Origin of the sequence: Lysinibacillus antri (genome assembly GCF_003977595.1) — a bacterium.
Lineage (GTDB): Bacteria > Bacillota > Bacilli > Bacillales_A > Planococcaceae > Ureibacillus > Ureibacillus antri.
In genome coordinates, this window is sequence record NZ_RYYR01000006.1 from 1 (window position 1) to 115343 (window position 115343).

Annotated in this window: 105 protein-coding genes, 1 pseudogene, 1 riboswitch and 2 other annotated features (1 of these 109 running past the window's edge); of the genes and pseudogenes, 66 read left to right on the plus strand and 40 right to left on the minus strand. The window is 35.6% G+C overall.

What is annotated here, in order from left to right; genetic code table 11:
* Nucleotides 1-118: 118 nt before the first annotated feature.
* The 5 genes and pseudogenes from EK386_RS05600 to EK386_RS05620 form a co-directional block, all read right to left on the minus strand.
* Entirely contained in the window at nucleotides 119-1585 is a 1467-nt protein-coding gene (locus tag EK386_RS05600; protein WP_126658059.1) for a S8 family serine peptidase, read from the minus strand.
* A gap of 323 nt (nucleotides 1586-1908) precedes the next feature.
* Nucleotides 1909-3375 carry a serine hydrolase domain-containing protein gene (locus EK386_RS05605; protein ID WP_126658060.1) on the minus strand — a complete coding sequence of 489 codons (1467 nt, stop codon included), beginning with the start codon at nucleotides 3373-3375 and terminating at the stop codon, nucleotides 1909-1911.
* An 82-nt stretch (nucleotides 3376-3457) separates the two neighbouring features.
* On the minus strand, nucleotides 3458-4033 hold the full coding sequence (locus tag EK386_RS05610; protein ID WP_158674379.1) for a response regulator transcription factor: 576 nt from the start codon (nucleotides 4031-4033) through the stop codon (nucleotides 3458-3460).
* Nucleotides 4005-5402, minus strand: coding sequence for a sensor histidine kinase (locus EK386_RS05615; RefSeq protein WP_126658062.1), 1398 nt, complete (start codon nucleotides 5400-5402; stop codon nucleotides 4005-4007). Before EK386_RS05615 ends, EK386_RS05610 begins: the two co-directional genes overlap by 29 nt.
* A 194-nt stretch (nucleotides 5403-5596) precedes the next feature.
* A pseudogene (locus tag EK386_RS05620) lies at nucleotides 5597-5731 on the minus strand (NupC/NupG family nucleoside CNT transporter); the annotation flags it as partial.
* A 564-nt stretch (nucleotides 5732-6295) separates the two neighbouring features.
* Between EK386_RS05620 and EK386_RS05625 the strand changes: the two are divergent.
* The 3 genes from EK386_RS05625 to EK386_RS05635 all read left to right on the plus strand — a co-directional run bounded on the left by EK386_RS05625 (nucleotide 6296) and on the right by EK386_RS05635 (nucleotide 10676).
* The gene (locus tag EK386_RS05625) at nucleotides 6296-7846 is read left to right on the plus strand and encodes a DUF8451 domain-containing protein (RefSeq protein WP_126658063.1); all 1551 of its coding nucleotides are present in this window, start codon (nucleotides 6296-6298) and stop codon (nucleotides 7844-7846) included.
* Nucleotides 7847-8077: 231 nt separating this feature from the next.
* Nucleotides 8078-8959: a radical SAM/SPASM domain-containing protein gene (locus EK386_RS05630; protein WP_126658064.1), complete on the plus strand. Its 882-nt coding sequence runs from the start codon at nucleotides 8078-8080 to the stop codon at nucleotides 8957-8959.
* Between the two features lie 499 nt (nucleotides 8960-9458).
* Entirely contained in the window at nucleotides 9459-10676 is a 1218-nt protein-coding gene (locus EK386_RS05635; protein WP_126658065.1) for a DUF5068 domain-containing protein, read from the plus strand.
* A gap of 58 nt (nucleotides 10677-10734) precedes the next feature.
* On the opposite strand, the gene EK386_RS05640 is transcribed toward EK386_RS05635, so the two are convergent.
* Nucleotides 10735-11190, minus strand: coding sequence for a staygreen family protein (locus EK386_RS05640; RefSeq protein WP_126658066.1), 456 nt, complete (start codon nucleotides 11188-11190; stop codon nucleotides 10735-10737).
* Between the two features lie 487 nt (nucleotides 11191-11677).
* On the opposite strand from EK386_RS05640, the gene EK386_RS05645 reads away from it, so the two are divergent.
* Nucleotides 11678-12424, plus strand: coding sequence for a DUF4230 domain-containing protein (locus EK386_RS05645; RefSeq protein ID WP_126658067.1), 747 nt, complete (start codon nucleotides 11678-11680; stop codon nucleotides 12422-12424).
* 145 nt (nucleotides 12425-12569) lie between these two features.
* On the opposite strand, the gene EK386_RS05650 is transcribed toward EK386_RS05645, so the two are convergent.
* From EK386_RS05650 to EK386_RS05670, 5 genes are all read right to left on the minus strand, one after another.
* Nucleotides 12570-13001 (minus strand): Ohr family peroxiredoxin, encoded by a 432-nt coding sequence (locus EK386_RS05650; protein WP_126658068.1) that lies wholly within the window; start codon nucleotides 12999-13001, stop codon nucleotides 12570-12572.
* Nucleotides 13002-13188: 187 nt separating this feature from the next.
* Nucleotides 13189-15300 (minus strand): methyl-accepting chemotaxis protein, encoded by a 2112-nt coding sequence (locus EK386_RS05655; RefSeq protein WP_126658069.1) that lies wholly within the window; start codon nucleotides 15298-15300, stop codon nucleotides 13189-13191.
* A 309-nt stretch (nucleotides 15301-15609) separates the two neighbouring features.
* Nucleotides 15610-16071, minus strand: a complete 462-nt coding sequence (locus tag EK386_RS05660; RefSeq protein ID WP_126658070.1) for a hypothetical protein — start codon at nucleotides 16069-16071, stop codon at nucleotides 15610-15612.
* A gap of 82 nt (nucleotides 16072-16153) precedes the next feature.
* A complete protein-coding gene (locus EK386_RS05665) occupies nucleotides 16154-16852 on the minus strand; it encodes a hypothetical protein (RefSeq protein ID WP_126658071.1) in 699 nt (232 codons plus the stop codon).
* Nucleotides 16853-17122: 270 nt separating this feature from the next.
* Complete coding sequence (locus EK386_RS05670; protein ID WP_246027597.1) at nucleotides 17123-17887, minus strand: LuxR C-terminal-related transcriptional regulator; 765 nt, start codon at nucleotides 17885-17887, stop codon at nucleotides 17123-17125.
* Between the two features lie 156 nt (nucleotides 17888-18043).
* Between EK386_RS05670 and EK386_RS05675 the strand changes: the two genes are divergently transcribed.
* From EK386_RS05675 to EK386_RS05685, 3 genes are all read left to right on the plus strand, one after another.
* Nucleotides 18044-19003, plus strand: coding sequence for a carbon-nitrogen hydrolase family protein (locus EK386_RS05675; protein WP_126658073.1), 960 nt, complete (start codon nucleotides 18044-18046; stop codon nucleotides 19001-19003).
* 180 nt (nucleotides 19004-19183) lie between these two features.
* A complete protein-coding gene (locus tag EK386_RS05680) occupies nucleotides 19184-20380 on the plus strand; it encodes a class I SAM-dependent rRNA methyltransferase (RefSeq protein ID WP_126658074.1) in 1197 nt (398 codons plus the stop codon).
* A gap of 10 nt (nucleotides 20381-20390) precedes the next feature.
* Nucleotides 20391-20579, plus strand: a complete 189-nt coding sequence (locus EK386_RS05685) for a hypothetical protein (RefSeq protein WP_126658075.1) — start codon at nucleotides 20391-20393, stop codon at nucleotides 20577-20579.
* 89 nt (nucleotides 20580-20668) lie between these two features.
* On the opposite strand, the gene EK386_RS05690 is transcribed toward EK386_RS05685, so the two are convergent.
* Nucleotides 20669-21445 carry a CPBP family intramembrane glutamic endopeptidase gene (locus tag EK386_RS05690; protein WP_126658076.1) on the minus strand — a complete coding sequence of 259 codons (777 nt, stop codon included), beginning with the start codon at nucleotides 21443-21445 and terminating at the stop codon, nucleotides 20669-20671.
* Nucleotides 21446-21620: 175 nt separating this feature from the next.
* Here EK386_RS05690 and EK386_RS05695 point away from each other — a divergent pair, with 175 nt between their 5' ends.
* The gene (locus EK386_RS05695; protein WP_126658077.1) at nucleotides 21621-22787 is read left to right on the plus strand and encodes a sensor histidine kinase; all 1167 of its coding nucleotides are present in this window, start codon (nucleotides 21621-21623) and stop codon (nucleotides 22785-22787) included.
* 16 nt (nucleotides 22788-22803) lie between these two features.
* The gene (locus EK386_RS05700; RefSeq protein WP_126658078.1) at nucleotides 22804-23460 is read left to right on the plus strand and encodes a response regulator transcription factor; all 657 of its coding nucleotides are present in this window, start codon (nucleotides 22804-22806) and stop codon (nucleotides 23458-23460) included.
* A gap of 104 nt (nucleotides 23461-23564) precedes the next feature.
* Here the strand turns inward: EK386_RS05700 and EK386_RS05705 are convergent, their stop codons facing one another.
* A complete protein-coding gene (locus tag EK386_RS05705; protein WP_126658079.1) occupies nucleotides 23565-23993 on the minus strand; it encodes a MarR family winged helix-turn-helix transcriptional regulator in 429 nt (142 codons plus the stop codon).
* 116 nt (nucleotides 23994-24109) lie between these two features.
* Here EK386_RS05705 and EK386_RS05710 point away from each other — a divergent pair, with 116 nt between their 5' ends.
* Both EK386_RS05710 and EK386_RS05715 read left to right on the plus strand, forming a co-directional pair.
* Nucleotides 24110-24697 carry an NAD(P)H-dependent oxidoreductase gene (locus tag EK386_RS05710; protein WP_126658080.1) on the plus strand — a complete coding sequence of 196 codons (588 nt, stop codon included), beginning with the start codon at nucleotides 24110-24112 and terminating at the stop codon, nucleotides 24695-24697.
* Between the two features lie 58 nt (nucleotides 24698-24755).
* Entirely contained in the window at nucleotides 24756-25604 is an 849-nt protein-coding gene (locus tag EK386_RS05715) for an MBL fold metallo-hydrolase (protein WP_126658081.1), read from the plus strand.
* 49 nt (nucleotides 25605-25653) lie between these two features.
* Here EK386_RS05715 and EK386_RS05720 read toward each other — a convergent pair whose 3' ends face one another.
* Nucleotides 25654-26571 (minus strand): DHH family phosphoesterase, encoded by a 918-nt coding sequence (locus EK386_RS05720; protein WP_126658082.1) that lies wholly within the window; start codon nucleotides 26569-26571, stop codon nucleotides 25654-25656.
* 186 nt (nucleotides 26572-26757) lie between these two features.
* Between EK386_RS05720 and EK386_RS05725 the strand changes: the two genes are divergently transcribed.
* The 6 genes from EK386_RS05725 (at nucleotide 26758) to EK386_RS05750 (ending at nucleotide 33413) form a co-directional block, all read left to right on the plus strand.
* The gene (locus EK386_RS05725) at nucleotides 26758-27687 is read left to right on the plus strand and encodes a ketopantoate reductase family protein (protein WP_246027598.1); all 930 of its coding nucleotides are present in this window, start codon (nucleotides 26758-26760) and stop codon (nucleotides 27685-27687) included.
* 147 nt (nucleotides 27688-27834) lie between these two features.
* Entirely contained in the window at nucleotides 27835-29607 is a 1773-nt protein-coding gene (locus EK386_RS05730) for a protease complex subunit PrcB family protein (protein ID WP_126658084.1), read from the plus strand.
* A gap of 155 nt (nucleotides 29608-29762) precedes the next feature.
* Nucleotides 29763-30041: a hypothetical protein gene (locus tag EK386_RS05735; RefSeq protein WP_126658085.1), complete on the plus strand. Its 279-nt coding sequence runs from the start codon at nucleotides 29763-29765 to the stop codon at nucleotides 30039-30041.
* A 408-nt stretch (nucleotides 30042-30449) separates the two neighbouring features.
* Nucleotides 30450-31991 carry a malate:quinone oxidoreductase gene (locus tag EK386_RS05740; RefSeq protein WP_281274247.1) on the plus strand — a complete coding sequence of 514 codons (1542 nt, stop codon included), beginning with the start codon at nucleotides 30450-30452 and terminating at the stop codon, nucleotides 31989-31991.
* Nucleotides 31992-32153: 162 nt separating this feature from the next.
* Nucleotides 32154-32200: riboswitch (PreQ1 riboswitch) on the plus strand.
* Nucleotides 32201-32321: 121 nt separating this feature from the next.
* Nucleotides 32322-32822 carry a preQ(1) synthase gene (gene queF / locus EK386_RS05745; RefSeq protein WP_126658087.1) on the plus strand — a complete coding sequence of 167 codons (501 nt, stop codon included), beginning with the start codon at nucleotides 32322-32324 and terminating at the stop codon, nucleotides 32820-32822.
* 51 nt (nucleotides 32823-32873) lie between these two features.
* A complete protein-coding gene (locus EK386_RS05750) occupies nucleotides 32874-33413 on the plus strand; it encodes a VUT family protein (RefSeq protein WP_126658088.1) in 540 nt (179 codons plus the stop codon).
* A gap of 175 nt (nucleotides 33414-33588) precedes the next feature.
* Here EK386_RS05750 and EK386_RS05755 read toward each other — a convergent pair whose 3' ends face one another.
* From EK386_RS05755 to EK386_RS05765, 3 genes are all read right to left on the minus strand, one after another.
* Entirely contained in the window at nucleotides 33589-35412 is a 1824-nt protein-coding gene (locus tag EK386_RS05755) for a hypothetical protein (protein ID WP_126658089.1), read from the minus strand.
* 235 nt (nucleotides 35413-35647) lie between these two features.
* Nucleotides 35648-37669, minus strand: coding sequence for a hypothetical protein (locus tag EK386_RS05760; protein WP_179966003.1), 2022 nt, complete (start codon nucleotides 37667-37669; stop codon nucleotides 35648-35650).
* 15 nt (nucleotides 37670-37684) lie between these two features.
* Entirely contained in the window at nucleotides 37685-38911 is a 1227-nt protein-coding gene (locus EK386_RS05765) for an ATP-grasp domain-containing protein (RefSeq protein WP_246027590.1), read from the minus strand.
* Between the two features lie 266 nt (nucleotides 38912-39177).
* Between EK386_RS05765 and EK386_RS05770 the strand changes: the two genes are divergently transcribed.
* Nucleotides 39178-39798, plus strand: coding sequence for a GNAT family N-acetyltransferase (locus EK386_RS05770; RefSeq protein ID WP_126658090.1), 621 nt, complete (start codon nucleotides 39178-39180; stop codon nucleotides 39796-39798).
* A 39-nt stretch (nucleotides 39799-39837) separates the two neighbouring features.
* Here EK386_RS05770 and EK386_RS05775 read toward each other — a convergent pair whose 3' ends face one another.
* A complete protein-coding gene (locus tag EK386_RS05775) occupies nucleotides 39838-40380 on the minus strand; it encodes an ECF transporter S component (RefSeq protein WP_126658091.1) in 543 nt (180 codons plus the stop codon).
* 417 nt (nucleotides 40381-40797) lie between these two features.
* On the opposite strand from EK386_RS05775, the gene EK386_RS05780 reads away from it, so the two are divergent.
* Complete coding sequence (locus tag EK386_RS05780; RefSeq protein ID WP_126658092.1) at nucleotides 40798-42153, plus strand: HD-GYP domain-containing protein; 1356 nt, start codon at nucleotides 40798-40800, stop codon at nucleotides 42151-42153.
* A gap of 146 nt (nucleotides 42154-42299) precedes the next feature.
* A complete protein-coding gene (locus EK386_RS05785; protein WP_126658093.1) occupies nucleotides 42300-42524 on the plus strand; it encodes a DUF1540 domain-containing protein in 225 nt (74 codons plus the stop codon).
* A 132-nt stretch (nucleotides 42525-42656) separates the two neighbouring features.
* On the opposite strand, the gene EK386_RS05790 is transcribed toward EK386_RS05785, so the two are convergent.
* Entirely contained in the window at nucleotides 42657-43562 is a 906-nt protein-coding gene (locus EK386_RS05790) for a CPBP family intramembrane glutamic endopeptidase (RefSeq protein WP_158674380.1), read from the minus strand.
* A gap of 165 nt (nucleotides 43563-43727) precedes the next feature.
* Between EK386_RS05790 and EK386_RS05795 the strand changes: the two genes are divergently transcribed.
* Both EK386_RS05795 and EK386_RS05800 read left to right on the plus strand, forming a co-directional pair.
* Entirely contained in the window at nucleotides 43728-44945 is a 1218-nt protein-coding gene (locus EK386_RS05795) for a sensor histidine kinase (protein WP_126658095.1), read from the plus strand.
* On the plus strand, nucleotides 44917-45555 hold the full coding sequence (locus EK386_RS05800) for a response regulator transcription factor (protein WP_126658096.1): 639 nt from the start codon (nucleotides 44917-44919) through the stop codon (nucleotides 45553-45555). The genes EK386_RS05795 and EK386_RS05800 overlap by 29 nt, the downstream gene beginning before the upstream one ends.
* 71 nt (nucleotides 45556-45626) lie before the next feature.
* Here EK386_RS05800 and EK386_RS05805 read toward each other — a convergent pair whose 3' ends face one another.
* Together EK386_RS05805 and EK386_RS05810 are read right to left on the minus strand one after the other, a co-directional pair.
* A complete protein-coding gene (locus tag EK386_RS05805) occupies nucleotides 45627-45950 on the minus strand; it encodes a DUF5658 family protein (protein WP_126658097.1) in 324 nt (107 codons plus the stop codon).
* A gap of 268 nt (nucleotides 45951-46218) precedes the next feature.
* Nucleotides 46219-48195 (minus strand): methyl-accepting chemotaxis protein, encoded by a 1977-nt coding sequence (locus tag EK386_RS05810; RefSeq protein WP_126658098.1) that lies wholly within the window; start codon nucleotides 48193-48195, stop codon nucleotides 46219-46221.
* Between the two features lie 269 nt (nucleotides 48196-48464).
* Here EK386_RS05810 and EK386_RS05815 point away from each other — a divergent pair, with 269 nt between their 5' ends.
* Nucleotides 48465-49217, plus strand: a complete 753-nt coding sequence (locus EK386_RS05815) for a hypothetical protein (RefSeq protein WP_126658099.1) — start codon at nucleotides 48465-48467, stop codon at nucleotides 49215-49217.
* 76 nt (nucleotides 49218-49293) lie between these two features.
* Here the strand turns inward: EK386_RS05815 and EK386_RS05820 are convergent, their stop codons facing one another.
* Nucleotides 49294-50829: a sensor histidine kinase gene (locus EK386_RS05820; RefSeq protein ID WP_126658100.1), complete on the minus strand. Its 1536-nt coding sequence runs from the start codon at nucleotides 50827-50829 to the stop codon at nucleotides 49294-49296.
* A gap of 18 nt (nucleotides 50830-50847) precedes the next feature.
* Entirely contained in the window at nucleotides 50848-51492 is a 645-nt protein-coding gene (locus EK386_RS05825) for a response regulator transcription factor (RefSeq protein ID WP_126658101.1), read from the minus strand.
* Nucleotides 51493-51812: 320 nt separating this feature from the next.
* Here EK386_RS05825 and EK386_RS05830 point away from each other — a divergent pair, with 320 nt between their 5' ends.
* Nucleotides 51813-53132 (plus strand): sensor domain-containing phosphodiesterase, encoded by a 1320-nt coding sequence (locus EK386_RS05830; RefSeq protein ID WP_246027599.1) that lies wholly within the window; start codon nucleotides 51813-51815, stop codon nucleotides 53130-53132.
* Nucleotides 53113-54405, plus strand: a complete 1293-nt coding sequence (locus tag EK386_RS05835; protein ID WP_126658103.1) for a globin-coupled sensor protein — start codon at nucleotides 53113-53115, stop codon at nucleotides 54403-54405. Before EK386_RS05830 ends, EK386_RS05835 begins: the two co-directional genes overlap by 20 nt.
* 92 nt (nucleotides 54406-54497) lie before the next feature.
* Here EK386_RS05835 and EK386_RS05840 read toward each other — a convergent pair whose 3' ends face one another.
* The 3 genes from EK386_RS05840 to EK386_RS05845 all read right to left on the minus strand — a co-directional run bounded on the left by EK386_RS05840 (nucleotide 54498) and on the right by EK386_RS05845 (nucleotide 55625).
* The gene (locus EK386_RS05840; protein ID WP_126658104.1) at nucleotides 54498-54692 is read right to left on the minus strand and encodes an H-type small acid-soluble spore protein; all 195 of its coding nucleotides are present in this window, start codon (nucleotides 54690-54692) and stop codon (nucleotides 54498-54500) included.
* Nucleotides 54693-54704: 12 nt separating this feature from the next.
* The gene (locus EK386_RS20295) at nucleotides 54705-54872 is read right to left on the minus strand and encodes a hypothetical protein (protein WP_179966004.1); all 168 of its coding nucleotides are present in this window, start codon (nucleotides 54870-54872) and stop codon (nucleotides 54705-54707) included.
* A 111-nt stretch (nucleotides 54873-54983) separates the two neighbouring features.
* Nucleotides 54984-55625, minus strand: a complete 642-nt coding sequence (locus EK386_RS05845) for a hypothetical protein (protein WP_126658105.1) — start codon at nucleotides 55623-55625, stop codon at nucleotides 54984-54986.
* A 227-nt stretch (nucleotides 55626-55852) separates the two neighbouring features.
* On the opposite strand from EK386_RS05845, the gene EK386_RS05850 reads away from it, so the two are divergent.
* Both EK386_RS05850 and splB read left to right on the plus strand, forming a co-directional pair.
* A complete protein-coding gene (locus EK386_RS05850) occupies nucleotides 55853-56086 on the plus strand; it encodes a transcriptional regulator SplA domain-containing protein (protein ID WP_126658106.1) in 234 nt (77 codons plus the stop codon).
* Nucleotides 56083-57111, plus strand: coding sequence for a spore photoproduct lyase (gene splB, locus EK386_RS05855; RefSeq protein WP_126658107.1), 1029 nt, complete (start codon nucleotides 56083-56085; stop codon nucleotides 57109-57111). The genes EK386_RS05850 and splB overlap by 4 nt, the downstream gene beginning before the upstream one ends.
* 44 nt (nucleotides 57112-57155) lie before the next feature.
* Here splB and EK386_RS05860 read toward each other — a convergent pair whose 3' ends face one another.
* The 4 genes from EK386_RS05860 to EK386_RS05875 all read right to left on the minus strand — a co-directional run bounded on the left by EK386_RS05860 (nucleotide 57156) and on the right by EK386_RS05875 (nucleotide 62438).
* Nucleotides 57156-58340, minus strand: coding sequence for a M14 family metallopeptidase (locus EK386_RS05860; protein WP_126658108.1), 1185 nt, complete (start codon nucleotides 58338-58340; stop codon nucleotides 57156-57158).
* A 12-nt stretch (nucleotides 58341-58352) separates the two neighbouring features.
* On the minus strand, nucleotides 58353-59765 hold the full coding sequence (locus EK386_RS05865) for a LysM peptidoglycan-binding domain-containing protein (protein WP_126658109.1): 1413 nt from the start codon (nucleotides 59763-59765) through the stop codon (nucleotides 58353-58355).
* 118 nt (nucleotides 59766-59883) lie between these two features.
* Nucleotides 59884-60645: a peptidoglycan editing factor PgeF gene (gene pgeF / locus EK386_RS05870; RefSeq protein WP_126658110.1), complete on the minus strand. Its 762-nt coding sequence runs from the start codon at nucleotides 60643-60645 to the stop codon at nucleotides 59884-59886.
* A gap of 86 nt (nucleotides 60646-60731) precedes the next feature.
* Nucleotides 60732-62438, minus strand: coding sequence for an N-acetylglucosaminidase (locus tag EK386_RS05875; protein WP_126658111.1), 1707 nt, complete (start codon nucleotides 62436-62438; stop codon nucleotides 60732-60734).
* A gap of 424 nt (nucleotides 62439-62862) precedes the next feature.
* Between EK386_RS05875 and safA the strand changes: the two genes are divergently transcribed.
* Nucleotides 62863-63471: a SafA/ExsA family spore coat assembly protein gene (safA, locus tag EK386_RS05880; protein ID WP_126658112.1), complete on the plus strand. Its 609-nt coding sequence runs from the start codon at nucleotides 62863-62865 to the stop codon at nucleotides 63469-63471.
* 229 nt (nucleotides 63472-63700) lie between these two features.
* Here safA and EK386_RS05885 read toward each other — a convergent pair whose 3' ends face one another.
* On the minus strand, nucleotides 63701-66793 hold the full coding sequence (locus EK386_RS05885) for an efflux RND transporter permease subunit (protein WP_126658113.1): 3093 nt from the start codon (nucleotides 66791-66793) through the stop codon (nucleotides 63701-63703).
* A 94-nt stretch (nucleotides 66794-66887) separates the two neighbouring features.
* Between EK386_RS05885 and EK386_RS05890 the strand changes: the two genes are divergently transcribed.
* Complete coding sequence (locus tag EK386_RS05890) at nucleotides 66888-67724, plus strand: TetR/AcrR family transcriptional regulator (protein ID WP_126658114.1); 837 nt, start codon at nucleotides 66888-66890, stop codon at nucleotides 67722-67724.
* Nucleotides 67725-68140: 416 nt separating this feature from the next.
* Here EK386_RS05890 and bcaP read toward each other — a convergent pair whose 3' ends face one another.
* Entirely contained in the window at nucleotides 68141-69523 is a 1383-nt protein-coding gene (gene bcaP, locus EK386_RS05895; RefSeq protein WP_126658115.1) for a branched-chain amino acid transporter BcaP, read from the minus strand.
* 305 nt (nucleotides 69524-69828) lie between these two features.
* Here bcaP and chrA point away from each other — a divergent pair, with 305 nt between their 5' ends.
* Nucleotides 69829-71016: a chromate efflux transporter gene (gene chrA / locus EK386_RS05900; RefSeq protein ID WP_126658116.1), complete on the plus strand. Its 1188-nt coding sequence runs from the start codon at nucleotides 69829-69831 to the stop codon at nucleotides 71014-71016.
* 44 nt (nucleotides 71017-71060) lie between these two features.
* Here chrA and EK386_RS05905 read toward each other — a convergent pair whose 3' ends face one another.
* The 3 genes from EK386_RS05905 to psiE all read right to left on the minus strand — a co-directional run bounded on the left by EK386_RS05905 (nucleotide 71061) and on the right by psiE (nucleotide 74603).
* Complete coding sequence (locus tag EK386_RS05905; protein ID WP_126658117.1) at nucleotides 71061-72572, minus strand: HD domain-containing phosphohydrolase; 1512 nt, start codon at nucleotides 72570-72572, stop codon at nucleotides 71061-71063.
* Between the two features lie 252 nt (nucleotides 72573-72824).
* Nucleotides 72825-74084, minus strand: a complete 1260-nt coding sequence (locus tag EK386_RS05910) for a PLL family lectin (RefSeq protein ID WP_126658118.1) — start codon at nucleotides 74082-74084, stop codon at nucleotides 72825-72827.
* A gap of 66 nt (nucleotides 74085-74150) precedes the next feature.
* Nucleotides 74151-74603 (minus strand): phosphate-starvation-inducible protein PsiE, encoded by a 453-nt coding sequence (gene psiE / locus EK386_RS05915; RefSeq protein WP_126658119.1) that lies wholly within the window; start codon nucleotides 74601-74603, stop codon nucleotides 74151-74153.
* A 312-nt stretch (nucleotides 74604-74915) separates the two neighbouring features.
* Here psiE and EK386_RS05920 point away from each other — a divergent pair, with 312 nt between their 5' ends.
* From EK386_RS05920 to EK386_RS05950, 7 genes are all read left to right on the plus strand, one after another.
* Nucleotides 74916-76040: an ATP-binding protein gene (locus EK386_RS05920; RefSeq protein WP_246027591.1), complete on the plus strand. Its 1125-nt coding sequence runs from the start codon at nucleotides 74916-74918 to the stop codon at nucleotides 76038-76040.
* Between the two features lie 18 nt (nucleotides 76041-76058).
* The gene (locus EK386_RS05925; protein WP_126658121.1) at nucleotides 76059-76730 is read left to right on the plus strand and encodes a YdeI/OmpD-associated family protein; all 672 of its coding nucleotides are present in this window, start codon (nucleotides 76059-76061) and stop codon (nucleotides 76728-76730) included.
* Between the two features lie 417 nt (nucleotides 76731-77147).
* Complete coding sequence (locus tag EK386_RS05930; RefSeq protein WP_126658122.1) at nucleotides 77148-78362, plus strand: ABC transporter substrate-binding protein; 1215 nt, start codon at nucleotides 77148-77150, stop codon at nucleotides 78360-78362.
* A 171-nt stretch (nucleotides 78363-78533) separates the two neighbouring features.
* Nucleotides 78534-79409: a branched-chain amino acid ABC transporter permease gene (locus EK386_RS05935; RefSeq protein ID WP_126658123.1), complete on the plus strand. Its 876-nt coding sequence runs from the start codon at nucleotides 78534-78536 to the stop codon at nucleotides 79407-79409.
* A gap of 9 nt (nucleotides 79410-79418) precedes the next feature.
* A complete protein-coding gene (locus EK386_RS05940; RefSeq protein ID WP_126658124.1) occupies nucleotides 79419-80357 on the plus strand; it encodes a branched-chain amino acid ABC transporter permease in 939 nt (312 codons plus the stop codon).
* Nucleotides 80354-81133, plus strand: coding sequence for an ABC transporter ATP-binding protein (locus EK386_RS05945; protein ID WP_126658125.1), 780 nt, complete (start codon nucleotides 80354-80356; stop codon nucleotides 81131-81133). Before EK386_RS05940 ends, EK386_RS05945 begins: the two co-directional genes overlap by 4 nt.
* The gene (locus tag EK386_RS05950; protein ID WP_126658126.1) at nucleotides 81133-81840 is read left to right on the plus strand and encodes an ABC transporter ATP-binding protein; all 708 of its coding nucleotides are present in this window, start codon (nucleotides 81133-81135) and stop codon (nucleotides 81838-81840) included. Before EK386_RS05945 ends, EK386_RS05950 begins: the two co-directional genes overlap by 1 nt.
* A 98-nt stretch (nucleotides 81841-81938) precedes the next feature.
* Here EK386_RS05950 and EK386_RS05955 read toward each other — a convergent pair whose 3' ends face one another.
* Together EK386_RS05955 and rluF are read right to left on the minus strand one after the other, a co-directional pair.
* The gene (locus EK386_RS05955) at nucleotides 81939-82661 is read right to left on the minus strand and encodes a DUF6904 family protein (RefSeq protein WP_246027592.1); all 723 of its coding nucleotides are present in this window, start codon (nucleotides 82659-82661) and stop codon (nucleotides 81939-81941) included.
* Nucleotides 82662-82676: 15 nt separating this feature from the next.
* Nucleotides 82677-83381, minus strand: coding sequence for a 23S rRNA pseudouridine(2604) synthase RluF (rluF, locus tag EK386_RS05960; protein WP_126658127.1), 705 nt, complete (start codon nucleotides 83379-83381; stop codon nucleotides 82677-82679).
* 293 nt (nucleotides 83382-83674) lie between these two features.
* Between rluF and adh the strand changes: the two genes are divergently transcribed.
* From adh to EK386_RS05975, 3 genes are all read left to right on the plus strand, one after another.
* Nucleotides 83675-85195, plus strand: a complete 1521-nt coding sequence (adh, locus tag EK386_RS05965) for an aldehyde dehydrogenase (protein WP_126658215.1) — start codon at nucleotides 83675-83677, stop codon at nucleotides 85193-85195.
* Between the two features lie 22 nt (nucleotides 85196-85217).
* A complete protein-coding gene (locus EK386_RS05970) occupies nucleotides 85218-85571 on the plus strand; it encodes a DUF779 domain-containing protein (protein WP_126658128.1) in 354 nt (117 codons plus the stop codon).
* 201 nt (nucleotides 85572-85772) lie between these two features.
* On the plus strand, nucleotides 85773-86093 hold the full coding sequence (locus EK386_RS05975; protein ID WP_126658129.1) for a YybH family protein: 321 nt from the start codon (nucleotides 85773-85775) through the stop codon (nucleotides 86091-86093).
* 84 nt (nucleotides 86094-86177) lie between these two features.
* On the opposite strand, the gene EK386_RS05980 is transcribed toward EK386_RS05975, so the two are convergent.
* Nucleotides 86178-89165 (minus strand): EAL domain-containing protein, encoded by a 2988-nt coding sequence (locus tag EK386_RS05980; RefSeq protein WP_246027593.1) that lies wholly within the window; start codon nucleotides 89163-89165, stop codon nucleotides 86178-86180.
* A 314-nt stretch (nucleotides 89166-89479) separates the two neighbouring features.
* Here EK386_RS05980 and EK386_RS05985 point away from each other — a divergent pair, with 314 nt between their 5' ends.
* From EK386_RS05985 to EK386_RS06005, 5 genes are all read left to right on the plus strand, one after another.
* Nucleotides 89480-89863, plus strand: coding sequence for a MerR family transcriptional regulator (locus tag EK386_RS05985; RefSeq protein ID WP_281274248.1), 384 nt, complete (start codon nucleotides 89480-89482; stop codon nucleotides 89861-89863).
* A 36-nt stretch (nucleotides 89864-89899) separates the two neighbouring features.
* Nucleotides 89900-91210 (plus strand): hemolysin family protein, encoded by a 1311-nt coding sequence (locus EK386_RS05990; RefSeq protein WP_126658132.1) that lies wholly within the window; start codon nucleotides 89900-89902, stop codon nucleotides 91208-91210.
* A 112-nt stretch (nucleotides 91211-91322) separates the two neighbouring features.
* Nucleotides 91323-92309 carry a DUF4003 family protein gene (locus EK386_RS05995; RefSeq protein WP_126658133.1) on the plus strand — a complete coding sequence of 329 codons (987 nt, stop codon included), beginning with the start codon at nucleotides 91323-91325 and terminating at the stop codon, nucleotides 92307-92309.
* Nucleotides 92310-92375: 66 nt separating this feature from the next.
* Complete coding sequence (locus EK386_RS06000) at nucleotides 92376-93803, plus strand: aldehyde dehydrogenase family protein (RefSeq protein WP_126658134.1); 1428 nt, start codon at nucleotides 92376-92378, stop codon at nucleotides 93801-93803.
* A gap of 39 nt (nucleotides 93804-93842) precedes the next feature.
* Nucleotides 93843-94352, plus strand: a complete 510-nt coding sequence (locus EK386_RS06005) for an acyl-CoA thioesterase (RefSeq protein WP_126658135.1) — start codon at nucleotides 93843-93845, stop codon at nucleotides 94350-94352.
* A 171-nt stretch (nucleotides 94353-94523) separates the two neighbouring features.
* On the opposite strand, the gene EK386_RS06010 is transcribed toward EK386_RS06005, so the two are convergent.
* A complete protein-coding gene (locus tag EK386_RS06010; protein WP_126658136.1) occupies nucleotides 94524-95834 on the minus strand; it encodes a globin-coupled sensor protein in 1311 nt (436 codons plus the stop codon).
* A gap of 255 nt (nucleotides 95835-96089) precedes the next feature.
* On the opposite strand from EK386_RS06010, the gene EK386_RS06015 reads away from it, so the two are divergent.
* The 9 genes from EK386_RS06015 to ispD all read left to right on the plus strand — a co-directional run bounded on the left by EK386_RS06015 (nucleotide 96090) and on the right by ispD (nucleotide 105122).
* Nucleotides 96090-96311: a hypothetical protein gene (locus EK386_RS06015; RefSeq protein ID WP_126658137.1), complete on the plus strand. Its 222-nt coding sequence runs from the start codon at nucleotides 96090-96092 to the stop codon at nucleotides 96309-96311.
* A gap of 154 nt (nucleotides 96312-96465) precedes the next feature.
* The gene (locus EK386_RS06020) at nucleotides 96466-96771 is read left to right on the plus strand and encodes a DUF4870 domain-containing protein (RefSeq protein ID WP_126658138.1); all 306 of its coding nucleotides are present in this window, start codon (nucleotides 96466-96468) and stop codon (nucleotides 96769-96771) included.
* A 209-nt stretch (nucleotides 96772-96980) separates the two neighbouring features.
* Nucleotides 96981-97445, plus strand: a complete 465-nt coding sequence (locus EK386_RS06025) for a CtsR family transcriptional regulator (RefSeq protein WP_126658139.1) — start codon at nucleotides 96981-96983, stop codon at nucleotides 97443-97445.
* 56 nt (nucleotides 97446-97501) lie between these two features.
* The gene (locus tag EK386_RS06030; protein ID WP_126658140.1) at nucleotides 97502-98053 is read left to right on the plus strand and encodes a UvrB/UvrC motif-containing protein; all 552 of its coding nucleotides are present in this window, start codon (nucleotides 97502-97504) and stop codon (nucleotides 98051-98053) included.
* Nucleotides 98050-99150, plus strand: a complete 1101-nt coding sequence (gene mcsB / locus EK386_RS06035; RefSeq protein WP_126658141.1) for a protein-arginine kinase McsB — start codon at nucleotides 98050-98052, stop codon at nucleotides 99148-99150. The genes EK386_RS06030 and mcsB overlap by 4 nt, the downstream gene beginning before the upstream one ends.
* A complete protein-coding gene (locus EK386_RS06040; RefSeq protein WP_126658142.1) occupies nucleotides 99140-101581 on the plus strand; it encodes an ATP-dependent Clp protease ATP-binding subunit in 2442 nt (813 codons plus the stop codon). Before mcsB ends, EK386_RS06040 begins: the two co-directional genes overlap by 11 nt.
* A 159-nt stretch (nucleotides 101582-101740) precedes the next feature.
* The gene (gene radA, locus EK386_RS06045; RefSeq protein ID WP_126658143.1) at nucleotides 101741-103117 is read left to right on the plus strand and encodes a DNA repair protein RadA; all 1377 of its coding nucleotides are present in this window, start codon (nucleotides 101741-101743) and stop codon (nucleotides 103115-103117) included.
* Between the two features lie 202 nt (nucleotides 103118-103319).
* Nucleotides 103320-104414, plus strand: coding sequence for a PIN/TRAM domain-containing protein (locus EK386_RS06050; protein WP_126658144.1), 1095 nt, complete (start codon nucleotides 103320-103322; stop codon nucleotides 104412-104414).
* 18 nt (nucleotides 104415-104432) lie between these two features.
* On the plus strand, nucleotides 104433-105122 hold the full coding sequence (ispD, locus tag EK386_RS06055; protein ID WP_126658145.1) for a 2-C-methyl-D-erythritol 4-phosphate cytidylyltransferase: 690 nt from the start codon (nucleotides 104433-104435) through the stop codon (nucleotides 105120-105122).
* A 246-nt stretch (nucleotides 105123-105368) separates the two neighbouring features.
* Here ispD and EK386_RS06060 read toward each other — a convergent pair whose 3' ends face one another.
* The gene (locus tag EK386_RS06060) at nucleotides 105369-106115 is read right to left on the minus strand and encodes an SDR family NAD(P)-dependent oxidoreductase (RefSeq protein ID WP_126658146.1); all 747 of its coding nucleotides are present in this window, start codon (nucleotides 106113-106115) and stop codon (nucleotides 105369-105371) included.
* A 204-nt stretch (nucleotides 106116-106319) separates the two neighbouring features.
* Between EK386_RS06060 and ispF the strand changes: the two genes are divergently transcribed.
* From ispF to rplA, 12 genes are all read left to right on the plus strand, one after another.
* A complete protein-coding gene (ispF, locus tag EK386_RS06065; protein WP_126658147.1) occupies nucleotides 106320-106796 on the plus strand; it encodes a 2-C-methyl-D-erythritol 2,4-cyclodiphosphate synthase in 477 nt (158 codons plus the stop codon).
* 174 nt (nucleotides 106797-106970) lie between these two features.
* Nucleotides 106971-108431, plus strand: a complete 1461-nt coding sequence (gene gltX / locus EK386_RS06070; RefSeq protein WP_126658148.1) for a glutamate--tRNA ligase — start codon at nucleotides 106971-106973, stop codon at nucleotides 108429-108431.
* A gap of 81 nt (nucleotides 108432-108512) precedes the next feature.
* Nucleotides 108513-108737 (plus strand) — a binding site (T-box leader).
* 77 nt (nucleotides 108738-108814) lie between these two features.
* Nucleotides 108815-110218: a cysteine--tRNA ligase gene (gene cysS, locus EK386_RS06075; RefSeq protein ID WP_126658149.1), complete on the plus strand. Its 1404-nt coding sequence runs from the start codon at nucleotides 108815-108817 to the stop codon at nucleotides 110216-110218.
* A gap of 1 nt (nucleotide 110219) precedes the next feature.
* Entirely contained in the window at nucleotides 110220-110636 is a 417-nt protein-coding gene (locus tag EK386_RS06080) for a Mini-ribonuclease 3 (protein WP_126658150.1), read from the plus strand.
* Between the two features lies 1 nt (nucleotide 110637).
* A complete protein-coding gene (gene rlmB / locus EK386_RS06085; RefSeq protein WP_126658151.1) occupies nucleotides 110638-111390 on the plus strand; it encodes a 23S rRNA (guanosine(2251)-2'-O)-methyltransferase RlmB in 753 nt (250 codons plus the stop codon).
* Between the two features lie 2 nt (nucleotides 111391-111392).
* Nucleotides 111393-111905: an NYN domain-containing protein gene (locus tag EK386_RS06090; RefSeq protein WP_126658152.1), complete on the plus strand. Its 513-nt coding sequence runs from the start codon at nucleotides 111393-111395 to the stop codon at nucleotides 111903-111905.
* 77 nt (nucleotides 111906-111982) lie between these two features.
* Nucleotides 111983-112633, plus strand: a complete 651-nt coding sequence (gene sigH, locus EK386_RS06095) for an RNA polymerase sporulation sigma factor SigH (protein ID WP_126658153.1) — start codon at nucleotides 111983-111985, stop codon at nucleotides 112631-112633.
* 77 nt (nucleotides 112634-112710) lie between these two features.
* Nucleotides 112711-112857, plus strand: a complete 147-nt coding sequence (gene rpmG / locus EK386_RS06100; protein ID WP_126658154.1) for a 50S ribosomal protein L33 — start codon at nucleotides 112711-112713, stop codon at nucleotides 112855-112857.
* A gap of 60 nt (nucleotides 112858-112917) precedes the next feature.
* A complete protein-coding gene (gene secE / locus EK386_RS06105; protein WP_126658155.1) occupies nucleotides 112918-113103 on the plus strand; it encodes a preprotein translocase subunit SecE in 186 nt (61 codons plus the stop codon).
* 191 nt (nucleotides 113104-113294) lie between these two features.
* Nucleotides 113295-113831, plus strand: a complete 537-nt coding sequence (nusG, locus tag EK386_RS06110) for a transcription termination/antitermination protein NusG (protein WP_126658216.1) — start codon at nucleotides 113295-113297, stop codon at nucleotides 113829-113831.
* 180 nt (nucleotides 113832-114011) lie between these two features.
* Nucleotides 114012-114437: a 50S ribosomal protein L11 gene (gene rplK, locus EK386_RS06115; RefSeq protein WP_143963152.1), complete on the plus strand. Its 426-nt coding sequence runs from the start codon at nucleotides 114012-114014 to the stop codon at nucleotides 114435-114437.
* A gap of 124 nt (nucleotides 114438-114561) precedes the next feature.
* A complete protein-coding gene (gene rplA / locus EK386_RS06120) occupies nucleotides 114562-115257 on the plus strand; it encodes a 50S ribosomal protein L1 (protein WP_126658157.1) in 696 nt (231 codons plus the stop codon).
* A gap of 59 nt (nucleotides 115258-115316) precedes the next feature.
* Nucleotides 115317-115343 (plus strand) — a sequence feature (ribosomal protein L10 leader region) (it continues 118 nt past the right edge of the window).

The following is a 115343-nucleotide window of genomic DNA, read 5'->3' on the forward strand; positions in this document are numbered from 1 at the left end:
AGGCAAAATTAAAAATGAGTCCGGTACAATACCGAACCCATTTTGAGAAAGTTGCCTAATGAAATAACCGTGTCTAACTTTTAGGGGTCACTTCATTTTACACTTAGCGGTCCTATTATTATTTTATAGATCTATTCTTAGATAGGAAGTTATAAATGTTGGCTTCACCTGCCCCGTATAGTGGGTCATTCCCGACTTTGCCAAAATCAATGGAACTTTGTCTGATAGCCGCTGCCACTTGGGAAGGACTATACTCTGGGTGAGCAGCTTTAATGACTCCAGCTATCCCAGCGACTTTTGGTGCTGCCATGGATGTTCCATGTAAATAGGAATAGCCATGCCATTGTCCGTCACTGAACTGTGTAGTTGCATTGCCACCTGCGACTGGATAAGTAGGATAGGTAGATAATGTTCGATAAGTGAAATCTCGTTTATCTAAGTAGTTTCCGGTTGGGTTCTGACGATATAAACTATCATATAATGGACCATTATCCCCACCTGGAGCGGCTACGTCGATGCCATTTCCGTAATTTGAGTAGAAGGCAATGCTAGTATTGGACCATTCATTTGAGGAAGATACAGTAATTACCCCTGGAATTTGGGCTGGAACGACACGAGATGGACCTTTAATGTCTATACCGTACGTTTCCTTCCAATATGCCTGCATATCGTGTAAATCACCCATATTTTTTGAATCATTACCAGCAGATACCACAACAGTAACTCCTTTTTGGATTGCATATTGAATGGAACGTTGGTAGGCAACCATTGAAGCAGAATCACCTTTCTCATCTAAGTTTTGAGCCATCCAACGCCAACCCCCAATTGACATATTAATGACTTCAACTCCATCATTCGCTGCTGTTACAATCGCATCGGTAATCCATGATTGTTGTGCTCCGCCAGTTGCCCCAAAAACTCGGTAAGCTCTGACCGTTAAATCCGGACCTACACCTTTAACCTTTCCATTAGCAGCAATAGAACCAGCAACATGTGTACCGTGGCCATTTTGGTCCCAAGCATCGTTTGTGCCTGGTACGAAGGTTTTTGAACCCACGATATCGACATTATCCTTCAAATCTGGATGGCTAAAGTCAATTCCTGTATCGATAACGGCAACAACCGTATCATGATTACCTTTATTTAACTCATAAGAATCTCCTTCATGTGTTATACGCTGCATGTCCCATTGTTTATCCCAATAGCTTTCTGCGTCTGAATTTAAAGTAACTTTCTGCCCATTTGGAGTACCAGGAGTAAAATTCACGGCGTCATCAGGATCAGTTTCTAAGTATGCTTCAAGTTCTCTTCCCGCTGATTGAATGTTTGTATCTTCCTTCACTTTTGAAAGGAAGGCTGGATTTTCTGAAACTACCTCAATAACCCCAATTTCAGATATAACTCTTTCAACTGTCCCCCCTGCCTTAGAGATTGACTCTGAGTAATTATCAGGTAACTGCCCTTTATACGCTAATACATAGTGCTCCTTTTCAGGTGCAGCCTTCGTTATTTTTGTTGGGAAGCCAACGAGTAAAGAAAATGATAGAGCTGAACAGATAGATAGAATAGCTAGTTTTTTCTTCATTTAATCTCTCCTTTGATGAAATATAAAATAGAAACATTCTATTAGTATCTATTCATCTTTTTGAAGGTTTATATTAAAATTCTGAAAAACAAGATAAAATGCCTAACTATAGTTGTTCATCGTTTAATTTCATAGTTATTATGGAGGCTCCTAACTTACTGCTATAAGACTATGAATATATATAAAATTTCATTTATATTGTTTACGGAGAGCCGTATTATAAGTAAGTGAGTTATTCCTAGGTATTGAAATATCAAACCAACAAAGCAAAAATTCTATCAGCAGTATGGTACTGATAGAATTTTTACTTAGGAGAAACGGATTTAGGAGTTGTTGGATTGGGATAACCAATCCATTTTTCGCTTTTTCGTTAAGTAAGCTGCAATCATATAGAGTTTAAAACAGCCTACAAGTAGTAAGATTACTGAAACAGAAAATATAAAACTAGTTACATCTGGAACAAAGTCGAACAAGAAAGACCAAGTAAACCCTAATAGCTTCGGCAATTGAGTTAATATCGATAAAGGTAAAATGATATTAATCATTAGTGGGTTAATGAATGTTACAATTTTTCCGTTCGCTAATCGATTATTCCATTTTTTAATATTTTTTATATGGAAAAACAGTAGAACGATGATAATGAAAATAATGCCATTCATAATCATATACGTTTGATAATAGGTAGAACTAGAAATGGTCGCAGGTTGCTTTCCTGCTAATAAATCTACGACTCCCTCTCCAATCCTCTCAATTAATCCAGATATTAATATAGAGTTGTTAATATTTGCAAGTATGATAATCCCGTATTTTTCATTAGGCATCATAATCATTGTGGAATGATAATTAGGCACTTCACCTGAATGTCTGATAGTTGATATACCATTTATTGGCATGCTAAACCAACCCATTCCATAATAACTATCCTCACCCATAATAGGTGCCCTCACAATCGGTTGGTGCATTTCCTCTATACTGGAATTTGAAATTAATGTTTGATTATTGTATTGACCATGATTCATATGAGCAATTAAATAGTGTGCCATATCCTCAGCACTCGAAATAAGAAAACCCGCCGGAAGATCATCTTCGTTGTTATAAGGTAATTGGTTGGCGATATTAAATCCAAACCAGGTCCGATACCCTGATGCTAAGCCATTTTTTTTAGCAAGAGTTTGCGATGTATAGCTATGCTTCATTTCAAGTGGAGAAAAGATATTTGTTGTTATAAACTCTCCATAAGGTTTATTTGTCACGGATGTGATGATTTTTCCGAGTAGTTTATAATTTTCGTTTGAGTACTCAAATACACGTCCGATATTTTCGTTTTTTATTTTCCATGTGTCATCTTTGTGATTAGGGGCTATTGAAATACCACTCGTCTGGTTTAAGAGATTCCTTACAGTAATTTTTGTATTAGTTATTTTTATTGTTGGGAGATACGTTTGGATTGGTGCATCTAAATCGACCTTTCCTTCTTCTACTAGTTTCATGATTGCCATCGCTGTAAAGGATTTGGTTGTTGATCCTAAAATAAAAGGTGTTTGAGCAGTTACAGGCTTATCGCTATCATCAATATGTCCGTACCCTTTTAAATGAATAATTTGTTTATCTTTAACAATTCCGAGTGATATTCCTGGAATATGAGCTGCTTTCATCTCTGCTAAAATATAATTATCAATTTGCTTTAATTTCTCAGTTTCTCTATCTGTTTGTGCGTGCACTGTAAATGAGTGCAATGGTAATATGAAAAAATAAAAATAGATAACAAAAAGAACCACTAATTTTTTCACTATTTATTCTCCTTATAATAAATTCTCTCTTTAGTTTAGTAAGGAAAACAGAGAAAAAGGAGGGTGAAATTTTCTCCCCTCCCTAATGACGACGTTTTAGTTTTTTTGAAATATTTTTCATATGGGTTCCAATCGTATCTAATGTAGTATGAAAATACTCGGCTATTTGCGGACGTGTATATCCTTCTTCTTTTAAGTTATAGACGTTTTTTTCCATTGGAGTAAGTGATTTTAGGCGGATCTCTCTCAGAATGGCTCCCGTTGCATCAGGATGTAAGGAAACCTGATTATGGAAAGCATCACGAATACAACTAAGAATATCTTTTATACTCGATTTACTTACATAGTTAGCGGCTCCCCATTCAATCGCTTTAACAATTGTATCCCGATCGGTTATAGCAGTTAACATGATGATTTTACTACCATTCCCCAGTTTAGAGATTTCAAAAGTTGCTTCAATTCCATCTAAATTATTTTCTGTTAAGTTAATATCCATTAAAATCACGTCAAGAGGTAGTAGTTTAGATGCTTCTACTGCCTCTTCTTTTGTAGAGGCGATTTTAATTAATTCAATATCGGGCTCCATTTCAAGGTCATAGGCTAAGTCCTTTTGCCACCTTGGATCATCTTCAACGAGCATAATTTTTATTTTTTCCAAAAGCATTCACGCTCCAAAATCGTTTCTTATTTGTCCGAATCGGAAGCTGAATCCGAACCGTAGTCCCTTTTCCTATTTTAGAAAATGGAATAGATAGCGTTCCTCCATGTTTGTTAATGACAAAATAAACATAGTAAAGGCCGACACCATAATGGGAAACCGACTTTTTAGTAGTATATAAGGGTGTGATTACATCATTGATATGGTCTTGATGAATCCCTTTCCCGTTGTCTGTTACTTCGAGAATGGCTTCATTATGTCTTTGATATAGATGAATTTTTATTTCCCCATTTGGATGTTCAATGGCTTCCACACTATTAGATAATAAATTAGTAATACATTCCTTGATATGTACGGGGTCCATTTCTAAGTCAATTGGGACGGTTAAATCCAAGACAAACTTGATTGTCTGATTGGTCCGACCCTCTTGAAAGGATGTGAGTGCCTCAACAATAATGCTATTGAAGGAAAGCTTTCTGCGATTAAGTACAATATCATCCGTTTTTTTGACAGCTAGAATCATATTGTTCATATGTTGTAATGATACATCCATCTCTTCAAAATTTTTCTCGAGAGGGCTTTTTAATGTAATATCTGTAGCGGATAGTAGTCGTTTATTCCGTTCATTTAAATAAGCTAAGCGGTTAATTTCATTTTTAAGAGTGTGAAGGACCATAGAATCAGCTTTCATTTTTAAAGCAATGGGATCATCGTAAAAAATAAGAGGATCATAGATGAAATCAGTTCTTTTTGCTAGATACCGTTTCAACAAAATTGATGTTAAACAACCTATAAATATTAGTAATCCCCATGATGTAGTTTGAATTGGAGCATAATTGGCTATTTTAATGGCTGAGAAGATGTCAATCATAAGGGTAATGATTAAGCTTATTAGTCCAAATGTAAAAATAATCGCCTCTTTGTTCCCATAATTGGCTTTTGCAATGGTGATAATAGCAACATAAAGAATAGATATAATATTTAGCATACTATATGGTAGAAAAGTACCTTCAAGGGGAACAATTGAAAGCATTGATAATAAGGAAATCATGAACCAGCACAAAAGGTGAAATTGCCATAAACGCCGATTGATGTTTTTAAAACCTTGGCCAAAGATTTGTTCATAGAATAAAAAGAAAAAGGTACTAGAACCATATGACATATACTTAATTAAGGACGAATAGGTGATTGCAGCTGGCATTTGCCAAACGCCTAATAGATTGACTGATATTGATACCAGGAATAAGCTGAAGTAGATTAGATAAGGATGTTTTCTCTTTGGATAAGAATAAATAAATAAGCAAATGAACATAAAACTTAAAAAAAACAATACATATATATATAAATTTTGAAAATTATGAGTGACCATATTATTCTCCTATTTTACTCGCCTGGAAGATATTATATAAAAATTTTAATAGTAGGACAAATTACATTCCTAAATAGATGAAAGTTAAAACCCCATTTAGATACATCATGGTGAACCGTATCATAAGTAAATAAGGAGTAGGAAAAACCACTAAAAATATTGATCTATAACGTTTTTAGCGGCTACTCAACTTATTATAAAATTAAACTAACAATACTTGAAAGGATGCTTACGAGTGTGGCGCCATATAACAGTTTTAATCCAAAACGTGCAACAGCATTCCCCTTCTCTTCATTCAGACCTTTAACAGCCCCGACAATAATTGCTAATTTAAAACCATCAAGGATATATTCACCGAGCATTTCAAAAAGAATTACCATTTCTGCTCCTGTATTTCTAAAATCCCTACATGATAGTAACTTATCTTTATGGTAGATATAATGTGTATTTTATCCATGTTTTACAAAAAAGAACTGGACATAGTTTATTCAAGTAACAATATCTATGATGATGGCTATTTTTATGTCCTAGTGCATGGAAATTTACCAATTATATTGTACAAAAACTATTTAATAGAGGAGTAAATGCAGATAAATTTATACCATATATATAGAAGGTAAAACCGCAAAAAAGTATCATTTATTCTATTGGAGGAGAGATTATTTTAAGATAGCCTACTTGTTTTAATTTAAAAAATGTAAAAGTGGTTTCTAGTTTTGAAATTCTTTAATTTTGTATACCAATATAATTTATTTCCCAGCTTTCAGTATTTTTTCAGCAATTTGTTTAATGGGAAATTCTACATATGCCATTAATAGAAGAGAAGGATTAGATAAAAGATGATAAGATAAGAGTAGTAGAGAAACAAATTGAGTATAAAAGGGAGATTGAATGTGAATAAAAATGTACATCATCCACCTGATTATTCATCCGTTCCGCAAGACAATTTGATTTTAGAACATTATGGGATAAATGAACTAAATTTTGAATCGATTAAAAGGTATCGAGAGAAATTTTCCGCTAGTAAACCAGATCACCCTTGGAACGGATTGGAGATGAAGGATTTTCTATATAAAATTGGTGCTTGGGGAAAGGTTCGAAATACGAATAAAGAAGGTTTAACTCTTGCTGGCTTACTGATGTTTAGTGAAGAAAGAATCATTACAGAGGTATTACCACAGTATTTTATTGAATATCGAGAAAACTTAGGCGAAACAACAGATGAGGCTTGGTCTAAACGGTTTACTTCACAGGATGGGACTTGGTCAGGGAATGTATTTGATTTTTACTTTAAAACGAGCACAGATTTAGTCGGAAGTTTTGATAGTTTATATAAAAGATCTAATTCTACGCAATCTGATGAGACTGCTATTAAAGCTTGCTTACAGGAGTCACTAATCAATGCCTTAGTTCACTCGGATTATTATGGAGAAGGCGGTGTTGTAATCGAAAAAGAAAGCACTTTATTTCGATTTTCAAACCCTGGTCTTCTTCGTATATCCGTAGAACAGGCATTAGAGGGGAATATTAGTAACTTACGTAACCCTAACCTTTTTAAAATGTTTATTTTAATAGGGCTTTGTAAAAGAACTGGTTCTGGATTAAAGAGCATTGAAACAGCTTGGAAGTATTATGGAGATGATGCGTTTGATTTAACCCAAGATCCAGAGTCAGAGCGTACGATTCTCACGTTACATGTAAATTTAAACGTAACGGAAGAACAAGAACAGGAACATTTTGAAGAAATCACAGAAAGCGATCTGTTTTTATTTCCCGAAGAAGAACATCATGAGCCCTTAATGGCGAATTTTGACGTTTTGGAGAACTCCGTAAATAAGGAAACTAGCTCCTATAATAATGAAGGGAACACTATTGATAGCGAGATAAACTCCGTAAATAAAGAAAGCGACTCCTATAATAAGAGTGTAGACTCCATTAATAGCGAGATTAACTCCTGTAATAACGGCGTTAACTCCTTAAATAGCGAGACTAACTCCTGTAATAACGAGGTTGACTCCTATAATAAAGAGGCACTCCCTTTTGATCGTTTAGATAGCATCTTGAACTCCTATAATAGTGAGATGCTTGCGACAAATGACGAAAAAATAGAGATGGCAGGAAACGCTTTGATAACTGAAACGGAAGAGGAGGAGATTAACGTATCTTCTCCAAAAGAAGTAGAAGAGAAATTGTGGGAAATATCAGAGCTTGCCAGAAGGAAAAAACGTTTATCACCAAGCGTAATGGAAGAAATAATTATGAAACTGTGCACCCAAAGACCATTAATGATCAGAGAACTGGCAGACTTATTGGGGAGAACTCCTGATGGATTAAGAAATAATTATCTTGCAAAGCTATTAGATAAAGGGAAAGTAAGGCTGAAGTACCCAAATCAAATAAATCATCCGAAACAAGCTTATATAGCTGTTGAAAAGCAAAATTAGTAGATGACTCAAAATTTATTGTAAGGATTAAAAAACATGTGAAGACCATTGGAGGAAATTCTCTGATGGTCTTCTACTATTTTTATAAACAGTACAAGTGCATTTTGTTAAATAGCAAAATTTTAATAATTGTTTCTTGAATAAGCCTGTTTAATATTTAGGAACAAATATGTTGGAATAGTGATAGAATAATAGTTCATCCTGTTTAAGTAGTCAAAGGAGTGGGAAAGAATGGCGAAAAAATTCAAGAAGTTTTACTTAGAAATTACTAGTGTATGTAATCTTGCATGTAGCTTTTGTCCGCCGACAGAACGACAAAAGCAATTCATTTCTGTGGAGGATTTTTCTAAGAGATTAGACCAAATTAAACCGCACACAGACTACATTTACTTACATGTAAAAGGTGAGCCACTGCTTCATCCTAAAATAGATCAATTGTTAGACTTAAGTCATGAAAAAGGATTTAAAGTGAATATCACGACCAATGGGACATTAATTAATAAAAAGAGAGAAAGATTGCTAAATAAGCCTGCACTAAGACAGATGAATTTCTCACTCCATAGCTTTGATGGCCATATCGGTTCTAAAGATAAGGAAGGGTACGTGAGAAGTATCCTCTCGTTTATTAAAGAAGCAACGAGTCAATCCGAAATGATTGTTTCTCTGAGATTGTGGAACCTTACACAAGATAATAAGACGAATATTGAGAGACAACGAAACAGAGAATTACTAGAGATTATCGAAAAAGAATTTGATTTAGACTATAAAATTGAAGAGAAGGTCGAGCCAGGAAGCGGCATAAAAATTGCGGATCGCATCTTCATTAATCAAGATTATGAGTTTCAGTGGCCTGCGTTACATGAAGAAGAAGATGATGGAAAGGGCTTCTGCCATGGTTTGCGAAATCAAGCAGGCATTTTAGCGAACGGAACGGTTATCCCTTGTTGTCTAGATGGCGAGGGAGTGATCAATTTAGGAAATATTAATGAAAATTCATTTTCTGATATTATCGAGATGGATCGAGCAAAAAATCTTGTAGATGGCTTTTCACGAAGAGAGGCAGTGGAGGAGCTATGTAGAAAATGCGGATATCGTAAAAGGTTTGGAAAATAGTTAGGCGAATAGCTAAAGGAGCCTATAAAATTAAAGCTACCTATACTTATTTTAAGTTTTAAAACATCACTAGACACACCAGGGAAAACTATACTACAAATAAAAGTAATCTAACACCAGTCCTTTAAATAGGCTGGTGTTAATTTATCCCGCATTAACGGGCAGTAAAGACTCCCACCTCAAGACTTAAGTAAAACAAAAAGGATAGGTGGGAGATTAACTGCTCGTAAAAGCCCGATTGGTTCAACTAACAATCCGTGGGGGATGAAGAAAACCCCCACGGATTGAAGTTTCACTTTATTTAAAATCTTTGCAATATACCTAGTCCTATTCTAAAAGCACATGAATAAGAAGAATGAACTAAAGTTTTACCCGAATGAACTAAATTCAACAGTAGGGGTAGTTAGTAACTTATATCCGTTTTTTACCAAAACACCCAATTCCTATTTTGTTAATGCTATGATTATTTCTATTATCATAGTGTAAAAGGAGAATAAGAATGGACATGAAAAACCTAGCGTTATTTGGGACGATTTTGTCTGCCCTTTTATTGGGAGCATGCGGAATTAATACAGATGTTGAAGAAGGTCAAACCCCTGTTACAGTTGTTGAAAACGATGCTAATGAATCAGATGAGAAACAAATAGAAAATGGAGATGGGACAATCTTAAATCCGTTTATCGCTGAGGACCTAAACGCAGATGTGGAAGTTGTTTATACGAATAAAAACCCTGAATTGAAACATGAGTACAGCGAGGAAGTATCGATTCAGATTGACGAATATCAAATTGTGCATGTATCCAATATGAATGAATCAAGCAAGACAAATTTTGATGATGAGGATGAAGGATACGTCTTAACTTATAAAATGACATTAGTAAACAATTCTAAAGAAGATGTGTATTATGCTGGTGGGGTTTCTTTATTGTCAGATGATGGGATGGATTATATCATTCCGAGGCAGCATCTTGTTGACCGTGAACAATGGCTTAAAGATGACAGTACTGAAAATGTTTCACAGTTTTCAAAAGGGAAAACGTTCACCGGGATGAACGCCCATTCGATGACAAAAGCCCAATTTGATAAACTAAGTTCTCCAACATTAAAAATTGACTCGTTATTCCTAAATGATGATGTTTCACAAAAATTGGGTGAAGATGCAATATTTAAAATCCCATTTAATGATGAAGGTGTTGAAAAAGCTGCCGTATCATCACAGCTATACCAAGATAAAATGGTAACAGAAAATATTGCGGACAAAGAATTGTTTTTCGAAAAAAATGACATTAATGAAACCGAAGAAATTGATGGAGTAAAGGTTACGTTAAATGGTGTTCAATATGCGAACATCACGCCAACCGAGGCTTATAAAGATAGTTTTACCGATTTTGGTGATAGCGGAGTTGTGGCTTTAACGGCAAAGATTACAATTGAAAATGGTAGCGATACCCCATTTGATAAATTCCTTCTGGATCGAAAATTGACGATCGATAAAAATCGAGGGACAATGTTTAATCAGGGGATGCTAGAGCCAAATTACAGAGGGACATTCAATCCTGGGGACAAAGAAGAGTTTTTGACGGTTTTCTTATTCAGAAAGGATGAATTCACAATCTTTAAAGAATTTGAGCTTCAAGTAGGCCCACTGAAAGATAGCGAGGCAAACGTGCTATTCAAAGAGAAGGCCGTAACATTTGATTTGCCCATAGAAAAGTAATTGAAGATATAAGTAATACCCAATAGCCTTCCAGAATCTATCTGGAGGGCTATTATGTTTATATAGACATGCTGCCGAAAGTACCCCAAATCTCTTGCCTATTAAACTGAGGATAAGTGGACATAAAGTTAACGATAATCATCGCATTATCTAGATTCGGATATTTGTTGAATAGTGATCTGTCACCATATCGAATGGCGGTTAGTGCAAGTGGCAATTCACGTTTAAATATTTCCATGCGTTTAGCAGCTGTATTTTGGTCGTATTCACCTTGGTCTATATGAAGATATACACAGTAATATACATATCCCCCATTCATTCTCCATTCACCTAAAACCTCGTCTCTCATCTTAGGATTCACTTTATCCCAAGCATATTCATTTCCAATCGTTAAAAACAAATCTCCTGTATCATCAGAGTGAGTAAGTGTGTATCGCCTTGGAATAACAGGTTGCATCGCAGTCATCCCATTTCTATATTGAACAGATAGTTTTTCTGGATTGAATTTGCTCAAACAATCAACTCCATTTGTTTTTTGTAACAATATGCAGTTATAAGCTTATTGGATACTAATATATTTTTTTGCGTATATGAGAAGGAGGGTGGTATAATTTCCCCTAATATTCTTCGCTGCGCGGAATACAATTATGGCAAACTCAAAAAACTCAACTTTTATACTTTGATCATCGGAGGCTGCAAATTTGATTGAAGCTTCTTTAATATACTCAATTTAAAGAGATCGTCGGTTATTATGAAGCCATATTAAAGTAAGTTAAGAAGGGGAGCGCCATCTACATTTGGATGGTACTTTTTATGTACTCCAAAAAAATCCCTCCATTAATTGGACGTACCACTTTTCGCTAATCCCCAATATAATAGAGGGGCAATTCATTTAGAAGTATAAATAACAGTTTTAAACCTAGTAATCTGCTAAACTTAAGTAGTACAAGATTGATAGTTTATGAATAGTTAATTTTTCTAATGTTCAGGAGGTGGATGACATGGGGAAAAAGGATTTGTTATTATCCCAACAATTGGAGAGTGTATTAAGGGAGCTAAACGCAGGTAAGGAAGAGAGTGCTGCGACTGCGGCAATCGGAAAAAGTAAAAAGTCAGCTAATCTTTCAGGCGCTTTATTTAAGCTTCTCTTTAAATTTTGGGGTGTGAAAATAGTTTTTATTGCACTAGTATTGGCTTTGGTTAGTTCAGGGGGAATCTGGTTGTTTTCACAGAGCACCTTTAAGCAAGAAAGTACAACCTTTGTCGAACAAGTCCAGGAATTAGCTACTCTCGCTACTTCTGAAGCCTATGTTAAGGTTGTAATCGAACAAGAAGATAATCAATTGTTTGGACAAGATATACAGTATAACTTACCTGGGACAAAGCGCCATTTATTATTGATTGTTCCAGCTACAGTCATTGCAGGAGTGGATTTAAAAGAGATTTCTTTTAATGATATTGAAGTCGATGAAAAAGAGAAAAAGCTAGAAATCCTTTTACCGCCAGCTACTCTTATACAAGAACCGGCTATTCAAATGGATCAGGTAATAACATTTTCAGATAATGGGCTATTCCGTGAAGAGGTTAAATGGGCTAAAGGTTTTGATCTAGCTGCACAAGCACAGGAACAGATTAAAAAAGAAGCAATAGAAATTGGGTTATTGCAAACAGCAGAAGAAAACGCAGAAAAAGTGTTGAAGGAATTTTTCGGTAACCTAGGCTATTCTGTCAAGGTAGCCTATAAATAGGTGTATCATTACATAACTTTTTAACTAGTATTGGGAATGTTGTAAGAGAACCACTCTATTGAATAGAGTAAAAGCATTTCGGATAAATTTAAAACAAGATTCGGGCCCTGATGTATGAAAGATACTCCAGGGCCCGAATTTTTAGTTAGTGACTTAATGATTCAATTTGTAAGTTGAAATCCATATTACGTCTTTTATCTTCCGAGTATGGCCAAATCTGATTCGCTTTTTGAACTAAATCCTCTAATTTCGTTTTATCTATGTTTGCGCCTTTAATTTGTAAGTCGACTGTTAATTTATAGCCATCCTGTTCGTCTTCTAATAAATTTACTTTAGCTGTAACTTGTGATTCTAAGTTCACGCTTTCCTTGTTCGCTACGATTTGTAACGCGCTATCAAAACACGTTGCATAGGCAGCTGCAAATAATTGTTCAGGATTTGTTACGTTGTCTAATTTTTCATCTCGGTTTGTTCCGGGTAGAGCAGTTGCCATATTTATTACGCCGTCTGCTGATTGGACTTTTCCTTCTAGCCCTCCGAAAGTTGTTGCAGTTGAACTGTAAAGCATTTCAGCCATCAAGTACCATCTCCTTAAATTATAGGGTTTGTAACCATAATTAATTTTCCCAGGGAGTGTACTTTTATGTGTAATTAAAAAGATTAGGATACGAATAATTTCAGAAGGTACAACTACTTTTTGCGCAACTAATGACGATAAATCAAGTGAAAGTATCAATTAACTAGTAGTACAATTTGATGGGTCATTAATTTGTTTTAAAATTCTCCATTGTCTCTTTTAATTGTGAAGACTTATCACTAAGTGTTAGAGCTGAAGCTGTTACTTCTTCCATTGCTGCGAGCTGTTGTTCTGTCGCAGCTAAAATCATTTGAATATTATCCTCGGATATTTTTGCTTGATCAGCTTCTAGATGAATGGAATCATCTAATAATCTCATTTCTTTTGCGATGGTTTCAACCGATTTAATAACGGAATGAATTTCTTCTGAAACGTCACTTGTTCGTTCTAAAATACGTGTTAAAGAATGTTTTGTTGTATGAATTAGATGTGTTCCGGTTACTGTTTCATTCGATACATTTTGCATAGCTGTTACAGAGTTTGTTGTGTCGAGTTGGATACCTTTAATAATATGGCGAATTTGTTCTGTAAAACGAGATGATTCGTCGGCTAATTTGCGCACTTCATCAGCTACAACTGCAAAACCCTTTCCATGTTCTCCCGCGCGCGCAGCTTCAATTGCGGCATTCAAGCTTAACAAGTTAGTTTGTTCAGCAATAGCTACAATCGCATCCAAGATTGTACCGATTTCTTTTGAACGCTCGTTTAATTGATTGATAACTTCTGAAGTAGCCGTTACAGATTGCGTTATAATAGCCATTTGTTTCGATAGATTATCAAAGTTTTGATTCCCGTCTTCTACTTCACGTAATGTAGCGTCTGATGCATCTAATACATGCGTGTGTGTTTGTGCAATGATTTCTAATTGCTGAGCTGCATCATCCATTAATTTTACATTATTTTTCGCTTGCTTCAGTTGCTCTTCAATAATATCTGATACTTTTTCTACTGATTCAGAGATATGATTTGTCGCTTTGGTTGTTTCTTCTGTGATAGCAAATAAATCCTTACTTGAAATATCAACAGACTCAGCTGTTGTTTTACTATTCGTAATGACTTTTCTAATTTCTTCAATCATTTCATTTAATGATATTGAAATCGATGCAAATTCATCTTTTGACGAGGTCGAGATGCATCCTGTTAAATCGCCAATAGATAGTTGTTTTGCAAGGTTCTGTATCGATTTTACTTGTGTCTGAATGCTAAAATAAAATGACAGTAAAGCGTATAATAAGATAAATACAATGGCTGCAATAAAAGCTAATGTCATAGTTTGCTTCTTTTCGTAAGATGCTAGGTCTTTTTCTAAACGTTTTTGCAGCTCTTCCTTTTGGAAATCGATTAAATCAAAAACTGAATTGATATTAGCAGTCGTTGCATCAAAATAATCAGCGGGTACAATTGTAATGTTTTCCACTTTTAATAATTCAGTATCAATAATAGTTAAAATCTCTTCTGTACTCTTTAATGATTCGTTTGCTTGTGTTTCTAAACGAGATTTTAAAGAAGGATCTAATTTAAATATCGTTTCATAATTATCAAACGAGGCATCTACATAACTTTGCATCGTTTGCATTAAAAATAATAATTGGTATCGATTATCGTCAGTTAGTTCTTTTTTTGTTGCTACACTAACTCCGGTTGCACGTGCTTTCCCCATGTTTTCCGTAATTGGTGGTAATGTTTCAATTAATAAGTTGTTTAGATGATGTCTTGTAGCATCTGGGTCTAATGAAATCTTTGTCTCTTCTGCAATTGATTCAAGTAAACTTAAGATTTCTTCAATTAAATCACTGTGTAATGCTATAGCATCTTTAACAGTTCCATTCGCTGAAGTAGATTGGACTTTCTTCCAAATTTCATTCACCGCTTTAATATCTGCTTCAATTTCTGTGCGAGAATCATAATTTTTTATATCCTTCAGCAATGCATCGTATGATTCATTTACATGTCGCCCTGCTTCTTCTCTTTTTGGTGCTGCGGATACATCTCCACTAAGTAGGTTTGCGGTAAGACCGCGGTGTTGTTGTGTAAATTTTAATATTGGGTATACGTCTTCGATGAGGTCAATACCTGTTAATTCTTTTTCAATCGTCTCAATCCGATCATTTGTTTGTTGCACAATATCTAGCAATAAGTAACTAAACGTTAATATAACTAAGATAAATAGCAGCATGAATTTTTTACTGAATGTTAGTTTGTCTAAAATAAACATTCCTGGTTTAAAAAGATATTTCATTGATTTGCCCCTTACTGTGCTATTGAAATTATATCTCTAGTGTAATGTACGTTAAGTTATCCAACAATAGTTTTTTATTACTTTAGCATCATTTTATTGAATAATTTGGAAGGATTAAAGTTCTTTTGATCATATTTTTTAGGAGTTAAAAAGAATTGATGATATTAAAATTTAGATGATACTAAAGTTTTAACTCTAGTGGAACTGAGTAATTGTAGATAAAAAATACCCTCCTACATTAAAGTAGAAAGGTATTTTTATAGCATGTAATTAGTGGATAATGATATTTAAGAATTTTTATGGGGCTTATTACAAGTGATCATTATTATTTATGGAAGTTGAAATAATGCTTTTTACACCCATCTCATAGAAAGGATACATATCATCTAGCTCCATAATATGTGTTTGAATAGGAACACCATACATTAAAGCGATCAGTTGACAAACCTTTTCATTATACTGGGATGGATGAATCGATTGTATACCTGAAAGATAGTAAGTGAAAACTTGATGTAAATTTAAGGGTTCAATATACTTTTGAAATGCTTCTTTATTAAACAAGTAGTATTCATAAGGTGAAGGTACAATCGGAGCTGGTTTTTCCGTAAGCTTACTATAATAATTTACAAGTGACACCATAATCTTTTTCCCTGGAGTTATATCGTCACAAATGGATTTAAAGACCTGATACAAGCCATCAATACCTTGGTACTTTTTGCAGTGAATATCAAAGCTTTGATCATATAGCCATTTGCATACAAAGTAATCCAAAACCTGCTCCTTGTAATGAAAGTATTTAAAAAAAGTTACTTTTGTTGTGTTAATGTTCGAACACAATTCTTCTATGTGTATTTCATTGAGATTTTTCACTTTTAACAGACGAAGCATTTCTTCCAGTATAGCTACCTTCAAAAGTGCCGTTTTCTTCTCTCGTATTCCGAAGTTTTCCATCAATAGGCTCCCCCTTAGTCTTGTTACGCATCCATTTTAAGCTACTAATAATGCAAAGAATAATAATGACAATATAGAATGCTAAAGTTGACATGCTTTTTATAATTGTAAAAACATCAGCTGTATAAACAAGTGGTTTTGGAACGGCTGTTTTGTATAAAAGCATAATGAAAATGGAGATATTCTCTAAATAATCAGCTACCATAGCGATAAAAGGTATAGATAATAGAGTTTTAGCAAATGTTGATTGCCAATTTACTTCTAATTGGAATTTGACCTTATGATAAAAACGAAATAATAAAACAAAGGTACATAATCCAGTTAAACAATTAAAAATAGGAAATAAAAGATCTAGAGGTAATTGCGTATATTTATAAATTTCATAACCTTTTTCTGATAATTTGGATAGAAATGTATATGCATAATCATAAGTATATCCTAAAGGCTTCATATCAAAAATTAAAAGACCACCTACTTCATAGCTTATGCTGGGAATCGAATAAGCTTTCATTATCATATACAGAGATTGGGATAGTAGTAGAAATAGTAACCATAACTTGATTGTTACTTTACTTTGATAATTAAAGACCTTATTTATCATACAATAACCCCCTTTTATTAACTCAAGTAATTTTATTAACTCGAGTTAATTTAATTGTAAATTTGTGCTAATTATTAGTCAATATTATTTTTGGATAAAATATGGATATTTAATAAAAAGAGGGATAATTATGTTTAAAGCAAATGGGGGAGATACAAAAAAAGACCCTGAAGTATTTTTCACACTACAGGGACTGTTCGTTAGTAAATGACTTTATGATTCACTTTTAAAGATAATATTCTTAATACATCTATTTCTTAAAGCTTAAAATTACTCGCTTCTTAAATTGATTTGCCAATTACTATTTCCTAGGAAAGTACCATTATTATTTTGGAGTTTGTAGCATAGGCTTGTTCGATTGGGGACATTAAGTTTTTTGTATATATTTTGCAGGTGTTTCTTCACGGTATAAATACTAATATAAAGTGTTTGCGCAATCTCTTTGTTGGATAATCCTTTTTGTACTAGTTCGATTACCTCTCGTTCTTTTTCAGAAATACACTCAATCTGAATTGCTTGCTCTTCCAAATTAGCCATACTTTCGGATAAATATCTCACAATAATTTCTAGGCTGGCTACATCATTGAGTGTGAACGGCTTATCCGATTTTGATCTGACAAAGGCTATTCCGCCAAGTAATTTACCTCGATTTATAATATAAGCAACCATTTGATAGTAAAGGCCGTGTTTGCGCATAAATTCATTATAATAGGATTCGCTTTCATATTGTTTTAGTGGAATAATATCTTCAATTCTCAATACACGCTGTTTTGCTAGTTTGTGTTCAATGTGTTTTGGCATATGGTAATCCCATTGAGAACATCCATTCAGATAATCATTCATAACGTGTTGTTCAACATTTAGACGAATGGGATCTACTAAATTTGTATGATTATCAGCAAGCCAAAAGTTTGATTGGTGATAGTCAAATAAGTCTTTAAAGGTTTTTAATACATGAGTGCGAAAATCAGTGATAGGGTTCGTCATTTCATCCATAAAATTCACGACTTTTTCATAATCTACGCTCGTCAGCACTTGCAATGATCCCCTCCTGTTGAATTACTTTATTCTGAATATAATCATTTCCAACTTCATTTTCAAGACTATTCCGAAAATTATACTTAAGTGTAATTGAAAACGTTTCCATAACTGTTGATAATAGTAGTATCAAACAATGAAAGGTAGTGGAATATGAGTTATTTAAACTTAGCATTAGTACAAATTGCTTCCCCTAGTAATAATCCTGACATTGAAAAAAGAAAGCAAGAGAATTATGAAAAAATGGAGTATTACCTGAATACGATTGCTAATATGAATCCTGCAGTGGACTTAATTGCATTTCCGGAATTATATCTGAACGGGCTAGATCCTGAAAACTGGTATCAAACTGCTGAATCCATTCCTGGCCCTTTAACGAATAAACTTTGTGAGAAAGCAAAAGAACTTAAAAAATGGATAGCTCCGGGATCTATGTTTGAAAAAGCAGAAACAGAGGGTGAGGCGTATAATACGGCGATTCTGATCTCCCCAGAAGGTGAAATCGTGATGAAATATCGAAAAGTATTCATTCCGTATCCTTTAGAACCGTCCATTCCAGGTGATGATTTCCCAGTATATGAAATTCCGAATATCGGGAAAGTTGGATTTATGATTTGCGCGGATGGACATTATCCAGAAGCGGCAAGAAATTTAGCTCTCAAAGGGGCAGAGGTGATCATTAAACCTACATTACAAGGAGATTGGATTGGTGGGCAACGAAATAATCTTCCGATCGCGATTACACGCGCGGTAGAGAATCAGTGTTTTGTTGTAAGTATTAACCATCCAAACCCAATCGGTATGGGACATTCTGTAGCAGTTGACCCAGAAGGTAGAATCATTGAGGAGTTAGGAGATTCAGAGTCCTTTACGATTGTGTACCTCAACCTTGATGAAGTTCGTCGAGTAAGAGAGTATGGATCAATGGGGATGTTTGGATTCCTCAAAATGTTGAAGGAGTTTAAAGAGTCGGGTAAGCCAGTAGATGAATGCTATCAAATAGGGATAGAAGCAGCCCCAATCTATCAAACTTTTGAAACACCTAATGCGAAAACACCTGCTGATATAAGAAAGTACGCGCCTCAAACCCAACAAAAAACTTTTAGTGTATAAATTGTACATTTCTTTGACTATAGATAACTCGAGTGACTTGAGATGTCTATAGTTTTTTTGTTGTATTAATTCAGAGCAACAGACCCAACATTTTTTGGTAAACCTCCCTCCATTCTTTTTTCGCTTATTCCAATAAAAAGTGGCATAATAAATAGATTAAACAATAGTAAGGATGACTCAATGAGACAGTTAGTAGAACTACAAATAAAATCGGCTTCAATTAAAGACATTACAAATGGCTATCCGTTAATTTTAAAAGAGGCAGTGGAATCGTCAAATATGGCGATTGAAGAGGGCAGCTTATTACGCTTAGTTGATAAAAATGGGGGCTATATCGCAACGGGGTATTATGGCATTCAGAATAAGGGAATTGGCTGGATTTTAACGCGTAAAGAAAAAGAAAAAATCGATTTGAAGTTTTTCGCTAAAAAAATAAGTGCAGCAGCAGAAAAGCGTGCAAATTTTTATGCCTCTGAAGATACAACGGCTTTCCGCGTATTTAATGGTGAAGGCGATGGTATTGGTGGTTTAACGATTGATTTCTTTAACGGCTTTTATATGGTGAGTTGGTATAGTGAAGGCATTTATTCATTCCGTGAAGATGTTTACAAAGCATTAAACGAAGTAGTGAATACGCGCGGCATTTATGAAAAATTACGTTTTGATACAAATGGTCAGTATGTGGAGCAAGATGATTACGTGTCAGGGGAAAAAGGCGAGTTCCCGCTAATTGTAATGGAAAACGGGATGAACTATGCAGTGGACTTAAATGATGGGGCTATGACAGGAATTTTCTTAGATCAACGAAATGTTCGAGCAGCATTGCGTGATAAATATTCAGAGGGGAAAACGGTACTTAATACCTTTTCTTATACAGGGGCATTTTCTGTAGCTGCTGCTTTAGGAGGTTCAGTCGGGACAACAAGTGTAGATTTAGCAAAACGAAGTCTACCAAAAACAATTGAACAATTTGCAGTGAATGGGATTGACTATGAATCACAAGATATTAAAGTTATGAATGTTTTTGATTACTTTAGCTACGCCGCACGCCATAACTTAAAATTTGATGTAGTCGTCTTAGATCCACCAAGCTTTGCCCGTACGAAAAAAATGACCTTCAGTACGGCAAAGGATTATCCAAAGTTACTAAAAGATGCACTAAAAATTACAAATGATGGCGGTATGATTATTGCGTCTACAAATAATGCAAGCTTCAACATGAAGAAGTTTAAAACCTTCATAGAGAAAGCATTCAAGGAAACGAATACGCGCTACAAAATAGTAGAAGAGCACCAGTTGCCAGAGGATTTTACCGTACCACATAATTTTCCTGAATTTAATTATTTAAAAGTCGTATTTATTCAAGTAATCAACTAGAGGTGACAAGATGAAATATAATAAAACGGTTATGACAAAGCTAATTAACGAACACCGTGAATTACATGATGAATTAAAAAGAATAAAGGCAGAAATGGGCTTAGAGAAAAATTTTGCGATTAAAGCATTATACCATTCTGCAGTGGCCGATAGTGGCCGATATATGCAAGAGTACCAGGATTTAGAACGCTTGCAATAATAGAAATGCCTTGTTTCACTTTTGTTGCGGAACAAGGCATTTTTTTATTTTACCGATAAATTTTGTGTTCATGAATTCTAAAGGATTTTTTAATTAGCAGATGATATTGCAAGGCTAACCTGTTGGGAGGATTTTTTTGATTTTTTTAATAAGAACAGTGAATAAATGAAAAATGCCACCTTAAGTAGTAACAAAATAATTAGCCATTTGATTGAATAATCTGTGCTATGAACACCAAATTCACCTGTTGCTGCATACTCTACTGCATCTAAAATGAAGTGATAAACAATAGCAGGGATCAAGCTATTATTAGCTAAAACCATAGCAGTTAAAGCCATACCCGCAAAAAATGTCCATCCAAACTGGAAAAGAGCAAATGTTACATCCCCACCTACAATTATATTACTAAGATGAATTGCTCCGAATAAGAAGGATGGTACAATGATCGCTACTACAGTTCCAAACGGTAGAAGGGCACGGAGTAATATTCCTCTAAATAAAATTTCTTCATTTATTGCAACACCTACAGCTGCAATAAGTAATAGCGGCACATGTCCCCACGTAGAATTAAAGCCTAATAGATATGCAATTGTTAACGGAATAATAAGTGTTGGTAACCAGACGTAATATTCTCTCATTGAAGATGGTTTTGTTAATCCAATTTCCTTGTCGATCTTCACCCATTTCACTGCTAAAAAGGTACAAGTTGCATATATAAGCATGACTAGCCAACCTAGGTCCTCTTGAATTGAAAGTTCTGGATTTATTAATTGAATTCCCTTAACTGAAAGCATTCCTAGTACCACTCTTCCAAAAAATACGATAAGAAATAAAACCAAACCATGTTGGTATAAAAAATTCCTCATTTAAAAAACGCCCCTTCTGCCTTTGATTTATAACCACATTATCGAATAAAAAAGGTCATACCTAATAGTGAACTTCGTCATAAGGGGGTCATAGGACTTTTATTACTATCCATAAAAAGGGGAATGGGAAAATTGTGTAGAATAATAGTAAAAAACTAAGGCGGAGGAGCTATGTATGCTACCGATTCAACATGAACCACATTGGGTGTATAAAACTGCGCAAATAACCAGGATTGGTTGGTTTATTATACATTTACTAATGATCATTTTATTTTTATCCTCAAGGCCATTCTTTTGGCTATTAATGCCCTTATTTCTTTCTTCCTTTCTTATTCCACAATGGACAGGAACAAAGGTAAACAGTTTTGGTGTACGAAACTATGCCTTATTAGAATTGATTTTTAGCGGGTTATTTTTAATTGTAGGTTGTTATTATACGAAAGAGTATTCCTCGTTCTTGGCGTATCCTGCGTTATGTGCTGGCATTTATAGTAGGGAAGGAAAGGAACGATGGTTTTTGTGGGCTGGATTCTCCATCGCCCCTTTTTTTGCTGTACTTGCAATTGGATTAGACGAGTTGGGGATGGGCGTTATTGATGGCTTCTTCTTTTTCGGTATCGGAATAGCGATAGCAAAAGTTCTTGAAGCGGAGAAGAAAACGAAAATGTTACTTGAAGAGAACAGAAGGCAAAATCAACTTTTAGAGAAATATGCTAAGCAGATTGAAAAAATCACTCTTTTAGAGGAACGAAATCGTCTTGCAAAAGATCTTCATGATACGATTGGACATACATTTACTTCGGTCATTATGGGGCTTGATGCAGCATCCTTTTTACAAAAAAAATCACCAGATAAAGCGCAAGAACAAATTGACCTATTAAGGAACGTAATGAGAAAATCCTTAGATGAAGTTAGAAGTCAAATTCATCAGATTTCTCCGAATGAAGAAAAAGAAGATCTATCTACCCAACTAAAAAAAGTAGTAAATGATTTTGCTTTACATACCCAACTAGAAATCAATTTTGAACATTTAGGATCACAAGATTTAAGTATTTCCACACAGGGAACCATCACTCTTATCCGTTGTCTTCAGGAATCCTTAACGAATGCTGTCAGACATGGACATGCGAATAAAATAACGGCTGCATTAAGTGGCGATGACTCAAATGTAATTTTAACAATTAAAGATAATGGTATCGGGATTAGCAATATTAATTTTGGATTTGGCCTAAATGGAATGAGGGACCGATTGGAATCTCTTCAAGGTGGTATTAACATTGAATCGAAGGTAAAGGAAGGAACAACTGTGTCTTGTTTTTTACCAGTTAAAGTGCGAGTTTAAGAGGGGATGAAATAAAATGATAAAAGTATTAATTGTAGATGACCAGGAACTTATTCGGGCAAGTCTTTCTATTGTTTTAGGGGGAGAAGAAGATTTTGAAATCGTTGGAACAGCTGAGGATGGAAAAAGGGCAATCGAATTAACTAAAGAGCTCTCTCCCGATGTTGTATTAATGGATATAAATATGCCGCTGATGAATGGAGTTGAATCTACAAGGGAAATTACGAGTAAATTTCCTAAGGTTAAAGTGATGATTTTAACTACTTTTGAGGAATTAGATTATGTTAGGGATGCATTGGCTTCAGGGGCTGCAGGATATTTATTAAAAGCAATTCACCCAAATGAACTTGCAGCTGGGATTAGGTCTGTATATCATGGCGGAACACTGATTACTCAGGAAATCGCCAAGCAGTTAATCACTCAATGGGTTAATCCATCAACCTATGTAACAGAGGAAAAAAGTAAAAAGAATAACTTCGGACTAACGGAAAGAGAGAAAGAAGTGTTAGAACAGCTTTCGAATGGAGCTACCAATCGTGAAATTGCTCGTAAACTTTTTCTAACAGAAGGAACAGTTAAAAACTATATTTCTAGTATATATTCCAAATTAGAAGTAACAGGAAGGCATAAAGCTGTATTTAAGGCAAAGGAGGAAGGACTTATTAATCCTTAAAATACTTAACGTTATTATTTAGAATTATGAGTAGGTTTAAAAATTCTATAGAAGGAAAAACAAGGGTTCCCCCAATGACGAACAGGAATTGAGGAACCCTTGTTTTAATAAAATAGCTTTTTCTGAAGTATTTCTATAGCTTGCTCAATTTCTTCTAAATCTTCTAATGAGGCATTTTGTATTTTATCAAGAAAGCGTGATTGAATTGTTGAAAAGGCTTCATCCATCATCATTTCGCCTTCTTTAGAAAGACAAATTGTTTGTTTTCGTCGATCATTAGGATCAATTATCTTTTCTATTAAATTTTTTTCACTTAACTTTTTAAGTTCACGGCTCGTATTGGGCATTGCAATGTCTTGACATTCACTAATCTCGCTCGGAGTGACAGGTTGGCTAACTGCGATATACTCAAGAATATTATATTGAACTTGCGAGATTGACTCGGATTTCGCATTTTTCGTTAATTCCTTTGTTACGCGATGAACAGAAGTTGTAAATGAAACAAGTTTATTAAATAATGTATTTTTGTCCATCTCATCACCTCTCAAAGCCAACATAACAAATTTGTTATCATATTACAATTATCAATTGATAACCAAAATGGAAGGTGTTACAATTTACTTATCAAATGATAAGTAAGAGGTGCGCGATGAAATTATTAATCATTTATACTTACCCAAATCATAAAAGTCTAAATTATTCATTTTTACAAAGTGTGATCAAAGGAAGTAACGAAAATCCTTATATAGAGGAACTACAAGTTTTAGATTTATATGAAGAGAACTTTAATCCACTGCTTGTTTTTAATGAGGAAAAACGTAGACGTGATATGCATATTGACCCAAGTATAAAAAAGTACCAAAATCAACTAAAGTGGGCAGATAAAGTTGTCTTTATTTATCCAATTTGGTGGGGAAGGCCTCCAGCAATGCTTATGGGTTATATTGATCAATTATTTGCTTCTAATTTTGCTTATCGAGATAAAAAGGGGCTTTTCCCAGAAGGTTTATTAAAGGGGAAATCGGTTGTTTGTGTATCAACTATGAAAGGACCAACCCATTACCCATTTCTTTGGTTAAATAATGCACATAAAGTGTTAATGAAAAGAGCTCTATTCAATTTTGTTGGTATCAAGAAAGTGAAGTTTTTTGAATTTGGGAATATGGAAAGTCCAAGGGGAAACCATAAGAAAAAGTTAGAAAAGATTTATCAGTATTTCAAGGAAATCAAAAGGTAATTACTGAATAGAAATAAAGAGTTATATAGTACTTCCTAATTTTAAGGAGAGATAATTGATGCATTCAATTAAACAAATTGGCGAGCGTTTCTGGTATATAACACCAATTTCAGAAACAGACCGTCCAATACTAGGAATGGTAGTAGGAAATAACAAGACGTTAATGATTGATGCAGGTAATTCTGAAAATCATGCAAAGTATTTTCTTGAGGAATTATCGAAACGTAACGTGCCCAATCCCAATATAGTAGCATTAACACATTGGCATTGGGATCACATTTTTGGCTTATCTGCACTAACAGATACAATCTCTATTTCCTCCAAAGAAACAAAGACGGAGATGGAAAAATTAATCCCTCTCTCTTGGACGGATGAAGCACTTGATGCAAGGGTTAAAGAAGGAACAGAAATTGAATTTTGCGCAACGGCCATTAAGAAGGAATTTGTTGAGAATCGTGATATTACGATTGCATTACCTAACTTAACCTTTGAAAAACAGATAGAGATCGACCTTGGTGGAATCCACTGTGTTCTTCAACATGTGGGTGGGAATCATGCCTCAGATTCTGTTGTTGTGTATATAAGGGAAGAAAAAATATTATTTTTAGGGGATTGTATCTATTCTGATATTTTCTCAGAAAAAAGAAATTATACAATCAATGAAACACTAACACTACTAGATACATTGGAAGCCTTTGATGCGGAATACTACATTCTCTCGCATGGGAGAGCAATTTCTAAAGATGAGTTTTATCAGGAGGTAACGATGCTTCGAACAATTGCCAAATACACTGCTGAGTATAAAGGGGAACAGCTAAAAATTATGGCAGCCTATAAAAAAGAAGTGAACAGAGAGCTAACGGAAGATGAACTAGAGGTAATTAGTGAGTTTGTGAATGGCTATTAATCTACGTAAAAAGAAGCCGATTGAAAGCTAATCGACTTCTTCTTTCTTATTACGCTTTTTTAAATGCATTGATGATTGTTTCGATTGTTTCGTTTGCATTTTCATAAGGTACTTGGCAAGTTCCAGCAGCTTCGTGTCCGCCGCCACCGAACTCACGCATTAAATGACCAACATGAGTTGTACATGTTTTGTTGATAATGCTGTAACCACACGCAATGGCACAATTTTGTTTACGGAATCCATCCACTATCCATAATGAAACATTTTGTTCTGGGTAGAGCGCATATACCATAAAGCGATTTCCTGGATAAATGGTTTCAACGTCTCGTAAATCTGTAATAATGACATTCCCATCTGTTCTTGTGTGAGCTTTTAACATGTCCACAAACTGTTCGTTTAACTCATAATAACGAGCCACACGTTCTTTTACATCAGGATCTTCTAAAATCTCTTCCACTGTTTGTGTTGCACATAAATCAACAAGCTTTTCCATCAATTGATAGTTGCTAATGCGATAATCACGATAGCGACCAAGGCCTGTACGAGCATCCATAATAAAGGAGATTAAATCCCAGCCAGTTGGGTTTAGTATGTCTTCTTTACTAAATTTTGCAGCATCTGCTTTATCTACACCTCGCATGATGTCATCTAATTCAGGTCCGAATTTTTCCTTCCCACCGAAGTAGTCATATACAACGCGTGCAGCACTATCCGCTAGTCGTACTTCTCCCTCAAATTGAAAGCCCTGTTCTTGTGCGCGTTTAAGTTCACTAGCGTGGTGATCAAACCACATACCACAGCCTTCAATATACGGAACATTTGTCAGAATATCATCTTTTGTAATTTCTACTTTTCCGTCTTGCATATCTTTTGGATGAACAAATAACATATCATCAATCATATTTAACTGTTTTAATAAAACAGCCGTTACTAATCCATCAAAATCTGATCTTGTTACTAAGCGCATAAAAGCAACTCCTTAAAAAGTTAATGATAGTCATATAGTACCATTATTCTGATGAAATAGTAAAAAAACTTTTAATAATTTGAAACATTAGTTTCCCCTTTGAAAAGGAGGTCTTTGTTTAATAGACACTACATTCTTTTTGTGTTATGAAAAGAGTAAAGGAAAGCAATAGGGGGATGTTCATTGATGAATATATTAGTACACGGTGCAGGTGCTTTAGGTTCCTATTTTGGTGGGAGAATATTAGAAGCAGGACACAACGTTTCGTTTTTTGTGAGAGAAAGACGTGCAGCTCAAATGAAAAAAGAAGGGTTAAAAATTATGAGCCCTGAAGGAAACTTTGAGCATAATGACGTAAAAGTTTATACATCACCCGAACAAATAGAAAAGATCGATTTAATTATCCTTGCAGTTAAAGGCTATCATCTAGACCAAGCGATCCCTCAAGTTCAAGCAATTGCTCAGCATACAGGCGCATTTGTACTGCCTTTATTAAATGGAATGGAGCACTTAGAACGACTACAAGAAGCAGTTGGAAAAGAAAAAGTACTTGGTGGGTTTGCATCAATTATTGCTACGTTAAATGAACAAGGTCATGTCGTGCATTCAAGTGGAAGTAGCGCAGTAAAATTTGGTGCTCTACACGCGGAACAACTAGAAATTTGTAATCAACTAGATGAAATACATACTCATGTGAACACAAATATTTTAAGAGAAGAAAATATACTAAAACATATGTGGAAAAAGTATATTTTAATTACGGCTTTTTCTGGAATTACTTCAGCAATGCAACTGCCAGCAGGTTATATCGCAAGTTCAGAAGCCTCATTTAACGTTGCAAGAAATGTGATTTATGAGATGAGTATGTTAGCGAAGTTAGAAGGAATTCAACTATCTGATCAGGAAATCGAAAGAGAAGCAAGTCGACTAAAAGCTTTCAAACCGGATGCAACATCTTCCATGCATCAAGATATGAGAAAAGGGCTTCCATTAGAGGTGGAGCATCTTCATGGAGGAGCAATGCGATTTGCAGCGAAGCATAATGTATCCGTTTCGGTCATTGAAACGTTATATGGTGTATTAAAGCCATATGAAAATGGGAATCCAATTTTATAAAACTTCGTAATGTAGGCGATCTGACTAATTGATTTAGTTGGATTGCCTTTTTATTATAAAAGTTTTCAAAAGATATTTGTAACTTTATGTAAATGTCACCCGTCTAATGATTTGATAAATCTATTTCATTTAAAAGGAGAAAAACCGATGAAACGATCTATGTTAATTTTAAGCTCTTTAATGGCCATGAGTATAATCTCACCGTTAGAGAATGCATCAGCTAATGAGGAACGCTTACAAACAAATGAACCACAAGAAGTAACTGATGAATCACTTTTACATTTTAGTCCAGTTGAAACGAATACATTAACAGCTGCTGAAAAGAACTTTGTAGAAGAGACAAAAAAGAAGGAACCAGGTATTTATCAATCAGGTAATTTATATGTCATTACTTTAGGTGAAAAGCCGAGTACCGCCTATAATATTAAATTTGTTGAAAGTAAAACGACTTTAGGTAAGGAACAAATTTTTGTAGAAACGACAACTGCAGATATCGGTGGGGATGCCATAACGTATCCGCATCTTGTTGGAAGGCTACAATTGCCGAGCAAGTACATGACAGTAGAGGTGATTGATGCAAAAACAGGCAAATCGGCTTTTGACACAATAAAGGAGTCATTTTTACACTTTACTCCAGTTGAAACGAGTACATTGTCAAATGAAGAAAAGCAATTTGTAGAAGAGGCGAAAACGAAAAAACCAGGTTACTATAATTTAGAAAACTTATACGTTATTACACTAGGTGAAAAACCAACAACCGGTTATGGAATTAAATTTGTAGATAGCCAAACAACCTTTGAAATGGAACAAATTCAGGTAAAACTAACGAAACCTGACCCAGAAAAAGTATATAGTACAGTCATTACTCATCCATATATTGTTGGAAGATTAGATTTACCAAGTAAAACGATGTCTATCGAAGTCATGGATGTGGAAACAGGTAAATCTGCTTTTGAAGAAAAGGATCCATATACCGCAGTAGCAATTAATAAAGAATGGACAATACGTTTTAATACAAAAATTAATGAAGATACGGTTACAGCTGAAAATATTTATATTTACGAGAAAGCAAATGGTCAACCAATAAATAAGTTTCCAGTTAGACTTACATTATTAGATGATGAGCAAACAGTTAAAGTAAAACCTTTAGCGAACTATAAATATGGTCATGAGTATAAACTATTTATCTCAAAAGAAGTTTCTTCTACTAAAAATATTAAAATGAAGGCAGATAAGGAAGTGGCCTTTACTACAGTAAAAGCACCTGAAGTAGAAGTTCCGCCCGCAGATTCATCGAAAGTAAAGTCATTCTCTTACAAATTTAGAGCTGGTGATACTCAGGGATGGCAAGAAGAGTTCTCAGATTATGAAGAAGGGATGGAAATTGAACGAGTATTTAAACACGCAACGCTACCATCAGAAATTGGCAAAGGTCTAGAGGGTTTGTACATGAGCAGTTCTAATCGAAGTGATGACGTGTTTATGTATATTAAAAAGAAACTAAATGAGACAGATGGAGTAAAACCGAACACAACGTACCAAGTGAATTTAAGCTTTGATTTAGTAACGAATGTTGGACCTGATTTAGATATTGGCATTGGTGGATCGCCAGGAGAGGCTGTATATGTGAAAGCTGGTGCCACAACAGTTGAACCTAAGCCAATCCTTGAAAAGCAATTTTATCGAACAAATATTGATTATGGCAATCAATCAGAAGGCGGTACAGACCTAGCAGTATTAGGTAATATTAAGAAAAAATCAGATGGGGATTTATTTGAATTGAAACCCTTTGAACATAAGTTGGAAGTGACAACTGATGATAATGGTGAATTATGGATTGTTATTGGAACAGATTCAGGATTTGAAGGAATAACAAGTCTATATTATACAAATATTAATGTACAACTAACGGAGAAATAAAAGTAACTTTAGTGTAACGCACACAAGATAAATTTATGTATCAAATAAGTTCTTTGCCATATTTTTTTGCTTCTCTCGAGTGCATACTTCGATTGTAAATTCTAATACTAATGACTGTTTAGGTAATGCAATTTGCAAAGAAGGGATGGAGCATCATGGCAAAGCACTCAGACACAAGTTGGAAACAGGATCACCCAAGCACACTCTTTACAAATTCAGTTCAAAAAGCAGATCGCGCGGTGAAGCAAGCAATGTCACACCCAGAGGAAATTGCGGTGGAGCATGCGTTTAATTCACTTGAACATGCAGAAAATGCAAGGCTAAATGCCGAACAACATAATGAACATATGGATATTGTGGAACAAAATATTCAACATTTAGCTCAACTTAAACAGCAAATAAGCGAAGTGCAAGAAATTGTTGAGGAGCATTAAACAAATTAACGTCAAAAAATAATGTTTAATAATTAAATTAGTTATTTTTCCAAAACCCTCCTGTAAAAGGTAGGGTTTTTTCTGTTTAGTGTATTTTTATGGATATATGTCTAAATTGTGATTACTTATTTTAATCTAGTAATAGTGTTATAATACTAATTGTCAAGGGAACCTTTTTCAAATATTTTGAAATAGGGTTTTTCTTATGGCATTTTAAATGGTCTTTAGAACTATTAACTCTTTTTAATAGCTTCTAAATATCACATTATAGTAAATATTTCAATCTATTAATAAAAGTGCTATACTGTAATGAGGATTTACATACAATACAGAAAAGGTGTGTTCTAGGACAGCCTGAACTTGTAATGCTTAAAGAACGCCTACATCTTTTTTGCAAATATAGGGGAGATAAGGAAGGTTAGTATGAGTAACAGACATGAAAAAACAGATGTTATCTTAATCGGTGCGGGTATTATGAGTGCAACATTAGGAACACTGCTAAAAGAATTAGCTCCAGACTGGGATATAAAAGTGTTTGAGAAACTCGAAAAAGCAGGAGAAGAAAGCTCCAATGAGTGGAACAATGCTGGTACAGGACACTCTGCTTTATGTGAGCTGAATTACACTGTTGAAAAACCAGACGGATCAGTAGATATTAGTAAAGCTTTAAATATTAATGAACAGTTCCAACTTTCAAGACAATTTTGGTCTTATTTAGTTGAGAAAAACTTAATTAGTAACCCAGAAGACTTTATTATGCCATTACCACATTTAAGTTATGTACATGGGGAAAATAATGTAAAGTTCTTAAAAAACCGTTTTGATGCAATGTCTAAAAGTCATCTATTCGAAGGAATGGAATACTCTGAAGATCCAGCAAAATTAACGGAATGGTTACCGCTAATGATGAAAGACCGTGTGTTCAATGAACCTATAGCTGCAACAAAAATCGATTCAGGAACAGACGTAAACTTTGGTGCTTTAACACGTATTCTAATGGATAATTTAGAAACTCAAGGTGTTGAAGTTCAATACAATCATAGTGTTTATAGCATTAAACGCACAAATGATGGTTTATGGGAAGTAGGAGTAAATGACCTACACGCTTGTTCAATGAAATACTATACAGCAAAATTCATCTTCCTTGGTGCTGGTGGAGGAAGCTTAGAGTTACTACAAAAAACAGGTATTCCTGAAGGGAAACATATTGGTGGATTCCCTGTAAGTGGATTATTCTTAGTATGTAACAACCCAGAGATTGTTGAACAACATCATGCAAAAGTATATGGGAAGGCTGCAGTTGGTGCACCACCAATGTCAGTTCCTCACCTTGATACACGATTTATCGATAATAAAAAATCATTATTATTTGGACCATTCGCAGGATTCTCACCGAAGTTCTTAAAAACCGGTTCGTATATGGATTTATTTGCATCGATTAAGCCACATAACCTAACAACTTTATTAGCTGCTGGGGCGAAAGAAATGGCTTTAACGAAGTATTTAATCGGACAACTTATGTTATCAAAAGAACAACGTATTGATGAATTACGTGAATTTATTCCAAATGCGCAAAGTGAAGACTGGGATATTATTATCGCTGGTCAACGCGTACAAGTAATTAAAGATACAGATAAAGGAAAAGGTACACTTCAGTTTGGTACAGAAGTAGTTAGTGCTGCTGATGGATCAGTTGCAGCGTTACTTGGAGCTTCTCCAGGTGCATCTACAGCTGTTCACGTTATGCTGGAAGTACTTAAAAAATGTTTCCCACAAGAACTAAAATCTTGGGAACCAAAAATTAAAGAAATGATTCCTTCTTACGGGGTATCATTATTAGATAATCCAAAGTTATTCAAAGAGCTTCTTGATTCAACAGCAAAATCTCTTCGTCTAGATGTAGATCAAGAGACTGCTACGGAAACAAGAGAATTAGAGACAGTTAAATAGTATTATATGGAACCTTTAATCGATTGTTTTAGATTAAAGGTTCTTTGTTTACTTTATTATACAATTCATTATTTAACCAAATATTAACAATTCGTAAATTTTATTTGACGTTTTACAATAGTTTCTATAAAATTGTTAGAGTAAAAGAATGCCCGGACTTGAACGGGAGAGGTTCATAGCTGATACCCTCTATAAAAAACTATGGAAACATGACGATTATGCCATGTCCATAAATGGATATGGCTTTTTTTTATGTTTATCATGATTTTTTAATAGATATTAGCAAGCCTCTCTTATAAGTGTTGGGAAACATAATAAGGAGGCTTTTTTATGTCTGGCCGTAGCAACGAAGAAGGATTAAAAGATTTAACACTATTAGGAAATCAAAATACAAAATATGCTTTTGATTATGCACCTGAAGTACTTGAAGCGGTGGATAACCTTCACTCAAACCGCGATTATTTTGTAAAGTTTAATTGCCCGGAGTTCACAAGTTTATGCCCACTAACAAATCAACCGGACTTTGCAACAATGTATATTTCATATATTCCTGATAAAAAAATTGTTGAAAGTAAATCGCTCAAGTTATATTTATTTAGTTTCCGTAATCATGGTGACTTCCATGAAGATTGCGTGAATATTATTATGAATGACTTAATCAAATTATTAGATCCACGCTATATCGAGGTATGGGGTAAGTTTACACCACGTGGAGGGATCTCCATTGATCCATGGTGTAATTATGGAAGACCGGGAACGAAGTATGAGGAAATTGCAAATTACCGTTTAATGAATCATGATTTAAATCCCGAAAAAATCGATAATCGCTAGGGTTTTATTGAAGATAGCATTTTTTTTGAGAAAATTGAGAGGTGTTAATGTATGAGAATATTATTTTACTTATTATCAATAGTCATTGCGAATGTTGTAACGGCAGCCTTTGCACCAATGCAGTTTGGTATGTTTATTGTTCCAATGGGGACACTTTTTGTTGGAGCGACGTTCATTTTTCGTGATATGGTGCAAAATAAATACGGTCGTAAAAAAACGTACATCTTTATCTTTACGGCATTAACTTTATCTGCCATTGTTTCATCGCTGCTTGGAGATACATTAATGATTGTAGCAGCATCTGCCATTTCCTTTTTAATCTCAGAAACAGCAGATACAGAAATCTATTCCCGTTTAAAATTATCAATGGCTTGGCGTGTATTCTATAGTGGAATTGTTGGAGGTTTACTTGACTCTGTTATTTTTGTCATCATAGGATTAAGTCCATTAGGAGCAGGCGTATTACCATGGGTGGCAATCCCATCTGCTATTGCGGGACAATTTATCGTGAAGTCCATTATCCAAATGGTTGGTGCACTCGCTTTAGGCCAAGTATATTCTTTAAAAGAAAAGCAATTATTTGCAAAATAAAGAAAAAGGATCATTTCAACTTGAGATGATCCTTTTTTAATGAATTTATACCGCATAGACCATTTTATCATCAACTAATTCCAGTAGGCTTATCCTAAACCAATATAGTAAAGAAGGGAATTATTTGTATGCTATGGTACAAATAATTCCCTAGGTAATATAAGTGCAAAGTGATTTATAGTGGGTAGTGGAAAGCATAAATAAAGTTTACGAAGTCTTCAAAAGGAAGAGACGATTCACCCTCAAGCTCCCCGTTTCCAGTAACGCTAGTTTGAATGGATTTCCCCCAAATTTGGAGGCTATCGTTATTTGGGTTATAGAAATAAATACGAATTATCCCGTTTGGATCACTGTCTATCCTTTGAATAAGTACTGCATGGGCGCCGAGCACTTGACCTGAGCGGTTATAAATGGTGATACCAATTGGTTGGGGCAGACCTTTATTAATTTCAGGGTTATTAGCCGGATGATAATAAAGGTAAAAGTTTTCTTTAAATTGTAAATCACTATAAATATCCGAAAAACCTTGCCATATCCCCGTTAAATGGAAGGCTGGATTGATCCATTTATGTGGATCTTGCCCACGTCCATCCGCTTGTTTAAGCATTTCAAAATAGATTGAATCTAAGTGTGGTACTAATAGAAATGAAATAAAATCGATATGTGCTTCATCCTCTAAGGAACCAGGAGAAAGTAGACTTGATGAAATCGCTCTTCCTTCAAAATGGATCGTAATATTATTTGTTATTAAAAATTCGTTCAGCATTTTTAATAGCATAACCGGTTCCTTTTGAGACCAATAGCTTAATGCGCGTGTTGATTGGCACGTTGGATTAAAACCTTGCCCGATGCCTAAAGGAGTGCCTAAAATATTAATAACTTCTGACACTAGAAGTGCTCTTAAATTATCATCTGTTGCGTAATTTTGAACAGATAGAAAGCGATTTAAAATGCTTTCGTGAATAGGAGTTGTCATTAATTGTTCGAACTCCTTAATAAAGTCCTCTGAAAAAATGTCCCTTTGTAGTAAGCGAAGTAAACCATAAATACTTCTTCTTGTTTCAATTCGAATGGATGAAGTAATAAGCTTTGAAATAAATGGCTGATGCAATTGAAGATTTTTTCTAGATGTGTCATCTAAAGTAAGTATGTTTTCAATTAGATAGGGTCTTTTCTGATTAATGAAACGTAGGAAAATTACATGAAATGGAGAAACAAGTCCTGTTTGCACCATTGTATCCCTTAGCTGTTCAGCTTCTTTAATAAGGAGAAAGTCACTACAATTTCGCAACTTATTTTCGTATTCGGCACCTGTGTTTGTGACCATATGGGTTGGAGCATATACGGCTCTTTCATATCGGGCGAGTTTTGAATCACTTTCTTTCAGTCCATTTGCTAACTTCTTTGCACTAGCAACCAGTCTTAAAATTTTCTCCGTTACAATGGGCCTTTGCACAGCGAGATTATCCACTTCCTGATATAGACTTTCAAATACTCGCGATGAAAAGCAATGCTCTGATATAAATCGTAATATTTCAGAAGCCTGTTCATCTTTATAAAGTTGCTTTACTCGATTTTCTTCCGTTTCCTTCATAATTAGCAAATCAATATTCAAAGCCAATACCTTCGTTAAAAACTCCGTTGCTTCACCAGCAGACATTTTGGGGTGTATATATTCACCTCGTGCCACAGCTAGAATTCTTAAATCACTTAAGACTTCCGCAGCTGCCGTAACTCCTCCAGCATGAAGAGTTCCTCTAACAAGTGTGGGATTAAGTTTATGGACATCTTCCCATGGTTTATCTACAAACAACCCAGAAGCGTCAAAAAGATGGGCATACTGATAAAGTTTTTCAAGTCCATTCGGTTCATTAAGAAGGTTTGCTGCTTGATCCAATACCATTTGTTGAAAAAGCTTTTTACTTGGTAGGGGAGCAAGCCATAATTGATGAAAGGCTTTTTGAAATGCATTCTCAGAAGAGTATAGGTAAAGTCCCATTTATCCATCCTCCTTTATTGCATTTTCCAAAAATACAATACATTTACAGAGTGATTTATTATGTTAAAAAAAATACGTCTTATTTTAGAATATTAAAAAAAATCCATTAATGTACCAAGAAAAAAATATTATTTATAATAGTTATAATTACCGTTTGATTAAAAAAAGACCACGAAAAAATTCGGGTCTTTTGTCATTTGCTTATTAAAAATGTATGTTTAGCAGAGCGTTCTTATTATGCCCACACATAATTTTTGCCCCAACTATTTTTTGCTAACATCTCAACCTTTTCAACAACAGCGCCTTCTACCATATAAGTATCGCCCTGTTCGTAAGGATTGTAGTGGTACGCATACATTCTTGAGACAAACTCATGGAATGGTAGGGAAGACTCACCCTCCAATTCACCAAAACCAGAAACACTTGCTTTAATATCTTGACCCCAATTTTGGGTACTATCGTTATTTGGATTATAGAAATAAATTCTGCATTCACCGTTTTGATCTTTTTCAATTCTTTGAATCGAAACTGCATGAAGACCAAGCAGCTCCCCATGAACATTTGTCAGGAAAATGCCAACAGGGTTTGGATAGAGCATATTATGTCCTTCGTTATAATCAGGATGGTGCGTTGCATAGAACAACTTTACAAATGAAGTATAGTTTGTAACTTTTAACGTAAGCGGATCAATAACATTAATAAATCCACTTGGAATCCACTCTCCATAAAATTCGCGATTTACCCATTTGTGACCGTCTTCTCCTCTAAGAAGTGTGCGCTTCATCATCTCGTTATAAATCTTATCTAGATGAGGAACAAGAATAATTGAAACTGGGTCTAAGTCTTGATTAATATTACTTGCAACACCATCAATCAATAAGTTGGAGTTAATTAATTCTCCTTCAAAAGACATTTCAATATTATTATCACGGGCTGCGTGGGTAATCATGTCAAATAGTTTTTCCACATTAAATTGAGCCCAAAGTGATATCGCTCTTGCAGATTGGCAAATAGCATTTTGACCTTGACCAATTCCAAGTGGTTGCCCTAGAACACTGACAACACCTGCAACTAGAATGCCATTTACACTAATACCATTTTCCTCGTTTACAAAATTAGAAAGTGCACCCTTTACATGAGCATGAACTGGTAATTCAAATAATTGGCGTAATGCCGCTTCGATTTGCAAGTCCCCTCGATTTAACATTCTAGATAGACCGTAAATTGCCTGTCTTGTCTCGGGATAGATTGCTAGCTGGATAATATCATGGATTAATCCTTTATTGTCAGTAAAGCTACTAATGCCTATTTCTGTTAAATCTAAAGAAGTAGGAAGAATATATTCATATTTTCGATTTAAGAAACGAATTAGAACAGCATGATAAGGTGAAACTAGGCCTGTTTCTGCCATTGAATCAGCAAATAATTTTGCCTCCGTTGCAAGAACTTCTTCACTAGCTTGATCTAATTTTAATCTGTAATCTCTATGATCCGTTGCTTCTGTACTTAATGGTGTAGGAGCATCTGTTGCACGTAAATATTTCTCAAGCGCAAATACAGATTGATCTTCTATATCATTGCCGATCAATTCCTGAGATGTTTCTATCAATTCTATTATTCTACGAGTAATAATAGGACGTTGAACGGTCATTCTCTCAATCTCTTGAACCATTTTATCTGCAATGGCACTGAAGGAAAGCTCTTGACCAAGATAAGTAAATAAATTGTGCGCGCGTAGCAGATGTTCTTCTATCTCGATATTGTCATCTGTGGAATCAGTCGAGATTAATAGGTCTAGGTTTAAAGCTATTACTTCATTAAGAAAGGCACTTGCTTCCTCGCCACTTATACTTTCATGTTTATAAGTTCCTTTGGCGATGGCAAGTATACGCATTTCACTTAACAATTCAACAATTGAATAAATCCCTCTTAATCTTAGAGAACCACCAACAAAAGGAGGTTGAAGTTTTGTTGGATCTTCCCATTCACCACCTAGAAATACACCAGCTTCATCAAATTGATGTGCATAATTGAAGAGAATTGGCATTCCCTCCGGAGTAGAAGCAAGTTCATTTGCTAATTGATAAACATCTGTTTGATAAAGGCTTTTTGCGAATGGTTTCGCTGCGTTTAATGTTTGTAATGCTACTTCAAATTTTACTTCTAAAGGGCTTTGCTTAGCTGAAGCTTTTTTTCTAGCAACAGGTGTCTTTCTTCTAGTCGTGCTCGTTTTTCTTTCTCTTGTAATAGTGGTCATCCTCTAAATCTCTCCTTATAAGTAGAAATTATGCTTTTCATATTCTTCTAAAAGGCTTCTCATTTCCTTACTATCTTCACCAAAGAAGTATATAGAACCGTAATGGTTACCATATCCAACTCGTTCCGCTACTTTTGCTGTTGTCGGTATGAACATATTGTGTTTTAAGAAGTAAGGATGTTCTTTTAGCTCAGTAGGGATATTCAGTTTGTTAATTGACTTTACTTTCGGATAAACCATTAAATTACCAGAGTGGCCTTTTGCAGATACGACTTCTTCAGGGAAGAATGCGTTTAATTCTTCTTCTGTTGTATCTGGGTCGCTGCAAAGAACTTGGCCTTGATATGGACTAAATCCGTACACTCTTTCAATATGTTCGAAAATGTGACCACCAGGAATACGTGCAGCTACTTCACCAAAGTAAATTGTTCCATCAGGTGTGAGGAAGAATTCAGGGTGTAAAATACCATGCGTCACTTCAAAAGCTTCTACTAATTTTTCAATCGTTGCTCGGATTTGTGGTCGCCATTGCTCAAGTGTAGGTGATGCAGGAACGAAATTTGAGTGCCCAAGCTTAACATATTCTGTTATGTTGAGAAACTTTACTTTTCCATTGTGAACAAAAGCCTCACACGAAAATTCCTGTCCTTCTAAGTGACTTTCCATTAAAAGAGGGAATTCAGAATCATCAATTTCCTCAATTTCCTCATATTTTGAAATCATTCGATGGCCAACTGTGCCAGCTTTATCAAATGGTTTAACGTGTATCGGTTCAAAATTCTCTTCATCTGTATTGAGTAATGCCTCATTCATTCGCTTTAAAAAATGTTTAATATTTTCTTTCGTAAATGCTTCTTCAAAAACACCTACACGAAGACCTGCTAGATGAGCTCTACGTTTCATTAAAGATTTGTCTCTTAGTAATAGAGATTTATTAAAAACTTTTGGATTCTCCCAAATTAGTGAATTGAGCATACCAGCCCACTCAACTGTTTCTTCATATATAGGAATAGCAACTTTAGTATTTAGTTCTTTTAGTTGTTCATAAAGCTCGACTGAATGTTCAATTGGTACATTGAATTGCCATGGTACAAATAAGATCCCGTTGTTATCAGCAAAAGGCTTAAACTCAGGAGGGCCGACAACGACGTATGGGCGATTCAATTTATCAATCGCTTCAATTGCTTGAAGGCTCCAGCCTAGTAGTGCTGTTATTTTTTCGTTTTTTTCTTTCATCTCCATAAATTTTACCTGCCTTTTGAAATGTTTATTGTGATTCAAATTACAAATAAAAAACTTTGCACACATTATTGTACTAATAATAAAAAGAATTCAAATTGTTTCGACAAATGATTTCAAAATTCTTACAAACTTTAATATTTGTAATCTTTTCTTAACATTTTCTTAAAAACCAAATTCTGTAATAGGTGTTAGAATAGGTGTTATTCAATATTCAGATTTGGTTGAAAATTGATGACAAAATGCTGATGAAAAAGGGGTAAGTTACATTGCTAATGCAAAGAGAAGAAAGTTTAAAAACAAACATTATTCAAGGAGCTTTTAGAACAAGTAACTGGTTCAATCGATTGAAGGAATATTTCCCAGAGAGAGAAATGAAATCAAGAAAGCATTTTGAAATACTACTCGAAGAACAAGCAATGTATCAAATTATGGAAGATGAAGACTATATCGTTGTTTATTTCGAACAAGAAGAATATCTTTTCATTGATTATATTTTAGTAACTGGTAACAACCGAAGCAAAGGGGTAGGAAGTAAAGTCCTGAATGAACTGAAAAGTAAAGGGAAAGCAATCATTCTTGAGGTTGAGCCAATCTCTCCATTAGACCCCGATTCAGAAAAAAGAGTACGATTCTACAGCCGACATGACTTTTTACAAATGTATAGTATTGGTTATGAGAGAATTCATATGGTAACGAATGAATTAAGTAAAATGGATATTTTATGCTGGTCGCAAAATCATGTAACAGAAGAATGGGTATTAGATCAAATGAAAGAGATCTATACGAAAGTTCATGCGTATAAAGCAAAAGAAATTTATGGGCGGAATCCACAATCTGTGACGGATGTACTATGGATAAAAGAAGCTATTAAAGAAATGGTACAATAAAATAGTTAGGGAGAAAGCCATTTAGCTTTCTCCCATTTTTTATTTATTAAACATAGGAATTCTTTTAAGCACGATACAAACTGGAATAGCAATAATAATACCGACAACATTTTGTAGGATGTTTCCAGGAATAGACGCTACTGGGATAATCCAATTGCTAAATAATATCCCTTCACATAAATAGTATCCTGCTAGCATTACCGGAACTGAAACAATAGTTGCGAGTAGGTTGAATCCAACACTTTTACCATTACGTCCATTTGACCAAGCGATTTTCCCAACGACATATCCCTGTAAACCTCGAGCCAAAACTGTGAATGGTGCCCACAATGTCCATCCTGAAACTAAATCGAATAATCCCATTCCTAATGCCCCAGCGAGTGCTCCCTTCTTTGGGCCAAATAGAAATGTAGCGATAAAGAGCATAGTAGTTCCTAAGTGAACGAGACCGCCGTTTGCAGCAATAGGTAATTTTATGTTAATAAGAGTTGCTACGAAAACAAGTGCAATTAACATAGCTGATTGGATCAAATCAAATGTTTTCATTGATGGCCTTGAATAAGTCTGAGTTGTTTTTTGCATAATTAGTTACCTTCCCTTTACTTGTTAATTTATTCATTACATTAGCAAAGGTCTGATCTGTTTAAAAGTATCAATTTTGATAAAAATATAGTGGTCAGAGTAACATTCAACTTTAATAATGGACTGAAATATCCAAAAAAAGAATGTTTCCTTATAGGATGTTATATAGCATAAATGAAGGAATTTATTAATTCTAATAAACTTTTTTGAATTATGTTTTTAATTCTCCTAGGATGGTAAAAAAGTTGTTATCTGTAAGTAATGTATTAATTATTCTGCATATTGAAATATTACTGAATAAAAATTTCATAACCCGGTGCAATATATAGTAGATTTATTATATAATTAGGTTCATCTAACTAGGTTTATATAACTACTGATCGATTGACATATTAAATGTAAAATAAGGGGATAAAAATGGAAAATAATGTGACCTTTTTAAAAGAGTTGAAAGTGGGAGAAATCATCCCTAGTGATATCTACTTTAATAAAACTTTACTCATAAAAGCTGGCACAAAAGTTGACGAGAATTTGTTAAGGAACTTAAAAAGCTGGGGAATTTCGAAAGTTAACAGCTTATATATAAAAAATCCAGAAGAGCAAGAGTTAAGAAGAACATACGCAAACCCATTAAAGAACAAAGAAAAAATATTTTATTCGAAAGAGCTATTTGATATTAAAAAGTTATTTTTCGAAAGTTTGCAGTATGTTGTTAGTGAAACGAGATATGGATTAATTTTAAATCGGGATGCACAAATTACGTGGCTAGAAGACCTATTTATCTCCTCTTTATTAAATACAGAAATTTCAATTGCTTTATTTAACTTAAAGAAAAAAGACCCGTATAGTTATTTTCACTCATTTGATGTATTTTTATTAGGTGCCTTACTTGCAGATATGGCGGGAATCCGTGATATTCAATCATTTGCAATTGGTTGCTTAATTCACGATATTGGAAAATTAGATATTAGCAATGAGTTACTTCAAAAAGAGGGCGCTCTTTCAAAAGCTGAATTTGATGAAATTCAAAAGCATACGCTTAATGGTGTAGAATTTATTGAAAAACATAACCTTCCAGACGCATTAAGAGCAGTAGTCAAATCGCATCATGAACGACTTGATGGAACGGGATACCCTGAAGGTTTAACTGCTGAGGCGCTTTCTGAGGAAGTGAGATTGTTAGCAGTTGTAGATACGTATTCTGCGTTAACGTTACAGCGTTCCTATCGCGAAGCTTTTTCATCGATTAAAGCCATTGAATTATTACTAAGTAAAGGAACAAAATACGATATAAAATATGTCATTCATTTAATGGAATTAATTAATATTTACCCAACGGATAGTATCGTAAGACTTTCAAATGGGAAAAAAGCAAAAATTAAATCCGTGCATGAAAATCAACCTTATTTTCCAATTTTGGAGGAATTGGGTAATTCGAAAGTGTATCAACTTCCACTTAATTTCTCCGTGACGATCAGTCGATTTATCGAGTGGGAACAAGTTGTAGATGCGACAAACGACGATGTAATTAATAATAAAGAACTATATTGGAATAGTTTTATAAGCCAGATTTTAATTGGCGATATGGATGAAGCGATGGAATGTTATAAACGAATCACGGAGGGCATGAATTTAAATAACATTTTCATTGACGTTATTATACGTTTAATTAAGGAAATCGAAACGCGGAAATTGGAAGGAGAACTTTCAACAGGCGAAGAACATGATGCCTTCATTAAAATAAAAGACATCCTAATCGAAAACTTCAAATAATACGTAAGACTTTAGGCGAAAACCTAAAGTCTTTTTTTCATGGTCTATAAAAAATGATGAAATGGACAAAATACCTTTGAAGAGTATTGAAGAGATCGACTCTCTTTTGTACTTTTCTAAAAAAATCAATGAGGAGGAAAGCTGCAATGGCAAATGTAGAAGTAAACTGTGCTGTATCGAACTGTTTTTTCCATAAGAAAGGGAATATTTGTGGAGCAGAAAAAATTCAAGTAGACATGGATTATCACTCCAGAGACAGAAATACAGAGTTTGCTTCGGATTTTGACTTTGACATGATTTCAGAAGAAGCAAGTAGTTCCCATGAAACATGTTGTAAAACGTTCAAACCTAAACAAGAAGAACGTAAATAATAATTTGAGTCTCTTCTAAGGATTCCCATTATTAAGTTTAGCAGCTTTACTAGACATTGAGTGTGAGGACTAAAAAGGATTTTCCCCTTTTTAGTCCTCTTCATTTTGCTAATGTTAGCGCTCGACTAACAATTAATTTTGGGTGGACATATTGCCTCTAGATTGGAGTTTTATGGCATCAATTTTTGGATCTTCTTTTTTCCCCCAAAGCGTTTTTAAATTTGGTGCAGGTGTAAATACGCCATTTCTTCCATATACCAAATAAGTTAAGCCTAATAACAAAACAAATAATGCGAATTCATAGATTAATTTATCGGATGTTGCAATTTTAGAAGCCAATAATACCAAGGCGCCATCGTTTCCATGAATGATAAGGTCATTAATATGGTTATGAGCTGCATGAACAATAGTAGCTACTGTTAAAGACCCACTTTTTACATAGATATAGGCATAAACAATACCCCCTTTTAGCCAACTAGCTGCTTTAAACGGATCAAAATCCCCCATAATAAAATGCAATGCCATAAAGAGAATAGAAGAAATGAAAATAGCCTTTGGAATACTAAATTGATTTAGGTTTGCCATAAAATAACCACGAGCAAGAACTTCTTCTTTAAGTGCTGCAAAAAACCAGCCAATTGAAGCAATCACTAAGAGTTTATAAAAGTCCAATGTAAAAATTTGATTAAAGTGGTATGTTGCGTTTACTATTCCAGATTGATCAGCGAGCCAGATGAAAACTAGCGCAGTACAAAGAGTTACAAATATAGAGATACATGAAAAAAGAAAGTCTCTTTTTGTAAATTGAAAACCTAGTAACCAAGGACTTTTTTTATCAACTTTCAAGAACAACCAAACAATCAACAACGTATTCAATACACCGAGTGTAGTATACATCACATGGGCAAATAAAAAGTTGTTTAATAAATCATCAAATAAATCCCACCATATTAGCAATCCGGTCATGATCCCAATTAATACGTTAGTAAGGACAATAGCCAAGGAAATACGTTTAAGCCAATGCCAATCTTTTTTCATCTGTAACATCTCCTAATAAATCGAATTTTCTACGTTCATCATAATTAGAAAAAGTCATATGACTATAGTGAGATTAGTCATGTTCTTTTATAAATTAGTACTATTTTTAATTTCCAACTTTTAGTACTATGAGATTCAGAAGAAAATGATCGTAGGTGATTTGTATTGGAGCACAAGAAGGTATGGATGTGGATTGATTGGCTAATCTTTTCCTTAAGATGTGGTTGGTATGGAACAGGATTAATTTATTATTATGTATATCGTGATAAATTAGGTGACCTTACTTATATTGAATTTGCGCTATTTGCATCGATTGGCTTTTTTATCCCTTTAATTTTTTGGAACCCTAAATACACCAATACAACTCGCTATGTCGTTACAGAACTATTAATCTCTGGTGGATTTTCTATATTAATAAATAACATTTTAAATATAAACTTGAGTACATCCGTTATTCTCATGACTGTGCTCATGAGCGGCTACTTGCTAACAAAGGATATGGCAAGATGGGCAATTCCGTTTTTTATTATTTTACTCCCTGCTAATCGTTATTGGACAATTGGCAGTATGTTTAGTTTCTTTCTTCAGTATGTGGATGTTCTGTTATTTTTTGGGATTGGGCTAGGGTTCAATGTCATTACGAAATCACAAAAACGCTATAAGAAACTTTTATATGAAAATATGAAACAATATGAACTGATTCAGCAACAAAATAAAGCTTTGGAACATTATGCTAGTCAAGTTGAAAAATATGCCCTATTAGAGGAACGAAATCGAATGGCGAGAGACCTCCATGATTCAATTGGTCATCATTTCACTTCGGTTACAATGGGGTTAGATGCAATTTCTTACATGATTAAAGTAGACTCTAAAATGGCAGAGGAGAAAATTGCTAACTTAGCAGATGTTGCTAGAGAAGGATTAACAGAAGTAAGACGGACAATTCATCAAATTGCCTCATCAGATGAAGAGATACCTCTTTTAAAGCAGCTTGAAACCGTTGTAAGTGGGTTTGGAGAATATACGAATACAATGTCGAGTTTCAAAAGTGCTGGACAGGAACCAATTATCCTCCCACATAAAAAATTAGCAGTTATTCGTTTCGTGCAGGAATGTTTAACGAATGCAAAACGACATGGGAATGCAACCTTAATAAAGGTTGAAGTTCATTTTAAAGAGGAATTTATGCAGATTATTGTAGAGAACAATGGTAAGAAAATCGATAACCTTCAATTTGGTTTTGGGTTATCATCAATGAAAAATCGACTTGAAGAACTGAATGGATTATTAGAAATAAAAATTCATGATATAGAAGGGGTTAGGGTGATTTGTACTCTACCAATAGGAGGAAAGCATGAAAAAGATCAAGCTATTACTCGTTGATGATCAAGAATTAATAAGGGAAAGTCTTGCGTTTGTTTTAAATACAGATGAAGATATTGAAGTAGTTGGGTTAGCAGCAAATGGTCAGGAAGCAATCACGCTTTGTGAATTATTGAGCCCTTCAATTGTACTAATGGATATTCAAATGCCTGTTTTAAATGGAATTGATGCAACAAGAATAGTGAAGGAAAGATGGCCAAATATTAAAGTAATGATTTTAACAACCTTTCAAGAGGTGGATTATGTTTCGGAAGCATTGTCCATAGGCGCTGAAGGATTTTTACTAAAGGCAATCCATCCGAAAGAACTGATATCTGGGATTAAGCATATTCACAATGAAGGAACCCTTGTCTCTCAGAGCTTAGCAAAGATGTTGCTCGCACAGATCAATCATTCTAAAGAGACCAATGAAAAAGCATACGGTCTAACTGAACGAGAAGTTCAAGTGTTAAAATGTCTTTCTCAAGGGCTAAGTAATAAAAATATCTCGGAAAAGCTTTTTTTGTCAGAAGGAACGGTGAAAAATTACATCTCTAGTATTTATCATAAATTAGATGTGAAAAATCGCTATGAAGCAACCATGAAGGCAAAAGGAGAAAGGCTTATATAAATAAGAGCATCTCTAAAAGAGGAATCATTACGTTTAGTGATTCCCTTTTTAGGTTGTATGTTTACTTTTCACTACAAAAGACTGATCCAATATAAATGCAAGCCCAAAATTCCTACATACATAAAACTTACCCCTACTAAAGCTATGGAGAAAAATCGTTGAAAGATTTCCTTACTATGCTTGTAAACTAAATAACAAACAAAGATAACTAAAGCAGAAAGAGCACTTTTCACACTTAAAAAAATAATTGGACTCGCTAAAAGTAAAGTCTCCATTAAGGGGTTGGCTTCTTCTATAAAATTGTTCAACACGCCATAATTTGTTGCAACCCCATCGAATGCATTTAGAAATCCGATGGCAAGACCAAGATAAATAATGCTAATTTTCTTATTCATTTAACCTTCCTTTTTATGCTAATAGAGGAACATTACCATTATTTACAATATCGTTACCTATTTATACATTTTGTCTCCTTGGTCGGTATTTTTATAGAGAAATAACGTATATAATTTAGAATATGATGGGAAAATTGACGAGGACTCTAAAAAACAACTACTCAATAAAAAAAGAAAACTTTGCAGCAATAGTACGCTACAAAGTTTTATCAAACTAATTATTCATTCTCATATACTTATACGGAACCGATCCACAATTGAATACACACTAATATTTAAACTTAGTAATAACTTCTTTTAGTTCTTCTGCCATAGCTGAGAGACCGTTTGCTGATTGGGATATTTCTTCCATAGCAGCTAATTGTTCTTCTGCAGATGCTGCTACTTCCTCTGATGTTGCAGCGTTGCCTTGTGCAATGATAACCATTTCATTCGCGGCACTTGTAATTTCTTGAATAGCAGCTGACATCTGTTGTGCCGTTGCAGAAACCTCCTCCATTTGAGGCGTTATTTTCCTCGTACTTTCATAAATCAAGTTGAATTTTTCAATTGCTTCATTGGATACTTTTACACCCGCTTGTACATCATCTGTTACACGAATCATCGTTTGAACCGTACTTTCTGTATCCTGTTGAATTCTACTTACAATAGCGTAGATTTCTTTAGCAGACAATTGAGATTGCTCAGCCAGTTTTCGTACTTCATCTGCTACAACTGCAAATCCTTTACCATGCTCACCTGCTCTTGCTGCTTCAATAGCTGCATTTAAAGCTAATAGATTTGTTTGATCAGCTATTCCGGTAATGACATTTAATATTGAACTTACCTCTTTTGAGCTTTCATTCAAAGATTGAATCATTGCATTGGATTCCATAACAGATTTATGAATTGATTGCATTTGAACGACCGTGTTTGTTACTGCCTGACCACCTTCTTCTGCCTGTACCATCGTATGACGCGATAGCTCTGAAACGATAGTAGAATGATCAGCAATGGTAGAAGCCCCTTCAGAAACTACATCTAAAGATTGAGCAGTTTCATCAACCCCATATCTTTGTTTTTCTGCACTACTAGCTACTTCTTGAATGGAAATTGCTACTTGTCCTGTAGCAGCACTTGTTTCTTCAGCACTTGCTGATAATTCCTCTGCGGAGGATGCCACTAGTTCAACACTTTGTTCTACTTTTTGAATGAGCTCTTGAAGACTTTCCTGCATAACATTAAATGCTTCTGCTAATTGACCGATAGAATCTTTAGAGTATACCTCAATTCTTTCGGTTAAATCGCCTTTACTGATAGTAATGGCTTTATCTTTTAATTCATTAAGAGGTACAATGATAGATCGAATGATAAAGAACACAACCACTGCTCCAATAATCATAGCGCTTACAAGAACAAGCATTGTTTTATGGAAAATAGGTGCTGCAGCTTCACCGATTTCTTCAGAAACGATAGAACCGGCTAATTTCCAGCCTGTCAATTCATTCGTTGCAAAGGCCATCATTTTCTCTTCACCATTAAATAAATAATCAATATGTCCTTTTTCTTGACTATAAACTGCATTATAAAAGTCATCTTTTGCCTCAATTCCACCCTCTATAGTTGGATGGGCAATATACTTTCTTTGCTTATCTAAAAGAAATGCATAACCTTTTTTGCCTATCTTTACCTCATTGAATAGACCATGTATGTAACTTAAAGGAATATCGATTGCCACAACACCTGAAAAGTCTCTTGTAGTCTTAGAAATAGTAATGACCATGCCTTCATGATCCGCAGTTATATGAGGTTCTGACACAATCACTTTGCCTTTGTTGTTCATCGCATCTTTATACCAATCATTCTCTCTTGGATCATAATTAGTAGGTAAAGTCATGTTAGGTGCTTGAATAAATTCTCCACTATCCGTTCCAATATAAATCATTTTAGCCTCTGGATGTAATTCTATATAACGGTTGAAATCATCCGTTAATTCAACGCTTTCCTCTCCCTGATATAAATTTGAAGTAATGCTATTCGAATAATTCTCAACGTCATTCATCTTAGGTTGTATTAAATTATCAATTGACGAATTTAAAACATTAATTGTTTGGGAAAAGCCTTTCAAAATTTCATGTTCAACTGCATTTTTCGCAGCTGAATACGCTAATATTCCTATAACAATTGCTGGAATAATTAATACAGCCGAAAAGGTAATAATTAGTTTTGTTTTTAGGTTACTGAATTTTCTAAAAATTTTACTCATAAAATAACCTTCTTTCCCTTTAAATTATTTTCTAGTAATCTATTCAATATCATTATCACAAGTAAAGATAGCTATTTCTATCAGGAAAAGCCCTAACATGTGGTGGGGAATATCCCATATTTATACTCGTAAATATAAACATCTCCCTTTTCTTTACATCAACGTCAGCTACGAAAAAGTAAAAATATAGGGAAAACCCCTATAGATTAACACTAAGGGTTCGCGAGATAATGTATATAAAAATGACATGATGGGTGGGAGTGTACTTAGTGACGAACCGTATTGATGACATTCAACCACTGATTCAAGATTATCGATCAAAAATCAACGGCCATGAATCTGAATTTATAAATAGAATCCTAGACGACTATGAGGAACTCCTACATTTGTTCAAACAAAAAAATGATATGATTAGTCATATTTGGGACACCTACGAAAATGAAAAGTATTATATAGCCCAAAATACATTAGATCCACTTGAACAAATTTTGTTTAGCTCTTTATTGGGAATTCGTACGTTAGACCAGGAAGCCCAATCCGATTCGGCAAAAGAGTATTTAGCTACACTTAGAAAAGAGATTGAACGACAATTAGACCAGTTGAAAAAGACTTCTATTAGTATTTATCCAATATGTATGCAAGATTTGGGTCCTTACGGGGCAATTAAATCTTTCTATGAATTATTAAAAGAGGGAGGAAAAATAAAGATTGATGTTGAATTTCAGGGATTTTTAAAAAGGCAACCCCATAAAGTAGAAATTCATTTATTTCGATTCGTTCAACATCTAATATTAATGATTGATACCCTTAATACGGTTCCAACATTAATTGTCTCTATTAATGAAAAAGATGCCCAAATCGTTTTAACACTTGAGGGAGAGGCCTTAGTCGAGCAATTAGGGCATTCTTCAGAATATCACTTTTTTAAAGAATTAGTTGATAGTATTAAAGACGTTGAAATGTTAGAAGAAGATGAATGTCGAATCAACTTGGTTCTACAAACGAACAATCAGACATCTTGATTATTGAAATGCATGAACATTTCTTTTTAAAATAAAAAACTAGTTAGTAGAAGACTACAAGCCTTCTGCCAACTAGTTATATTTTAATAGACTCTATTGAATGGGCTACTTTTTCATTCGCATTTCTAGGAACACAAACTTCTATCGTCGTCCCCTCATTTACTTTAGAATGAAACTGAGCGGAACCACCTACCCCTTCAGCTCGTTCCTTTATACTATACAACCCAATACCTTTGCGCTTAGCGTTCTTTAAATAATCCTCTATGAAAAATCCGATGCCATTATCTTTGATTATCAAATCTACTGAATTTTCTTCCATATTAAGAGTTACATTAACTTCGCTTGCTTTTGCGTATTTCGCTGTATTTGTTAAAGCTTCTTGGCAAATCCGATAGAGAGCTGTTTCTACTTCTGGTTCTAGTCTCCCTAATCCACCTTTAATTTCATATTGAACTGAAATGTTATGAATTTGTTTGTATGATTCAAGATAAGATCTTACTGCTGGAATAAAACCTAAGTCATCTAATGTACTTGGCCTCAAAGAACGGGCGATTTCTTTTACTTCCTTCATGGCCTCTTGTGTCATCAGCTTAATGGTTTGTAGGTTTTCTTCTCTCTTTTCAATCGATTGATCATTCTTTACCGTATTTAGTGTAACTAAAATACTAAATAGCGATTGCCCAATACCATCATGTAATTCTCTAGATACACGCTTCCTTTCCTCTTCATGCGCCATAAATACTTGACGGGATAAATTTTTTTCAGCCTCATACAACTTAAGCTCTGTCTCGATTTGTTGTTTTTCCGCCTTTTCTTTATCTGTTAAAATCTGCTGAATTTCTGGGAAATAGATAGAACGATAAATATAGATGTATCCAATAAATTTAAAGCAGTGCCCTATTAAATTTTCGATGGCATATACTTGATTATAAAAGGTAAAGAAGAGTTCTCCAACCATAATTACAAATAGAGCAAAAATCATGCGTATGGAATCGATATTTGGTTGTGAATCTTTTATATATCTTCTTAGTAGTGTAATAAAAGTAAATAAAATGAATGTAGTTATTACATACTCAAGAGCAACTTTAAGGTCTGTAACTCCTTGGGCATTTATTAAAACAGGAAGCCGCTCTGGTATTGTAAGAATAATCAATGTACATACAGTGATTAGTAGGACGGTTACACATACACCCCACCCGCGTTTAATAAAGAGTAACTTGTTTGGTTTAAAGACAAACAACGCCACACCAATACTTTCTGTTAATCGAGCTACAATCCAAAACCATGTAGCACGAGAAGTAGAAAATTCATCGTTAATAAATGGCATTCCTTTATACGTTAAGGTATGCACTAAATCAAAGCAACCAACTGCGAGAAATATTAACCCTATAAAGTATTGTGACTTTATTCGATGAGTTGAGTATGTTGTCCAAGCCTGTACAAATACAGATAAAGAAACAAAAATACTAAATAACTCAAGTAATGTATGTAGTAATAAAAAGTGAGCATCTACATTAATAGATGTATGTCCCATTTGAAAACGAAATAAGATCAGTAAAGCAAAAATCGCAAAAATTACAAATTGAATTTCTTGTTTTTTTAAGGCTGTCATCTCCTTAAACTCCCTTATTTAATCAAAGTCTAAATAGCCGTTTTTCACTGCAAACTTCACTAAATCTGGACGCGTTTTCAATTGTAATTTATCCATGATTTTGGATTTGTGTGATTCGATTGTCTTAACTGAAAGAAATAATTTCTCTGCAATTTCTCGATTGGTATAACCTTTAGCCAAATAAGATAGTATCTCTTGTTCACGTCCTGTTAGTTTTTGTAAATCATTTTCATTTGCATCTGTTTTTTTCATATATTCTTCTAATAAAAGTTTTGTAGCATTAGGGTATAAATAAGCCTCTCCCCGGAAAACTGTTCGAATGGCCTCAATTAAATCATCTTCATGGTAAGTTTTTAATAGATAGCTAGAAGCACCTGCCTGTAATGCATGAAAAAGATATTCTTTCCCTTCATGCATCGTTAATACAATAATTTTAATTTTATTATTTGCTTCATTAATTTGCTTTGTTGCAACAAGGCCGCTCTTTTTAGGCATATTTAAATCCATTATAATAACATCTGGTTGTAAATCTAATGCTTTATGAACTACTTCTTCTCCGTTCTCCGCCTCATCTATTACTGTCATGTCCGATTGACTATTAACCATATGCTTAATTCCCGAACGTACAATGGCATGATCGTCGGCAAGTAATACTGAAATCATACTTGCACCTCCTGATTAGAGTTATCTAATACTAATATAACATGTTTTTAGTAAATATTGGACAGTCATATAATATTTTGTATTAATTACTAAAATAGGGTTAACCCCTCGCTAGTATAGTAGAATGACCTAGTTTGATATAGGGATTTTTTTCAATAATTGTTAGGGGTTTTCCTTATGGTGACAATTGTTATTACTTGTAATAATAAAAAAGAATATCTTGATAATTTATAACTGGAAAAGAGGGAAATACGATGATTACAGTTCGGAATTCTTTATTCGAGGAGCAAACAACCATTATCCAAATGATTTCATCAGGTATGCCGTTAAAGAGCATTTTAACCTTTATCGTGGAAAGTATTGAAAACAACTGTGATTCTTTTAAATTGTATGGATCCATCCTGTTGTACAATCCTTTATTAGAGCAATTGGTAGAAACTGCGAGTTCATCGCTTCCTACAAACTTTATAAAAGCTATAGAACCCATAGATGTCAGTCCTTATGGAGATTCATGTGGAACTGCAGCCTTTTTAAAACAACCTATAATTGTATCAGATATTCAAAATAATGCTTTATGGGATAAGAATGGGCATATTGCTACTTCTTATGGATTTCGTGCTTGTTGGTCAATTCCTCTTCTTTCTTCAAAAAAAGAATTAATAGGAATGATTGTTCTTTATAAAAGAGAGGTAGGAAAACCTGATGAAGAGACAATGAATGCACTCGCTATTTATAACAAATTAGCATCTTTGGCCATAGAGATTTCAGCAAATAACAATAATAATACGCATGGTCTTCATTGCTATGAATTTGATAAACATTTAAAAGGAACGAATGAAACAAACAAAAAAGTTCTTAGGGAATTGTATACAGCTTTAGAAAGGGGGGAATTTGAGGTATTTTATCAACCCTATTTTGGTATTAATCAAAAGTTACTAGGAGTTGAAGCACTTATTCGTTGGAATCATCCTCATTTAGGATTATTGACGCCTGCCTCATTTTTAGGAGCTGCTGAAGAAACAGGTTTTATTTTGGAACTAGAAAAATGGGTATTAACAAAATCAATCAATAAAATGCGAAAATTATATCAGAATGGTTGGACTGACTTAAGACTTTCGGTTAACATTTCCGCGCAACAATTTGAGAATCCTCGTTTTCCTAAAATGGTAGAAGAGCTCTTAAAGGAGGCTTCTTTCCATCCGGAAAACCTTACTTTAGAAGTAACAGAGCGTTTTCTTATTCATAAAGAAAATATCAATATTGTAAATCGATTCAAGGCAACTGGAATTAAATTATCGATTGATGATTTTGGAACGGCTTATTCTTCTCTTCAATATTTGAAAGACTTAAACATTGATGAAATAAAAATTGACCGTTGCTTTATATCAAACTTAGAAATAGATAATAATAGTCAAAAAATAGTCGAAATGATTATTATGCTCGGTCATCAACTGAACTTAAATATTGTCGCTGAAGGTGTTGAAACAGAAATGCAACTCCAATTATTAAAGAAAATGAAATGTGATTCAATTCAAGGTTTTTTATTTAGTAAACCAATTCCATTTAATCATTTGAAGAAAAATTTCTTTCAACAAATGAAAGAAACATGGAGTGACAATTATGTTTTTCAAAAAAACTAGTAAACCAATAGAAAAAGTATTAACCAAACAGGCTAATATTATAATGGACATTTCTAAAGATTCAGAGATAGAAAAACAGATTAAAATGATCGGACTAACTAAAGAAGACCTTCGTATCATTCAAAATTTAAAGCCATATATTATTAAACAAATGGAACAAATTGTGAAGAGGTTTTATGAAAACTTAGCAAACGAACCGTCTTTATTAAAAGTTATCAATGACAATAGTTCGCTATCTAGATTGGCCCAGACGCTTACACAACATATTAGTGAGTTATTTGATGGTGTTATTGACCAAGCTTTTTTTGAAAAAAGAATTCGCATCGCTAGTATACATGTTCGAATTGGTCTCAAAACGAAGTGGTATATGTGTGCTTTTCAGGACCTGCTACTTTCTCTTATGAATATTATTGAAGAGAATATAAAGGATAAAGAAGAGCAATATTTAGCGATTAGAGCAGTTACTAAAATAGTAAACCTAGAGCAGCAACTAGTTCTTGAGGCATATGATGATGAAAGTGAACGAATAAGAAAGCAAGGAGAAGAAGAAAAAATAGCAATCAGACAAAATGTAGCCGCTGCATCAGAAAAGCTTGCTGCCATCTCTGTACAAACGAATGCTTCTTTTCAACAATTACAAGCCCAATCACATGGAGTCATGTTACTTGCCAATAATGGAGCAGAATTATCCATCCTTGCAGAACAATACGCGGAAAATGGCAAAAGGCAACTAATCAATCAAAATACAAATATGGAGAATATTCATCAATCAGTTTGTACAATAGCAAAGGAAATCCAAGTATTACTTACTATTTCAAAACAAATGCAAGACATTGTCAGTATCGTAACAACTATTGCCGATCAAACGAATTTATTAGCTCTTAACGCAAACATTGAGGCAGCTCGTGCTGGTGATGTAGGAAAGGGCTTTGCTGTTGTAGCTGGAGAAGTTAGGAAGCTTTCTGAGGAAACAAAAAAGTCAGTAACGAACGTATCCACTTTAATCCTTTCCTTAAATTCACAAGCAGATAAACTTACACACTCCCTTGAAACCATTACAACAGCAGTAGCCAAAGGAAACGAGCAACTAATAGAAACCGACAATGACTTTAAACACATTTTACAAACTGTAGGCGAAACTAAACTCCAAAACAATAAAATTGAAAACGAGCTTAATTACTTCGTCACAGTAATAAACCAACTAAGCGAATCCTTTGACGAAGTTGCTCTCTCGGCAGATAACCTACGTCACAGTGACTTTTTTAATTGTTAATAATTTGTGGATAATTTAGGGGATGATATTATCCTCTTTTTTGTGTGTTGGAGAATAATAAAAGCCTACCGGAATAATCCAGTAGGCAACTGTTAAGATTGAATCAAATATTCTTCTTTTAATTCGGCAACATTCACTTCTGACCGCTCTTCTAATGAATGTCTTAAATGTACGGTAGCAGTTTTTCCGTCATTGTGTAACTGATCGATCCAAATGGAAACGTCATTATAGGTTACTTCATACTCTTTTGGTGAGTTGTAAATTTCCTGAGCACGACTAAATTCCACAATTTCAACCTCCTATTGGCCTTTCGAATTCCTTTTCGCCTTTTGTACGAGTTGATGAAGCTCGTCTAATTCAGATGCAATTTCTTCTCGCATCTTATTTGGTGCAATCTTTTGATTATCTGGTGTTTGTGGTAAGGACTGTTTATTTGTTCCTTTACTATTGCTATCATCTCTACCCATGAGGAACTCTCCCTTCAATTTGTTCGTTCTTAATATGGCATTGTCCACGATTTTTATCACAAAAAAATACACAACATGCAAAATATCTACATGTCGTGCAAATTTGGTTTCTTATTCTAAAGCGATTCCTGTCTTCGCTGAGAGATCTTCTATCCCATATAACCAGTCTCGTATTAATTGTCTCGCTTCATCTAGACCTTGATTTGCCTCTGCCATCGTATTTCGGTCCTGTTCTTCTAAAGCGGAGAGCATTAAAACAAATGCGTTATATTGGATGTTTGCCGCGTCTATATAAGTTTCGTGTATCGCTCGCACATCTGGATGACTTGGCATAATCGCTTCTAAATCCACTACGAACTGGCGATACCCCGGCACGATATCATCTAATAGTGTATAGTACATAATTTCATCATTTTGGTAGTTTGCACCAGTTACGCTGTCATAAAGGCCGATTAAACGATCTTCTTCTGGAGCAAGTAAAACAACTTCATCTAAATAGTCCGAAAAAGCTTGTGCTAGGTCTTCATCATTGTTTGATGTGGCAGGTTCTGCTTTAGGTGGACTTTCCTCTTTTGTTGTATCACCCACATTGTTCCCAATAGAACTTCCTTCATTCGTTTTACTAGTTTCTTCTGTTTTACTTGTTTGTTCCTCTTTAACTACTGGGGTTGTATCTTCTTTCGGAATTAAGCTACTACAACCAACCAAAAACAGAGCAGTAACAATAGAGAGAAATAGTAAAAGTTTTTTCATGGGTCTCCAATCCTCCCATTCATTACAAGGGACATAATAATGGGATTTTGTTTTTTTTATGCACCACACTTAACTATATTCAAGTATGTACAATTAGTTATTTTGTCCAACAAAAAATATTTTTGTGTCGATTGATTATGTCAATCGGAGGATGTAAAAATCGCACTGGATGGAATTCATAAATTTTGCCCATTTAGACAAGCTAATCCTAGGAAGGTGATAACAAGATGATGAACTATCAGGCAGGAGATATCGTTTATGTGTTTATTCGAAATCCACATATTCAAGATGTTGCGAATATTCAAGAAGCAGCCGTGGTGAAAAATCCGGAAAAGCCAGAAGAACTCGCGATATTTGTATTTGAAACATATTATCCATTAACGGATGATTTAGCGATTTATTCAACATTAGGTGAAGCAGAAGCAGCGTATGCACAGAGTTTTGGAGAAGATACTGCATGAAAAAACCATTTACCCCTCAGCTCGTTTATTTTGAACCAAAAGCTTTAGACTATCCATTAGGACAAGAATTGAAGGAAAAGTTTGAACATATGGGAATTGAAATTCGGGAGACAACATCCCACAATCAAGTGAGGAATTTACCAGGGGACAATGATTTTCAAAAGTATCGTATTGCGAAGTCAACGTTAGTGGTAGGTATTCGGAAAACATTGAAATTCGATACGTCTAAACCTTCAGCTGAATATGCCATTCCTTTTGCGACAGGGTGTATGGGTCATTGTCATTATTGCTATTTACAAACAACGATGGGGAGTAAACCGTATATACGTACATATGTGAATGTCGATGAAATCTTAGAAGCTGCGGATCGATATATGGCTGAACGTGCTCCTGAAATAACACGATTTGAAGCGTCTTGTACGTCTGATATTGTTGGAATTGATCACTTAACCCATACATTAAAAAGAGCGATTGAACATTTTGGGCAAACAGAATACGGTCATTTGCGGTTTGTAACAAAGTTTCATCATGTCGATCATTTACTGGATGCCAATCATAATGGAAAAACACGATTTCGCTTTAGTGTAAATGCCGATTATGTCATTAAACATTTTGAACCTGGTACTTCGCCTTTAGATAAGCGAATTGAGGCTGCTGGGAAAGTTGCGAGGGCTGGTTATCCACTTGGCTTTATTGTGGCGCCTATCTATCTTCATGAAGGATGGGAGGAAGGCTATTATCATATGTTTGAACGACTAGATGCGGAACTACCTAAAGATGCAAGAGATGATATTACATTCGAATTCATCCAACACCGTTTTACTAGACCTGCGAAAAAAGTAATTGAAAAGAATTATCCAATGACAAAGTTGGAATTAGATGAATCAGCAAGACGTGTAAAATGGGGAAAGTACGGTATTAATAAATTTATTTATCAAAAAGAAGAAGAGAAAGATATAAAGGAGCATTTATATGGCTATATGAAAAAGTTCTTCCCGAATGCTAAGTTGGAATACTTCACATGAAAGAAGCCGGAAATAGACTATTCACGTCATTTCCGGTCTTTTTGTTACATATATAAACCTGCTAAAAAGATTCCAAGTGTTTCTTCGTAAATTTCATCAAATTGACTCAATGGAAGAGGATTTTGCCCTGTACCAAGCTCTACGGTATAGCCTGGTCTACGCCAATCTTGAATAAACCAATCCTTATAGCCTGCATAACTTTCAAGGGTTTGAACAGGTTCGTACCCACTTACTCTTGCAAACTCCTTCACGATCACTTCCGCTTCAGGTGGCTCCATGTTTTGATAGCCCCAATAAATCACTTCCCCTTGTGTATGGAAAGCTAAAACTCTTGAAAAATCACGTCTCCTTGTTAGATTGGCCATAGCAATCGCCTCAGGTTGTGTTAAAGGAGCTTCCCCACCATAATCCCGCGGACCAGGATTTTTCGGATTACGTTCTCTTTCTAAATCCCAGTTGGCAGGATACTGATCGTTTAAGTCGACCCCATTAATGTTTGCCTTCCAGTTTGAAAAGTCCGAACTACCATTATTCCACTCGACTAATTGCTCTCTTCTTGATTCAGGTGCACCATTAATCACTAGATTCACACCATCTGGGTTTACCATTGGCACAACGGAAAGCATTGCTTGTAAATAGAGTGGTAGTGTAGATAAGCCGCGCATGGAATTTTGATTTGTTAAGGAAAGTAAATAGTCATTTAAAAACCTCATAAGAACAGGTGTTGTAATCCATTCGTTGGCATGGAAGGAGGCATTATAGTGAACGCGTTTTGAACCAAGCCCAATTAATACTTCAGGTATATCTAACCCTAGTACGGAATCACCAATCATGGACATTTGCATGAATGGATATACAGAGGAAAGTGTCCAAAGGTCGTTCATCATCGTATTATAATCATATTCTTGTTTACCATTCACAAAGCGCCATGTTACTCTTCTCGGCACTCGAATGGATTGACCAATTTGAAGTCGATTGGGGTTTAAATTTGGATTCACAAGGTATAGTGTATCGACGGCTAAATTATTTCTTCTTGCAATGGACCATAAAGAGTCGCCTGGTTTTATTTCATAATTCGCTGTAACATAACCCGGGACACGTATCCTTTGTCCAATTGATAAATATTGTGGGTTAATATCTCGATTGGAGTCAATGATTAGTCGAAGGGGCACTGAAAAGACCTGGCTTAAGTACCAAAATGATACACCGGGGCGAACATAAACATCCATACAATTCCTCCCTTACACAAGTTTTTTAATGTCAAAGGTATCGTTTAATAACGCCCAGTTTTGAGGATAAGGATAGCCTAATGCCCAATAGCTTACGCCACGCAAATGATATTGTTTAATCAGATTAAATTTTGCTTGCGCACTGCGAGCATCCTCAAACCACACCTCATGATTTTGGCCTTGTTCATCAACATAACGGAAATACGGTGATTGGGCCGTTTCATCATATTGGATTGCGGCATTATATTTAGTTGCTCGACGAATGGCTTCTTGAGGACTAAATGTTTCTGCTATAGCCCCTTTAACATGCGGTAATTTCCAATCCCTCGCATAGATTTGAAAGCCTAAATAGATTTTATTAGCGGGCATAACAGATAATGCATACTCCACAACACGTCGCATGTGATGGATTGGTGAAATTGCTTGAGGAGATGCTCCCCGCCAGCCCCATTCATATGTCATCAACACGACAAAATCCGCGATCCGTCCATGAGCTTCATAATCGTGGGCGGTATATAATAGTCCTTCTTGGGCTCCACTTGTTTTTGGTGCTACTGCAGTAGATACAAAATACCCTTGTTGATGAAGGCGATTTACGGCTTCCTGAACAAATGTGTTGTAGTTTTCACGATCTCGTGGTTCAACATATTCAAAGTCAATATTTAAACCTCTATAGCCTTTGCGCTTCATTACTTCCAGTACATTTGAAAGGAGTTTTTCTCTAGTTGATGGATTGGAAAGTACTTCGTGAGCTAAATTTGTTCCGACATCTGTTACGGAAAGGTTGGTGATAGAAAGCATGGGGACTACCTGTTTAGATTTACCACTACTAAGCATTGAATCATCCGCAAAGGGTTGTAGAGTTCCATCTTGTTTAATAATGTAAGCGAAAGGGCTCAGGTACGTTAATAAATGGCCGATTTCCGATACGGATTGTGCTGCCTCTTCATCCTTTTGATACGTATAGGCATTTACTTCGATTAGTGGTTTGGGTCGTGGGATCAGTAATGGAGTTCCAGAGTAAATGTAGTTCGAGTTTTGGATTCGATTTAAAGTTAAAATGGCTTCTATAGATGTTTGATAGTAATTTGCGATTTGCCATAGCGATTCCCCTGGTAATACAGTGTGAAGTAAAGGTGGGATATATAAAGTAGTTCCTATTGTTAGTTGATTTGGATTCGTTATACGGTTTGCTCGAATTAGGGCATTAATTGTTACGCCATACTGTTGTGCAATAGACCATAAAGTGTCCCCTACTTGTACAGTGTGAGTGGATCCGGGTGACGGAATTACAATTGCTTGACCGTTTAACAATTGGTTAGGATTGGGCAATTGATTAACTTGTTGAATATCATTCACATTGACGTTATAACGACTAGCCAAAAAATTAAGTGTTTCGCCTGGCCGTACAACATGTATGAGCAATACATAAATCCCCCTCTAAAATAGCTTCAATAAGTAATATATGATAGTTTTATAAATTTAGTAATAAACCAAGGATCCAAAATGGATGACCTTGGTTAATTTTATGGGAAATAATTAGTTACATTTTTCTCATAATAAAACTTAAATGTCGCCCTGCTTTTTTATCCTGTCTATATGAAAAGCCTTCGGGACTAGTAAATGTACATGTTGAATCTATCGTAATGTTTTCAGGTGGAATGCCTGCTAGTTCACATTGCTTTTTAACAGTTAACTGATTATCGATGTGATATTTATTCGTTTCTTCTTTAAAATAAATATATTCATCCGCATAACCGAGTTGTTTAAACTTTAAATAGACATCTTCATCTACTTCAAATTTTTCTTGGCTTAAAGCTGGCCCAAGAACTACTTGTATGTCATTTGGCTGGCAATGTTCGTGGTTGATTAGCTGCTGCAACACTTTCGTTGTAATTTCTTTTACAGTCCCCTGCCATCCTGAATGGATCACGCCTATCAAACCATTCTTTTCGTTATAAAACATGATAGGAACACAATCGGCAGTAAATGTACAAAGCAGTGTATTCGGCTCGTAAGTGTAAAGTGCATCTGTATTGGGAATCGCCGTTTCTGTACTTTTCGCTCCCCTTCCTTTATCGGTAATCGTTACATGATGTACATTTGCGCTATGCGTTTGATTAGCACAAACGAAATCCGTTAGACCGCAATTTAAGTGAGTAGCTAGTTTACTTCGATTGGCAATAATCTGATCTGGGTTTTCACATATATGAAGCGCCATGTTACTTTGTTCAGGATCTAGTTCATCCTTAAGTGTTGTTCCTAAAATAAAGGAATCGTTGTTTAAGTAAATTTTCGTTTTCATTCCATCACCCCATTTCATCATAATACATTGGAAGGAGAACCTTCAAATTTAAAAAAGCCGTCCCAATGAAGGGACGACTTAAATGATTAATGTGTATTCACAATGCGAACATTCTCTAACACAGTGTATACATCCGCTTCACTAGTTGGCAATTCAGAAACCAGACGATGCCAGCCAGGATCTGTAGAAGGGGTATTAGAGAGTGTGATAGGCATTAAATTAAGATATTTAATAGTTCCATCAATTTTATACTGATATGCGCGGTCCCCATTTGGCGCAGTTCGTACACTTACGAGGTCGCGTGTTGTAATACCGAGTTGATACTTTTTATAATCTTGACTTCCAAGTGCAGAATCAATTCGATACATATGACCAGCCGTTTTCGCTCCCCAATATGGATCGGATGCATAGCGCACATTCATACCATTGATTTTCCCGCCAAGTGCCACACCGTTATAACGGAAATCAGACATTTTAGCTGGGTTTAAATAATACGTATTTAATCGATTCGCTAAATCTGCAATATTGACATCAAGTTTTAAAAAATACTTTGCTGCAGTCTTATTTACCGTAGTAGAGCATGTAGCATTGTTGTCTGTTACATTTAAACCGAACAGATTGTTATAGTTTTGTGCGTGACAACTCATTCCATAATCGCTTTCATGAATTGCAAGTGAAAGGATCAATAATGCATTTAATCGTTGTTCTTTTTCAACGGTTTTTAATTTACTTCCAAGTCCAATTAATCGACTTTTTGTGGAGGCATTTGCGTATTTAGCTAGACCTGTATTTTGTCTATCTGCAAGTATATCTACAATATATTGGTCAAGCTGTTCAGCAGTATAACTTGTTGGTACTCGGGGTGAGAGATATTGGAAGTAAGAATAACTTTCCCCTACATGTTTCCCATTTGCATCATAAAAATTAACGCTATCTGTGCTCGTATATTTTGCACCTTCTACTAGAAACGCTGGTTTTTCTCCAATTAAATAGGACCCATCGTAGCTTTGTTTCGTATGACGATAGACTCTGTGATATAAACCGGTACGGTCTGCATAATAGTAAGATACCCCTTTAGCTACGGCAGTTGGAATCAATGTTACATCGGATGGTTTCACATACATTGTTTGTCCCGCAACTTCTACAGTGACATACTGTTCAGTTGCATCGAGATATTTCAATTCAGTATCCGTTGCTATTCCGCCATACTCATAACGGGTTGTAAAAGTTGGTTGCTTATAATAAACAGTTAACCCTTTCGTTATAGCGTAGCCATCTGGAATTTTCACATATGTATTCCCCAACATAATTGCTTCATTTGCTTTTAAATTAGCATTGGCTGTGTTGAAAGTATCATACCTGTCCACCTCTGAATATGTACCATCTGTTTGTAATTGAACGACAGAATAACGAGCTTGCTCTACTGTAAAGGGTTTAGTAATTGGTTGATTTAACTTTTTTGTAAGTGTGCCAACCTTGCCTAAAATGTTATTTGTAATATGTAATGTATAGCTTTTCCCCTGTTCGTAGCCTTCTTTCGGAGGATGAACTATTACAGAGTTATCTATTACTGTATACGTGATGTTTTGTTTTACGTTTTGGCTATTGGTAATGTAAATATTATTTACTACACTCGATTCGACAACAGGATAGTTAAATGTAATTTTCCACTCTTTATTTGTAGGCACGTTTTCCGCTTTATCGGATAGAGTTGCACCTTCTACAATTGATGGAATGGTTAATAATAGAATGATCACGAGTAGATTTGTTATGTGCTGTTTTACTTTATACATAATGTTAAATTCTCCCTTCCTCCTATCATCATAACATCATACAAAAATGTTAAACTAGTAAACTTTATTATAAATAGTAATAAAGGGATATTTTTACTATGGATTTTATATAAATAAAATCTATTAAACTGTAAATTTAATTTAAAAATTTACAGATATTTCAACTTCACAGGTTTATTCATGCCTATTTTCCAATTCCCCAAAATAATTGGATTATCATTTCCTCCAGAAAATATTCCCTATTACAGATTTATTGCGATTTTAACAAGAATTTAGGTTTAAAGAACTGCATCAAATTAAGGTTTTTTATCTGAATGAACTACGAGGTAATACTTTTGTAACATTTTAACCAATATTTACGGGGTTAAAATTGATAGAAAAGTATTTTACTATAAGGGTACAACAAACAGGAAGGATTGATTAGATGTTTAAACACTTGAAAAAAGGCGCGATCGCAACGATTCTAGGAGCATCTTTATTAATACCGGCAACTGCATTAGCAGCTAATTCATATACAGTAGTATCAGGAGATACACTTTGGAAAATCGCAGTAAAAACACAAACTGGAGTTCAAGAATTAATTGAAGTAAACCCTCAATTAGCAAATCCAAATTTAATTTATCCAGGACAAAAAATAAATGTCCCTGAACAAGAAGGACAAGCCGTTGAACAAGAAGTTGTTCGCCTAGTAAATGTGGAAAGAGCGAAAGCAGGTCTACCAGCATTAAAATCAGACTGGGAAGTAGCGCGTGTGGCAGAAGCTAAATCTCAAGATATGGTTGATAAAAATTACTTCAGTCATACTAGTCCAACTTACGGATCACCATTTACAATGTTAAAAAACTATGGCATTAACTATCGTTCAGCGGGTGAAAATATTGCGCAAGGTCAAAAAAGTGCGGCACAAGTTATGGATGCATGGATGAATAGTTCAGGCCATAGAGCAAATATTTTAAACAAAAACTTCACTCATATCGGTGTAGGTTATGTAGCAGATGGTCATTACTGGACACAAATGTTTATTCAAAAATAAAATACCTTCAAAGTCGGGAACTATACGTTCTCGGCTTTTTTTGGATAAAAAGAAGATGCCTCATTTCTGAGACACCTTTTTATGAAGTTATGAAGTATGAATCTTGAACAGTGTCTAGCTACAGGCGCTAGCTCCTCGGAAACTTCAACTTCCTCCTACGCATGCAAGCATGCTTGTCGGAAGTTTCCAGTTTCTTTCGGAGCTGGGCGAGCGCCTTTCGCTTTTCTAATTAGTCTTCACGAACATCTTTACGATTTTTCTTTAACATTTTAGAAAGGATTTCGTAAACGATTGGTACGACGATTAAAGTTAATAGCGTCGAACTTAATAAACCACCGATTACTGTAATTGCAAGGTCAGCGGACATAAGACCTCCGCCACCACCAACACCAAGAGCCATTGGTAACATTGCCCCAATTGTTGCAATCGCCGTCATTAAGATAGGACGTAAACGTGTAGCCCCTGCTTCTAAAATTGCTTCACGCATTGATAATCCATCATGTTCCATATGAATAACTCGGTCTACTAGTACAATTGCGTTCGTTACAACAATACCGATTAACATTAATAGACCCATCATTACTTGTACGGAGATCGTATGGCCAGTAATGAATAGACCAACGAATGCACCGATCACTGTAAATGGTAATGAGAATAGAATCGCAAATGGTGCTAATCCTTCACCGAATGTCACAACTAATACAAAGTATACAATGGCAATGGCTGCAATCATCGCAATACCAAGTTGTGTGAATGTTTCAGCCATATCTGCAGCAACACCAGCTACGCCTGTTGTTACACCTTTAGGTAAATCTAAATCATCAATTTTATCATCTGCAGCAGATGATGCTTTTGAAATATCATCGCCAACAATTGTTCCGGATACAGTAGCGTAATACTCCCCGCCTGAACGAGTTAAAGTATTTAGCGTAGTACCTTTTTCAATTGTCACTAACTCAGATAATGACATTGTAGTACCGAGTGGTGTTTCTATTTCAGTTTTTAATAAATCTTCAACTGTTTCCGGCGTTACTTTTGCTTCACGTTGAACAATGATTTCGATATCATTGCCGTTGTGTTCAACCGTTGATAATACTTCTTTCACGCCTGAACTAGATAAAGCCATAACAATTTGACCAGTTGTTAAACCGTATTGTAATACATGTTTTTGATCCACTTTGAAGACATTTTCTACATATGGATCTTCCGCATCACTTGTAATATCTTCTAAGTTTTTCACGCCAGTTAATGCTTCTTCAACTTGATCTACAGCTTTCATCAAGTCATCTAAATCTTCACTATAAAGTGTATAGCTTACTTCATTTGATGCCATTGAAGTCATCGCAAAGTTTTGAGATTTCCATTCACCAGACTGACCAATATTAAACACATATTCTTCCACTTCTTCTCTTGCTTCAGGGAAGTTATCCATGTCAGGGTTAAAGATTAGGTACATTAATGCACCGCCTCCACCACCACCCATCATCATGGCAGCTGGATCAATGTTTTCTGGATCGTTAATTGATAATTGAAGAATTTCAATATCTTTGCGTGTTAATAATTCTTTTTCAACTTCTTCAATGTTTGCTTCAGTTTCTTCCATTAATTCCCCTGCTTTAGGAGTATAAGTTAAATACATCACTTTCTCTTCAGCGGAACCCATGAAACTAAAACCGATTAATGGTGTAAGACCGAACGAAGCAACTAATAAAATAATTGCAATTAATGATGTAATCACTTTATGGTTTAATGCTTTTTCTAGGACACCTTTATACCACAATGCAAGTTTACCAACTTCTTTATGGTTACTTTCTGACTTCTCACCGTAAAGTTTTTTACGGAATAAGAAGTGCGATAATGCTGGTACGATCGTGATCGCTACTAGCAAGGAAGCACCTAAAGCAAATGTCATTGTTAATGCGAAAGGCATGAACAATTCGCCAACCATACCACCTACAAAAATTAATGGAGCAAATACAGCTACTGTTACGATTGTAGAAGAAAGGATTGGTTTAAACATTTCAATTGTTGCTTCACGAATTAATGCGCGACCATAAAGTTTTTCTTGTTTTAAGTGCATACGACGATAAATATTCTCTACTACAACGATGGAGTCATCAATTACACGTCCAATCGCTACTGTAATCGCACCTAAAGTCATAATATTTAATGTAATATCCATCCAGTTTAATAAAAGGATTGCCATAAATATGGAAACTGGAATAGAAATGATCGAGATAATTGTGGATTTAAAATCACGTAGGAATAATAGGATAATTAAAACCGCAATTAAACCACCGAACACTGCTTTTTCTACCATTGAGAAGACCGATTCTTCGATTGGTTCACCTTGGTCAAGGGAAATATCGATAATCAGACCATCAATTTTCTTTTCTTCTTCTTTAATTAAATCTTTTACAGCATTTACTACTGTTACAGTGTTTGCTTCTTGCCCTTTTACGATTTGGATCGAAATCGCGTTTTCGCCGTTTGTACGAGAAACTGATTTAACTTTACCTACTGTTTCTATAGTTGCAATATCCCCTAATTTTACAAATGGGATCGGATTCTCTGCTGTTGGTGTTACAGGGATTAGCATTTCCTTAAAGTCATCTACAGTTTTAAACTTACCATCAATAGCAACAGCTTCTTCACCTTCAATAAATTCATAAAGACCAAGTGATAGAGACATGTCACTTGCTTGAACCATTTGTTTCACTGAGTCTTCAGTTAAACCAAGGGCAGCCATTTTTTCTTCATTATAAGTGAATTCTACCTCTTCAATATGTTGACCATTGATTGTTGCGGATGCAACGCCATCAATCTTTTCGATTTTTGGTAATAATAAGTCTTCAACAGTTGAAGTTAATTCGACGATATCTTCTTTAGAACTACTAACTGATAGTGCAACAACAGGCATCATATTCATACTAATGGCCATGATTGTTGGTTCTTCCACTTCTTCTGGTAAAGCAACATTATCTAAAGCCGATTCGAGTTGGCGTTTCTTTTCATCCATATCCACGCCATATTCATACTCGACTTGAATTTGAGAGACGCTTGAAGATGAACTTGAATATACGGCTTTAACATCTTCTAAGCTTTCTACTGCTTTTTCCATTGGTATGGATAGCTCATTCATTACTTGTTCTGGAGTTGCTCCAGGATATACGCCCATGACGATTAAGTACGGAATTGAAATATCGGGAATTGACTCCATTTTCATTTTTGTTGCTGAATAAATACCTGAGAATGTAATGATGATTGTTAATAACCATACTGCCAGTTTATTTTTCAGAACAAAATTTACTAAACCCTTCACTATTACACCTGCCCTCATTTGACTCTTATCTTTCCGTTATTTATAATAATGACTAATTGGTCAGTTGTCAATGAATGAGGTAGGAGTGTCACAAATGGTTAAAAAACAGCTCATTATGGAAAAATCTTTAGAATTGTTTGCAGAAAGCGGATTTGAAGCGACTTCTATTCAGCAAATTACAGAACGTTGTGGGATCTCTAAAGGAGCCTTTTATTTGCACTTTAAGTCAAAGGATGAGCTGATTTACAGCTTAATTGATAAATTCATGAGCGAATTTATTGCAGATATTGAACGGTCGGTCAGTGAGGATAAACCAAAAGAAGAATTGTTGTATAACTTTTTATATACTACGTTTGGTGAATTTCAACAACAAGCGAATTTTGCCAAGGTTTTCTTGAAGGAACAAGTGCTTTCTTTTAATAAAGAGTTATTCGAAAGATTTCACATGTATACAACAATAATCAATAAAATTATTTTCTCAGTTGTCCAAAGACAATTTAAAGATGTAAATTTAAATATGCAACTAGATTTATTATTTACGATTAATGGTTTATCTAAAGGCTATGGAGAATTATTTTTAATCGACAATTATAATGTAGATCTAGATAAGTTGTGTAAAGCTATTGTTGAAAAAGTTACAATTATTGCCGAACATGCAACAATTCAATTTATTACTCCGGACTATTTTGCTTCAACAAATCAACATATGAATATTACGAAGGAACAAATTGTAGATTTGATGATTGAAGTGATGGGAGAAGTTGAACAAGATTCAATTGTTCATGAATCGTTAGTTTTATTAAGAAATCATTTAATAGAACCAACATTAAGTGATGTTTTAATTGAAGGTTTGTTAAAAAATATAAGGTCAAGTTCCCAGTGCAAGTGGATTGCCTATTTATATCAAATTCAACTAGAACAAAAAAAATAAAGTAGGTGCCATTGAAAAATGGTACCTCAGACTGTAGACAAAGTCGTTTTCAACGACTTTGTCTACTATTTTTTCTTTATAAAAAAGTTCAATTACAATTGGGGTTTTTAGTGAAAATGTTGATATATCAATATCTGTCACTAAATAACTAATATAAATTAATTATGAAATTAGAGAAAATAATTCAGGAATTATCATGATTTTGATTAATAATTCCTTTTGTCGACACTCTGAGGTGCCATTGAAAAATGGTACCTACTTTATTTTTTTGCTATACGATCCGCTTGCGCTTTTCTTATGTTTAGCTGCGAACGCGCCTCTCCTCTAAACTTGCGAAAACTCCTTCGAGGATAAAAAGCGTCCTCTTGTGGTTTCCTCCAGTTGTTGTCGGAGCTAAGCGGGCATTCTTCGCTTTTCTAATTTAAGTTACTATTTTTTCGGCCATAAACGAAATAAACGACTAATCCGATGATAAACCATACCCCACAGGCTATCCATGTATGAACAGATAACTGTACAATTAAGTATAGACATGCAAGGAATGAAACAATTGGTAGAACAGGGAAGAGGGGAACCTTATATCCACCAGTTGGAATGTCTTTATTTTTTCTTAAGAAAATAACACCAAGGGAAACAATCATAAAGGCAATTAATGTCCCCATGTTAACTAATTCAGCTAATCTTGCTAATGGAATAACCCCTGCGCAAAAGGCAATGATAATACCAAATATCCATGTATTAATAACAGGTGTGTTATGTTTGGGATTTACTTTATACATAATTTTTGGAAGTAGACCATCACGACTTAAGGCAAATAGTAGTCGAGATCCTCCGTAAATCATAACAAGAATAACGGTCATCATCCCAGTAACGGCTCCTAATGAAATCACACCAGCAATCCAGTCTTGACCAACAAGTTGAATCACATAGCTTACAGGATTGCTTACGTTTAAATCGGTATATGGAGCAATCCCGGTTAACACTAAGGAAACGGAAATATAAAGGACTGAACAAACTAATAGTGAACCGATAATGCCAATGGGTAAGTTTCTTTGTGGATTTTTTACTTCTTCAGCCGCAGAAGAGACTGCATCAAATCCTAAATAAGCAAAGAAAACAAGGGCAGAACCCGCTAATACGCCTTCAAATCCAAATGGCATAAAAGGTTGCCAATTTTCAGGTTTAACATAAAATACACCAACAAAAATAAATAATAAAATAACGCCAACTTTTACAAAAACCATTATTTTATTTATTTTAGCAGATTCCTGTATACCTAATGTTAATAGGAAAGAAATCATTAATACAATGATAATAGCTGGTAAATTGACGTAGGTCCCACCACCAGGATTAAATGGTCCTGATAAAGCTGCGGGAATCGTAATATTTAAACCTTCTAATAAAGAAACCAAATAAGCAGACCACCCTGTAGCAACAGAAGCAGCTGCCAACCCATATTCCAATACTAATGCCCAACCCACAAACCAAGCGACTAATTCCCCGTAGACGATATAACCATATGTATAAGCACTTCCGGTAACGGGAATTGAAGAAGAAAACTCTGAGTAACACATAGCGGCTAATGCACATACAAGTGCGGCAATTAGGAATGAAAATACAATTGCTGGTCCTGAATGACTAGCAGCCACGGTACCAGGAAGAATAAAAATACCTGTTCCAACAATTGCCCCTACACCAAGTAAAATTAAATCAAAGGCACCAAGAGTTTTTTTTAGTTGCACACCACTAGTATTATTTAGCAATTCATGAATGTGCTTTTTTCTAAATAAATTTGACAAAATAAACACCTATTCTTTTTGAATTATGAAAAAATACTACTACGGAATAGGGCTAAGGTCAAATGTTTATTGGATAAATTGGCGAAATTTATCGAAATGAGAGATATAGTAGGAGAATTGACCTTAAAATAGTTTGAATAATTTAAAAATATAGTTAATTTTTGATTTTGGATGTTTATATAAATGTAGGCTATAGTAAAGTTATTTGTATTACAATTTTGTAAATTTAATGGAATAATAGCATTGATAATAATTTTCTTTGATAGTATGAAGGGGACTAAACAAATTGTAGGAGAAAAATAATTATGAAACAGTCATTAGAACAAGGGAAACCTTCTATTAAAACACTGCTTGAAATTTTATTGGTCTCGACAAAACTCGGTTTAACTTCTTTCGGTGGTCCAACTGCGCATTTAGGATATTTTCATGAAGAATATATTCGTAGACGGAAATGGCTGGATGAAAAAAGTTACGCAGAGCTAGTTGCACTGTGTCAATTTCTACCTGGTCCAGCAAGTAGTCAGGTTGGAATGGGAATAGGTATTATGCGTGGTGGCTTTTTAGGTGGGATTGCCTCATTCATAGGATTTACAATGCCCTCTGTAATTGCATTAATTCTATTTGCAATTTTTGTACAAGGGTTTGATGTTGGGGATGCAGGTTGGATTCATGGTCTAAAATTAGTGGCGGTTGCCGTTGTAGCACACGCAATATTAGGAATGGCAGGAAATTTGGTACCTGACCTAAAAAGAAAAACGATTGCTATTTTTGCACTTGCAGCTGTTTTACTATGGCAAACCGTGTATACCCAAGTGAGTGTCATAATGCTCGCTGCAATAATCGGTTTCTTTGTTTATAAGCAACAAGATGATAAAGAGACGAATTCGCTTGAGTTTCCCATTTCGAGGAAAGTTGGTTTTGTTTGTTTAACTTTCTTTTTTGCCCTATTAATTTCATTACCTCTACTAAGAGAAGTTACATCTTCAAAGTTTATTGCGATATTTGATAGTTTCTATCGCTCAGGTTCCCTTGTTTTTGGTGGGGGACATGTAGTATTACCATTACTTGAAAGAGAGTTTGTTCCAACATTTATTAGCGATGCATCCTTTTTAGCGGGATATGGGGCAACGCAAGCAGTGCCAGGACCTTTATTTACCTTTGCAGCATATATTGGTGCTGTCATGGATGGTTGGGTTGGCGGATTAGTCGCGACAATTGCAATCTTCTTACCTGCATTTTTACTCGTCTATGGAACTCTCCCGTTTTGGAATCGTTTACGTCGAAATGGGAAAATGAAAAGTGCTTTAATGGGTGTAAATGCTGCGGTTGTAGGTATTTTAATTGCCGCTTTCTATGATCCAATATTTACATCAGCAATAGTTTTACCGATTGATTTTATTGGGGCAATTATCCTTTATAGCATGCTATCTTATTGGAAATTAGCACCGTGGATCGTTGTTGTTACAGGAATATTTTTGGGGTTAATAATATAAAAGAGCCGATACACAGACGGTAAATTCTGTGTATCAGCCCTTATTCAATCTGTTTCATCTTTTATTTTTAAAAAAGCGTCTAGATTCGCCAAGAAAATATCTGTTAATTTGGGGTCAAAATGTTTGCCGCGTTCTTCTTTGAAATATTTAATGATTTTTTGCATTTCCCATCCTTTTTTATAAACACGATCACTAACTAAGGCATCAAAAACATCCGCAATAGCAGTAATTCTGCCATAAAGGTGTATTTGTTCACCTTTAATGCCTTGAGGGTAACCGGTACCATTATATTTCTCGTGGTGCTGATGGGCAATAACTGCAGCCGCTTTTATAATTGGCCGCTCAGAATGTTTTAACATATTAAATCCGATGAGCGAATGACTTTTCATCACTTCATACTCTTCATCTGTTAATTTGTCTGGTTTATTCATAATGATATCACTAATACCAACTTTTCCGATATCATGCATAGGGGAAGCGAGTTGTATAATCTCCGCCTCTTCTTCTGAAAGACCATACCTTAATGCTAATAATCTGGAGTATTCAGCAACCCGCTTAACATGATTTCCAATCTCTTTGGAGCGCATTTCACCAATTTCACCTAATGTATAAATAATTTCTCTTTGTGTACGGTCAATTTCTTGTACTAAACAAACGTTTTTAAAGGTAGTAGATGTTTGAGATGAAAAAATTTCAATTAGTTTCTTTTCCCAATCTGTTAGTTCTCTGCCAACATTGAAATAAATAAAATAGTGACGTTCTAATTCTTCGCCTAAATACATTAAGAACGTATGACTTTCAATTAGAGACAGGTTATCGTCTAGTCCCTGTCGAATGCTTGGAGAAAAGAGGTTAGTGGTATCGATAAGTTTATTCTGAAAGACGCCACTTTTAAATAATACCTGTAACTCTTGTTTGCTTTTTTGAAGAATTAAGCTGCCATACGTATATGTATTTTGTAATTTTAAAATGGCTTTCAATTGCCCTAAAATTGTATCGATCAGTGGATGAATAGAAATCTCTTTTAATATTTCAGAAGTAGCAGAGATGACATTTTTTAATCCGTTTTTATTTTGCTCCATTACGAGTAATTCACGGTATGAACGTAATGCCGAAATAATAGATGTAAATAGCTTGTATGATGTTAGTTCAGATTTTATTTGGTAATCGTTAATTTCGAAGGAAAGCATAACTTGTTTATATGGGAAAGTCTCTGGATGGCTTGTTTGTAAAATAATTCTAGAATTTTGATCATGTAGTTCATTTCGAATATATTGTACAATTTGTAATCCTGAATCCATAGACTCCAATTCTGTATCTAATAGAATGACAGCCATATGCTCTATGGCGCACAGGATTTGTTTTGCTTCTATAGAAGAATAAGCATGGTGCCATGTTATTCCTTTTTGTTCAAAGGCAATATCCTTCAGTCCTTCTTCAATGAATTGATGGAACTTTTTATCCTGATTCACGATGAGAACATGCCAATGATTTATTCTTTTGTGGTCGTTAAGAAGTTGTTCATTGTCTTCTTTAAACAATGACTTACTATCCATATAAGTTCCTCCACCAAGCTTAATTGAACAAGTATTTTAGTGCGATGCTTTAAAAGCTTAGAATTTTGAAAAAAATGGTCGATTTATAAAATTATTTTATCAGATTAATGTGGATATGTAATTTGCTTTCACAAAATAACATCAGATAATGAAAATCAGAGGGAAAAAGTTTACGATTTCAATAAAATGATTGAAACAAAAAGAACTAGGCAGGTCAAATTTAAAAAAGCAGCTGCCTAGCTAATATATAAATTATCTTCCTTGGTAACTATGGATTAAATCCCCGTTTTGACCTCGTGCAAATAAATCAGTTCTGTTTGGACCCCAAGAAACTGCAGCTGGTGCGCTCGTTAAATTGCCACCTAGAGCCTCCCAACTATCCCAACGAGAGCCATTCCAAGTTCGCTTATAAAGTCTATTTCCTGTGCCTCTTACGAATACATCTAGTTGATTTGTACGTCGCGATGAAACAGTAGGCGCACTTGTCAATGTACCACCAAGGCTTTCCCAATTGCTCCATCTTGACCCGTCCCACCATTTGTGAATTAAATCATTGGCTTGCCCTCTAGCAAACACATCAATTCGATTTGGTCCCCATGAAATAGCTGCAGGTTCAGAATTTAAGTTGCCTCCAAGGTCTTCCCAATCTTCCCAACGAGTGCCGTTCCATGTTTTCTTATATAAACGGTTGTTTCCGCCTCTTACAAATACATCGAGTTGATTTGTACGGCGACTTGAAGCTGAAGGTCCGCTTGTCAATGTACCACCAAGGTTTTCCCACTCATTCCATCGTGACCCGTCCCACCATTTGTGATACAGTGCATTGTCTGTTCCTCTAACAAAGACATCAATGCGATTTGGTCCCCAAGAAACGGCACCTGGAGACGAGGTTAATACGCCACCAAGGTTTTCCCAATTACTCCATCTCGACCCGTCCCACCAAATATGATATAGAGCGTTATCTGTGCCTCTTGCAAATACATCTAAACGGTTTGGTTGCCAGGAAGATACGGTCGGTGCGCCAACAATTGCTCCACCGAGGCTTTCCCAATCAGACCACCTCCCACCAGGTCTTGGCGGTGTTGGGCCAGGTGCAGGACCAGGACTTGGTTGCATACCTCTAAGAATATTTAATGTTATTTCAATGACTTGTGTGAGTATACGATCAATAGTATTCACAGGGAAGCCCATTTGGAGAATAAGTAAATTAAACCAAGGTGTTTCTCTTTGGAATTGTGCATAAATCTGATTTGCAGATGTGTTCGGCACTGCTTCATTTCTCGTAAAGTTCACAATAAAGAAAAAGAATGCCTCTACTAATTGCCTGTTAATCCCCGCTTGTTCTAATTGTGTATAAAGGTTATTATGCTGTGTGCGAATCGTTTGCATGATTTGCTGTACACTCGGGCGTTGCTGTGTAGGTTGTTGTACATATTGTGGAATTGGTTGTGGGGGTGGGCTTACCGGACCATGCTGCACGTAATAATATGGATTGCCATTATACCTGTACATATTCAATTCCTCCATTTCTATGCTAGTGTATGCAACACATTTTGAAGTGGGACTCAGACTGGCATTTTATTTGGTGGAAGTTTTATTGCCTGGAAAAAGAGAAGTTTTCGGTCTTTCTAATGGAGTAACATTAATAATGAAGTAGCTGATAATTAGAATTAAAATAACGAAGGAGTAAATGAGTGTATCTTTTGGATGGTCATGCTCTACAATGATTAAGCGGATCATGGCAGTGATACCGATATATAAGAAGTATCGTAATGGGAAATGATAATCCTCCTTGAAGTACTTTACAATCATTGTAATGAACTCAAAATATAAAAAGAACAAGAGGATATTGGCGAGGAACAATTGATAATCATTACTGCCATCAATAAATAATATCTTAAAAAACTCAATGAGCTCTTTAATAAGTAGAAAAGATAAAATTAAGGATAATACAATAAGACAAATGTTTAAAAACCACTGTAACACTTTCGGTATATACTTTTTAATTTGAGTCCAATGTACATTGCCCATATTATCTCCCCTCACTTTTTAATAGAATGTTTATTTTTATGTAGATTTATAGCTAAAAATGCTAGTTTTTTAAAAAATAAGAGAAAAACAAGCGGGATAGGGAAATAATTTGCATTTACGATGGTTAATCATTATAAGTGGATTATTTAGGGGGGCGAAATGATTTTTATTTTGTTAATATCTAGTAGAGTAAATTTAAGATAGAAAGGAAAATAAGGAATCTATATGGAGAAGTACGCAATTCAGAGAAGTGTTAAGAGCTATTATTATACAGTGTTCTTTTTAATTATTTGTATGTTTATAGGGATAAGTATGTCAAACCCTCGAAGTGGAGGTACTGACAGTGGTTTAATATCACACGGGGTTATCGTTGTTGTATTATCTATATTTTTATTACTTTATCCGAAGTTCAGGACACATAGTTTTAGATTAATAATCGTTATACTCGCTTCAACATTAATTTATTTACTTTTCTTTCTATACCCGAATACAGCATCGAATTTAATATTAATCAGTTTAATTCCAACTATTTCTATTTTATTATTTGATGAAAAGCTTTTTTACTTTTCTCTTATTCTAAATACAGTTTTATTAGGGTTCTCCATTATATATATTTACCTAGAAGATTGGGAAGCTATATATCCTTTGTTAACGGGAGATATAGTTGGGAGTATCGTTAATTTTATAGGTAGCCAGGTAATTCAATGTTTTGCTTTCTATCTCACATCTATACGCATTAAAAATCAACAAGTATATTATGAGCAAATGAAGCATTCAGAACGATTAAAAACGACTGGTGAATTAGCTGCCGCAGTGGCTCATGAAATTAGAAATCCTTTAACTGTCGTGAAGGGCTATCTACAAATGTATAAACAGGACCAATCATTCGATACAGATAAAAGGGAAAAATTCACTTTATTAATAGAAGAATTGAATACTGCGGAACAAGTCATATCTGAACTATTGTCATTATCAAAACCATTGAAAAACAAGGAAACGGAAAAAATAAATGTAGAAACTAGTTTACATAGCGTGACAGATTTACTGCAATCTTATGGATTATTAAATGAAAATAAAATTAATGTATCTGTTGAGGGTACTTGCACAATCACAATTAATAAAATGGAGTTCCATCAGCTCCTAGTGAATATTATTAAAAATGCAATTGAAGCTTCATCAAGTGGTAACCCAATCAATATATTTGCTGGAAGGAAAAGAAGTTATGTGGAAATCAAAGTTTCTGATGTGGGGCAAGGCATGTCAGCAAAAGAGCTTGAATTAGTTGGCACCCCTTTTTATTCGTTAAAAGAAAAGGGTACAGGGCTAGGGATTATGATTTGTAATCAAATAGTAGCAAACTATAATGGAACAATTAAGTTCGAGAGTAACAAAGGGCACGGGACAACGGTTAGAATTTGCTTTCCATATAAAAAGTAAGAAAGGATTGAATGCAGAGTGGCTAATTCCATAGTAGAAAAATTAAAATTAATAAAGTATAAAGAGATTGCCATATTAAATATACCAAAGGATTCCTATTACTTTGATGAGCTACCTCATTATGATAGCGAGCTTCACTCTAAAACATATGATTTGATTTTTGTCTTTGTATTATATATGGAATCCCTACAAAATGTTGTAAACAAAATTATTAAGAAAAACTATTTAAATCCAAAAGGTTATATTTATTTGGCTTATCCAAAGAAAGGGAATAAAGTATATGACACATTCATTCACAGAGATGATTTGTTAGAAGGTCTTGGAGCAGATCAGGACGGATATATTGGTAATAGTACGATTAAATTTGCTCGTATGGTGGGACTAGACGATGTATTTACCGTGGTGGGATTGAAGGAAGATGCAAAATCTAAAAACACACCATCCACAAAGATGAGTCAATGTGTGGATGATTATATTGAACTCATTCCGCAAATTGAAAAAGATTTGGCAGGAGCACCTAAATTATTAAAGTTCTATCAGTCATTAACGCCCGGCTATCGCAAAGACTGGGCACGGTATGTATATAGTGCTAAACAAGAAGTGACAAAAGCAAAACGACGTGAAGAGATGAAAGAGATCTTAGCCCTAGGGTTTAAAACACGTGATTTATATAAACTTGGGAAGAAATAACTAACATCAACATGTCATTATTAAGTGGTAAGGAAAGAAATCAATTGAAATCTTTGAGGATTTTTGAAAAAGTAACGGTTAGAAAAATACTGTTACTTTTTTATTTTGTTCATAATGTTCATAAAATGCTACTTTAAGTTCTTTTCTATGAATCTCTATAAAATTTTATGGAAATACATCACGAATATATTAATAAAATATTCAATATTGATTTAAAAATCCAAATTTACTAAAAAATCGGACTAGACTAAATAGGTAGAATGTTTTACAATCATAAAGTCTAATAATTGAAAAAAGATATCGAATAATTTTATATTTCAGAATATTTAGATTAACTGTTGTAGCAACTAAACTATTAAGCTATAATTGTCTGAAATATCTTATATCTTTTAAACATCTATGTGGGGGGAATAAAGAATGACAGAGAAAAAAACATTAAAGAGATTCGCATCAGTATTTTTAACATCATCTTTAATAGTTGGCGCATTAGCGGGTTGTGGTTCAAAAGAAGAAGGTACATCTACTGATAGTGGAGGTTCTACTAGCGATGATACGAGCGAAGTTATTAAAATTGGCGCTAACTTAGAGCTTTCAGGTGCAGTAGCATCTTATGGTTCTTCAATTGGGAAAGGTGCTGAATTAGCAGTAGAAGAAATCAATGCTGCTGGCGGTATCGATGGTAAAAAGATTGAATTAGTAAAAGTAGATAACAAATCAGAAAACTCAGAAGCAACAAATGCTGCTATTAAACTAGCAACTCAAGATAAAGTTGCTGCAATGATTGCTCCTGCAACTTCAGGTAACGTAATCGCAACAGCACAAATTGCAAATCAATATAAAATTCCAACTGTTACAGCTTCAGGTACTGCTCCAAATGTAACTGAAAATGAAGACGGCTCAATTAATGACTTTGTATTCCGTACATGTTTCATTGACCCATTCCAAGGGGTAGTAGCAGCAAACTTTGCGACAGAAGAGCTTAAAGCAAAAAATGTAGCAATTTATGCGGACAACTCATCTGACTACGCTAAAGGATTAGCAGCTGCATTTAAAGAACAAATCGAAGCAAACGGCGGAACTGTAGTGAAAGAAGAAGCTTATGTTGCGGATGATGTAGACTTTAAATCAACGTTAACAAATATTAAATCAGCAAACCCTGATTTCGTATTTATTCCTGGATACTATGAAGAAGTAGGTTTAATTGTTAAACAAGCTCGTGAATTAGGAATTGATGTGCCATTAATGGGTGCGGATGGTTGGGATTCTCCAACTCTAGTAGAACTTGCAGGTAAAGATGCGTTAAACAACACATTCATTACAAACCACTATTCATCTCAAGATCCAGATGAAACAATTCAAAGTTTCGTAGATGCATTCGAAGCAAAATTCAGTGAAGCACCGAACGCGTTCCATGCACTTGGATATGACACAGTTTACTACATCGTAGACGCAATTAAACGTGCTGGCTCTGCAGATGGCGAAGCGATTCAAAAGGCTTTAGCAGAAACAACAGATTTAAGCTTAATTACAGGTACATTCTCAGTTGACGAAAAACACAACCCAGTTAAATCAGCAACAGTTCTAGAATATGTAGACGGCAATCAACAGTTCAACTCTAAAGTTAATCCGTAATAATACACATTTCGTGTATTTGATCAAACAAGGGGGGCTTGCCGGCCTCCTTTTTTACGGTTACAAAAGTCAATTTTCTTACAATGGATGGAAAATGATGTGAGGAAAGTACATAGAAATGAAGTGCGAAAAATAATAAGTATAGAAATATTGGAAAAGGAGTGAGAGCTCATGGAATGGTTGCAACAACTAGTAAATGGTATTTCCTTAGGAAGTATTTATGCATTAATTGCCTTAGGTTATACAATGGTATATGGCATCATCAAGTTAATTAACTTTGCTCATGGTGACGTATTTATGCTAGGTGCCTTTATTGGCTTTTACGCAATTGCTAGGTGGGATTTAGGGTTTTTCCCAGCATTAATTATCGCCATGTTACTTTGTGCAATTATTGGAGTTATTATCGAGCGTGTTGCGTATAAACGATTACGTAATGCAACACGTATAGCAGCTTTAATTACAGCCATTGGGGTTTCTTTATTAATTGAGTACACGGTAATCTTCTTTAGAGGGGCTTCACCTGAAGCATATCCTGAAGTATTTGCAAATAAGTCCATTAACATTTTGGGTGCAAACATTAGCTCGATATCGATTGTCATTTTAGCAGTTACAGTTGTTTTGATGATCTTATTACATTTTATCGTTCATAAGACGAAAATCGGAAAAGCAATGCGTGCAGTATCTCATGATGCGGATGCAGCACGTTTAATGGGAATTAACGTAGATAATACAATCTCAGCAACTTTTGCTATTGGTTCAGCATTGGCAGGAGCTGCGGGTGTAATTTTTGGTTTATATTATACAAGAATTGAACCATTAATGGGTGTTTTACCAGGTTTAAAGGCATTCGTAGCAGCCGTATTAGGTGGTATCGGAAGTATCCCGGGTGCCATGACTGGAGGCTTAGTGCTGGGTGTTGTAGAAACCATTGTAAGTGCATTAGGATATTCTTTATGGCGTGATGCTGCGGCATTTGTCATTTTAATTTTAATCTTAATATTGAAACCATCGGGTATATTCGGTAAAAATACCCGTGAGAAAGTGTAGGTGACATGCATGAAAAAGTCTAAAGCCTTTTGGGGGTTCCTTGTTTTAGCACTAGTAATCTATGCAGTCGTACAAGGCATGATCTCAGGTGGAATGCTAGATCTTTATTATCAAAATATATTAATCCAAATGTGTATAAACGTTATGCTTGCAGTAAGTTTACATATTGTCATTGGGATTACTGGTCAGTTTTCTATTGGTCACGCAGGGTTTATGGCAGTAGGTGCTTATGTTAGTGCGATTGTAACAATGAAGTTAGGATTACCATTGATAGTAGCAATTTTATTAGGTGCAGTTATTTCTGCATTAGCAGGGTTACTTGTAGGGATTCCTACATTACGACTAAAAGGAGATTATTTAGCAATCGCAACATTAGGATTTGCTGAGATTATCCGTATTATCTTCTTAAATGTCGATTATGTTGGTGGAGCAGCGGGTATGGTTGTAATGAATATGACTACATGGACGTATGCATTTGTAGCTGTTGTAATTACAATATTAGTCATTGCCAACTTTACAAACTCGCGCCATGGACGAGGATGTATTTCGATTCGTGAAGATGAAATTGCTTCAGATGCAATGGGAATCAATACAACTTATTACAAAGTTATTGCTTTTACAATCGGTGCATTCTTTGCAGGGGTTGCAGGGGCAATTTACTCCCATAACTTTTTCATTATTCAACCAACAACATTTAACTTCTTAAAATCTTTTGATATTTTAATTTATGTTGTATTAGGTGGATTAGGTAGTCTTTCTGGATCTGTCATTGCAGCTATTTTCTTAACGGTTGTATCTGCATATTTATCAAATTTCCCAGAAACACGTATGATTATTTACTCTTTAGTGTTAATCATCGTAATGTTATATCGTCCGACTGGATTAATGGGAACAAAAGAAATTACGTCTTTATTCAAGTTCGGTAAAAAGGGAGGTTCTAAAGTATGACAAGTAACCTTCTTATTAAAGCAGAAAATGTGGGAATTCAATTCGGTGGTTTAAAAGCTGTTCAAAACGTGAACCTGTATTTAAATAGCGGTGAATTAATTGGTCTAATTGGCCCGAATGGAGCAGGTAAAACAACTACTTTTAATATGCTGACAGGTGTATATCAACCAACGGAAGGTACCATCACTTTCGACGGCAAAAAGTTAAACGGGTTGAAACCATTCCAAGTAACGAAACTAGGGATTAGCCGTACATTCCAAAACATTCGATTATTTAAAGATTTATCAGTTTTGGATAACGTAAAAGTGGCCAACCATAATCTTGCAAAACATTCACTATTTGCGTCTATTTTCCGATTACCTAGTCATTTTGCGGGTGAGGCGAAAATGGAGAAAGAGTCTATTGAATTTTTAAAGATTTTTGGTCTAGATATTTATAAAGATGAATTAGCTAAAAATCTACCATACGGAATGCAGCGACGTTTAGAAATTGCTCGTGCGCTTGCTGCAAACCCAAAATTACTTTTACTTGATGAACCAGCGGCAGGGATGAACCCACAAGAGACACGTGAATTAATGGAATTGATTGCATTCATAAGAAAAGAATTTGGTTTAACAATACTATTAATTGAGCATGATATGCACCTTGTTATGGGAATCTGTGAGCGTATTTATGTACTGGACCATGGGCAATTAATTGCAGATGGAACGCCTGAAGAAATACGAAATAATCCTAAAGTAATTGAAGCTTACCTTGGTGAGGAGGTTATTGATTAATGCTAAAAGTAAACAACATCGATGTATTTTATGGAAATATTCATGCATTGAAAGATATCTCCTTAGAAGTAAATGAAGGTGAGATTGTTACACTAATTGGTGCGAACGGTGCGGGGAAATCAACACTATTAAAAACATTATCGGGTCTTTTAAAACCTAAACAAGGGACGATTTTGTACTATACTCAACAAATTGGCGGAAAGCCTGCACAAGGTATTGTAAAAAGCGGTATATCCCATGTGCCTGAAGGACGTCGAGTGTTCTCGAATATGTCAGTAGAAGAGAACCTCGAATTAGGAGCTTACTTACGTAATGACCGTGATGGTATTAAAAAAGATATGAACTATGTATATGAACTGTTCCCGATTTTAGATGAGCGTCGTAAACAACTATCAGGTACATTATCTGGTGGGGAGCAACAAATGTTAGCGATGGGTCGTGCATTAATGGCGAAACCTAAGTTATTATTATTGGATGAACCATCAATGGGGCTAGCACCATTAGTCGTTAAAAAGATATTTGAAATTGTAAAAATGATTAACAGTCAAGGTACAACGGTTTTACTAGTTGAGCAAAATGCGAATATGGCATTGTCGATTGCAGATCGTGCGTATGTTTTAGAAACAGGTAAAATTGTATTGGCTGGAACTGCAAAAGAACTCCAAGAAAGTGAGCAAGTAAAAGCGGCTTATCTTGGGGGATTATAAGAAAGAGGGAGTCACGAAAAAACGTGACTCCCTTTTTTATGGTTTTCCCAATTTGAACAGTGTTTAGCTACAGCGGCGAGCGCCTTTCGCTTTTCTTATTACCATTCAATTTCTTCTGGATACTTCATTGTAAGTGGTAGCTCATGAATTTCATTTTTAGTTATGCTTGCTGTTGCTAGTATTTCTTCTTTTAATGCAAGATAACTTTCATCTTCAATGAGTAAACGAATCGCAAATGCCGCTAAATTTTCTTTTCGCTCTTCTATTGATAGATTAATATATTCTAGGTTCAATAAATCCACATATTGTGTTGCATAGCGGAAGTATTTTGGTGATTTATTTTGCATTAGTTGGGAGAAGACAGTGTAATGTTCCTCAGCGAGATGGTTTTTTAGACAATCTGCAACACTAGATTGAAATTTACGAATGACTGAAATATGTATATTCCATAAAGAATCGTCTATCATTTCGTTATGTAATGTTATAAAGTCATTTAATGCAAGCGTTGTAAATAATAATTCTGGCCATAGTATTTCAACAGAAAAGTAGACATTTTTTTCTGGAACAATTAAATCATGGCTTTTTAAGATGCCTCTATGAATCCCATTTGTAACAAGTTCAATATTTTTTTCCCCTTTTGCTGCATGGCGTAAATCGAAGCAAACGCCTAATACACGATGTCGTGCCCCCTGGTAATCATAGTAGCGATTTTCATCCCCAATGACTTCGTAAATAGCATTAATTAGTTCATCAAAGTCCCAATAGTCGCCACTAATACAAGCGCCTGTTAATAGTTCAGTACTTTCAATGGATAGCAACATCCCCAACCCCTTTATTTAGTTCTTTTGTTTATAGTTAAGCAACTGGAATAGCTCCGTTTTTTCTTTTTCTGTTAAATCACGCCATTGTCCAACTTTTAAGTTACCTAAATGAATATTCATAATGCGTATTCGTTGTAGTCGCTTTACTGAATAGCCTAGAGCTGAACACATGCGACGAATTTGTCGATTCAATCCCTGTTCTAAAATAATTTTAAATACGTTAGAGGAGATTTTTTCCACTCTACAAGGCAAAGTGGTTGTATCTAATATCTTTACCCCTGAAGACATGTGTTGAATAAATTGGTCTGTAATGGGCTTATCTACTTGCACGACGTATTCCTTTTCATGGTGATTTTCTGCACGTAATATTTCGTTTACAATATCCCCATCGTTTGTTAGTAATAATAGCCCTTCAGAATCTTTATCAAGACGGCCGATATGAAAAATGCGCTTTGAGTGACCTACAAAATCGACAACATTTCCTTTGATATGCTTTTCCGTTGTACTTGTAATGCCAACAGGTTTATTTAGAGCGATATAAACTAACTCCTCCTCTTTTTTTACTTGTTTTCCGTCCACACAAACAAGATCGCCTTCATTTACTTGGCTACCAACAGTTGCAAGCTCGCCATTTATTGTAATACGGCCTTCTTCAACCCATTTATCTGCGCCGCGTCGAGAGGTAATGCCGGTTTCACTTAAATATTTATTGATTCGCATAAATTCTCCTATTATTTATAATTAATGTTTTTCCTTACCTATTGTTAACATGGTTTCCCTAAGTCATTCCAAATAAATGATGATAGCTTTATTTTACATTTAATCCTCTAAAATGCCTTCTGTTTTGTCGAAAAATTTCTATGAAAAAATTAACGTTTTTAGATATATTCTAGTAACTTTCGAAATATATATAGATAAATACCTTTTTAATAGCTTGGGGAAGTAAGTGCTAAAAGGTGTTGGATACGATAAATAGGTGAAAAGGGGAGACTAAACACATGTCAGTATTAACATTGGCTTATGCATTTCCAAACACAGAAGGAGCAGTAGTAAATTTCAAGGAAAAATACGACAACTTTATCGGAGGACAATGGACGCCACCTGTAAATGGAGAATACTTTGATAACGTAACACCTGTTACCGGAAAGGTATTTACAAAAGTAGCGCGTTCTACAGCCGATGATGTTGAACTTGCAATTGATGCAGCTCATGCAGCGAAAGAATCGTGGGGAAAAACTTCTGTCGCTGAGCGAGCAAACATTTTAAATAAAATTGCAGACCGCATTGAAGAAAATTTAGAAATGTTAGCTGTTGCTGAAACGTGGGAAAATGGAAAAGCCGTGCGTGAAACATTAAATGCTGACTTACCACTTGCCATCGACCACTTCCGCTATTTTGCTGGAACAATTCGTGCGCAAGAAGGTGGCATTAGCCAAATTGATGAAAATACAGTTGCCTATCACTTCCATGAACCAATTGGTGTTGTTGGACAAATTATCCCTTGGAACTTCCCGTTATTAATGGCAGTTTGGAAATTAGCTCCGGCATTAGCGGCTGGAAACTGTGTGGTGTTAAAACCAGCAGAACAAACGCCAGCTTCCATTTTAGTGTTAGTGGAGTTAATTGAAGATTTATTACCACCAGGAGTGTTGAATGTTGTGAATGGTTACGGTTTAGAAGCTGGTAAACCACTTGCTTCAAACCCGCGCATTGGCAAAATAGCTTTCACTGGTGAAACTACAACTGGTCGATTAATTATGCAATATGCATCTCAAAATATTATTCCTGTAACGTTAGAGCTTGGTGGTAAATCACCAAACATCTTCTTTGAGGACATTTTTGATGAAGATGATGAGTTTTTAGATAAAGCAATTGAAGGATTTGTATTATTTGCGTTAAACCAAGGAGAAGTATGTACTTGTCCATCACGTGCGTTAATCCAAGAATCGATTTATGAGAAATTTATGGAGCGCGCTATTAAACGTGTTGAAGCGATTAAAACAGGTAACCCACTTGACCCAACCGTGATGATGGGTGCTCAAGCTTCAACAGAACAAATGGAGAAAATTCTATCGTATTTAGATATTGGAAAGCAAGAAGGAGCAGAAGTGTTAGCTGGTGGAGATCGCAACCAGTTAGAAGGCGACCTGAAAGATGGTTTCTACATTAAACCAACCGTATTTAAAGGAAACAATAAAATGCGCATCTTCCAAGAAGAAATTTTTGGACCTGTTGTTGCGGTGACAACATTCAAAACGAAAGAAGAAGCGCTTGAAATTGCTAATGATACACTTTATGGTTTAGGTGCTGGCGTTTGGACACGCGATATGAACACAGCTTATCGCTTTGGCCGCGCTATTGAAGCAGGTCGTGTATGGACAAACTGCTATCACGCATATCCTGCGCATGCAGCGTTTGGTGGATACAAAATGTCTGGTGTAGGTCGTGAAAACCATAAAATGATGCTAGAGCATTATCAACAAACGAAAAATCTTCTTGTAAGCTACAGCCCAAATAAGCTTGGATTCTTCTAAAAAAGTTAAAAGGAGGGCTTTTGTGGTTGAACGTGTAATCGCGACAGATGCTACACTTGCACTCATTAAGAAGTTAACAGAAAAGCATGGACCTGTTCTTTTTCATCAATCTGGAGGGTGTTGTGATGGTTCTTCTCCAATGTGTTATCCGGAAGGGGATTTAATCATTGGTGATGCAGATGTCCTCCTAGGGGAAATTGGCGGTGCAAAGTTTTATATGCATAAAAGTCAATTCGACTATTGGAAACATACGCAGCTAATCATTGATGTTGTGGATGGGCGTGGTGGAATGTTCTCTTTAGAAGGTGTGGAAGGGAAACGTTTTTTAACAAGATCCCGTGCCTTTAGTTCAGATGAATTGACGCAATTAATTTAGTATGTGTTAGGGGGCTGTCCAGAAAGGTATTACTTTCTGGACAGCTATGTTTCTAATAATATAATTTAGCTAAAAATCTGTGCTCCTGCGGTAGTAACAATAAATTGTCACTATCCTCGTCGCAAGGGTGCGTTCGAAAATCAATTTTCGGACGCACCCTTAATATGACTACTATTTAACTAATTGAAATGGGGAGTATAAATGCTATTACAAGACTATGTTGCTTGTCTAAATAAAGGTGATTTTGAAGGGCTTTCCAACTTATTTACTGAAGATTGTCGTTTTAATGACGGTGCTGCTCGTACGATAAATGTAAATGATTTAGTTGTCGATGGAAGAGAAGCGATAAAATCCGCATTTCAATCTGTTTTTGCAAGCAATAAAATTCGTGCTGAAGTGGTTAAATTAAATGCAAATTCTATGGAATATGATGTGTTTCTAGGCGATGTAAAATTAGAGTGCATTGGTTGTGCTACTTTAAAAAATGGTCTAATTGATGAGTACATTGTAAGACCAAGATAATACTGAAATATAATCTACCTAATTTGATAAAGGTTAAAGCCCCTTTACGAAATAAAATGCTGTAAAGGGGTTCAATATTTAGATTTAAATCATAGAGCCATTGATTTTTTTCTTTAAGAAGATATGAGCTTCTTCATAAACAAAATTCGTATCGGGTATTTTTTCGTTCTTTTTACTATAGCCGCTTAGTTTATTAATAACTGAAGCAAGTCGATCCTCTGTAACACGGTTTAACTCAAAACTCACACCATATGAAAAGACATCGAGTGGGTCACCTTCAATCCATCTAATTGTCCCAGTGGTTTCAAATATTTCATTGAGAACTTTAAATTTAAAGCTAAATTTCATATTTGAATTGACTGGTAGCTTAAGGCTTGATAATAATTTAATGCCGCCTAAGCTAATATTCTCAATAAGAATTGGTGAAGAACCGACATGCACTTTATTACCGTTCATTTCAATAATTGTCATTTCTCCTTCAATTGGATATGGAAGATGGAAGCGGAAGTATTTTCTTCTTTCAACTATAATTACTTTTTTTCGTCTCTTCTCTGCTTTTAGAAAACCCGTCTCTAGCATTTTTTCAAAAGTTGCTATACGAACAGGCTTAGAGTAAATAAACCCTTGTATACGATCGCATTCATTTTGTTTTAAGAAGTTTAGTTGCTCATATTCCTCTACACCTTCAGCTACTACTTTCATTCCCAAAGTTTTCCCTAAATATAAGGTAGAAGAAATAATCCCTTTTTCTAAGGCGTTATCTTCAGAAATGTTTTTTATAAAAGTTCGGTCAATTTTAATTGTATGTGGGCTGAATTTACGTAAAGAGTCTAAAGAGGAGTATCCTGTTCCAAAATCATCAATTGCAATTGTTACCCCTAAATCCTTCAATCCATTTATTGTGGTTAAAACGTTTATTTCATTCTTTAATAATGTACTCTCTGTAATCTCGAATTCTAATAAATGTGCAGCTATATCGTAAATCTCCACTTGTTGTTTTACGAATTCTAGTAAGCCTTTTTTAATAAATCGAATCGGTGGGATATTAATAGAAATTGGATGTACGGTTAAACCCTTCTCTTTCCAATCTTGAATAAAACTACATACTTTTTCGATAACCCAATCGGTAATGGAATTAATCAAATGATTTTCTTCCGCTAGTGGTATAAACTCCCCAGGAGATATTAATCCCCATTCTTTATGGTTCCAACGAATTAATGCTTCAGCTCCGCAAATTTTTCCGTTAGTTGGATCTACTTGTGGTTGGAAATATAGCTCAAATTCCTCATTATTAATAGCTTTTCTCATATCGCGATCTAATACATATTTTTTAAATGAAGAAATATCGGTTAAGTGAGAAGAGAGTTGATAATTATTCTTCCCTTGCTTTTTAGCATGGAGAAGTGCTGTATGAGCATTTTCTAATAATAATAGCTTGTCCAATCCTTCTTCCGGGAAGAATGTAATCCCTATACTTGTGGAAACATGAAATTCATAGTCCAGCACAGTAAAGGGTGCTTCTGTTGCATGAATAATTTTTTCAGCTAGATGGTACACTTGTTTTTTAGTTTCAAAGTTAGGAACAAGCATTATAAAATCATTGTTACCTAAACGGGCAAGATAGCCGTCTTTCGGTGTAAGAGTTTCAAAACGTCTTGCGATGGCTTTTAAAGCTTCGTCACCAACCGAATAACCAAGGGAATCATTAATTAAATTAAACCGATCAATATCCATATAGAAAATAGCGAAAGGTTCCTCTTTCTTGAAACAAAGCCGATCTAATCGTTCATATAAGTCTCTTTGATTAGGTAAACCTGTAAGAGAGTCATGGTTCGACAAATAAAACAATTTCTCTTCTATTTCCATTTCATGCGTAATATCAATTACCAAACCGAAAATATTCGTAACGTGCCCTTGTTCATTTATTCTAGGAACGACTTGTTCTAGTAACCATTTTATTTTGCCGTTTCCGCTAATTAAACGGTAAATTGTTTGGATGCTTCTACCTTCAGTTATTAATCGCATACTATTTTTTAACTCTTGATGATAGTTAGGGTGAATCATTTTGTACCAGACATTAGAATCTTCGTATAACTTGGATACAGGTATATCAAGTATCGTTTCTAATCCCTTGGAAGCAAAAATAAATTTCCCTCCCGCAGATTCCCGCATCCAGATGCCTGAAGTTAAATTGTCGAATATATATTGATAATTTTCATTTTGCTCGATTAGTTGATTTTCTAATTGTATTTGGTAGGAAACATCATTTGTAACCCCAATAATTTTTGCAGGCTTCCCATCTTCAAAGTAGACTTCTGCATGCACTTTTAAATAACGTATGCTTTTGTTTTTGCCGTGAATAATCCGAAAATGAATGGAGAAAGCGGTACCGGTTGTGATCGCTTCTCGAACAGCTTCATTAACAACATCATAGTCGTGTGGGTGGATTAATTGAAATGGAATGTCGATATTAATATATTCAGTTTTATCTAAGCCGAAAATATAGTAAAAATAATCTGAACAGTATAAACGATCTTCCGCGATAACATATTCCCAACTACCGATTTCTGCTATTTCTTGAGCATGGTTTAAATGTTTCTCTCTTAATAGCAATTGATGTCTTAATGTAACTTTTTCCGTTACATTCATAATGATTGAATAGACTCCCTCAATATGATCCGCATTTTTAATGGGGATAAATGTGATAAGGAGATACAAAGATTTCTTGCTTGTATTTTTTACTTCAACTTCAATTTTATTTGGTTGGCCTTTTAGAGCTCGTGTAAAAGCTGGTGTTAAATTTTTGTAGGATGCGTGCGGAATAAATTTTTTAAGATCCGCCATTTCGATTATTGTTTCCCCAATTAATGCTGTAATTTTTTCGTTATCCAGAGCAACAATATCGCCTTCACGAGAAAAAACAATGATAATATCAGGATGATAAAATGCTAAAGAAGAGTAGTAATTTAGTAGCTCGTTACTATTGTGTTGAGTTGAAATATGATTATTTTGGAAAACTTCTTTTTTCGTAAATATGCTCTTAAGTTTATTAATCTTCTTAGTATTTTCCAATTTCATCAACTCCTTTTATATATACTATTACCGCGCAATAGTATTTGTAAACTAAAAATTAGTAAAAAAGGATTATCGCTATATTAGGTAATACAGACTAATATAGATGACGCAGTGAACTTGTTGGCTAAAAATTAATTTTAAAAATATATGAAACTTGCCCGCTCATCAATCGTAGAAATAACTAGAGTATAAATAAAAGGATTAAATGAATACGACTCTACTGATTGATTGAAATAATTTATTTAGTCGTATATAATAAAACTATAACGTGATGGTTTGGGGGTGTAGACGATGGGATCGAGAAACTAAAAATTGGTGAGTTAGCTGAAATTACTGGGATTACAAAGCGTACAATTGATTACTATACAAATCTTGGTTTGTTAAAAGCAGAACGTTCTACTTCGAATTACCGCTATTACTCTTCCGATAGTATTGAAAGACTACGTGAAATTGAAGAAATGAAAGCGAATGGTATGAGTTTACAAGATATAAAGTACTCCTTTGAAAAAGAACATCAATATGAAGAAATTGACATCCACGAGATTCGTTTACACATGCAAACACTTCAAAGTGAAGTCACGACACTGCTCGAACAAATGAAACAACAAGAACAATCGACTCAAAACTCGATTAAAAATAAAGTATCAACAGAAAGTGCTGCATTAATGCAGTCTTTATTATTACTTATAACCTAGGAGGTGAAGTCTTACTTTTTTAAGTAAGACATCTGATTGACCGTAATAAACTTAACGATTTTTACTATTTTAATAGCAATGACTGGGTTTTTCGTTGCGACGGAATTTGCCATTGTAAAGGTAAGGCAATCCAGAATTGATCAGTTAGTGGCAGAGGGGAAGAAAGGTGCCCTTGCTGCGAAACATGTTACAACCCATTTGGATGAATATTTATCAGCTTGTCAATTAGGGATAACAGTGACAGCTCTTGGTATTGGTATGGTTGGGGAATCAACTTTTGAATTTATATTACATCCGATGTTTGAAGCAATCGGAATCCCAAGTAACTATGTTCATATCTTTACAATTGCTGCAGCCTTTGCGATTGCTACATTCTTACACGTTGTAGTCGGGGAACTTGCTCCGAAAACAGCTGCCATCCAAAAAGCTGAGACAATTACGCTATTATTTGCAAAACCGATTATGATTTTCTATAAAATTTTATATCCGTTCATTTGGTTCCTAAATGGTTCTGCTCGTTTGTTAGTCGGGATATTTGGTATGAAGCCTGCTTCTGAACATGAGCTCTCCCACACAGAGGAAGAATTACGATTATTATTAACGGAAAGTTATAAAAGCGGTGAAATTAATCAAAATGAACTAAAGTTCGTTAACAATATATTTGAATTTGATGATCGTATTGCCCGTGAAATAATGGTGCCAAGAACAGGAATTGTTGGGTTTGAAAAACGTGCTTCCTTTAATGAAGTATTAACGACAATCCAAGAAGAACGTTATACACGTTACCCTGTCTATGAAGAAGACCGTGATAATATCATTGGTTTTTTAAATATTAAAGATTTTTTAACGCAAGGCATCAGTAATCGTATTACATCGGAGAACTTTACAATTGAAAACTTTATGAATCCGGTTATTAAAGCTATGGAAACAACACCAATCCAAAGTTTATTAACAAGAATGCAAAAAGAACGTATCCATATTGCTATTCTCTTAGATGAGTATGGTGGAACATCTGGTTTAGTTACTGTTGAAGATATTTTAGAAGAAATCGTTGGTGAAATACGCGATGAGTTTGATGATGATGAAATTGCAGATATTCGAAAAGTAAAAGAAGGTCATTACATCATTCACTCAAAAGTTTTGTTAGACGATGTAGCCAAACTATTAAATATCGAATTGGAAAATCCCGATGTCGATACAATAGGTGGTTGGTACTTCTCTCAAGATATGGATCTAAACCAACAAAGTGATATTGAATATGAAGGATTTACGTTCAAAATATTTGAAAAGGAAGATCATCATATTCGTTTTATTGAAGTAAAACAAAATGTACCATTAGTCGCATAGAAGTTAAATTAGGGAGCACCTCATTTGTTACACTATCTAACAAATGAGGTGCTTTTTTGTATGTGAAACTTAACTGCTGTTATAGCCGTAGAAAATAGTGGGAGTGATAAACGTGGATAACGAACAATTTATTATTGCATTTGAGCAAAATTATCAGCGCGTCATCAATTATATTGGTAGTGGGGTAGATCAACAACTAGTTATGTCGTTAGCGTGTAAATATACTTTAGCAAAAAAGCCATTTAGTGGTGTCATGCTCCAAAAGGTAATAGACCAGGTGGACGAAATGGCAAAAGGAGCATTACCCATTCGAAACTCGTCCACCATTAGCTACAGATTTGCAGCACAGCTTGTATTGGGAGAAGGAGATAACCTCTCTAAGGTGCCTGAACTAATCGAAAACGACCATCTCTTAAAAGAGGCAAAATTTAAAAGTTCTCCTTTTCGAGCGATTGGAGCATTATTTTTACAAGGGGACAAGGAACAACATACTAACCGCGCAAAAGAATTATATACGGAGATGAACCGTAACCAACGCATCCTAACTTCAGCAGAAGATATTCCGTATGTCGTGTACTTAACAATTCCAAGTAATACACAAGCGTTAGTTCAGGCAGAAACGATTGCTCGTTATTACAATGAATTTAGAAAGCATCAATTTGCAATGGGCAATCATTTACAAGCTTTAGCTCAAATTGCAACTATTTATAGTAGTACATACAATGAGGTGTTATTGCATTACGTCATTCAGTTAAAAGAAGAGTTAACCAAAAGAAATATAAAAGTGAAAAAGATGCACTATCCATATCTCGGTGTTTTAGCTTTAGCAGCAACGAACAATATGAAAATGGATGAAATCGTTCATTTTCATGGTCAACTAATGGAGCAGAAAATATTTAAAAATGCCAAGCACTATGCACTTATTGTAGCCATTCAAAAGGTAGTTCAAGATCTAATGGAGGTGCAAGAGCTGCTTAATGTAACTCCAGTTGCCCAATTGTTAAATTTAACGGATCTATTGGATATTGCAGATATCTTTTTAGAGCTGGGTTGGTTTTTGCCAAGTGGAATATCTGAAGTTGTGGATTTTTTTAATTAAAAGAATAAGTCTTCGAAATTTTTTAATTTTCCATTCAACTGGTACAATAATACAGAGGTGGTAACGATGAAGGAAACAAAACTTTGGATAAATGGACAATGGATTCAAACGGAAAAAAGCTATTCCTTAACAGCACCCTATTCAGGAGAGGAAATTGCAAAAGTTGCAAAAGCTTCGATTTGTGATGTGGAGAAGGCAATTGAAGGGGCACATCAAGCGTTCCAATCCTTTAAAAAAACGACAGCATATGAGCGAGCTGAGATTTTATATAAAGTTGTAGATATTATGCGCGGGCGAAAAGACGAGTTTGCACGCATTTTAGCAATGGAAGCCGGTAAACCGATTTCTGCTGGGCTTACTGAAATTGACCGGACTATTGCTACATATCAATTTTCAGCAGAGGCTGCCAAACAATCCATGGGCGAAACCGTACCAATGGATGCAGCACCCGGTACGAAAGATCGTATTGGCTATACAAAACGGGTTCCATTGGGAGTTGTTTCTGCTATTACGCCGTTTAACTTCCCATTTAACTTAGTGGCACATAAATTAGGACCAGCCATTGCGGTAGGGAATACGATTGTCTTAAAGCCGGCAACGCAAACGCCATTGAGTGCCCTGGTGATGGCGGAAATTTTCAAAGAGGCAGGACTACCAGATGGCGTACTTCAAATTGTGACAGGTTCTGGTGGGGAGTTAAGTGATACGTTAGTGACGCACCCGTTTGTGAAAAAAGTGACGTTTACGGGTAGTGGCGAAGTGGGACTTAAAATTAAGGAAAAAGTGGGCTTACGGAAAATTACGTTGGAACTTGGCTCTAATGCAGCAGTTATTGTGGAGCCAAGTACTCCTATTAAAGAAATCATTTCCCGATGTGTCGGTGGAGCCTTTGCTTTTGCTGGACAGGTTTGTATTTCCTTGCAACGAGTATATGTGCATGAATCGATTTATGAGGAGTTTACAAACGCCTTTGTGGAAGAAACGAAAAAGTTAAAATTAGGTGACCCATTAGACCCAGCGACTGATATTAGTGCGATGATTCATCCAGATGAAGTACACCGATTGAAACAGTGGATTGACGAAGCAAAACAACAAGGGGCAACGGTTGCTACTGGAGCGGAATTTACAGAACGTACGATGACACCTACTGTAATGACAAATGTTTCACCAGATATGAAAATTGTATGCCAAGAAACGTTTGCACCAATCGTATCGCTTGTACCTTATCAGTCACTAGAGGAGGCGATTTCGTTGGTAAATGCTTCAGACTTAGGGTTAAACGCCGGAATATATACAAATGTTTTAACCGATGCTATGAAAGCGGCCGAAGAGTTAGAGGCGGGAGCAGTAGTAGTAAATGATATTCCAACATTCCGAGTGGACAACATGCCGTATGGTGGAGTAAAAAGTAGTGGTTATGGACGAGAAGGCATTAAGTATGCGATAGATGAAATGACAGATTTGAAATTTATTACGATTAAAACGGTTATTTAAATTAGTTATAATGAATGTAAAGTAATGGAGGATACAATGATGGGCAACGCATTACCAATAAGTCATTCCCGCTCGTATCAAACGCATTTGGTATTACCACCAGATACAAATCATCACGGCTCTATTTTTGGTGGGAAAGTGTTAGCATATATTGATGAGATTGCAGCCATAACAGCAATGAAACATTCCAAATCTGAAGTAGTCACAGCTTCCTTAGATTCCGTTGATTTTATTTCACCTGTCGATGTTGGAGATATTTTGGAATTAGAAGCGATGATTACTTCCACGGGTAGAACAACGATGGAGGTATACGTACGGGTCATGTCGCGTAATTTCCGGACAGGGGAAGTAAAGTTAACGACGGAATCTTTTGTCACAATGGTTGCGGTGGATCAACATGGCAAGCCTACCCCTGTGATAGGTGTGTTCCCTGAAACGGATAGAGAGAAACGGTTATTTGAAACTGGTGGCGCTCGTCAACGTTTACGAAAAGCGAAACGAGAAAACACGAAAGAGCGTCGAATGCTATTGGATAATAATCCAGAATAATGAAAAAGAGGATGTCCAGAAAGCACTACACTTTCTGGACATCTATGCTTCTAATAATAAAATATCGCTAAAAAGTTGTGCTCCTGCGGTAGTAACAATAAATTGTCACTATCCTCGTCGCAAAGGAGCCGTCCAAAATCACTTTGGACGGCTCCTTTGTTTGTGTACTCATTAATCATTAAGTTCATTAACTACATTTAATAAAGAATCAGATGAGGAAGATACTAGGGTTGCACTCTTCGTTAATTCATTAATGAGCGTCGTGATTTCATTTACGTCTTGTGAAGTATTTGTATATTGCTCTTTAATACCTGATACAGCTTTTGCAATAGAGTTAAAGGATTCTTCTAAGCTTTGTTGTGTTTGCACACTTTTTTGTACTTGTTCATCTACATTATTTACAGAGGATGTCATGTTGCCAATGTTATTTTCTGTTTCACGTATTAGATGGGATACGTTTTGTACAGCATTTTTCGTTTCCTCAGCAAGCTTTCGAACCTCTTCAGCTACCACTGCAAACCCTTTCCCATGTTCGCCAGCCCGAGCTGCTTCAATCGAGGCATTTAATGCAAGAAGGTTGGTTTGGTCTGCGATGCCAGTTACTAAGCCAACGATTTCGGTAATCTTTTGAGAGGAAATACGTAAACTGGTCATAGATTTTTCTAATAAATTAACGCTTTCTAAAATGACATTCATGAGTTTCGTTTGTGTTTCTAGGTGATTTTTTCCAAGGTTTGATTTTTCCTCTGTATCAGCTACAAAGTCTAACCCTTGTTTTGTTGCAGAGGCAATATTTTCAGATTGTGATGAAATAACGTATAAAGATGCGGTTGTTTCTTCACTAATTGCATTTAGTTCTTCCGCTGTATTTTGGATTGTAGATACTAGAGCAAGCTTTACTTGTAAGTCTTCTGTCCGGATACGGTGTTGTTCGGCATCGTACGCTTGAATTACGAGCTGTTGTTCTAAATTAATAATTTTAGAAAAAGCATTAATCGCTTTCGTCGCATCTTCTTTTGTAATATCTAGATTTGTAACAAAATTAATAAATGTAGTCATTAACGATTGGAAGGAACTTAAATACCAGTTAGATTCTAGACCGATACGCACATGGGCCGCTGCAATCGTTTTTCTTTCCTCTACATAGGCGCTATTTATACGACTTTCAAAAATATCGGATAAATGTTTTGATAACGTTACTTTTAAACGATCAATTTGCGAATGGCGCTGAATAATGCTTACTAAATGTTCACTTAGCGTAATAGAGTCATAGAATTGATTGACCATTTGTGGAATTAGTTCGTCTGTAAGTGGTTGTAATTGCTTTAATATCGCCAAATCGTCTTTTTTTAATTGAATAAGATCAATTTGTTTTAATAAGTCTGGATATTTTGAAAGGTCAAGTTGAACTTGGTTTACATACTTTTCTATTTCAAAAAAGTTAGATAGCGGTTTAGGCGCTCGAGTTTTGAATATAACCATAATGTGCTCCATCCTATTTCTATTTTATGTAGATTCATTACTTGCAATTTTTAATCTTAATAATACATTAACTTTACTATACATTTCCACATTATGGGCAAAATTCCTTCGTTTTTTCATAATGTTTGTATGTTATGCAAGTAAGGAAGAGCGTAATTTGTAATTTTTTCGTATCCCATGTAAAATTACAATAGCTTAATATTATTAATCAATTTAATTAATGCAGAAATTTTACATAGAAAAGGAAGTATTGAAATGGACAAACGACGGCTTAAGTTTGTTATCCCTGTAATGGTTATAGTTACGGTTGCGGCAATCTTCATGTTAAAAAATTACTTTAGTGATGTACCTAAAAATCATCAAATACTAATTGTGATTTGTGCTTCCCTTTTTTCTGGTGTTTTAGCTCACGGACTATTTGCCCAGGAAGTTGAAGAAGAACCAGATCCAAAACCAGCTGATTTAAAGAAAAAATAAAGAAACGTGGCTAATCGCCCACGTTTCTTTATTTTTTTGTTTCATCGATTCTAATTTTAGTTAGTGCGTTAAGATTTTTATGAAACTAATTGTAACAATGGTCCGTATATGTATTATAAAAGAAAATCAATAATGATACGAAAGGTTGATATATATGGAAAGTAAATGGGCAAAGGTTATTGTGCATGCGAGTGCCTTTTTTGCACCGGTGTTAGTCCCAATCTTGTTTTTCTTAATTAGTACGGAGGAAGAAGTAAAACGTATGGCGGTGCAAGCGTTGTTATTCCAAGGGGTTATGTATGTTTTAATTTTCATTGCATCAGTGCTAAGTTTCGTTATAATTGGTATTCCATTCTTAATTATTTTCGTGATTATGACAATCGTCGTACCGATTATAGGGATTATTAAAGCGCTTGATCATTCGAGCTGGAACTACCCAATTGTCGGACGTTGGGTATAATTGCTGAATGATTGGTATTTAATAACAGTAAAAATAGGTTAGGACTTTTAAAAATAGGGAATACTACATCGACAAAACCGTTTAAACGCGATTTTGTCGATTTTTTTTAAGTTTTAAGGTAGGCGTTTTAATTGCAATTTCATTTTAGCATTTATATAATATAGTCAAAGATAGTCAAAGTCAGTAGTAAGTGAGGTGAGGTATAAAAAATGAGAAATATATCTGACATCATTGAAGGTTATTTAAAACAAGTTATCGAATTAGGTGGCAAGGGACATATTGAAATCAAACGTAGTGAATTGGCAGATAAATTCCAATGCGTACCCTCACAAATAAATTATGTAATTAATACAAGGTTTACAGCAGAAAGAGGTTATTTAGTCGAAAGTAAACGTGGAGGCGGTGGCTATATTCGCATTTTACGTGTAAAGGCACATTCGAAAATTGATTTGCTCGACGATATGATTAGGCAAATCCATAATGGTGCTACCCAATCAATGGCAGAAGATATCGTTTATCGTTTAATCGACGAGGACGTTATCACGAAAAGAGAAGCAAAATTAATCCTTGCTGCGATTGATCGTACTACACTCAGATTGCAATTACCTGTAAGAGATGAACTGAGATCATATATCTTAACATCTATGCTGACAACTTTGAAATATGATAAATAAGCAAGTCAAATCCCGAAGTGAAATTTTAAAACTAATTTAAAAAGAGGTGATTGGTCATGATTTGTGAACACTGTAAAGATCGGCAAGCAACAGTAACGGTAACACAAGTTGTAAATGGCCAAAAAAGTGAAAGGCATTATTGTGAGGTGTGTGCGAACAAATTCCATCCCTTTAATATTGACTTTCATAAGGATGAACAAATTCCTATTCATCAACTAGTTTCGAATCTGTTTGGTTTACCAGTTTGGAACAATGCACAAGAAAAGCTACAAGCTACTACGCAAAAAATAACGCAATGTCCACAATGTGGCTATACTTTCCGTCAATTTTTAAATGAAGGGAAACTTGGTTGTTCACAATGTTATGAGACATTTAGTAATAAACTTCCACAAGTACTTACAAAAATTCAAGCTGGAACAAAACATATTGGCAAATCACCAGGTAGACCGACGAACGATCATACTCGTATAAAAAAGCAAATTGAAACAACACGGGAGCAATTACTTCTTGCCATATCAGAAGAACGTTTTGAAGATGCTGCAAAATTGCGTGATGAAATAAAAGATATGGAACGAAAGCTTGAACGTGGGGGTGTGGATGCACCATGAATTTAGAACATTTTCTAAAAAGCGAGGCGCCAGGGTGGATGGATGATAAAGGTCTTGATGCAGATATTGTTTTAAGCACACGCATTCGATTGGCTCGGAATCTAGAAGGATATCGATATCCATTAAGTTTTACTGAACAAGAAGCAAAACAAATTGATGGAGTGGTATCACAGGCAGTTTTAAACATAAATAATGATAAGCGGATTTTTTCTCACTTTACAATAAAAGAAATGCCATTGTTACAACGGCAAGTTTTAGTAGAGAAACATTTAATCAGTCCTCTTTTAGCAAAGAAAGAGAAATCCGCATCCGTACTGTTATCTAGTGATGAAACCATTTCCGTTATGATCAACGAAGAAGATCACCTGCGTATTCAATGCTTATTACCAGGATTGCAGCTGTTAGAGACGTATGAATTGGCGAATAAACTGGATAGTCATCTAGAAAAACAACTACCTTATGCATTTAATGAAAGCTTCGGCTACTTAACGTGCTGCCCAACCAATGTAGGAACAGGCCTTAGAGCTTCTGTCATGATGCACCTACCAGCGTTAACCATGTCTAAACAAATTAAAGCAGTCACTCAAATGCTCGCCCGTTTTGGAATGGTGGTAAGAGGGATATATGGAGAAGGTAGCGAAAATTTAGGGAATGTTTATCAAATATCAAACCAAGTAACGTTAGGGAAATCCGAAGAAGAAATCATTGATGATCTACAAAATATTGTCGTTCAAATTATCCAAAGCGAGCGTGGGGCACGAGAAGCACTCCTTAAGAAATCAAAAGTAGTGTTAGAAGATCGTTTTAACCGCTCATTAGGCACTTTACGGTATGCGCGGGTGATGACAAGTGAAGAAGCAGCTGCTTGTTTATCGAATGTTCGCCTAGGAGTCGATGTAGGGATCATTAATGATGTTCCATTAAGTGTATTAAACGAGTGCATGATATTAATTCAGCCTGGCTTTGTTCAACAATATGCAGGTACAACTTTGCAACCAGCAGAACGCGACATCTTTAGAGCAAAATTATTACGTGAAAAACTCAATGTTAATAGACAAAGTTCAATGGAAAAAGGAGAGGAAAAATATGATGTTTAACCGTTTTACTCAACGAGCACAAAAGGTGTTGCAATTAGCACAAGAAGAAGCAATTCGTTGGAAACACGAATCGATTGGTACTGAGCACATTTTACTTGGACTTATTCGTGAAGGTGGGGGAATCGCTGCAAAAGCTTTAGAAGCAATCGACATTAGCCCACAAATTATTGAATCTGGTATTGAAGAGTTAGTCGGTAAAGGACAAAAAGATGTTGGACCAATCGTGCATTACACACCAAGAGCCAAAAAGGTAATCGAATTATCTGTCGATGAATCAAGAAAACTTGGTCACGCCTATATCGGTACAGAACATATTTTACTTGCACTTATCCGAGAAGGGGAAGGTGTTGCAGCACGAGTATTAGCAAATGCAGGTGTTAGCTTAAATAAAGCGCGTCAGCAAGTATTGTTATTATTAGGCAATAATGATGCGGCACAAAGTTCATCAAACCCAACTCAATCCGTGAACACACCAACTTTAGATGGCTTAGCACGTGATTTAACGGCGATCGCAAGAGAAGGTACATTAGATCCAGTTATTGGTCGTAGCAAAGAAATTACAAGGGTAATTGAAGTACTATCTCGCCGTACAAAAAACAATCCTGTCTTAATTGGGGAGCCAGGTGTAGGTAAAACGGCTATTGCAGAAGGGTTAGCGCAACAAATCGTACACAATGAAGTGCCTGAAATTTTACGTGACAAACGCGTAATGACGCTTGATATGGGAACAGTTGTAGCTGGAACAAAGTACCGTGGTGAATTTGAAGATCGTCTGAAAAAAGTAATGGATGAAATTCGCCAAGCAGGTAACGTCATTCTATTTATCGATGAGCTTCATACATTAATTGGTGCAGGTGGGGCTGAAGGTGCAATTGATGCATCCAACATTTTAAAACCATCCCTAGCGCGTGGTGAACTACAATGTATCGGTGCAACAACGTTAGATGAATACCGTAAATACATTGAAAAAGATGCCGCTTTAGAACGTCGCTTCCAACCAATTCAAGTTGATGAGCCATCTGTTGAAGAAACAATTCAAATTATTTATGGTTTACGTGATCGTTATGAAGCGCATCACCGTGTGAAAATTACAGATGAAGCAGTAGAAGCAGCGGCAAAATTATCAGATCGCTACATTTCAGATCGTTTTTTACCAGATAAAGCGATTGACTTAATTGATGAAGCTGGTTCGAAAGTACGCTTACGTTCTTTCACTGTTCCACCAAACTTAAAAGCGTTAGAAGATAAACTTGAAGGTGTGCGTAATGAAAAAAATGCAGCAGTATCAAGTCAAGAATTTGAAAAAGCAGCAGCACTACGCGATACAGAGCAAAAAATTAAAGATGAATTAGATCAAACAAAGAAAACATGGAAAGAAAAACAAGGCAAGGAAGAATCAAAAGTAACGGTTGAAGATATTGCACAAGTGGTTGCGATGTGGACAGGAATTCCTGTTTCAAAAATTGCACAAGAGGAATCTGCCAAACTTCTAAACCTAGAAGATGAATTACACAAACGTGTGGTTGGTCAAGGAGAAGCAGTAGAAGCCATTTCTCGAGCAATTCGCCGCGCTCGTGCAGGATTAAAGGATCCAAAACGTCCAATTGGTTCATTCATCTTCTTAGGTCCTACTGGTGTAGGGAAAACAGAACTTGCTCGTGCCTTAGCAGAAGTAATGTTTGGTGATGAGGATGCAATGATTCGAATTGATATGTCTGAATACATGGAGAAACATTCGACATCTCGTTTAGTTGGTTCTCCTCCAGGTTATGTAGGTTTTGATGATGGTGGTCAATTAACAGAAAAAGTTCGTCGTAAACCATACTCAGTTGTATTATTTGATGAAATTGAAAAAGCACATCCAGACGTGTTCAATATTTTACTTCAAGTGTTAGATGATGGACGCTTAACGGATTCAAAAGGTCGTAAAGTGGACTTCCGCAATACAGTTGTCATTATGACATCGAACGTGGGAGCAGACGCATTGAAATACCGTAAGAGCCTTGGCTTTGGTGCAGGTGATGATGCAAATAAATACAAAGATATGAAAGGAACAATGCTTGAAGAATTGAAAAAAGCATTCCGTCCTGAATTCTTAAACCGTATTGACGACATGATTGTGTTCCACTCACTAGAAAAAGAAGAATTAAAACAAATTATTTCGTTAATGGCAAATTCTTTAACTGCACGATTAAAAGAACAAAATATCGAGCTGGAGTTAACGGATGCTGCTTTAGAGAAAATTTCTGAAGAAGGATACGATCCACAATATGGTGCACGTCCATTACGTCGCGCATTACAAAAACATGTGGAAGACCGTTTATCCGAAGAATTATTAAAAGGAAATGTTTCACCAGGTGGACATATCGTATTTGATTATGCTGACGGTGAATTTATCGTTCGTCAAAAAGATATAGTGGAAATTAGATAATTACTAAAAAGTGTCCCGTAAATGTTTTTCCTTACGGGGCACTTCTTTTTGGAGGATAGTATAGGGATAATTTCAGAACTAGCACCAAATGTCCGGAATAATTGTTGTCATTACAAATGTTCTTTATAATTATTGATAAAAGTAGAAATAGGAGGGCATATGGCAAAGAAAAAAACGAAATTTGGTTGTAATTCTTGTGGGTATGAATCGCCGAAATGGTTAGGGCGTTGTCCAGGCTGTGGGGAATGGAATACCTTTGTGGAGGAAATAGAAGTCGTATCAAAGGGGCCTCGTGGTGCATTCCAGCATTCCAACACGGTGAGTCAGAAGGCAACACCAATTATTCATGTTGAAACAGCAGATGAGCCTCGTGTTGAAACAGAAATGAGTGAACTCAATCGTGTATTAGGAGGGGGGATTGTCCCGGGCTCCCTTGTGTTAATTGGAGGAGATCCTGGTATTGGGAAGTCCACGTTACTCATGCAAGTATCAGCACTCCTTTCCAATAAAGGACACCGCGTACTGTACATATCGGGTGAAGAATCCATGCGCCAAACTAAACTTCGTGCATCCCGACTCGGTGTACAATCGCCCGAGTTATATATCTACTCGGAAACGAATTTAGAATTAATTAATAAAACGATTGAAGAGGTCGCACCGAAATTTGTCATAGTCGATTCCATTCAAACGGTTCATCACCCAGAAGTAACCAGTGCACCGGGGAGTATATCTCAAGTACGTGAATGTACCGCAGAGCTCATGCGCATTGCTAAAACAAAAGGAATTGCCATCTTCCTAGTGGGCCATGTAACAAAAGAAGGACAAATTGCGGGACCGCGCTTACTCGAGCATATGGTGGATACCGTGCTTTATTTTGAAGGGGAGCGTCACCATACGTATCGAATATTACGAAGTCAGAAAAATCGCTTTGGTTCCACTAATGAAATTGCAATTTTTGAAATGGTCCATGCAGGGTTAAAAGAGGTTTTAAATCCTTCTGAGTTATTTTTAGAGGAACGGTCCCATGATGCAGCAGGTTCTACGATTGTGGCATCGATGGAAGGGACTAGACCAATATTAGTTGAAATTCAATCTTTAGTAACGCCCACAAGTTTTAATTATCCGAAACGCATGGCAACCGGTGTGGATGGCAACCGTGTGCAGCTATTAATGGCTGTGCTTGAAAAACGAATGGGGATGTTGCTTCAAGCGCAAGATACCTATATTAAAGTAGCAGGTGGCGTAAAATTAGATGAGCCCGCTATTGACTTAGCCGTTATGACTTCAATTGTCTCGAGCCATAAAGATCAACCTGTTAAAGGGACGGATTGTTTTGTTGGTGAAGTCGGATTAACGGGAGAAGTGCGTCGGGTTTCAAGGATTGAACAACGTGTGCAGGAAGCAGCTAGACTTGGATTTAAGCGGATTTTTATACCAGCATCAAATTTAGGTGGTTGGGAATATCCAAATGGTATTCAAATTATCGGTGTGGAAACAATTAATGAGGCTTTGAGAGCTTGTTTTCAGGATTTATAAGGTAATTTTAGATGCTCATATAATCTTTTGGTTGTATGAGCATTTTTCTATTTAATTTTGGGTAGTAATAAAACATACTATAAATTATACACTTATAGTAAATTGGGGGGTCTAACTCCTAAATTGTCAAATGACAGGTGTTTCATTCGGGCAATGTGTAACTGAACTATGTATAATTAACCTAAGAAAAGGAGGTGGAAATATGTTAAAACGAGTGATTCAAATCGCATTCCTATTTATCGGTGGAGCGTTAGGTTTTGTATTTTTACCGCCATTATACGAATTAATTAATTTATCATCTAATCCCTGGCTTAACAATCCATATGTTTCGGTAACATTAGGAGCAATTTTATTATTCCTTTTATCATTTTCATTGTCGGATTATTTTGTGAAATTGATTGTTTGGATGGAAGGGGTTTTATTTAAAATCCCGGCAGTAGATTTATTTTTTGGGACACTTGGACTTATCGTTGGTTTGATTGTTGCATTTTTAATTGGTTTTGCCATTGAACGTATTCAAATTCCGATTGTGACAGAAGTTTTACCAATATTAATGTCAATTATTCTAGGTTATTTGGGATTCCGTGTTGGTTTTACAAAGCGAGACGAGTTAACTCAAATGTTCTCGAAGTCTAGTACGAGTGGGAAAAAGAAAGGTTCAGACTCAGGGATATCTGGGGTGGAATCTAAAGTGTTATACAAGCTGCTTGATACAAGTGTGATTATCGACGGAAGAATTGCTGATATTTCCTCTACAGGCTTTATTGAAGGCGTGTTGATTGTACCTCAATTTGTGTTGACAGAGCTTCAGCATATTGCTGATTCATCTGACACGTTAAAGCGTACACGTGGTCGAAGAGGATTGGATATTTTAAAAAAGCTACAAGACGAGCGTGCAACAACAGTACAAATTACCGAAGAGGATTTTGAAGATGTTCATGAAGTCGATTTGAAATTAGTACGTCTTGCAAAGAAAATGGAAGCACAAATATTAACAAATGATTTTAACTTAAATAAAGTATGCGAATTACACCATGTGCAAGTGTTAAATATTAATGATCTTGCCAATGCAGTCAAGCCTGTTGTTATTCCAGGTGAAGATATGCAGGTACTCGTGATTAAAGACGGAAAAGAACATAATCAAGGTGTAGCTTATTTAGATGATGGTACGATGATTGTCGTTGAAGGGGGCCGAGGCTATATCGGTCAGTCGATTATGGTTACCGTTACGAGTGTATTACAAACATCAGCAGGACGTATGATTTTTGCAAAACCAAAAGACGAGCAAGCGGCATAAAAAGTGGGAAGTGAAAATGTGCAATATGAAGTAGTGTTACCTGCAGCAGGAAGCGGAAAACGCATGGGAGCAGGTCAAAATAAATTGTTTTTATTGTTAGAAAATAAGCCGATTTTAATTCATACATTGGAAGTGTTCCAAAATGACGAATATTGTACCGGTATTTGGCTAGCAGTAAAGCCAGAAGAACGTGAATTTATTGAGAAGCTGATCGGGCAGTATGGGATTACAAAGGTAAAAGGATTACCAGACGGTGGCGAAGAACGTCAACATTCAGTGCATTCATGTATTAAAGAAATGGAACAGGTTGAGATCGTCCTTGTTCATGATGCAGCAAGACCGTTTATTACGCGTGAAATCATTGCGAGCTTAGTCAATCGTGCCATGGAAAGTGGTGCAGCAATAGCGGGAGTAAAAGCAAAAGATACGATGAAAAAAGTGCGCGATGGCATCATTGTGGAAACCGTGGACCGTGAAAGTCTTTGGATGATCCAAACACCACAAGCCTTCCGTTTTGATTTATTAGCAGAAGCAGAAGATGTTGCAGAAAAAGTAGGATTCCTAGGAACAGATGAAGCGATGTTAGTGGAACGCCTCGGTCACCCCGTACACATTGTCGAAGCAAGCTATGATAATTTGAAAATGACAACTAAAGAAGACTTAGTGTTAGGTGAAGCAATTTTACGAAAACGCGGATTTTTAGTGTAGGAAAATACAATTGAGCAATTACCCGTTTACTTGATTAAAAAAGTGAGCGGGCTTTTTATTATTTGGAGAAAGTATGATACGACTTAATTATAGTTAAGTGAAAATAATGTAGCTCTGCGCTTATTTCTAGTTAAGTCGGATATGAGGTCCGGAATTTTAAAAATTGGTGATATTGTTATCGTTCTAGAAAACGAGAAAACCACCCCATAGAAAAGACTTTGGAGTGGCTCTAGTATGGTGTATGACTTATATCGACGTATACCCACCATCAACTAACAGATTTGCGCCTGTTGTGAATTCATTCTCACATAAGAACACGATCGCGTGAGCAATTTCATCCGGTTGTCCAAGGCGTCCAATTGGATGTTGTGCTACCAATCCATCATAGTAATCGCCTAGAGCTTCTTTGTTCACCATTCCTGATTCTACATATCCAGGGCAGACTGAGTTGATTCGAATATTCCTACTTGAGTATTCAGCAGCTAATGATTTTGTCATAAGATTAGCAGCGCCCTTAGATGCGTTATAAGCAAATGCACCGGCCTGACCAACAGTACCTAAAATCGAAGCAACATTCACGATTGCCCCACCACTACCCGTTTTTAAAAATTCTTGGATGGCATATTTTGAACCGTAGAAAATACTATCTTGGTTGATTTTAATGACGCGGTGATAATCCTCATATGAAAGCTGGTGAGTTTCAGCTAAAACTCCAATACCGGCATTATTCACGATGATATCTAATTTACCGTATGTATCAACAGCAAATTGAACTAGTGCTTGTACTGCCGATTCATCTGCAACGTTTGCTTCAAAAAATGTCACTTCTCCACCAGTTTCACGGATAGCTGCGACATGTTGATTTCCACCTTCAACATTAATATCTGAAAGAATTACTTTTGCTCCTTTTGCAACAAATGCTTTCACTGTCGCTAAACCGATACCGGAAGATCCACCTGTCACGATCGCAACTTTATCTTGTAAATTAAACATATAATAGCCTCCTTGAAATTTTGTTCAATCTTAAGTATTACGTTTTCCACCTTTTATATTCAATTAAAATAGAGGAATATCCTGCTTATAATCATTCTTAATGGGAATTATGTTAATATATGAAGTAGTAAATTAGATCATTTTAAAGCAAAGGACGGTGAAAGCTGCTCATTTCGACTAGTTCGTAAAAAGCAGCTATACAATATGTTTCGAGTTGGACAAGGATTTGACGTTCATGCATTTGCAGAAGGACGTCCTTTAATTTTAGGTGGCGTTACCATTCCTCACGATCGTGGGTTAATTGGTCACTCTGATGCAGATGTGTTATTACATACAGTGACAGATGCTGCATTAGGGGCAATTGGAGAAGGGGATATTGGACATCATTTCCCAGACACAGATCCAGCATTTAAAGATGCAGATAGCGCAAAATTATTAGAACACATTTGGAAAATTGTTGAGGAAAAAGGCTATGTCCTTGGAAATGTTGATTGTACGATTATGGCGCAACGTCCGAAGCTAGCACCTTACATTGAACCGATGCGTCACCGTATTGCAGAACTATTAAATGCCGATGCATCGCAAGTAAATGTAAAAGCAACGACAACAGAAAAACTAGGTTTTACTGGACGTGAAGAAGGCATTGCAGCGATGGCAACGATTTTGTTGATTAAGAAATAAGGTTTGGCGGAATTAAAGCTTGATTTGGCGGGTTTTTCATGAATATTGGCGGAATTCTGCCCCGGTTTGGCGGAATTTATAAAAAATTTGGCGGAATAACCCCCTTCTTCCCTTTACTTAAGCACAATGGTAAAATTGACAAAGTGATTTTTTAATATATAGGAGGCACTATTTATGACAAAGGAAGTTCGCGTTCGTTATGCGCCATCTCCAACAGGGTTTTTACATATTGGTGGGGCACGTACAGCGTTATTTAACTATTTATTTGCAAAACACCATAATGGGAAATTTATCGTACGTATTGAGGATACAGATATCGAACGTAATGTAGAGGGCGGAGAAGCATCTCAGCTAGATAATTTACGTTGGTTAGGCATTACACCTGACGAATCAGTGGATATCGGTGGCCCATACGCACCATATCGCCAAATGGAACGTTTAGATATTTATACAAAACATGCCGAAGAGCTTTTAGAGCGTGGTATTGCCTATAAATGTTTCTGTACATCAGAAGAATTAGAAGCATCTCGTGAAGCGCAAAGAGCAAAAGGTGTAGCAGCGCCAACGTATGATGGGAAATGTCGTCACTTAACAAAAGAAGAAGTAGCTGCAAAAGAAGCAGAAGGTATTCCTCACACAATTCGTATGCGTGTGCCGGAAAACACGACGTATAAATTCACTGATTTAGTTCGTGGTGAAGTAACGTTTGAATCAAAAGATGTTGGGGATTGGGTACTTGTGAAAGCAAATGGGATCCCAACATACAATTATGCGGTTGTATTAGATGATCACTTTATGGATATTACACATGTATTCCGTGGGGAAGAGCATTTATCGAACACACCAAAACAAATGATGATTTTCGATGCATTTGACTGGGAATATCCACAATACGGTCATATGACACTAATCGTAAATGAAGATCATAAAAAACTATCAAAACGTGATGAAACGATTATTCAATTCGTTGCGCAATATAAAGATCTTGGCTATTTACCAGAAGCAATGTTTAATTTCTTTGGATTATTAGGCTGGTCTCCAGAAGGCGAAGAAGAAATCTTTACAAAAGAACAATTCATTGAAATTTTTGATGAAAAACGCCTTTCGAAGTCACCATCGATGTTCGATAAAAATAAACTAACATGGATGAACAACCAATATATTAAAATGCTGCCTCTTGAGAAAGTGGTAGAACTTGCATTACCTCATTTACAAAAAGCTGGTTTACTTCCAGAAGAGTTAAATGAAGAACAACAAGCTTGGGCTACTGCATTAATTGGCTTATATCATAATCAAATGAGCTTTGGTGCAGAAATTGTCGAGCTATCGAGTCTATTCTTTACAGAAGAAATCGAATATGATGAAGAAGCGAAAGAAGTATTAGCTGGCGAACAAGTTCCAGAAGTAATGGCTTCATTTAAAACGCAACTCGAAGGACTTGAAACGTTTGATGCAGCATCTATTAAAGCGGCAATTAAAGCGGTTCAAAAAGAAACTGGCCATAAAGGGAAAAATTTATTTATGCCAATTCGTGTTGTCACAACGGGCCAAACGCATGGTCCAGAATTAGCCGATGCAATTATGTTAATCGGAAAAGATAAGGCGATTGCACGTGTTGGGAAATATGTGAACTAATCGACGGCATTTTTCTTTCACTTTTAAAAAACGTATTGTAAAATATGTTTAACTTTAATTGACTAAAGAATTAAATAGATCTAAAGCGCCTGAGAAGGAGAAGTACGTAAACCATGTATTAAAAGAGAGGGTCATCATTGGCTGAAAGTGACCTATACCGCTGTTTTACGGAAATGCACCGTTCGAGCACTTTGCTGAAATTTATGTAGGCAAGTCGGTTCGTCCTCGTTACTGGACTTCAAGTGGAAAGCGTGTATTTATTATGCTTTCAACCAGAGTGGAACCGCGCGTATAGGCGTCTCTGTCATTTCATAATGGAATGATAGGGGCGTTTTTTGTTTGATTTAAAATGTAATGATTAATTTCAAAAAGGAGAGGTCAAATTGGCAATTCAAATTTTTAACTCTTTAACACGACAAAAGGAGGAGTTTGTTCCGCTTGAAAAAGGGAAAGTGAAAATGTATGTATGCGGTCCGACCGTCTATAACTTTATTCATATCGGAAATGCTCGTCCTGTTATTGTCTATGATACAGTTCGTCGTTATTTCCTGTATAAAGGCTACGATGTAAAATATGTTTCGAACTTTACGGACGTAGATGACAAAATTATTAAGGCTGCCAACGAACTAGGTGAGGAAGTATTTGAATTAACGGAGCGGTTTATTAGCGCCTATTTTGAGGATATTACGGCACTTGGTTGTAAAAAAGCAGATGTCCATCCTCGTGTAACAACTCATATGGATGACATCATTTCATTTATTGCGGTATTAATTGAAAAAGGTTTTGCATATGAGTCACAAGGGGATGTATATTATCGTACCCGTAAATTTGATGGCTACGGAAAACTCTCGCACCAATCCATTGATGACCTAAAAGTGGGTGCACGAATTGAAGCGGGGGAGAAAAAGGAAGATCCTTTAGATTTTGCGCTATGGAAGGCAGCAAAACCAGGTGAAATTAAATGGGAAAGTCCGTGGGGAGAAGGTCGTCCAGGCTGGCATATTGAATGTTCTGTTATGGCTCGTGAACACCTTGGCGATACAATTGACATTCATGCAGGTGGTCAAGATTTAACATTCCCACACCATGAAAATGAAATTGCTCAATCAGAAGCCTACACAGGGAAAACCTTTGCAAAGTATTGGATGCATAATGGGTATATTAATATTGATAATGAGAAAATGTCGAAATCTCTAGGCAATTTTGTATTAGTAAATGATATTCGTCAACAAATTGATCCACAAATATTACGTTTCTTTATGCTTTCAGTGCATTACCGTCATCCAATTAATTTTGCGCAAGATTTAGTAGAGTCTGCTCGTGCTGGGTTAGAACGTCTGAAAACGGCGTATGCAAATGTCGAATATCGTCTCAATGCATCTGCAAATTTATCCAGTAATGGTGACGAATATTTAACACAAATTAATCAAGTAAAAAGTGCCTTTGAAGAAGCGATGGATGATGACTTTAACACGGCCAATGCGATTTCATCTTTATTTGAATTAGCAAAATTAGCGAACACGTACTTGAATGAGAGCAATACGGAAGAACATACCCTACAAGCATTTATTCAAACGTTTGATGAGCTTGGGAATGTTTTAGGTATTCAATTCAAAGTGGAAGCAGAATTGTTAGACGAAGAAATTGAAGCATTAATTGAAGAACGTAATATGGCACGTAAAAATCGCGATTTCGCACGTTCTGATGAAATCCGTGATCAACTGTTAAGTATGAATATCGTGTTAGAAGATACTCGTCAAGGTACGCGTTGGAAACGGGGTTTATAAAATGGCCCAACTCCGTATTGAAGATGTGAAACAATTAAATGCCTTAGCTTTAGCCTATATGGGGGATGCGGTTCTTGAGCAAAAAGTGAGAGAACACCTTCTCTTAAGTGGGCGAGCAAAACCGAATCGATTGCATAAAGAGGCGACGAGTTATGTATCGGCAAAAGCACAGTCCGGGATTGTCCATCGACTAATGGATGAAAACTATTTAACGGAAGAAGAAATCGCGGTTTTTAAAAGAGGAAGGAATGCAAAATCAGGTTCAGTTCCGAAAAATACAGATGTTCAAACTTATCGTAATAGTTCAGGGTTTGAAGCAGTGTTAGGCTATCTATATTTAACTAAAGAAAATACACGCGTCAATGAAATTATTGATTATGCCATTGAAATCGTGGAACAATCGAAGGGAGCATCTTAACTTGAGTGAGCAACAAGGTGAAATGATTGCAGGGAAAAATCCAGTACTCGAAGCACTACGATCAGGAAGAGAAATAAATAAGTTATGGATAGCAGAAGGTGTAAAAAAGACTGGTATTAACGAGGTGCTTGATTTAGCTCGTGAGCGCGGAGTCCTTGTTCAGTTTGTACCTAAGAAAAAAGTAGACCAATTATCCGATGCCAATCATCAAGGGATTGTTGCATCTGTTGCGGCTTATAAATATGCGGAACTAGATGATTTATTTCATGCGGCAAAAGAAAAAAGTGAAGATCCGTTCTTCCTTGTATTAGATGAATTAGAAGATCCTCATAATCTAGGTTCAATTATGCGTACAGCAGATGCGATTGGAGTGCACGGTATTATTATTCCGAAGCGTCGCGCGGTAGGATTAACAGCCGTTGTTGCAAAAGCATCAACTGGAGCAATTGAACATGTGCCCGTTGTTCGCGTTACAAATTTGGCACAGACGATCGATGAGCTAAAGGAACGAGGTATATGGATTGCCGGAACAGATGCGAAGGGCTCTGTAGATTATCGGAAAATGGACGCCACTTTACCACTTGCAATTATTATAGGAAGTGAAGGTAAGGGAATGAGCAGACTGTTAAAAGAAAAATGCGATTTTCTCTATCACTTGCCAATGGTGGGCCATGTTACTTCTTTAAATGCATCGGTAGCGGCAGCGCTATTAATGTATGAGGTATACAGAAAACGTCATGAAAAGAATGAGTAATCATGCAAACAATTTTAATTGTTGATGGCTACAACATGATTGGGTCTTGGAAAGATTTACGCTCTTTACGAGACACAAATTTTGAGGAAGCCCGCAATCGCTTGCTAGACCATATGGCTGAATTAAAGGCTTCTATGGGTTGGCGAGTGATTGTTGTATTTGATGCACACCTAGTTCCGGGAGTTCAGCAGACATATGTTCAAAATGGTGTAGAAATCATTTATACTAGAAAAAACGAAACCGCAGATGAACGAATAGAAAAGTTAACGACGGAACTAAAGGGTAGAAAAATACAAATCTATGTAGCTACTTCGGATATGACTGAACAAAATGTAATCTTTGGTCAAGGTGCCCTTCGAAAATCAGCTCGTGAACTAGAAATAGAAATGCAAATAATAAAATCAAATATTTCACAAGAAGTTAAAACCACACATAAAGAGAAGCCGAAATCTAGAATTCAATTATCTAAAGATGTAGAACTAGCTTTTGAGAAATGGAGAAGGGGTTTGAAATAACTATTTGACCTATATTTTCCAATTCCGTTATACTGTTCCTAATATACAACATAAAAAGGCGTACTGGGGTGAGGCCGTTGCTTAGTAGTATTCAAACACAGGTGTTACAACGTTTTGAAGATCTTACAGATGAACAAGTTGTTGAACTAGTCCATCAAGGTAATACGGAAGCATTAGATTATTTAATAACGAAATATCGATTGTTCGTTAAAGCGAAGGCGCGCTCATACTTTTTAATCGGTGCAGATAAAGAAGATATTGTGCAAGAAGGAATGATAGGTTTATATAAAGCGATAAGAGATTTCAAAGGGGACAAGCTCTCGTCATTCCGTGCTTTCGCGGAGCTTTGTATAACGCGCCAAATCATTACGGCAATAAAAACTGCGACCAGGCAAAAACATATTCCGCTAAATTCATATGTTTCTCTCGATAAACCTATTTATGATGAAGAATCCGATCGAACATTAATGGATGTCATCACAAGTACTGAGTCAGAAGATCCAGAGCACTTAATGATTAATCGGGAGGAATACTCGCATTTAGAGGGAAAAATTAGTGAGATTTTAAGTGAGTTAGAACAACAAGTATTGGCACTATATTTGGATGGACAATCTTATAATGAAATTTCAGAAGAGTTAAACCGTCATGTGAAGTCGATTGATAATGCCCTTCAACGTGTAAAACGCAAATTAGAACGACATCTAGAAATTGGAGAAATGGTGAAGTGATGACTGTCACTTGTTGACATCATTCTTTTTAGGTGTTAGTCTTTAAAAGACAAAATGCCTAGTTAGGTGGATTTAATATGGCTAGAAAAGTTGCTTTAAGTTGCGAAAAATGTGGTAATCGAAACTATTCTGTCCCAGAAAAGGCGAATTCTTCAGAGCGATTAGAGTTTAAAAAATATTGCTCGCATTGCAACGAACATACTGTGCATAAGCAAACTAAATGAATTTACTTAATTTTTAGATTGAAACATAGAATAGATGATTTGTTCGGAGGTTAAGCTAGAATGGGCAAGATTAAACATTTTCTGTCAGACGTAATGTCAGAAATGAGAAAGACAAGCTGGCCAAAAGGTAAAGAACTTACAAAATATACCGTGGTAGTAGTTACAACTGTTATATTTATGGCGATATTTTTTGTGTTAGTTGACTTAGGCATTTCAGAACTGTTCCGTCTATATTTAGACTCGTAATTGTATGTAATGTTAATATCTTTGAAAATAGCCCGTTTTAAAATTCACGGGTTTTTTTCATTTGTCTTCTTTTATAAAAATGTGATAAATCTAGAGGATATCAATGACCTTTTTGTAGAAAAGAAAGATGATTTTCGCTAGCACCTAAGTGATAAATGGAGGAGGGACGGACGAATTTGTCCGAAAATATTATGGAGAAAAGATGGTATGTAGTTCATACTTATTCAGGATATGAGAATCGCGTAAAAGCAAATCTTGAAAAGCGCGTTGAAACAATGGGGATGCAAGATAACATTTTCCGTGTAATCGTTCCTGAACATGAAGAAACAGATTTAAAAGATGGAAAAAAACGTACGGTAATGCGAAAAGTATTCCCGGGGTATGTTTTAGTAGAGATGATTTTAACAGATGAATCATGGTATGTGGTTCGTAATACGCCTGGAGTTACAGGATTTATCGGTTCATCAGGTGGAGGGGCAAAACCAACACCGTTATTACCAGAAGAGGTAGAGCGTCTGTTACGACAAATGGGTATTGATAAGAAAACAGTTGGCGAAATGGATGTAACGGTAGGCGAAGTAGTAGAAGTGTTAGAAGGCCCGTTTGCACACTTCCAAGGTAAGGTAGAAGAAGTCGATATAGATAAAGGTAAAGTGAAAGTAAGTATTGATATGTTCGGTCGTGAAACGAAGATGGAATTAGATTTTGAACAGATCCAAAAAATCTAATTTATATTTATGCTTGCGTATCTAAATTAAAAGTGATATTATTTCATAGGTCAGACTGTAAATAGACGGTTTGTCATATAAAGTTAATTTTTTAATGTTATCGGCAAATAGCTGACAGACAGATATTGAGTGGGAGGGGCAACCCAATTACCACATCACGGACTTAAGGAGGTGTGTCTCGTGGCTAAAAAAGTTATTAAAATCGTAAAACTTCAAATCCCTGCTGGTAAAGCTAATCCAGCTCCACCGGTTGGTCCTGCATTAGGTCAAGCAGGTGTTAATATCATGGGATTCTGTAAGGAGTTCAACGCTCGTACTGCTGATCAAGCTGGTTTAATCATTCCAGTTGAAATCTCAGTTTTCGAGGACCGTTCATTTACTTTCATTACAAAAACTCCACCTGCAGCAGTGTTACTTAAAGTAGCAGCAGGTATCCAATCTGGATCAGGTGAACCAAACCGTAAAAAAGTTGCAACGGTTAAACGTGATAAAGTTCGCGAAATTGCTGAACAAAAAATGCCAGACCTAAACGCTGCATCAGTTGAAGCAGCTATGGCGATGGTTGAAGGTACAGCACGAAGCATGGGTATTACGATCGAAGACTAATTCCCATTTTACTTGATGATGATGTTTTTGTTTTTTGGAGGTTGCGGAATGTTCTTAGTGAACTCGCAACCTCTATTCGTGGGAGGAATATCCGCTATAACCACAATCAAGGAGGAAAATTATAATGGCTAAAAAAGGTAAAAGACTGCAAGATGCAGCAAAATTAGTTGACCGTTCAAAAGTATATGCTGCTGAAGAAGCAATTGCTTTAGCAAAACAAACAAGCACAGTGAACTTCGACGCAACTGTTGAAGTAGCATTCAAACTTGGAATCGACACTCGTAAAAACGACCAACAAATCCGTGGAGCTGTAGTACTTCCAAACGGTACTGGTAAAACTCAACGTGTGTTAGTATTCGCTAAAGGTGAAAAACTTAAAGAAGCAGAAGCTGCAGGTGCAGACTATGTAGGTGATGCAGAATACATCGCGAAAATCCAACAAGGTTGGTTCGATTTTGATGTAATCGTTGCAACTCCAGACATGATGGGTGAAGTTGGTAAACTTGGTCGTGTATTAGGACCTAAAGGTTTAATGCCAAACCCTAAAACTGGTACTGTAACTTTTGACGTTACTAAAGCGATCGAAGAAATCAAAGCTGGTAAAGTAGAATACCGTGCTGACAAAGCTGGTATCATCCACGCTCCTATCGGTAAAGTTTCTTTCGACAACGAAAAATTAGTAGAAAACTTCAACACTGTATTTGAAGTTGTTCAAAAAGCTAAACCAGCTGCTGCAAAAGGTACTTACATGAAATCAGTAAACGTTACAACAACAATGGGACCATCAGTGAAAATTGATGTTGCTAGCGTTAAATTATAAATTTTAATATAAATAAATGTGTTGACAACGACCTTCGTTATTGATATGATGATTGTCGTTGTGAATATCCATTTGTACCGTAGACA

Bases quoted from the DNA above. Each gene is read 5' to 3' on its own strand.
- EK386_RS06060 (WP_126658146.1), bottom strand. From the start codon at position 106,115: ATGTTTAATTTACAAGATAAAGTTGCGATCGTGACAGGTGGATCTTCC.
- EK386_RS06015 (WP_126658137.1), top strand. From the start codon at position 96,090: ATGGACAAACGACGGCTTAAGTTTGTTATCCCTGTAATGGTTATAGTT.
- EK386_RS20295 (WP_179966004.1), bottom strand. From the start codon at position 54,872: ATGGGTAGAGATGATAGCAATAGTAAAGGAACAAATAAACAGTCCTTA.
- EK386_RS05975 (WP_126658129.1), top strand. From the start codon at position 85,773: ATGCTATTACAAGACTATGTTGCTTGTCTAAATAAAGGTGATTTTGAA.
- EK386_RS05780 (WP_126658092.1), top strand. From the start codon at position 40,798: ATGGAAAATAATGTGACCTTTTTAAAAGAGTTGAAAGTGGGAGAAATC.
- EK386_RS05665 (WP_126658071.1), bottom strand. From the start codon at position 16,852: ATGATAAATAAGGTCTTTAATTATCAAAGTAAAGTAACAATCAAGTTA.
- rplA (WP_126658157.1), top strand. From the start codon at position 114,562: ATGGCTAAAAAAGGTAAAAGACTGCAAGATGCAGCAAAATTAGTTGAC.
- EK386_RS06040 (WP_126658142.1), top strand. From the start codon at position 99,140: ATGATGTTTAACCGTTTTACTCAACGAGCACAAAAGGTGTTGCAATTA.
- EK386_RS05845 (WP_126658105.1), bottom strand. From the start codon at position 55,625: ATGAAAAAACTTTTACTATTTCTCTCTATTGTTACTGCTCTGTTTTTG.
- EK386_RS05860 (WP_126658108.1), bottom strand. From the start codon at position 58,340: ATGGATGTTTATGTTCGCCCCGGTGTATCATTTTGGTACTTAAGCCAG.
- EK386_RS05810 (WP_126658098.1), bottom strand. From the start codon at position 48,195: ATGAGTAAAATTTTTAGAAAATTCAGTAACCTAAAAACAAAACTAATT.
- radA (WP_126658143.1), top strand. From the start codon at position 101,741: ATGGCAAAGAAAAAAACGAAATTTGGTTGTAATTCTTGTGGGTATGAA.
- EK386_RS05835 (WP_126658103.1), top strand. From the start codon at position 53,113: ATGTTTTTCAAAAAAACTAGTAAACCAATAGAAAAAGTATTAACCAAA.
- gltX (WP_126658148.1), top strand. From the start codon at position 106,971: ATGACAAAGGAAGTTCGCGTTCGTTATGCGCCATCTCCAACAGGGTTT.
- EK386_RS05705 (WP_126658079.1), bottom strand. From the start codon at position 23,993: ATGGACAAAAATACATTATTTAATAAACTTGTTTCATTTACAACTTCT.
- EK386_RS05935 (WP_126658123.1), top strand. From the start codon at position 78,534: ATGGAATGGTTGCAACAACTAGTAAATGGTATTTCCTTAGGAAGTATT.
- EK386_RS05615 (WP_126658062.1), bottom strand. From the start codon at position 5,402: ATGGTCACTCATAATTTTCAAAATTTATATATATATGTATTGTTTTTT.
- secE (WP_126658155.1), top strand. From the start codon at position 112,918: ATGGGCAAGATTAAACATTTTCTGTCAGACGTAATGTCAGAAATGAGA.
- EK386_RS05890 (WP_126658114.1), top strand. From the start codon at position 66,888: ATGGTTAAAAAACAGCTCATTATGGAAAAATCTTTAGAATTGTTTGCA.
- splB (WP_126658107.1), top strand. From the start codon at position 56,083: ATGAAAAAACCATTTACCCCTCAGCTCGTTTATTTTGAACCAAAAGCT.
- rpmG (WP_126658154.1), top strand. From the start codon at position 112,711: ATGGCTAGAAAAGTTGCTTTAAGTTGCGAAAAATGTGGTAATCGAAAC.
- EK386_RS06000 (WP_126658134.1), top strand. From the start codon at position 92,376: ATGAAGGAAACAAAACTTTGGATAAATGGACAATGGATTCAAACGGAA.
- EK386_RS05680 (WP_126658074.1), top strand. From the start codon at position 19,184: ATGAGACAGTTAGTAGAACTACAAATAAAATCGGCTTCAATTAAAGAC.
- psiE (WP_126658119.1), bottom strand. From the start codon at position 74,603: ATGGGCAATGTACATTGGACTCAAATTAAAAAGTATATACCGAAAGTG.
- EK386_RS05920 (WP_246027591.1), top strand. From the start codon at position 74,916: ATGTCAAACCCTCGAAGTGGAGGTACTGACAGTGGTTTAATATCACAC.
- EK386_RS05650 (WP_126658068.1), bottom strand. From the start codon at position 13,001: ATGGCTGAAATGCTTTACAGTTCAACTGCAACAACTTTCGGAGGGCTA.
- EK386_RS05955 (WP_246027592.1), bottom strand. From the start codon at position 82,661: ATGTTGCTATCCATTGAAAGTACTGAACTATTAACAGGCGCTTGTATT.
- EK386_RS05830 (WP_246027599.1), top strand. From the start codon at position 51,813: ATGCCGTTAAAGAGCATTTTAACCTTTATCGTGGAAAGTATTGAAAAC.
- EK386_RS05940 (WP_126658124.1), top strand. From the start codon at position 79,419: ATGAAAAAGTCTAAAGCCTTTTGGGGGTTCCTTGTTTTAGCACTAGTA.
- EK386_RS05730 (WP_126658084.1), top strand. From the start codon at position 27,835: ATGAAACGATCTATGTTAATTTTAAGCTCTTTAATGGCCATGAGTATA.
- EK386_RS05875 (WP_126658111.1), bottom strand. From the start codon at position 62,438: ATGTATAAAGTAAAACAGCACATAACAAATCTACTCGTGATCATTCTA.
- rluF (WP_126658127.1), bottom strand. From the start codon at position 83,381: ATGCGAATCAATAAATATTTAAGTGAAACCGGCATTACCTCTCGACGC.
- EK386_RS06090 (WP_126658152.1), top strand. From the start codon at position 111,393: ATGCAAACAATTTTAATTGTTGATGGCTACAACATGATTGGGTCTTGG.
- ispF (WP_126658147.1), top strand. From the start codon at position 106,320: ATGTTTCGAGTTGGACAAGGATTTGACGTTCATGCATTTGCAGAAGGA.
- EK386_RS05760 (WP_179966003.1), bottom strand. From the start codon at position 37,669: ATGACCACTATTACAAGAGAAAGAAAAACGAGCACGACTAGAAGAAAG.
- pgeF (WP_126658110.1), bottom strand. From the start codon at position 60,645: ATGAAAACGAAAATTTACTTAAACAACGATTCCTTTATTTTAGGAACA.
- EK386_RS06005 (WP_126658135.1), top strand. From the start codon at position 93,843: ATGGGCAACGCATTACCAATAAGTCATTCCCGCTCGTATCAAACGCAT.
- EK386_RS05910 (WP_126658118.1), bottom strand. From the start codon at position 74,084: ATGTACAGGTATAATGGCAATCCATATTATTACGTGCAGCATGGTCCG.
- EK386_RS06030 (WP_126658140.1), top strand. From the start codon at position 97,502: ATGATTTGTGAACACTGTAAAGATCGGCAAGCAACAGTAACGGTAACA.
- EK386_RS05600 (WP_126658059.1), bottom strand. From the start codon at position 1,585: ATGAAGAAAAAACTAGCTATTCTATCTATCTGTTCAGCTCTATCATTT.
- EK386_RS05825 (WP_126658101.1), bottom strand. From the start codon at position 51,492: ATGATTTCAGTATTACTTGCCGACGATCATGCCATTGTACGTTCGGGA.
- EK386_RS05775 (WP_126658091.1), bottom strand. From the start codon at position 40,380: ATGCAAAAAACAACTCAGACTTATTCAAGGCCATCAATGAAAACATTT.
- EK386_RS06020 (WP_126658138.1), top strand. From the start codon at position 96,466: ATGGAAAGTAAATGGGCAAAGGTTATTGTGCATGCGAGTGCCTTTTTT.
- safA (WP_126658112.1), top strand. From the start codon at position 62,863: ATGTTTAAACACTTGAAAAAAGGCGCGATCGCAACGATTCTAGGAGCA.
- EK386_RS06080 (WP_126658150.1), top strand. From the start codon at position 110,220: ATGGCCCAACTCCGTATTGAAGATGTGAAACAATTAAATGCCTTAGCT.
- EK386_RS05735 (WP_126658085.1), top strand. From the start codon at position 29,763: ATGGCAAAGCACTCAGACACAAGTTGGAAACAGGATCACCCAAGCACA.
- mcsB (WP_126658141.1), top strand. From the start codon at position 98,050: ATGAATTTAGAACATTTTCTAAAAAGCGAGGCGCCAGGGTGGATGGAT.
- EK386_RS05850 (WP_126658106.1), top strand. From the start codon at position 55,853: ATGATGAACTATCAGGCAGGAGATATCGTTTATGTGTTTATTCGAAAT.
- EK386_RS05930 (WP_126658122.1), top strand. From the start codon at position 77,148: ATGACAGAGAAAAAAACATTAAAGAGATTCGCATCAGTATTTTTAACA.
- EK386_RS06010 (WP_126658136.1), bottom strand. From the start codon at position 95,834: ATGGTTATATTCAAAACTCGAGCGCCTAAACCGCTATCTAACTTTTTT.
- EK386_RS06025 (WP_126658139.1), top strand. From the start codon at position 96,981: ATGAGAAATATATCTGACATCATTGAAGGTTATTTAAAACAAGTTATC.
- EK386_RS05695 (WP_126658077.1), top strand. From the start codon at position 21,621: ATGCTACCGATTCAACATGAACCACATTGGGTGTATAAAACTGCGCAA.
- EK386_RS05655 (WP_126658069.1), bottom strand. From the start codon at position 15,300: ATGAAATATCTTTTTAAACCAGGAATGTTTATTTTAGACAAACTAACA.
- EK386_RS05635 (WP_126658065.1), top strand. From the start codon at position 9,459: ATGGACATGAAAAACCTAGCGTTATTTGGGACGATTTTGTCTGCCCTT.
- EK386_RS05905 (WP_126658117.1), bottom strand. From the start codon at position 72,572: ATGGATAGTAAGTCATTGTTTAAAGAAGACAATGAACAACTTCTTAAC.
- queF (WP_126658087.1), top strand. From the start codon at position 32,322: ATGTCTGGCCGTAGCAACGAAGAAGGATTAAAAGATTTAACACTATTA.
- chrA (WP_126658116.1), top strand. From the start codon at position 69,829: ATGAAACAGTCATTAGAACAAGGGAAACCTTCTATTAAAACACTGCTT.
- EK386_RS05715 (WP_126658081.1), top strand. From the start codon at position 24,756: ATGCATTCAATTAAACAAATTGGCGAGCGTTTCTGGTATATAACACCA.
- EK386_RS05765 (WP_246027590.1), bottom strand. From the start codon at position 38,911: ATGGAGATGAAAGAAAAAAACGAAAAAATAACAGCACTACTAGGCTGG.
- EK386_RS05785 (WP_126658093.1), top strand. From the start codon at position 42,300: ATGGCAAATGTAGAAGTAAACTGTGCTGTATCGAACTGTTTTTTCCAT.
- EK386_RS05950 (WP_126658126.1), top strand. From the start codon at position 81,133: ATGCTAAAAGTAAACAACATCGATGTATTTTATGGAAATATTCATGCA.
- EK386_RS05805 (WP_126658097.1), bottom strand. From the start codon at position 45,950: ATGAATAAGAAAATTAGCATTATTTATCTTGGTCTTGCCATCGGATTT.
- EK386_RS05750 (WP_126658088.1), top strand. From the start codon at position 32,874: ATGAGAATATTATTTTACTTATTATCAATAGTCATTGCGAATGTTGTA.
- EK386_RS05755 (WP_126658089.1), bottom strand. From the start codon at position 35,412: ATGGGACTTTACCTATACTCTTCTGAGAATGCATTTCAAAAAGCCTTT.
- EK386_RS05685 (WP_126658075.1), top strand. From the start codon at position 20,391: ATGAAATATAATAAAACGGTTATGACAAAGCTAATTAACGAACACCGT.
- EK386_RS05690 (WP_126658076.1), bottom strand. From the start codon at position 21,445: ATGAGGAATTTTTTATACCAACATGGTTTGGTTTTATTTCTTATCGTA.
- EK386_RS05645 (WP_126658067.1), top strand. From the start codon at position 11,678: ATGGGGAAAAAGGATTTGTTATTATCCCAACAATTGGAGAGTGTATTA.
- EK386_RS05820 (WP_126658100.1), bottom strand. From the start codon at position 50,829: ATGACAGCCTTAAAAAAACAAGAAATTCAATTTGTAATTTTTGCGATT.
- EK386_RS05790 (WP_158674380.1), bottom strand. From the start codon at position 43,562: ATGAAAAAAGATTGGCATTGGCTTAAACGTATTTCCTTGGCTATTGTC.
- EK386_RS06050 (WP_126658144.1), top strand. From the start codon at position 103,320: ATGTTAAAACGAGTGATTCAAATCGCATTCCTATTTATCGGTGGAGCG.
- EK386_RS05630 (WP_126658064.1), top strand. From the start codon at position 8,078: ATGGCGAAAAAATTCAAGAAGTTTTACTTAGAAATTACTAGTGTATGT.
- EK386_RS05720 (WP_126658082.1), bottom strand. From the start codon at position 26,571: ATGCGCTTAGTAACAAGATCAGATTTTGATGGATTAGTAACGGCTGTT.
- EK386_RS05800 (WP_126658096.1), top strand. From the start codon at position 44,917: ATGAAAAAGATCAAGCTATTACTCGTTGATGATCAAGAATTAATAAGG.
- EK386_RS05725 (WP_246027598.1), top strand. From the start codon at position 26,758: ATGAATATATTAGTACACGGTGCAGGTGCTTTAGGTTCCTATTTTGGT.
- EK386_RS05945 (WP_126658125.1), top strand. From the start codon at position 80,354: ATGACAAGTAACCTTCTTATTAAAGCAGAAAATGTGGGAATTCAATTC.
- EK386_RS05700 (WP_126658078.1), top strand. From the start codon at position 22,804: ATGATAAAAGTATTAATTGTAGATGACCAGGAACTTATTCGGGCAAGT.
- EK386_RS05710 (WP_126658080.1), top strand. From the start codon at position 24,110: ATGAAATTATTAATCATTTATACTTACCCAAATCATAAAAGTCTAAAT.
- nusG (WP_126658216.1), top strand. From the start codon at position 113,295: ATGGAGAAAAGATGGTATGTAGTTCATACTTATTCAGGATATGAGAAT.
- EK386_RS05675 (WP_126658073.1), top strand. From the start codon at position 18,044: ATGAGTTATTTAAACTTAGCATTAGTACAAATTGCTTCCCCTAGTAAT.